General features: G+C 56.1%; 117 protein-coding genes and 1 tRNA gene (2 of these 118 cut by a window edge). 49 read left to right on the forward strand and 69 right to left on the reverse strand.

Annotated features, from left to right (window positions below; all coding sequences use genetic code 11):
* Window positions 1-52: the start of a DUF305 domain-containing protein gene (locus KCG46_RS01965; RefSeq protein ID WP_218403668.1), read on the reverse strand. It extends 2,255 nt beyond the left edge of the window; 52 of the gene's 2,307 nt are visible here — the first part of the coding sequence; its start codon is at window positions 50-52; the stop codon falls past the left edge of the window.
* A gap of 275 nt (window positions 53-327) precedes the next feature.
* On the opposite strand from KCG46_RS01965, the gene KCG46_RS01970 reads away from it, so the two are divergent.
* Window positions 328-1,404 carry a serine hydrolase gene (locus KCG46_RS01970; protein ID WP_218403669.1) on the forward strand — a complete coding sequence of 359 codons (1,077 nt, stop codon included), beginning with the start codon at window positions 328-330 and terminating at the stop codon, window positions 1,402-1,404.
* A gap of 97 nt (window positions 1,405-1,501) precedes the next feature.
* Here the strand turns inward: KCG46_RS01970 and KCG46_RS01975 are convergent, their stop codons facing one another.
* Window positions 1,502-1,792: a hypothetical protein gene (locus KCG46_RS01975; RefSeq protein ID WP_218403670.1), complete on the reverse strand. Its 291-nt coding sequence runs from the start codon at window positions 1,790-1,792 to the stop codon at window positions 1,502-1,504.
* A gap of 244 nt (window positions 1,793-2,036) precedes the next feature.
* Here KCG46_RS01975 and polA point away from each other — a divergent pair, with 244 nt between their 5' ends.
* Together polA and KCG46_RS01985 are read left to right on the forward strand one after the other, a co-directional pair.
* Window positions 2,037-4,871, forward strand: coding sequence for a DNA polymerase I (gene polA / locus KCG46_RS01980; RefSeq protein WP_218403671.1), 2,835 nt, complete (start codon window positions 2,037-2,039; stop codon window positions 4,869-4,871).
* A gap of 67 nt (window positions 4,872-4,938) precedes the next feature.
* A complete protein-coding gene (locus KCG46_RS01985) occupies window positions 4,939-6,039 on the forward strand; it encodes a mechanosensitive ion channel family protein (protein WP_218403672.1) in 1,101 nt (366 codons plus the stop codon).
* A gap of 6 nt (window positions 6,040-6,045) precedes the next feature.
* On the opposite strand, the gene KCG46_RS01990 is transcribed toward KCG46_RS01985, so the two are convergent.
* On the reverse strand, window positions 6,046-8,352 hold the full coding sequence (locus KCG46_RS01990; protein WP_218403673.1) for a CDC48 family AAA ATPase: 2,307 nt from the start codon (window positions 8,350-8,352) through the stop codon (window positions 6,046-6,048).
* A 549-nt stretch (window positions 8,353-8,901) separates the two neighbouring features.
* On the opposite strand from KCG46_RS01990, the gene KCG46_RS01995 reads away from it, so the two are divergent.
* Genes KCG46_RS01995 through KCG46_RS02005 form a run of 3 tightly spaced genes read left to right on the forward strand, consistent with a single transcriptional unit; the run spans window position 8,902 to window position 11,233 of the window.
* Complete coding sequence (locus tag KCG46_RS01995) at window positions 8,902-9,624, forward strand: CoA transferase subunit A (protein WP_218403674.1); 723 nt, start codon at window positions 8,902-8,904, stop codon at window positions 9,622-9,624.
* A 29-nt stretch (window positions 9,625-9,653) separates the two neighbouring features.
* Window positions 9,654-10,571, forward strand: a complete 918-nt coding sequence (locus tag KCG46_RS02000) for an HAD family hydrolase (protein WP_218403675.1) — start codon at window positions 9,654-9,656, stop codon at window positions 10,569-10,571.
* Window positions 10,568-11,233, forward strand: coding sequence for a CoA transferase subunit B (locus tag KCG46_RS02005; protein WP_218403676.1), 666 nt, complete (start codon window positions 10,568-10,570; stop codon window positions 11,231-11,233). The genes KCG46_RS02000 and KCG46_RS02005 overlap by 4 nt, the downstream gene beginning before the upstream one ends.
* 16 nt (window positions 11,234-11,249) lie before the next feature.
* On the opposite strand, the gene KCG46_RS02010 is transcribed toward KCG46_RS02005, so the two are convergent.
* Entirely contained in the window at window positions 11,250-12,326 is a 1,077-nt protein-coding gene (locus KCG46_RS02010) for a hypothetical protein (RefSeq protein WP_218403677.1), read from the reverse strand.
* 129 nt (window positions 12,327-12,455) lie between these two features.
* Between KCG46_RS02010 and KCG46_RS02015 the strand changes: the two genes are divergently transcribed.
* Complete coding sequence (locus tag KCG46_RS02015; RefSeq protein WP_218403678.1) at window positions 12,456-13,619, forward strand: CaiB/BaiF CoA transferase family protein; 1,164 nt, start codon at window positions 12,456-12,458, stop codon at window positions 13,617-13,619.
* Here KCG46_RS02015 and KCG46_RS02020 read toward each other — a convergent pair.
* The 7 genes from KCG46_RS02020 to hisS form a co-directional block, all read right to left on the reverse strand.
* Complete coding sequence (locus tag KCG46_RS02020; protein ID WP_218403679.1) at window positions 13,616-14,809, reverse strand: DUF418 domain-containing protein; 1,194 nt, start codon at window positions 14,807-14,809, stop codon at window positions 13,616-13,618. The genes KCG46_RS02015 and KCG46_RS02020 overlap by 4 nt on opposite strands.
* A 20-nt stretch (window positions 14,810-14,829) precedes the next feature.
* Window positions 14,830-16,077, reverse strand: coding sequence for a methionine adenosyltransferase (metK, locus tag KCG46_RS02025; RefSeq protein WP_218403680.1), 1,248 nt, complete (start codon window positions 16,075-16,077; stop codon window positions 14,830-14,832).
* A gap of 90 nt (window positions 16,078-16,167) precedes the next feature.
* On the reverse strand, window positions 16,168-17,784 hold the full coding sequence (gene lnt, locus KCG46_RS02030; RefSeq protein WP_218403681.1) for an apolipoprotein N-acyltransferase: 1,617 nt from the start codon (window positions 17,782-17,784) through the stop codon (window positions 16,168-16,170).
* Between the two features lie 32 nt (window positions 17,785-17,816).
* Window positions 17,817-18,449: a DUF4167 domain-containing protein gene (locus KCG46_RS02035; protein WP_255551721.1), complete on the reverse strand. Its 633-nt coding sequence runs from the start codon at window positions 18,447-18,449 to the stop codon at window positions 17,817-17,819.
* A 238-nt stretch (window positions 18,450-18,687) separates the two neighbouring features.
* Window positions 18,688-19,512, reverse strand: a complete 825-nt coding sequence (gene prmC, locus KCG46_RS02040) for a peptide chain release factor N(5)-glutamine methyltransferase (protein WP_218403683.1) — start codon at window positions 19,510-19,512, stop codon at window positions 18,688-18,690.
* Window positions 19,509-20,576: a peptide chain release factor 1 gene (gene prfA / locus KCG46_RS02045; RefSeq protein ID WP_218403684.1), complete on the reverse strand. Its 1,068-nt coding sequence runs from the start codon at window positions 20,574-20,576 to the stop codon at window positions 19,509-19,511. Before prfA ends, prmC begins: the two co-directional genes overlap by 4 nt.
* Window positions 20,576-21,823, reverse strand: coding sequence for a histidine--tRNA ligase (gene hisS / locus KCG46_RS02050; RefSeq protein WP_218403685.1), 1,248 nt, complete (start codon window positions 21,821-21,823; stop codon window positions 20,576-20,578). The genes prfA and hisS overlap by 1 nt, the downstream gene beginning before the upstream one ends.
* A gap of 106 nt (window positions 21,824-21,929) precedes the next feature.
* Here hisS and ppa point away from each other — a divergent pair, with 106 nt between their 5' ends.
* Window positions 21,930-22,460 carry an inorganic diphosphatase gene (gene ppa, locus KCG46_RS02055; protein WP_218403686.1) on the forward strand — a complete coding sequence of 177 codons (531 nt, stop codon included), beginning with the start codon at window positions 21,930-21,932 and terminating at the stop codon, window positions 22,458-22,460.
* 27 nt (window positions 22,461-22,487) lie between these two features.
* On the opposite strand, the gene KCG46_RS02060 is transcribed toward ppa, so the two are convergent.
* Window positions 22,488-23,807, reverse strand: a complete 1,320-nt coding sequence (locus KCG46_RS02060) for a mechanosensitive ion channel family protein (RefSeq protein WP_255551722.1) — start codon at window positions 23,805-23,807, stop codon at window positions 22,488-22,490.
* A gap of 167 nt (window positions 23,808-23,974) precedes the next feature.
* Window positions 23,975-24,343 (reverse strand): hypothetical protein, encoded by a 369-nt coding sequence (locus tag KCG46_RS02065; RefSeq protein WP_218403688.1) that lies wholly within the window; start codon window positions 24,341-24,343, stop codon window positions 23,975-23,977.
* 253 nt (window positions 24,344-24,596) lie between these two features.
* Between KCG46_RS02065 and lptB the strand changes: the two genes are divergently transcribed.
* The 3 genes from lptB to ctrA all read left to right on the forward strand — a co-directional run bounded on the left by lptB (window position 24,597) and on the right by ctrA (window position 27,788).
* Window positions 24,597-25,373: an LPS export ABC transporter ATP-binding protein gene (lptB, locus tag KCG46_RS02070; protein ID WP_218403689.1), complete on the forward strand. Its 777-nt coding sequence runs from the start codon at window positions 24,597-24,599 to the stop codon at window positions 25,371-25,373.
* A gap of 10 nt (window positions 25,374-25,383) precedes the next feature.
* On the forward strand, window positions 25,384-26,889 hold the full coding sequence (gene rpoN / locus KCG46_RS02075) for an RNA polymerase factor sigma-54 (RefSeq protein WP_218403690.1): 1,506 nt from the start codon (window positions 25,384-25,386) through the stop codon (window positions 26,887-26,889).
* Window positions 26,890-27,092: 203 nt separating this feature from the next.
* On the forward strand, window positions 27,093-27,788 hold the full coding sequence (ctrA, locus tag KCG46_RS02080) for a response regulator transcription factor CtrA (RefSeq protein WP_218403691.1): 696 nt from the start codon (window positions 27,093-27,095) through the stop codon (window positions 27,786-27,788).
* 71 nt (window positions 27,789-27,859) lie between these two features.
* Here ctrA and KCG46_RS02085 read toward each other — a convergent pair whose 3' ends face one another.
* Window positions 27,860-29,074, reverse strand: coding sequence for a mechanosensitive ion channel family protein (locus tag KCG46_RS02085; RefSeq protein WP_218403692.1), 1,215 nt, complete (start codon window positions 29,072-29,074; stop codon window positions 27,860-27,862).
* A 114-nt stretch (window positions 29,075-29,188) separates the two neighbouring features.
* On the opposite strand from KCG46_RS02085, the gene trmB reads away from it, so the two are divergent.
* The 4 genes from trmB (at window position 29,189) to KCG46_RS02105 (ending at window position 32,546) form a co-directional block, all read left to right on the forward strand.
* Window positions 29,189-29,890 (forward strand): tRNA (guanine(46)-N(7))-methyltransferase TrmB, encoded by a 702-nt coding sequence (trmB, locus tag KCG46_RS02090; RefSeq protein WP_218403693.1) that lies wholly within the window; start codon window positions 29,189-29,191, stop codon window positions 29,888-29,890.
* Between the two features lie 15 nt (window positions 29,891-29,905).
* Window positions 29,906-30,613, forward strand: a complete 708-nt coding sequence (locus KCG46_RS02095; protein WP_218403694.1) for a DUF3592 domain-containing protein — start codon at window positions 29,906-29,908, stop codon at window positions 30,611-30,613.
* A gap of 68 nt (window positions 30,614-30,681) precedes the next feature.
* Window positions 30,682-31,935 (forward strand): S-methyl thiohydantoin desulfurase family protein, encoded by a 1,254-nt coding sequence (locus KCG46_RS02100; RefSeq protein WP_218403695.1) that lies wholly within the window; start codon window positions 30,682-30,684, stop codon window positions 31,933-31,935.
* A gap of 110 nt (window positions 31,936-32,045) precedes the next feature.
* Window positions 32,046-32,546, forward strand: coding sequence for a DUF892 family protein (locus tag KCG46_RS02105; protein ID WP_218403696.1), 501 nt, complete (start codon window positions 32,046-32,048; stop codon window positions 32,544-32,546).
* A 52-nt stretch (window positions 32,547-32,598) separates the two neighbouring features.
* Here the strand turns inward: KCG46_RS02105 and KCG46_RS02110 are convergent, their stop codons facing one another.
* Window positions 32,599-34,860, reverse strand: coding sequence for an NADP-dependent malic enzyme (locus KCG46_RS02110; protein ID WP_218405245.1), 2,262 nt, complete (start codon window positions 34,858-34,860; stop codon window positions 32,599-32,601).
* A 124-nt stretch (window positions 34,861-34,984) separates the two neighbouring features.
* On the opposite strand from KCG46_RS02110, the gene mutS reads away from it, so the two are divergent.
* Window positions 34,985-37,603 (forward strand): DNA mismatch repair protein MutS, encoded by a 2,619-nt coding sequence (gene mutS, locus KCG46_RS02115; protein WP_218403697.1) that lies wholly within the window; start codon window positions 34,985-34,987, stop codon window positions 37,601-37,603.
* 50 nt (window positions 37,604-37,653) lie between these two features.
* Complete coding sequence (locus tag KCG46_RS02120; RefSeq protein WP_218403698.1) at window positions 37,654-38,196, forward strand: hypothetical protein; 543 nt, start codon at window positions 37,654-37,656, stop codon at window positions 38,194-38,196.
* Window positions 38,197-38,228: 32 nt separating this feature from the next.
* On the opposite strand, the gene KCG46_RS02125 is transcribed toward KCG46_RS02120, so the two are convergent.
* From KCG46_RS02125 to gluQRS, 4 genes are all read right to left on the reverse strand, one after another.
* Window positions 38,229-39,098, reverse strand: a complete 870-nt coding sequence (locus KCG46_RS02125) for a 3-hydroxyacyl-CoA dehydrogenase NAD-binding domain-containing protein (RefSeq protein ID WP_218403699.1) — start codon at window positions 39,096-39,098, stop codon at window positions 38,229-38,231.
* A 79-nt stretch (window positions 39,099-39,177) separates the two neighbouring features.
* Window positions 39,178-39,753 carry a cob(I)yrinic acid a,c-diamide adenosyltransferase gene (locus tag KCG46_RS02130; RefSeq protein WP_218403700.1) on the reverse strand — a complete coding sequence of 192 codons (576 nt, stop codon included), beginning with the start codon at window positions 39,751-39,753 and terminating at the stop codon, window positions 39,178-39,180.
* Window positions 39,754-39,790: 37 nt separating this feature from the next.
* Window positions 39,791-40,030, reverse strand: a complete 240-nt coding sequence (locus KCG46_RS02135; RefSeq protein WP_218403701.1) for a hypothetical protein — start codon at window positions 40,028-40,030, stop codon at window positions 39,791-39,793.
* Between the two features lie 24 nt (window positions 40,031-40,054).
* Window positions 40,055-40,909, reverse strand: coding sequence for a tRNA glutamyl-Q(34) synthetase GluQRS (gene gluQRS, locus KCG46_RS02140; protein WP_218405246.1), 855 nt, complete (start codon window positions 40,907-40,909; stop codon window positions 40,055-40,057).
* Between the two features lie 106 nt (window positions 40,910-41,015).
* Between gluQRS and KCG46_RS02145 the strand changes: the two genes are divergently transcribed.
* The gene (locus KCG46_RS02145) at window positions 41,016-41,624 is read left to right on the forward strand and encodes an HNH endonuclease (protein WP_218403702.1); all 609 of its coding nucleotides are present in this window, start codon (window positions 41,016-41,018) and stop codon (window positions 41,622-41,624) included.
* Window positions 41,625-41,709: 85 nt separating this feature from the next.
* The gene (locus KCG46_RS02150; RefSeq protein ID WP_218403703.1) at window positions 41,710-42,441 is read left to right on the forward strand and encodes a Crp/Fnr family transcriptional regulator; all 732 of its coding nucleotides are present in this window, start codon (window positions 41,710-41,712) and stop codon (window positions 42,439-42,441) included.
* 155 nt (window positions 42,442-42,596) lie between these two features.
* Here the strand turns inward: KCG46_RS02150 and KCG46_RS02155 are convergent, their stop codons facing one another.
* The 8 genes from KCG46_RS02155 to dksA all read right to left on the reverse strand — a co-directional run bounded on the left by KCG46_RS02155 (window position 42,597) and on the right by dksA (window position 48,620).
* A complete protein-coding gene (locus KCG46_RS02155; RefSeq protein ID WP_218403704.1) occupies window positions 42,597-42,821 on the reverse strand; it encodes a hypothetical protein in 225 nt (74 codons plus the stop codon).
* Window positions 42,822-42,907: 86 nt separating this feature from the next.
* Complete coding sequence (gene kynU / locus KCG46_RS02160; RefSeq protein WP_218403705.1) at window positions 42,908-44,125, reverse strand: kynureninase; 1,218 nt, start codon at window positions 44,123-44,125, stop codon at window positions 42,908-42,910.
* Entirely contained in the window at window positions 44,122-44,745 is a 624-nt protein-coding gene (kynB, locus tag KCG46_RS02165; RefSeq protein WP_218403706.1) for an arylformamidase, read from the reverse strand. Before kynB ends, kynU begins: the two co-directional genes overlap by 4 nt.
* Window positions 44,742-45,533 carry a tryptophan 2,3-dioxygenase gene (locus KCG46_RS02170; RefSeq protein ID WP_218403707.1) on the reverse strand — a complete coding sequence of 264 codons (792 nt, stop codon included), beginning with the start codon at window positions 45,531-45,533 and terminating at the stop codon, window positions 44,742-44,744. The genes kynB and KCG46_RS02170 overlap by 4 nt, the downstream gene beginning before the upstream one ends.
* Window positions 45,534-45,568: 35 nt before the next feature.
* Window positions 45,569-45,985 carry a DUF4112 domain-containing protein gene (locus KCG46_RS02175; RefSeq protein ID WP_218403708.1) on the reverse strand — a complete coding sequence of 139 codons (417 nt, stop codon included), beginning with the start codon at window positions 45,983-45,985 and terminating at the stop codon, window positions 45,569-45,571.
* Between the two features lie 18 nt (window positions 45,986-46,003).
* Entirely contained in the window at window positions 46,004-47,473 is a 1,470-nt protein-coding gene (locus KCG46_RS02180) for an ABC transporter substrate-binding protein (protein WP_369410151.1), read from the reverse strand.
* A 71-nt stretch (window positions 47,474-47,544) separates the two neighbouring features.
* Complete coding sequence (locus KCG46_RS02185) at window positions 47,545-47,922, reverse strand: PilZ domain-containing protein (RefSeq protein ID WP_218403709.1); 378 nt, start codon at window positions 47,920-47,922, stop codon at window positions 47,545-47,547.
* A gap of 239 nt (window positions 47,923-48,161) precedes the next feature.
* A complete protein-coding gene (gene dksA / locus KCG46_RS02190; protein ID WP_218403710.1) occupies window positions 48,162-48,620 on the reverse strand; it encodes an RNA polymerase-binding protein DksA in 459 nt (152 codons plus the stop codon).
* A 315-nt stretch (window positions 48,621-48,935) separates the two neighbouring features.
* Here dksA and KCG46_RS02195 point away from each other — a divergent pair, with 315 nt between their 5' ends.
* On the forward strand, window positions 48,936-49,265 hold the full coding sequence (locus tag KCG46_RS02195; RefSeq protein ID WP_218403711.1) for an SEL1-like repeat protein: 330 nt from the start codon (window positions 48,936-48,938) through the stop codon (window positions 49,263-49,265).
* Here the strand turns inward: KCG46_RS02195 and KCG46_RS02200 are convergent, their stop codons facing one another.
* The 5 genes from KCG46_RS02200 to KCG46_RS02220 are packed head-to-tail and all read right to left on the reverse strand — an operon-like array spanning window position 49,266 to window position 52,570.
* Entirely contained in the window at window positions 49,266-50,420 is a 1,155-nt protein-coding gene (locus tag KCG46_RS02200; protein WP_218403712.1) for a GNAT family N-acetyltransferase, read from the reverse strand. It lies immediately after the preceding gene.
* A complete protein-coding gene (locus tag KCG46_RS02205) occupies window positions 50,417-51,145 on the reverse strand; it encodes a glycerophosphodiester phosphodiesterase family protein (RefSeq protein WP_218405248.1) in 729 nt (242 codons plus the stop codon). Before KCG46_RS02205 ends, KCG46_RS02200 begins: the two co-directional genes overlap by 4 nt.
* Window positions 51,115-51,597, reverse strand: coding sequence for a RidA family protein (locus KCG46_RS02210; RefSeq protein ID WP_218403713.1), 483 nt, complete (start codon window positions 51,595-51,597; stop codon window positions 51,115-51,117). Before KCG46_RS02210 ends, KCG46_RS02205 begins: the two co-directional genes overlap by 31 nt.
* Window positions 51,594-52,223 (reverse strand): HAD family hydrolase, encoded by a 630-nt coding sequence (locus KCG46_RS02215; protein WP_218403714.1) that lies wholly within the window; start codon window positions 52,221-52,223, stop codon window positions 51,594-51,596. The genes KCG46_RS02210 and KCG46_RS02215 overlap by 4 nt, the downstream gene beginning before the upstream one ends.
* Window positions 52,220-52,570, reverse strand: a complete 351-nt coding sequence (locus tag KCG46_RS02220; RefSeq protein WP_369410152.1) for a DUF3572 domain-containing protein — start codon at window positions 52,568-52,570, stop codon at window positions 52,220-52,222. The genes KCG46_RS02215 and KCG46_RS02220 overlap by 4 nt, the downstream gene beginning before the upstream one ends.
* Here KCG46_RS02220 and KCG46_RS02225 point away from each other — a divergent pair.
* On the forward strand, window positions 52,564-52,932 hold the full coding sequence (locus tag KCG46_RS02225; RefSeq protein WP_218403715.1) for a response regulator: 369 nt from the start codon (window positions 52,564-52,566) through the stop codon (window positions 52,930-52,932). The two genes, KCG46_RS02220 and KCG46_RS02225, sit on opposite strands and share 7 nt — an antisense overlap.
* Here the strand turns inward: KCG46_RS02225 and KCG46_RS02230 are convergent.
* Window positions 52,929-53,456 carry a Pycsar system effector family protein gene (locus KCG46_RS02230; protein ID WP_218403716.1) on the reverse strand — a complete coding sequence of 176 codons (528 nt, stop codon included), beginning with the start codon at window positions 53,454-53,456 and terminating at the stop codon, window positions 52,929-52,931. The two genes, KCG46_RS02225 and KCG46_RS02230, sit on opposite strands and share 4 nt — an antisense overlap.
* Window positions 53,457-53,634: 178 nt before the next feature.
* Here KCG46_RS02230 and KCG46_RS02235 point away from each other — a divergent pair, with 178 nt between their 5' ends.
* Entirely contained in the window at window positions 53,635-53,877 is a 243-nt protein-coding gene (locus tag KCG46_RS02235; protein WP_218403717.1) for an acyl carrier protein, read from the forward strand.
* Between the two features lie 14 nt (window positions 53,878-53,891).
* On the forward strand, window positions 53,892-55,127 hold the full coding sequence (gene spt, locus KCG46_RS02240; protein WP_218403718.1) for a serine palmitoyltransferase: 1,236 nt from the start codon (window positions 53,892-53,894) through the stop codon (window positions 55,125-55,127).
* 15 nt (window positions 55,128-55,142) lie between these two features.
* Here spt and KCG46_RS02245 read toward each other — a convergent pair whose 3' ends face one another.
* Complete coding sequence (locus KCG46_RS02245; protein ID WP_218403719.1) at window positions 55,143-55,760, reverse strand: YqaA family protein; 618 nt, start codon at window positions 55,758-55,760, stop codon at window positions 55,143-55,145.
* A gap of 242 nt (window positions 55,761-56,002) precedes the next feature.
* Between KCG46_RS02245 and KCG46_RS02250 the strand changes: the two genes are divergently transcribed.
* Complete coding sequence (locus tag KCG46_RS02250) at window positions 56,003-56,974, forward strand: IS1595 family transposase (protein ID WP_218403720.1); 972 nt, start codon at window positions 56,003-56,005, stop codon at window positions 56,972-56,974.
* A gap of 174 nt (window positions 56,975-57,148) precedes the next feature.
* Here the strand turns inward: KCG46_RS02250 and KCG46_RS02255 are convergent, their stop codons facing one another.
* A complete protein-coding gene (locus tag KCG46_RS02255) occupies window positions 57,149-57,952 on the reverse strand; it encodes a DUF3800 domain-containing protein (RefSeq protein ID WP_218403721.1) in 804 nt (267 codons plus the stop codon).
* A 1-nt stretch (window position 57,953) separates the two neighbouring features.
* On the opposite strand from KCG46_RS02255, the gene KCG46_RS02260 reads away from it, so the two are divergent.
* The 7 genes from KCG46_RS02260 to KCG46_RS02285 all read left to right on the forward strand — a co-directional run bounded on the left by KCG46_RS02260 (window position 57,954) and on the right by KCG46_RS02285 (window position 62,037).
* A complete protein-coding gene (locus tag KCG46_RS02260; protein ID WP_218403722.1) occupies window positions 57,954-58,109 on the forward strand; it encodes a hypothetical protein in 156 nt (51 codons plus the stop codon).
* A 139-nt stretch (window positions 58,110-58,248) separates the two neighbouring features.
* Window positions 58,249-58,383, forward strand: a complete 135-nt coding sequence (locus KCG46_RS12560; protein ID WP_255551723.1) for a hypothetical protein — start codon at window positions 58,249-58,251, stop codon at window positions 58,381-58,383.
* Window positions 58,384-58,774: 391 nt separating this feature from the next.
* Window positions 58,775-59,257 (forward strand): hypothetical protein, encoded by a 483-nt coding sequence (locus KCG46_RS02265; RefSeq protein WP_255551724.1) that lies wholly within the window; start codon window positions 58,775-58,777, stop codon window positions 59,255-59,257.
* A gap of 161 nt (window positions 59,258-59,418) precedes the next feature.
* On the forward strand, window positions 59,419-59,781 hold the full coding sequence (locus KCG46_RS12750) for a terminase large subunit domain-containing protein (protein ID WP_439648805.1): 363 nt from the start codon (window positions 59,419-59,421) through the stop codon (window positions 59,779-59,781).
* A complete protein-coding gene (locus tag KCG46_RS02275) occupies window positions 59,699-60,106 on the forward strand; it encodes a DUF2793 domain-containing protein (protein ID WP_255551725.1) in 408 nt (135 codons plus the stop codon). Before KCG46_RS12750 ends, KCG46_RS02275 begins: the two co-directional genes overlap by 83 nt.
* 181 nt (window positions 60,107-60,287) lie before the next feature.
* Window positions 60,288-61,403 carry an OmpA family protein gene (locus KCG46_RS02280; protein WP_218403725.1) on the forward strand — a complete coding sequence of 372 codons (1,116 nt, stop codon included), beginning with the start codon at window positions 60,288-60,290 and terminating at the stop codon, window positions 61,401-61,403.
* Between the two features lie 76 nt (window positions 61,404-61,479).
* Window positions 61,480-62,037: a superoxide dismutase family protein gene (locus tag KCG46_RS02285; RefSeq protein WP_218403726.1), complete on the forward strand. Its 558-nt coding sequence runs from the start codon at window positions 61,480-61,482 to the stop codon at window positions 62,035-62,037.
* A 7-nt stretch (window positions 62,038-62,044) separates the two neighbouring features.
* On the opposite strand, the gene KCG46_RS02290 is transcribed toward KCG46_RS02285, so the two are convergent.
* From KCG46_RS02290 to KCG46_RS12695, 7 genes are all read right to left on the reverse strand, one after another.
* Window positions 62,045-63,691, reverse strand: a complete 1,647-nt coding sequence (locus tag KCG46_RS02290) for an MFS transporter (protein ID WP_218403727.1) — start codon at window positions 63,689-63,691, stop codon at window positions 62,045-62,047.
* A 51-nt stretch (window positions 63,692-63,742) separates the two neighbouring features.
* Complete coding sequence (queC, locus tag KCG46_RS02295; RefSeq protein WP_218403728.1) at window positions 63,743-64,432, reverse strand: 7-cyano-7-deazaguanine synthase QueC; 690 nt, start codon at window positions 64,430-64,432, stop codon at window positions 63,743-63,745.
* A 35-nt stretch (window positions 64,433-64,467) separates the two neighbouring features.
* On the reverse strand, window positions 64,468-64,881 hold the full coding sequence (locus tag KCG46_RS02300) for a hypothetical protein (RefSeq protein WP_218403729.1): 414 nt from the start codon (window positions 64,879-64,881) through the stop codon (window positions 64,468-64,470).
* Between the two features lie 84 nt (window positions 64,882-64,965).
* Window positions 64,966-65,856: an Hsp33 family molecular chaperone HslO gene (hslO, locus tag KCG46_RS02305; protein ID WP_218403730.1), complete on the reverse strand. Its 891-nt coding sequence runs from the start codon at window positions 65,854-65,856 to the stop codon at window positions 64,966-64,968.
* Window positions 65,857-65,916: 60 nt separating this feature from the next.
* Window positions 65,917-66,849, reverse strand: a complete 933-nt coding sequence (gene argF / locus KCG46_RS02310; protein WP_218403731.1) for an ornithine carbamoyltransferase — start codon at window positions 66,847-66,849, stop codon at window positions 65,917-65,919.
* Window positions 66,849-68,048: an aspartate aminotransferase family protein gene (locus tag KCG46_RS02315; protein ID WP_218403732.1), complete on the reverse strand. Its 1,200-nt coding sequence runs from the start codon at window positions 68,046-68,048 to the stop codon at window positions 66,849-66,851. Before KCG46_RS02315 ends, argF begins: the two co-directional genes overlap by 1 nt.
* Window positions 68,049-68,172: 124 nt before the next feature.
* Window positions 68,173-68,940: a cold-shock protein gene (locus tag KCG46_RS12695; RefSeq protein ID WP_218403733.1), complete on the reverse strand. Its 768-nt coding sequence runs from the start codon at window positions 68,938-68,940 to the stop codon at window positions 68,173-68,175.
* A 288-nt stretch (window positions 68,941-69,228) separates the two neighbouring features.
* Between KCG46_RS12695 and KCG46_RS02325 the strand changes: the two genes are divergently transcribed.
* A complete protein-coding gene (locus KCG46_RS02325; RefSeq protein ID WP_218403734.1) occupies window positions 69,229-69,660 on the forward strand; it encodes a protein tyrosine phosphatase family protein in 432 nt (143 codons plus the stop codon).
* Window positions 69,661-69,663: 3 nt separating this feature from the next.
* On the opposite strand, the gene KCG46_RS02330 is transcribed toward KCG46_RS02325, so the two are convergent.
* The gene (locus tag KCG46_RS02330) at window positions 69,664-71,106 is read right to left on the reverse strand and encodes an amidohydrolase (RefSeq protein WP_218403735.1); all 1,443 of its coding nucleotides are present in this window, start codon (window positions 71,104-71,106) and stop codon (window positions 69,664-69,666) included.
* Between the two features lie 61 nt (window positions 71,107-71,167).
* On the opposite strand from KCG46_RS02330, the gene KCG46_RS02335 reads away from it, so the two are divergent.
* From KCG46_RS02335 to KCG46_RS02345, 3 genes are read left to right on the forward strand one after another with little or no spacing between them, the layout of a single operon-like run.
* Window positions 71,168-71,584, forward strand: coding sequence for a hypothetical protein (locus KCG46_RS02335; protein WP_218403736.1), 417 nt, complete (start codon window positions 71,168-71,170; stop codon window positions 71,582-71,584).
* A complete protein-coding gene (locus KCG46_RS02340; protein WP_218403737.1) occupies window positions 71,577-72,533 on the forward strand; it encodes a sterol desaturase family protein in 957 nt (318 codons plus the stop codon). Before KCG46_RS02335 ends, KCG46_RS02340 begins: the two co-directional genes overlap by 8 nt.
* A 23-nt stretch (window positions 72,534-72,556) precedes the next feature.
* Window positions 72,557-74,146: a GMC family oxidoreductase gene (locus KCG46_RS02345; protein ID WP_218403738.1), complete on the forward strand. Its 1,590-nt coding sequence runs from the start codon at window positions 72,557-72,559 to the stop codon at window positions 74,144-74,146.
* A 170-nt stretch (window positions 74,147-74,316) separates the two neighbouring features.
* Here the strand turns inward: KCG46_RS02345 and KCG46_RS02350 are convergent, their stop codons facing one another.
* From KCG46_RS02350 to hisN, 11 genes are all read right to left on the reverse strand, one after another.
* On the reverse strand, window positions 74,317-75,660 hold the full coding sequence (locus KCG46_RS02350; protein WP_218403739.1) for an ammonium transporter family protein: 1,344 nt from the start codon (window positions 75,658-75,660) through the stop codon (window positions 74,317-74,319).
* A gap of 14 nt (window positions 75,661-75,674) precedes the next feature.
* Window positions 75,675-76,013, reverse strand: a complete 339-nt coding sequence (locus KCG46_RS02355; protein ID WP_218403740.1) for a P-II family nitrogen regulator — start codon at window positions 76,011-76,013, stop codon at window positions 75,675-75,677.
* 220 nt (window positions 76,014-76,233) lie between these two features.
* Entirely contained in the window at window positions 76,234-76,803 is a 570-nt protein-coding gene (locus KCG46_RS02360; RefSeq protein WP_218403741.1) for a pyridoxamine 5'-phosphate oxidase family protein, read from the reverse strand.
* Between the two features lie 18 nt (window positions 76,804-76,821).
* Window positions 76,822-77,691, reverse strand: coding sequence for an alpha/beta fold hydrolase (locus KCG46_RS02365; protein ID WP_218403742.1), 870 nt, complete (start codon window positions 77,689-77,691; stop codon window positions 76,822-76,824).
* Between the two features lie 53 nt (window positions 77,692-77,744).
* Window positions 77,745-79,280, reverse strand: coding sequence for a peptide chain release factor 3 (locus tag KCG46_RS02370; RefSeq protein WP_218405251.1), 1,536 nt, complete (start codon window positions 79,278-79,280; stop codon window positions 77,745-77,747).
* Between the two features lies 1 nt (window position 79,281).
* Complete coding sequence (gene pheT / locus KCG46_RS02375) at window positions 79,282-81,753, reverse strand: phenylalanine--tRNA ligase subunit beta (protein ID WP_218403743.1); 2,472 nt, start codon at window positions 81,751-81,753, stop codon at window positions 79,282-79,284.
* Entirely contained in the window at window positions 81,750-82,886 is a 1,137-nt protein-coding gene (gene pheS / locus KCG46_RS02380; protein ID WP_218403744.1) for a phenylalanine--tRNA ligase subunit alpha, read from the reverse strand. Before pheS ends, pheT begins: the two co-directional genes overlap by 4 nt.
* Before the next feature lie 118 nt (window positions 82,887-83,004).
* Window positions 83,005-83,907 (reverse strand): helix-turn-helix domain-containing protein, encoded by a 903-nt coding sequence (locus KCG46_RS02385; RefSeq protein WP_218403745.1) that lies wholly within the window; start codon window positions 83,905-83,907, stop codon window positions 83,005-83,007.
* A gap of 132 nt (window positions 83,908-84,039) precedes the next feature.
* On the reverse strand, window positions 84,040-84,399 hold the full coding sequence (gene rplT / locus KCG46_RS02390; RefSeq protein WP_218403746.1) for a 50S ribosomal protein L20: 360 nt from the start codon (window positions 84,397-84,399) through the stop codon (window positions 84,040-84,042).
* A 50-nt stretch (window positions 84,400-84,449) separates the two neighbouring features.
* Window positions 84,450-84,653 carry a 50S ribosomal protein L35 gene (gene rpmI, locus KCG46_RS02395; RefSeq protein WP_142787753.1) on the reverse strand — a complete coding sequence of 68 codons (204 nt, stop codon included), beginning with the start codon at window positions 84,651-84,653 and terminating at the stop codon, window positions 84,450-84,452.
* Window positions 84,654-84,784: 131 nt separating this feature from the next.
* A complete protein-coding gene (hisN, locus tag KCG46_RS02400) occupies window positions 84,785-85,588 on the reverse strand; it encodes a histidinol-phosphatase (RefSeq protein ID WP_255551726.1) in 804 nt (267 codons plus the stop codon).
* A 149-nt stretch (window positions 85,589-85,737) separates the two neighbouring features.
* On the opposite strand from hisN, the gene KCG46_RS02405 reads away from it, so the two are divergent.
* Entirely contained in the window at window positions 85,738-86,721 is a 984-nt protein-coding gene (locus tag KCG46_RS02405; protein WP_218403747.1) for a helix-turn-helix domain-containing protein, read from the forward strand.
* On the opposite strand, the gene KCG46_RS02410 is transcribed toward KCG46_RS02405, so the two are convergent.
* From KCG46_RS02410 to glpX, 3 genes are all read right to left on the reverse strand, one after another.
* Window positions 86,702-87,637 carry a ribose-phosphate pyrophosphokinase gene (locus KCG46_RS02410; protein ID WP_218403748.1) on the reverse strand — a complete coding sequence of 312 codons (936 nt, stop codon included), beginning with the start codon at window positions 87,635-87,637 and terminating at the stop codon, window positions 86,702-86,704. The genes KCG46_RS02405 and KCG46_RS02410 overlap by 20 nt on opposite strands.
* A gap of 92 nt (window positions 87,638-87,729) precedes the next feature.
* The gene (locus KCG46_RS02415; RefSeq protein WP_218403749.1) at window positions 87,730-88,065 is read right to left on the reverse strand and encodes a DUF3703 domain-containing protein; all 336 of its coding nucleotides are present in this window, start codon (window positions 88,063-88,065) and stop codon (window positions 87,730-87,732) included.
* Between the two features lie 19 nt (window positions 88,066-88,084).
* Window positions 88,085-89,134: a class II fructose-bisphosphatase gene (gene glpX / locus KCG46_RS02420; protein WP_218403750.1), complete on the reverse strand. Its 1,050-nt coding sequence runs from the start codon at window positions 89,132-89,134 to the stop codon at window positions 88,085-88,087.
* A gap of 110 nt (window positions 89,135-89,244) precedes the next feature.
* On the opposite strand from glpX, the gene KCG46_RS02425 reads away from it, so the two are divergent.
* Together KCG46_RS02425 and KCG46_RS02430 are read left to right on the forward strand one after the other, a co-directional pair.
* Window positions 89,245-89,850, forward strand: a complete 606-nt coding sequence (locus KCG46_RS02425; RefSeq protein WP_218403751.1) for a hypothetical protein — start codon at window positions 89,245-89,247, stop codon at window positions 89,848-89,850.
* Complete coding sequence (locus tag KCG46_RS02430) at window positions 89,851-90,453, forward strand: hypothetical protein (protein WP_218403752.1); 603 nt, start codon at window positions 89,851-89,853, stop codon at window positions 90,451-90,453.
* On the opposite strand, the gene KCG46_RS02435 is transcribed toward KCG46_RS02430, so the two are convergent.
* A complete protein-coding gene (locus KCG46_RS02435; protein ID WP_218403753.1) occupies window positions 90,427-91,749 on the reverse strand; it encodes a homoserine dehydrogenase in 1,323 nt (440 codons plus the stop codon). The two genes, KCG46_RS02430 and KCG46_RS02435, sit on opposite strands and share 27 nt — an antisense overlap.
* A gap of 114 nt (window positions 91,750-91,863) precedes the next feature.
* On the reverse strand, window positions 91,864-92,640 hold the full coding sequence (locus tag KCG46_RS02440; RefSeq protein WP_218403754.1) for a hypothetical protein: 777 nt from the start codon (window positions 92,638-92,640) through the stop codon (window positions 91,864-91,866).
* Window positions 92,641-93,160: 520 nt separating this feature from the next.
* On the opposite strand from KCG46_RS02440, the gene KCG46_RS02445 reads away from it, so the two are divergent.
* From KCG46_RS02445 to KCG46_RS02470, 6 genes are all read left to right on the forward strand, one after another.
* Entirely contained in the window at window positions 93,161-93,811 is a 651-nt protein-coding gene (locus KCG46_RS02445) for an energy transducer TonB (RefSeq protein WP_255551727.1), read from the forward strand.
* Between the two features lie 79 nt (window positions 93,812-93,890).
* Window positions 93,891-94,655: a MotA/TolQ/ExbB proton channel family protein gene (locus KCG46_RS02450; protein WP_218403756.1), complete on the forward strand. Its 765-nt coding sequence runs from the start codon at window positions 93,891-93,893 to the stop codon at window positions 94,653-94,655.
* A gap of 89 nt (window positions 94,656-94,744) precedes the next feature.
* Window positions 94,745-95,278, forward strand: a complete 534-nt coding sequence (locus KCG46_RS02455) for an ExbD/TolR family protein (RefSeq protein ID WP_218403757.1) — start codon at window positions 94,745-94,747, stop codon at window positions 95,276-95,278.
* A 31-nt stretch (window positions 95,279-95,309) separates the two neighbouring features.
* Window positions 95,310-95,741, forward strand: coding sequence for an ExbD/TolR family protein (locus KCG46_RS02460; RefSeq protein WP_218403758.1), 432 nt, complete (start codon window positions 95,310-95,312; stop codon window positions 95,739-95,741).
* 218 nt (window positions 95,742-95,959) lie between these two features.
* Window positions 95,960-96,430 (forward strand): ExbD/TolR family protein, encoded by a 471-nt coding sequence (locus KCG46_RS02465; RefSeq protein ID WP_255551728.1) that lies wholly within the window; start codon window positions 95,960-95,962, stop codon window positions 96,428-96,430.
* Between the two features lie 47 nt (window positions 96,431-96,477).
* Window positions 96,478-96,867 (forward strand): ExbD/TolR family protein, encoded by a 390-nt coding sequence (locus tag KCG46_RS02470; protein WP_218403759.1) that lies wholly within the window; start codon window positions 96,478-96,480, stop codon window positions 96,865-96,867.
* Here the strand turns inward: KCG46_RS02470 and KCG46_RS02475 are convergent.
* From KCG46_RS02475 to KCG46_RS02500, 6 genes are all read right to left on the reverse strand, one after another.
* Window positions 96,864-99,332, reverse strand: a complete 2,469-nt coding sequence (locus KCG46_RS02475; protein ID WP_218405254.1) for a ligase-associated DNA damage response DEXH box helicase — start codon at window positions 99,330-99,332, stop codon at window positions 96,864-96,866. The genes KCG46_RS02470 and KCG46_RS02475 overlap by 4 nt on opposite strands.
* A complete protein-coding gene (locus KCG46_RS02480; RefSeq protein ID WP_218403760.1) occupies window positions 99,329-100,237 on the reverse strand; it encodes a DUF2059 domain-containing protein in 909 nt (302 codons plus the stop codon). Before KCG46_RS02480 ends, KCG46_RS02475 begins: the two co-directional genes overlap by 4 nt.
* Window positions 100,238-100,330: 93 nt before the next feature.
* A complete protein-coding gene (locus tag KCG46_RS02485) occupies window positions 100,331-101,662 on the reverse strand; it encodes a hypothetical protein (RefSeq protein WP_218403761.1) in 1,332 nt (443 codons plus the stop codon).
* The gene (gene pgmG, locus KCG46_RS02490; protein WP_218403762.1) at window positions 101,652-103,079 is read right to left on the reverse strand and encodes a phosphoglucomutase/phosphomannomutase PgmG; all 1,428 of its coding nucleotides are present in this window, start codon (window positions 103,077-103,079) and stop codon (window positions 101,652-101,654) included. Before pgmG ends, KCG46_RS02485 begins: the two co-directional genes overlap by 11 nt.
* A gap of 60 nt (window positions 103,080-103,139) precedes the next feature.
* Entirely contained in the window at window positions 103,140-103,460 is a 321-nt protein-coding gene (locus tag KCG46_RS02495) for a J domain-containing protein (protein ID WP_218403763.1), read from the reverse strand.
* A gap of 4 nt (window positions 103,461-103,464) precedes the next feature.
* Complete coding sequence (locus KCG46_RS02500) at window positions 103,465-104,274, reverse strand: division plane positioning ATPase MipZ (protein WP_218403764.1); 810 nt, start codon at window positions 104,272-104,274, stop codon at window positions 103,465-103,467.
* Between the two features lie 107 nt (window positions 104,275-104,381).
* On the opposite strand from KCG46_RS02500, the gene panC reads away from it, so the two are divergent.
* The 5 genes from panC (at window position 104,382) to KCG46_RS02525 (ending at window position 109,045) form a co-directional block, all read left to right on the forward strand.
* A complete protein-coding gene (gene panC / locus KCG46_RS02505) occupies window positions 104,382-105,245 on the forward strand; it encodes a pantoate--beta-alanine ligase (RefSeq protein WP_218403765.1) in 864 nt (287 codons plus the stop codon).
* Between the two features lie 50 nt (window positions 105,246-105,295).
* A tRNA-Gly gene (locus KCG46_RS02510) sits at window positions 105,296-105,369 on the forward strand.
* 99 nt (window positions 105,370-105,468) lie between these two features.
* On the forward strand, window positions 105,469-106,371 hold the full coding sequence (gene cysD, locus KCG46_RS02515) for a sulfate adenylyltransferase subunit CysD (protein WP_218403766.1): 903 nt from the start codon (window positions 105,469-105,471) through the stop codon (window positions 106,369-106,371).
* Window positions 106,371-108,287, forward strand: coding sequence for a sulfate adenylyltransferase subunit CysN (gene cysN / locus KCG46_RS02520; protein ID WP_218403767.1), 1,917 nt, complete (start codon window positions 106,371-106,373; stop codon window positions 108,285-108,287). The genes cysD and cysN overlap by 1 nt, the downstream gene beginning before the upstream one ends.
* An 11-nt stretch (window positions 108,288-108,298) precedes the next feature.
* Window positions 108,299-109,045, forward strand: coding sequence for a 3'(2'),5'-bisphosphate nucleotidase CysQ (locus KCG46_RS02525; protein ID WP_255551729.1), 747 nt, complete (start codon window positions 108,299-108,301; stop codon window positions 109,043-109,045).
* Here KCG46_RS02525 and KCG46_RS02530 read toward each other — a convergent pair.
* From KCG46_RS02530 to KCG46_RS02545, 4 genes are all read right to left on the reverse strand, one after another.
* Complete coding sequence (locus KCG46_RS02530) at window positions 109,042-109,635, reverse strand: OmpA family protein (RefSeq protein WP_218403769.1); 594 nt, start codon at window positions 109,633-109,635, stop codon at window positions 109,042-109,044. The two genes, KCG46_RS02525 and KCG46_RS02530, sit on opposite strands and share 4 nt — an antisense overlap.
* Before the next feature lie 35 nt (window positions 109,636-109,670).
* Entirely contained in the window at window positions 109,671-111,587 is a 1,917-nt protein-coding gene (locus KCG46_RS02535) for a cation:proton antiporter (RefSeq protein WP_218403770.1), read from the reverse strand.
* 85 nt (window positions 111,588-111,672) lie between these two features.
* On the reverse strand, window positions 111,673-112,224 hold the full coding sequence (locus tag KCG46_RS02540) for an adenine phosphoribosyltransferase (RefSeq protein ID WP_218403771.1): 552 nt from the start codon (window positions 112,222-112,224) through the stop codon (window positions 111,673-111,675).
* 97 nt (window positions 112,225-112,321) lie between these two features.
* On the reverse strand, window positions 112,322-112,482 hold the 3' portion of the coding sequence (locus KCG46_RS02545) for a cytochrome c1 (RefSeq protein ID WP_218403772.1). It continues 703 nt past the right edge of the window; the window shows 161 of its 864 coding nt (coding positions 704-864); the start codon falls outside the window, past its right edge; it ends in the stop codon at window positions 112,322-112,324.

The raw sequence follows: 112,482 nt of genomic DNA on the forward strand, positions 1-112,482 counted from the left end.
TAGCGGTGAATATCGCACGCGATGCGCGAATTGTGGTCTTAGTGGTTGTCATGAAAGCCCCGTATTTAAGCGTATATCGGCATCATCGGCCGCGCGGTGCAGCACAGTCAAGCTCTTCCGCAAGTGGTTCGACCAACATCATTTTGGAACCGATGGTTTGCATCATGGTTCCTGATGACAGCGCTTAGAACATGCTTTTGAGAATCCGGTCGCTTACCGCGCACTATTCACCGCAAGCGATGAAACGAACGCTTGCCGCGACGAATCGGGTCGATCAAGAATCAGACATTAAGTTACTGGCAACCATATTTCGGGTATCTTTGATAGATGAACACAACGTCACGCTTACCCTTCGCCGCCCTTTTTGCTGCAGCGCTCTCCTTTACGACCCTACCTGCGGCTGCACAGGCCGAAGACGGTCAGACTAACGAGCTCAATGCAAATTTCGATAGCGCTTTCGGAACAGATATGCGCGAACCGCAGTCGTTTGAGGCGGTTTACAAAGAAGGTTTTGAACGCCGAATTGTCGAGCTTGCCGATGGCGATCGCGGTCGGATCGGAGTTTACGCAATTGACCTTGGCACGGGCAAAGAGATTTCGGTCCTTGGCGACCAAAGATTCCCGATGGCATCAACCAGCAAGGTTGCGGTTGCCGCTGCATTTCTAGATGGCGTGGATCAGGGCAAATGGAAGCTGTCGGACGAGTTTCCTCTGATGATCCCTGTGAAATCGAAGAAATATTCCAGCACCCGTGCGCCTGTTCGGACCGGCAACTATGTTCCGGCTTGGGAGTTGATCAGTCTGATGATCAGCAAGAGCTGCAACAGCTGTACCGACGCATTGCTCCGCGTCGTTGGCGGCCCGGAAGCGGTCAACGATTGGATGGGCAATGCCGGCTTTCAAGATTTCCAGCTTTCGCGGGATATTGCAACCTTGGTTCGCGATGATGGCGAGTATGATCCGGTCGAGTGGATAGATCCACGCGACTCCGCTTCGCCGCGCACAATGGGTTTGCTCGTCGCAGGTATCTATCAGGGACGCTGGCTAAGCCCGCAAAGTCGCGGTCTTCTCATGGCAGCGCTTGAGGAAACCACGACAGGCCGCAACCGGATGAATGCGGTCCTTCCCGATAGCGCGCAGCTGGCCCACAAGACCGGTACGTTGAGCCGGACCGCAAGCGATATTGGTGTCTTCCGCTTACCCGATGGACGGGCCGTAGCGGCAGCGATCTATGTGACCGGCCAAAGCGCCAATTTGGTCGACGAGGCACGAAACAAGCGCACAGCCCGCAAAATGCGCGACGCTCGGATCGCTGAGATTACCCGCGCACTTTACAATGGCTTTGCCGCAAATGCACAGCAAGACCAGCCTAACTGGACAAGCGCACCTCGCTCTGGCGGCTAACCCAGCCGATTAAGGTAAAGAAAAAGGCGGCGCCTCACGGCGCCGCCTCTTCTATTGCCTGACGCTCCAAAATTGGAGCGATCAAACCGCGAGTAAATTACTCAGCGGTTACAGCTTCTTCAGCTGCAGTAGCGGCGTCTTCAGCAGCGCCGGTAACGGTGTCTGCGGCATCGCCAGCAGCTTCAGCAGTTGCATCAGCAGCGCCTTCAGCAGCTTCGCCAGTCGCATCAGCAGCGTCACCAGCAGCAGCAGTCGCATCGTCAGCAACCGACTGAGCGTCTGCAGCCATCGCGTCACCCATTTCGCCAGCTTTTTCAGCGGTTTCGCCGCAAGCAGCGAGGCCCAGGGCAGAAGTTGCAACAGCAGCGGCAAGAACGATCTTACGCATAATAATAATCCTTATTCAGCGAGTGAATTTGGTGCAGCGGAATTTTCCCTCCCGCACCGAAGCCGACGTCTGACCCCCGGCTCTGCAGTGTCAAATAGTGGCCGGATTGTGGCAATGCAAGTAAAATAAGGCAAAATTGCCTTATTCCCGCCTTGATTCAGACACAATCGAGACGGGCTGTGTGAAACCAAGGCGGGCCTCAAACCGGCTTACGCGACGCCAAAGCCGGTGCTAGTGCGTTGTTATGTCCGAACAGCAACAGCACCTCTATCTCGTCGATGGCTCGTCCTATATTTTCAGAGCGTATCACCGCCTGCCGCCGCTAACCAATCCGGAGGGGACCCCTGTTGGTGCGGTTTATGGTTACACTACAATGCTCTGGAAACTGGCGGACGATCTCGATGCCGCCGACGGACCGACACATCTTGCCGTAATCCTAGACAAAAGCTCGCATTCATTCCGCAACGATATTTATCCGGAGTATAAGGCCAACCGGCCCGATCCACCCGATGATTTGCGCCCGCAGTTTCCGTTAATCCGTGACGCAACTCGTGCATTCAGCCTTCCTTGTATTGAGGAAGAAGGATTGGAGGCAGACGATCTGATTGCAACCTATGCCCGCGAAGCGCAGCGGCAAGGGTGGAACGTTACCATTGTATCATCTGACAAAGATTTGATGCAGCTTATTGGCGAGGTTGATGGCGCCAGAATCGACATGCTCGATACTATGAAAAGCGCGCGGATATACATTCCGGAAGTCGAGGAAAAATTCGGCGTAAAGCCTGAACTGGTCGGCGATGTGCTGGCTCTCATGGGAGACAGCGTCGACAACATTCCGGGAATATACGGGGTAGGCCCAAAGACCGCGAGCAAGCTGATCGCAGAACATGGATCACTGACCGCAGCGCTCGATTATGCGCCTGAGATGAAGAAGTCCAAGTTGAAAGAGCGCCTTCTGGAAGGACGCGCAGATGCAGAGATGAGCCGCGTTCTGGTGACCCTCAAAGAAGACTGCGACATTCCTCAACCAATTGATGAAATGCGGATCGAAAAGATCCCGGAAGGTCCATTGTCAGCTTTCTTGGAACAGCACGGCTTTACCTCTTTGTTGAGGCGGTTGGGTACCGGAGGGGGCAGCCCAGAGCGCGCCAACAACCTTCACCCTGCCAAAGCCGAGATGGAGGGTGACACAGGGGACGATGAGGGCAACCGACAAGCTCCGCCGGAGATGCCCGCAGTCGATCGCAGTTCATATGAAACGGTGCAAACGATGGACCGACTTCAGGCCTGGGCCGAACGCGCAATCGCTGCGAGGATTGTCGCAGTCGATACGGAAACTTCGTCGCTCAACGCGATGCAGGCCGAATTGGTGGGTATCAGCCTAGCCCTTGGGCCCAATGACGCGTGTTACATTCCACTCGCGCATGGCGGCACCGATCTACTCTCTGAAACGCCAGAGCAAATTGCGCGCGATACCGCCATAGAGGCGCTGAAACCGATGCTCGCAGACCCCAGCGTCACCAAAGTGTTTCAGAACGGCAAGTACGATCTGAATGTACTGGCCCGCTACGACGTTTCGGTTTCGCCGATCGAAGACACGATGATTGTTAGTTTTGATCTGGATGCCGGGCGCGGAGAAGGCATGGGCGGCGGCCACGGTATGGATGAGTTGTCACAGCGTCATCTCGATCACACCCCGCTTTCGTTCAAGGAAGTATGCGGCACTGGCAAAAAACAGATCCCGTTTGGCGAAGTACCATTGGACCGGGCGACAGAATATGCCGCAGAAGATGCCGATGTCACTTGGCGGCTTTACCAACATTTAAAGCCACGCCTCGCTATCGAAGGCGGCAGCAAAGTCTACGAACGTGTTGACCGCCCATTAATCCCGGTAGTCGCGCAAATGGAGCGTGAGGGGATCAAGGTTGACCGTGCACAGCTCGCCCGTCTTTCGGAGGAATTCGCGAAAGAAATCGGACGCCTCGAAGGTGAAATATACGAACTCGCTGGCCAGGAATTTACCGTCGGTAGCCCAAAGCAACTGGGCGAGATTCTGTTCGATAAGCTCGGCTACAAAGGCGGGAAGAAGGGCAAGAGCGGACAATACTCAACCGATCAAAGCGTCCTGGAACGGCTTGCAGGCGATGATGCTCCGATTGCGAACAAGGTTCTCGAATGGCGTCAACTCTCAAAGCTGAAATCGACCTATACAGATGCGCTGCAAGAGGCGATCAATCCGGCAACACAGCGCGTTCACACAAGCTACAGTCTAACGGGCGCGCAGACAGGTCGTTTGTCTTCAACCGATCCAAACCTGCAAAACATTCCAATCCGCACTGCGATCGGCCGCCAAATTCGCGAAGCATTCGTGCCTGAACAGGGCAACCTATTGCTCGCGGCCGATTATTCTCAAATCGAGCTTCGATTGGCTGCCCATATGGCCGACGTAGACACGCTAAAAGACGCTTTTGCCAAGGGAGAAGACATTCACTCACGCACAGCAAAAGAGATGTTCGGCGAGGTGACACGGGACACCCGGGCGCGCGCCAAAACAATCAACTTTGCGATCCTCTATGGCATTTCCCGCTGGGGCCTTGCGGGCCGTCTTGAGGTAGAACCAGACGAAGCACAGGATATGATCGACACCTACTTCAAACGTTTCCCCGGTATTCAGCGCTATATCGCGGAAACATTGGAAATCGTGGGCGAGCGCGGATACTCCGAAACGCTGTTTGGCCGAAAAACTTGGTTCCCTCGCATCAAATCAAAGAACCAAGCCGAACGGCAGGGCAGCGAACGCGCGGCAATAAACGCGCCAATTCAGGGAACCAGCGCCGACATTATCAAGCGCGCAATGGTGCGCATGTTACCGGCATTGCGCAGCGAGGATTTAGGCAATGTGAGGATGCTGCTGCAGGTTCACGATGAGCTAGTCTTCGAACTTCCTGAAGGCGACGTAGCGAAAGCGTCTCAAGTGATCGAACGGGTTATGGTAGAGGCTGCCTTACCAGCCGTCTCGCTCGACGTGCCGCTCGCCATCGATATCGGAACGGGCACTTCTTGGGATGCCGCGCATTGAGTGGGTAACTGCTCGCCGCACGAACTTGTGCGGCTGACCCTATATTCAAAAGGCGAAACTCACTTATATGTTTGATGACTTAAACCCCATAAACTGGGAATTGGACTGGGATGTCCTGATATACGACCTTACGGTTTCCGCTCTTGTCTTGCTTGCCTCAGTCATACTCTCCTACATCGCTTATCGAGTTGTGTTCGGGCTGGTAAACAGACTGACGCAGATGTCCGAGAATGATGTTGATGACCTGCTCATCAACCGTGTGCGGTCTCCTATAAAATGGTCCTTCATCGCGATTGGCGTAACAATCGCTGCTCAGGTGGACGGATCCCTTGGCCTAGTTTGGGAACCGCTTGCGCAATTCTTGCGCCCGGCCCTGCTTGGCTGGATTGCGTTCAACATCGTGCGCGCTTTCACAGCCGGACTTGAAGCCAAGATGGAGGTGCATGAAGACCCCGTCGCCATGCGGAGCCGAAAGACGCGAATTGCAGTCCTTTCTCGGATCGCAACGTTCGCGATTATCGTGATCACGATTGGCCTGATGCTGTTTGCGATTCCCTCAGTCCGTTCGATCGGGACCACCATGCTTGCCTCTGCCGGTTTGGCTGCCTTGGCAATCGGTGCGGCTGCGCAGCCAGCGCTGAAATCGCTAATATCGGGCCTTCAAATTGCCCTTACGGAGCCGATGCGGATCGGTGATCTGGTAAAGGTCGATGGCGAAGTGGGCCGCGTGGAGCAGATGAAGATGTCGTTCGTTACGGTCCGCACCTGGGATCAGCGCGTCCTGATCGTGCCGACCAGCCGTTTTCTGGATGACAGCTTTGAAAACTGGTCGCGCAGCAATGAGGAGCTAACAGGACCTGTCTTCCTCCACCTGGACCCGGCGACGGAAGTCGCGCCCATCCGTGAAGAGTTTGAACGCTATGTAGAAGCGCATGAACTGTATGATGGACGCAATCTCAAAATGCTCATGACAGAGGCTTACCCAGAAAGCATAGAAATGCGCCTTTCCATGAGCGCAAAGACGATTGGTGACCTCTTTGCGCTTCGCTGCGACACTCGGGAACACATGTTCGACTGGATGCGTCAAAATATGCCGGAAGCGCTTATCCGGCACCGGCTTGAAGCGCCCGGCGGCCACCCGAAAGCAGGGGAAGCCGCCGCGCCATAGATCAGATCAATCGTGCTTTTTTGCTCTGGTCGGCTCGAGCGTATCCGGGGCAAAGAATCCGATTGGATTGGCTTCCGCTGCGCGTTTCTTAAGCTCACCTCGCATCTTGCGATATTCCGCTTCCATCCGCGATGTTACGGTCGCGCGGGAGTCTTTGAGTGCATCTTCAAAGTCTTCTGCCGCAACCGCAGAAACCTCACCGCCAACACGGCGCAGCGCGCCAAGGCCCGCTCGGCGCACTACGTCTTCAAGGTCTGCACCGGTGAAGCGGTCAGTCCTTTTAGCGACGGATTTAAGATCGACGTCATCGGCAAGAGGCATTCCTGATGTATGGATCTTCAGGATATGCTCGCGCCCTTCGAGATCGGGTGTGCCGACATAGACCAGTTCATCAAACCGGCCAGGGCGCAGCAGTGCCGGATCGACCAATGTAGGCCGGTTGGTAGCACCCACCACAATAACCGATTGCAGCTCTTCCAGGCCGTCCATCTCAGCGAGGATCGTGTTCACAACACGCCCAGTTACTTGCGGCTCACCTTGCCCGCTTCCGCGGGCCGGCACCAAGCTGTCGATCTCATCGATGAAGATAACGCACGGGGCGACCGCGCGAGCACGGGCGAATAGACGCGCGATCTGCTGCTCACTCTCGCCATACCATTTGGACAGGAGATCAGAGCTTTTCATCGAGATAAAGTTGGCCTCGGCCTCTTTTGCGGTCGCCTTGGCCAGCAATGTTTTACCAGTCCCCGGCGGGCCGTAGAGTAAGAAACCTTTCGCCGGACGAATGCCAAGGCGCCTGAATGCGTCGGGGTTTTTCAGAGGAAGTTCGATGCCTTCCTTAAGCTTATCGATAGCATCGCCGACCCCTCCGATATCATCCCAGCCGACATCAGGCATCTGAACCATAACTTCGCGCATGGCGGATGGCTGGATACGTTTGAGCGCAGAGAGAAAATCTTCGCGCGTCACACACAGGTCTTCAAGCACGTCCTGCGGAATAGTGCGCTCATCCAAATCAAGGCGCGGCATGATACGGCGCACAGAATCAATCGCAGCTTCACGGGCAAGAGCAGCAATATCTGCACCCACAAATCCGTGGGTCACGCGGGCCAGCTCATCAAGGTCAACCGCTTCTTCTAGCGGCATACCGCGTGTGTGAATGGCAAGGATTTCACGCCGGCCGCCTTGATCAGGCACCCCGATCACAATCTCGCGGTCAAACCGGCCCGGCCTGCGCAACGCTTCGTCAATCGCATCCGGACGGTTTGTTGCAGCGATCACGACAAGGTTCGCGCGCGCCTCCAGCCCGTCCATCAGTGTTAGCAATTGTGCAACGAGGCGCTTCTCGGCTTCGCCTGGAACCTGCGTACGCTTCGGAGCGATTGAATCAATCTCATCGATGAAAACAATCGCCGGAGCGACGCGGGTCGCCTCTTCAAACACCTCACGGAGCCGCTTTTCGCTTTCACCATAGCCAGACCCCATGATTTCAGGTCCGTTGATCGTGAAGAATTCTGCGTCGCTTTCATTGGCCACAGCCTGGGCAAGACGCGTCTTACCGGTTCCGGGCGGGCCATGAAGCAAAACCCCCTTAGGCGGATCCACCCCAAGGCGCGTGAACAGTTCGGGATAGCGGAGCGGCAATTCGACCATTTCACGAAGCTGCTGAATGGTGTCTTCCATTCCGCCAACATCATCATAGTTCACAGCACCGCGAGCATCGCGTGGCTCTTCAAAATCTGCCCGCAGTTCAACTTCGGTGTTCTCGTCAATATGGACGATGCCTTTCGGGTTGGTTGAGGCAACCGAAAGGCGGATTTGCGTCAGCGCATAGGCTGGCGCGCGCAGCAACTGTCGCACATCAGGCGGCATGTTCTGAACCGGCTGCTGTCCGGTGGTCGCCACCAAATCACCGGCGACAATCGGCTTGCGAAAGAAATTGCGTTTCAAAGCTTGGGTCGGACCTTGCAGCCGCATTTCCCGCTGGGCGGGCGCAAAAACGACGCGCGTGGCCGGACGCGATTCAGCGACGGAGACTTCGACATGCTCACCCGATGCGGCCTCTGCATTGCCGCGTTGCAAGCCGTCTAATCGAACGATTTCAAGCGCATCGTCTTCAGGGTAGGCAGCCATGGCGATTGCAGCGGTTGGGCGCTTGCCGTTTATTTCGACAACATCGCCTTCGGTAATCCCGAGCGCCTGAAATGCCGAACGCGGCATACGGGCGATACCCTGACCAGATTCCTCCTGCCGTGCTGGTGCGACTTGGAGACGCGCAGTGCGGCTGGGAGTGGCGGCTTCGGCATCTGCCATTAATTACTTCCTCTCGAACGCTTCGATTCGTTTGTTTCCCAACACCCGTAGCAACATACGCGCTGCGGAAAAAAGCTTACTGAACCGAAATACTGAAGCTGTCGCCAATGGAAAGCCAAGGATTGGTGCGGATAGATCGCCTGCAAACAAAACCGACTGGAGCGATTTTCGCCGCGCAGAAAAAGCCCGGCACAAAGGCCGGGCTAAAAAGTTTGGGAGAGGATGCCTGAAAGGCGATAACAGATATGCTGCGCTGCAAATCTTTTCGCAAGTGCGAAAGCCGCACATTTTGTTGCATTTTTCACAATTAAACTCGGGTTTCTGCTGAAAGTATGCGTTGTTTCGCAAAGTTTATGCCTGATTTATAGGCATATTGGCCTTTTTGGGGCAATAATTAGGCAGCTGTCTTTGTGCATCGCAACATATCGCTGACCAATGACGTCACTTAGTCGCAAAGCGTGACACAGCGCTTTCGACCCAGTAATCAGGCGCAAACAAGCGGGCTCTTAATGCCCGCAACATTCGTTTTTGACCAAGCAGGTGCCTTTTATGAGCAAACTCTTCCCAGATGCCGCAAGCGCGATCGATGGCGTAATCAAAGATGGCATGTTGATTGCCGCTGGCGGCTTTGGCCTTTGCGGTATTCCAGAACGCCTGCTTGATGCCATCCGCGACAACGGAGCAACCGGACTCACCTTTGCCAGCAACAATGCAGGCATCGACAATGAAGGCATCGGCAAATTGCTTCGTACCCGTCAGGTGAAAAAAATGATTTCATCCTATGTCGGCGAGAACAAGGAGTTTGAACGTCAGTTTTTGGCCGGAGAATTGGAAGTCGAGTTTTGCCCGCAGGGTACACTTGCCGAACGGATGCGTGCAGGCGGCGCCGGCATTCCGGGTTTCTACACCAAGACAGGCGTTGGCACTCAGGTCGCCGAAGGCAAAGAGCACAAGGCCTTCACCGATCCCGATGGAGAGACTGCAACATACATTATGGAACGCGGCATCTTCGCCGATCTTGCCATTGTGAAAGCTTGGAAGGCCGACGAAACTGGAAATCTTATCTTCCGTAAAACAGCTCGCAATTTCAATCAGCCTGCAGCGACATGCGGCAAAGTTTGTATTGCCGAAGTCGAAGAAATCGTCCCTGCAGGCGCGCTCAACCCCGACGAGATTCACCTTCCGGGTGTATTCGTGAACCGGATGATTGTTGGCGCGCCGTACGACAAACAGATCGAGTTCCGCACGACGCGGGAGCGGGAGACAGCGTAATTCGCAAGACCGCCGCCTCTCTGGTTGCAATGTCCTTGGTCAGCCTGACCTTGCCGGGCTGCGTCGCGGCGGTCATCCCGCTTGTCGCAAGCGGAGCGATCGTTCAATCTGAGAATAACGCAGACGAAAACGGTGATGAGGAAGCCCCGACGGCGGAACAGCCAGAGGCCGCCAACGTCGTTACAGCAGAGACCGATGCGGCCAGTTCTGGAGTGGAAGAAGCCGGAAGTTTGGTCCAACCTAGCACAGAAGATCGATCAATCCAGTCGCCGCGTCTCGTGGAATTTATCCGATACTCAACGCAGCAAGCCTTCCGGTTCTCAGAAGCCGAAGAGCCCCTTGCCTCCGCTGTACTCAGCAATCCCGCAGCGCTTGACGGAGAACGGATTAATTGTGATCGGGATGGTGAGTTGGAGCCAGCGGTGCTTATCGATCTCGATCCGGGTGAGGCAACCTATTCCAGCAATTCGCCGCTCCCAACCTCCACTTCAATTGCTCTCAGTCTCAAAGTACTCCGCAGCGAGGGCGTAACGGTTGCTTGGATTTCAGGTAATTCTGCCGCCGATGCCGATATTGTGCGCGATGCGTTGACATCCTCAGGCCTTGATCCGGATGCCGAAGATACGTTGCTTTTGATGCGCTATCCCGGTGATCGCAAACAGACCCGTCGAAAAGAATTTTCCAGCGAAACTTGCTTGATCGCTATTGCAGGCGACAATCGCCGCGATTTTGATGAACTTTATGACTACCTCAACAATCGCAACGCTGCACTAAACCTTGAAAAGCTGATCAATAACGGCTGGTTTCTGATCGGACCGGATACACCAATCGCAACCAACAAAGATGAAGCCAGCGATCCGGCTTTGCCTCTCATATCTCAATCATCGACAGAGCTGCAGGATGACATCTCTGCCGCGCCAATCCCAGACGGAAAGCAAGAACAATGACCCAAGATGCAATCGGATGGACCCGTGATCAAATGGCCGCGCGCGCCGCGCGTGAGCTAGAAGACGGGTATTACGTCAATCTCGGGATCGGCATTCCAACGCTGGTCGCAAACCATATTCCAGAAGGCATGCTGGTCACTCTACAAAGCGAGAATGGCATGCTCGGCATTGGCCCTTTCCCTTACGAGGACGAGGTTGATCCCGATCTGATCAATGCGGGGAAACAGACGATCAGCGAGCTTCCGCACAGCGCCTATTTCGACAGCGCGACCAGCTTTTCAATGATCCGCGGCGGGCATATCGACCTGACAGTGTTGGGCGCAATGGAAGTGGCCGAAAACGGCGACATCGCCAACTGGATGATCCCGGGTAAAATGATCAAAGGCATGGGCGGCGCGATGGATCTGGTCGCCGGGGTCAAGAAGATCATCGTTGTCATGGATCACAACGCCAAGGACGGCAGCCCAAAACTCATTCCAGCATGTTCACTGCCGCTAACCGGTGCTGGCGTCGTCGATATGGTCATCACAAACCTTGGTGTATTTCATCGCCCATCCAAAGACGCGGACTTCCGCCTGATCGAACTGGCACCGGGTGTTACGGCCGACGAAGTCGCTACGAAGACCACCGCTCGCTATGAAGTGGCTCTGGAAGACGCATAATCCCGGTACTGCCCGGTTAAAGCGAATCCGGACTGAGCTCGATTGTGGAATTGTCGCCCCAGGTTGAAACTGCGCTTGTCCGGCGGTTTTCGTTGATGATTTTGAGAACCCGTTCAAGCGATGGGAGCCGGTTTTGCGGCACAAAATTGATGCGCTGATCGTCTGTTATGACAGTGATCGAGAACGGCTGTTTCTTGCTCTTTTTAGCGTCCGAAAGCAGCGCTGACCCCGAATCGGGAGCGACCGAGACCCCCATGCCGCTATCGCCAAGAGCGATCAGATAGGAATCCGTGGAAGCATTCGCGCGGTACGCTACTTGCGTAGCGCTGAGCGAGGAATCGCGGCACCAGGCGACAGCTGCCCTCGCCTCTTCGCTTTCTTGCTGCTCCTGTACCTTTTCGGCGACCATGCCGCCTAACAGTGCGCTGATAAGGCTCGATGCGCCATCGACTTTTGCATCCTCGGCTTTCTTTTTGAAAACCAGCTTCTCTTCGCAATCCTCCACTGGGATGATTGCAGGCTGACTGGCAGAGGATGCAGGCGCGGCTAGCTCGGCAAATGCACTATCAATCCAAATACCCAACTCCTCTGGAGAGCGTGTTCGAGACGACGCGCGCAATTTTACGAACCAGCCGTTTACTGAAAACAGCACAAGCCCTGTGCTTTTTACCACCTCGCTATTGGGGGTGGCATAGATTCCACGTTGGCCTTGCCATACCTCTGCGCCAGGCCACGAATACGGTTCGATCAAATAGGGCAATTGGGGTTTGCCAAGCGCCTCGCGCGATTCAATTCCGATCCGCGCTTGTTCAAACCACACTGGCACGCCGCCATTGGTGTCCCGGTAGATATAGATCGACAGCTCTTCGCCTTCGACGCGGAACGAGAAACCAAGGTTTAGAAAGTCTGGCGCATACTCAACCGCGCCGGTGCGCGGCAATCCGCCAAGGGTGGTGGGGACAACAATTTCGCTATGCGGGTGGACCCATGCTTCGTCGGGCAGCTCGATCGATCGCTGTGCGGAAGCCGGAGCGGCTAACGCTGTCACGGTTGCCGCGGCCAACAATGCGATACTCTTCACGGATCTATGCATCTGAAATCTCCCCAGTTCGCCGTAATCTTGCATAGCTGGCGCGATCGGGCAAACCGCACCTATGGCGGAGGCGCATTTCTCGATTCGATACCCTTGACGGCACCCAAGCTTTGGTCGAGCGAGAGGTGCATGTGGTTTGAACACCCTCGTAATCCGAAATCGCCGCTTGCTGGCTTGAAAGTCGTCGAACTCGCCCGCGTTCTGGCCGGACCGTGGGCCGGACAAATTCTTGCCGACCTTGGTGCGGATGTAATCAAGGTTGAAAGCCCTGAAGGCGATGGAACACGGTTGTGGGGCCCACCGTGGGTTGAGCGGACAGACGCGCACGGAAAACTGCACCGCGAAGCTGCCTATTATCACGCCTGCAATCGAGGAAAGCGGTCAATCGTGGCCGATTTTCGCGAGGGGAACGACCTAAAGCGGGTTCGCGATCTCTGCGCCGATGCGGATGTCGTGATCGAGAATTTCAAGACTGGTAGTTTGGCCAAATTCGGTCTCGATTTTGCTTCATTGGCAGCCCGGAACCCCAGGATGGTGTATTGCTCGATTACCGGCTTTGGACAGACCGGCCCTCGCTCTCACGAGGCAGGTTATGATTTCGTGATCCAGGGTATGAGCGGGTTTATGTCTGTTACCGGCGAGCCCGAAGGCGACCCGATGAAGATGGGCGTCTCAATCTCCGATCTTGCCACCGGCACATGGGCGGCAAACGGCATTCAGGCCGCGTTGCTGCAGCGTGAGCGCCCCGGTCCGATGCAAGGGCGCGGTCAACATCTCGATATGGCATTGATGGATTGTTCGGTCGCTTTGCTTGCCAATCAAGCGAGCTATTTCCTCAATACCGGCGACAATCCGCCAAGGATGGGCAACGCCCACGCTCAGGTTGCACCCTATGGAGTATTTCCTGTTAGCGATGGCCATGTGATCCTTGCGCCCGCCAATGATGGTTTGTTTGCCAAACTTGCATCACTGCTGGGGCGCGCCGATTGGTCAGACAATCCGGATTTCACCAGCAATGCCGGCCGGGTCGGAAACGCAGCAGAACTCGACCCCCAAATCGCGCTTGAAACTGCGAAATGGACCAAGGCCGGTCTGCTGGCCGCCTGTAAAGAGCATGGAGTGCCCGCAGGCCCGATCAACAATCTGGACGAGGTTTTTGATGATCCGCAAGTCGCAGCGCGCGGCATGAGGATCGAATTGGACGGCATGCTAGGAATACGATCCCCCTTCAGTTTCTCAGAGGGAGAATTGGCGATGGACCGCCCTTCGCCAATGCTTGGTGAGGATGACTAGGACAGCCCTTTCGCCATACTTCTCCAGACCCGCTCCAGCGGACCTTTGCCAAACCACATAGCCCATAAAGGTGACCAGATCAGCATCGCCGCGATCGGCACAAAACTGAGCGCGAATGCCTGCGCGCGCGTCACGTCACCGAATAGACCGAAGCCCCAACTTGCGAAGATCACTGATAGGATCACGCTGGTCATGACATAATTGGTCAAGGACAGTTTCCCCACGCTCGCCAGCAGCCGCGTGGCACGGCCGCTCGCGCTAAAGAACGCCATCGCCAACGCTGCATATGCAAGTGCCAGCAAAGTATCGAACGGAGCCGATAAGATCAGCGAAACCGGGCCAACCAGCGATCCGGGGAACCCCTTATCAGAAACCCACCAAGCCAATGCGAGCAACGGCGGAAGGGCGATCAGAGCGCAGATCGCCGCGAGCCGTTGCATTCGAAACATACGCCATGCTCTGGCCAACATGCGGTCTTTCCAAAGCGCCATGCCCAGCGTCATGCCCGCAAGATTGATCGGAATTGAGGCTGAAATTGCCCACAATTGTGCCGGGATATCTCCTGCACGCCGTATTATTCTATCTGCAAAGCCTTCCCGCCCAAGCTCCAAAGCATATCGCAATGCCGGACCGTCATGTCCAAAACCTCTTTGGACGAAGAGCGAGGCGTCGCTTTCTGTTCGTCCCGCGAAGTAATCGACCATTGCGCTCCCAAATGCCACAATCCCACCGCCGACATGGACAGCCACAAAACCAATCGCGATGGCATAAAGAGCGCGGTGCGAAAACTGCGCCAAGAATGGCAGCGCGAGCCCCGCCACGGCGTAAACCCGCAGCACATCATTGCTGGCTAAAAAGACCGAGTGAGCAATTCCAAGGGCAAACAAAACCACCATCCGGGCGACATGCGGGCGCCATTTGGTCACACCCTCACGCTCAAGCAGGATCAGGCAACCGGCACCAAACATCATCGCGAACAGAGTGCGAAATTTGTCTTCAATGAAAACGAAACTGGTCGCCCAGACAATCTGGTCGACCGCTGTTTCTCCGCCCCAAACGCTAGGATTGTAATATGCCTGCAGCGGGAAAGCGAAGACGTAAACATTCATCCAGACGATGCCGATCACCGCAAGCCCGCGCAGCGCGTCAAGCTCGGTGATACGTTTAGGTCCAGTTGGATGCGCCGCCATAATCAGCAGCGTCTAACAGATCAGCTAAGCGCTGCCTTTAGATCTTCGACCAAATTCGTTTTCTCCCAGGGGAAGAAATCGCCGTCCGCCTTGCGGCCAAAGTGCCCATAAGCAGCACTCTTGCGATAGATTGGTTTGTTCAGACCCAAATGCATGCGGATAGCGCGCGGCGTTAGTCCGCCCAGCTTACCAATACTCTCGATCGCATTTTCGATTGCAGCATCATCAACACCGTCCGCTGCGGTGCCGTGTGTATCGACATAAAGCGAGAGCGGCTGCGAGACACCAATCGCGTAGGCGATCTGAATCGTGCAGCGCGTGGCCAATCCTGCGGCAACAACGTTCTTTGCAAGATAGCGAGTGATGTAAGCGGCGCTGCGATCAACCTTGGTCGGGTCTTTCCCGCTAAATGCGCCGCCGCCGTGTGGGCTAGCACCGCCATAAGTATCCACGATGATCTTGCGACCGGTTAAACCGGCATCTCCGTCCGGGCCGCCGATTACGAAACTGCCTGTGGGATTGATGTGCCACTGCGTCTCGTCGGACAGAAATCCGTCAGGCAGAATATCGGCAACCACGCCTTTTACATAGGCTTTCAGCTCGGCCTCTTTTTCACCTTTGTCATAACCTTCGGCATGCTGCGTGGAGACCACCAGCGCGGTGCAACCCACTGGTTTGCCATCCTTGTAACGCAAGGTGACCTGACTTTTCGCATCAGGCTCCAAAAACGGCGCGGCGCCGGAGTGGCGATCCGCCGCTAGCTTCTCCAAAATCTTGTGACTGTAGTCGAGCGTGGCCGGCATAAGATCTGGCGTTTCGTCACACGCGAAACCAAACATGATACCTTGGTCACCGGCGCCTTCATCTTTGTTCGAGCCCTCTGCACCCGCATCAACGCCTTGGGCAATGTGATCGGATTGGCCGTGAAGGTGGTTTTCGAAAGTCAGTGTCTTCCAGTGAAAGCCATCTTGCTCGTAACCGATGTCGCGCACAGTCGCACGTACAGCCTTTTCAATCTCTTCTTTTGCACCGGGAGCCCACCCGCCATTGACCGCCCAACTTTCGTTGTTCTCATCATACATCGGGGCACAGCGGATTTCTCCGGAGAGGATAACGCGCTGGGTCGTTGTCATAGTTTCACAAGCGATGCGCGATTCAGGATCCTTGGCCAGCATCAGATCAACGATGGCGTCCGAAATCTGGTCTGAGACTTTATCGGGGTGACCTTCGGAAACGCTTTCAGAAGTGAAGAGAAAATCGCTGCGCATGATTAATCCTTGGGGTTTCCACGGGGGAGATAATTGCCTGCAAAGGAGTCTTATACAGATATAAGGAAACCTTTATGTCTTCATTGCGCACTAGCGGCGCGAGCGGACCAGCGCAAGCATTCTTGGCAGTCCAATTCCAAGAGCAATTAGGAGCCCTGCCCACACCAATGCCAGCGCATTGCCAAGCTGCGAAAACAGTGTGGGCGAGTGAGCGGGCGGGATTGTTCCCGAAACCGCATCGGCAGTGCCGGATGCAATGTTCTCACGAACGATACCGTGTGCGTCGATCACTGCACTGATCCCCGTTGTGGTTGAGCGCAGAACCGGCAATCCCTCTTCAATTGCTCGCATCCGTGCTTGTGCAAGATGCTGTGGCGGGCCCCATGCTCCGAACCAGCCATCATTGGAGGGATTGAAGATGTAATCGGGGCGATTGGCTTGATCGACAACCTGACCTGAAAACACGATTTCGTAGCAAATCTGGATTCCGGCTTTCCCGTGGTGGCCGAGATCAATGGTGCCCGGCCCAGGCCCTTCTTTGTAGTCGATCGACCCCGCGACAAGACGCGAAAGTCCAAGCGGCTCCAGCATTCCTCGCATCGGAAGGTATTCACCATATGGCACCAAATGCGCTTTTGCGTAGTGGCCTGTTATTTCGCCTGCGCCGTTGATCGAAAGCACCGAGTTCCGAGCGCTTTCGACACTTTTGATCCCGGCCTTCTTGCGAAAATCGAGGTTCACCACTCCGGTGAGGAGAGTTGCATCCTGACCAACAACCGCAGCGATCCGGCGCCGTGCGAAGTCTGGATCACCGCCCACTGTCATCCGGTCATAATAGCGTTGAGGATAGCCATCTTCGAGATAGTCAGGGACTGCGCTTTCAGGCCACAGGACGAGCCGCGACTGGTCATTACCCGGCAAGGTCAGATCGGTGATCCTGCTGAACTGTTCTTCGAACTTCGTCGGATCGTTGATGTCCTCTTGTACAAGCAGAGGCTGAACGAGAGTGTAGCGAACGCTGTCCCCGGAGTTCAGCTTTCCTATGCCGATGACCACCGGTGCCAGCATGATAGCTGTCAGAGCAGCAACGCTTGCGAACAGGACAAGCCAGCGCCGAGACAGAGCAGCAGAGAGAATGGCCGAAGCTACTAAGATGACAAGACCCGAGAGAGCGTAGCTTCCGGTCCAAGGCAATATGAATGCCGCTCCGGGTACATCCCACGTGCCGAGAAACATCAATCCGAGGGGTGGCCAAGGATAGCCGGTGAATACCCAGCTGCGCAGCCATTCGGTCAATATCCACGCTCCGGCCAAAACCACTCCAAACGCGAGTGATCCGGATTTCCGCGCGACCCGATGCGCCGTCAAAGCTGCAAGCGCGGGATAAACCGCCAGATAGACGCAAAGCAAAGGCACCGCGATCCAACCAAGGAATTCGGGCATTTTTGCTTGATGAGTAAAGGCAGTCGCGATCCAGTTGTTCGCGAGCGTCAAATGCGCCCAGCCGAACAACCAACCGCGCCCGAAAGCGGCACGCCAATCTGGCGCTTTATGCAAATGCCAAACAAAATAAGCCAATGCCGGCATGGCAATCCACCAGCCATGCAGCGGCGGATAGCCGCATGCAGCGACGGCGCCGAGCAACAAAGCGGTGAGCTTCGGCCAGTTAGCAGGAAACTCTGCCAGCCTTTGCTTGATAATCTCCATCGAGCCGCTTTGGCCTAAACCGATACGTCGGCTTAGCCGACGGCTTCTAGGCTGTCGTCGCTATCCTTGTCAGATGCACCGCCAATGGCAGGCGGAAGAACGGACGAATCGAGCTCAGCTGCTCCATCGTTCTTTTCAGAACGACTCTGGCGCGGCTTGCGGCGCTTCGGCTTGTCCTCACCTTCGCTCTCGCTACGCGGTTTACGAGCGCGGCGTTTGGGCTTTTCGGCCTCTTCAGAGTTATCATCGGAGGACCGCTCTTCGCTGTTACCCGCGTTGTCGGTATCGCTCTGGTCTTCGTTATCATCCCGGCGTCCGCGGGGGCGACGATTGTTGCGGCGACGGTTTTCGCCATCCTCGTCTTCATCGCTATCGTCATTCGCCTGGCCGCGCTCTTCATTGCGCTTGGCACGGGCTTCGTCCTGACGCGCTTTGTTGTCCGCGATCACCCGGTGGTAATGGTCAGCAAACTGCAGATAGTATTCGGCCTGCACCCGATCACCATTGTGCTGCGCGTCCTGAGCAAGCTTCTTGTACTTGTCGAGAAGCTGCGGCGCATTGCCGCGTGCCCGGCTATCAATCCGGTTCTGATTATTCGCAGCGCCTTGATTGTGGCGATTGCCGCGTCCGCGGCGACGATTGTTATTACGATTGTTGTTGTTCAAGGAAAATCTTCCCGCTTGCGACCGTAACACCATCCAAAGAAGGTGCCGTGGTCAACAGACCTTTCGTCTATGCGTCATATTCGACGCGCGCTCCGTTCTGTCATGGCTATGGGCGTGCCCTAATGGCCGTCTGACATCGAATTTGGAGCTTGGTCCAGCGATTTGCGCCCTTCGCAGATCGGTGTCCTGATTCGGGGTTAGCGAGGCGAATCACTTTTGCCAAGCCCTACAAGTGTTTTCATACGCGGAAGATCAATGCACGTGGCCTATTTGCAAGATCACGCCGCATTTCGACCGAAAGTCCCACTTCTTCCGCGATCTTGGTGACCGCATCTGCTTGTGTGTGGCCGATTTCGAAGATCGCGACAGCGTATTCATTCATCAACTTGCGCAATTGCGGGATGAGCACCCGATAGTCGTCAAGCCCTTCTGCTCCAGCGAAAAGCGCGCTTGCAGGCTCATAGTTTTTAACATCTGGATCAAGTGCAGCATCCGCTTCGACATAGGGCGGGTTGCAAAGGACCAAGTCAAATGAGCCCAAATCATCGCTCCATCCTTCATCATGCCAGCTGCGCAGTTTGAATTCACAGTGTGACTGTAAGCCGAGGTCTTTTGCATTCTTGCTGGCAATTTCAACCGCGACAGGCGACGCATCGATGCCAATTCCGGAAGCTTGTGGTCGCTCTGCAAGCATTGTCAGCAGCAAGCATCCCGAGCCTGTTCCCAAATCAAGGATCTGGCTGGGATCAGGGCATATGTCGAGCGCAGCATCGATCCAAGCTTCGCTGTCGGATCGAGGAACAAGGATGCCCGGTTCGACTTCGAAAGAACGTCCAAAAAACTCTGTCGCTCCGATTATGTAAGCAACCGGTTCGCTGGCCTCACGGCGGCTGATCATAGCGTCAAAGCCAACCGGCGCATCATTGCGCATCGCATGAACCAGCATGTCCGACCGGCTCACCTCAAGCGCGTGCGCCATCAGCAATTCTGCATCGAGCCGCGCTGTATCGCTGGTCGAAGCCAGACTCTCTGCTGCCGCACGGATCGCATCGGCGACGGTCACTCGTTTAGCGCCGCGAGCCGCTTACCCTCGTCCTCGGCAGTCAATGCATCGACCAGTTCGGTAAGGCCCGGTCCAGCCAGCACTTCTTCGAGTTTATGCAGCGTCAAACCAATCCGGTGATCGGTCACGCGGCCCTGAGGGAAATTGTACGTGCGGATGCGTTCCGACCGGTCCCCGCTCCCGACCATCGCCTTGCGCGCTTCCGCTTCCGCGCCCTGCGCTTCGTCGCGCGTCTTTTCGAACAGGCGCGCGCGCAAAACCTGCATCGCTTTTTCGCGGTTCTTGTGCTGGCTGCGTCCGTCCTGACACGTAACAACAAGGCCGGATGGCGCGTGCGTGATGCGGATCGCGCTATCGGTGGTGTTCACGTGTTGACCACCTGCGCCGGATGCACGGTAAGTGTCGATCTTGAGGTCGCCTGGGTCAATATTCACATCGACATCATCGGGTTCCGGCAGCACTGCCACCGTGGCTGCCGATGTATGAATACGCCCGCCGCTTTCGGTGACAGGCACACGCTGCACGCGGTGAACACCGCTTTCAAATTTGAGCTTTGCAAACACGCCCGAACCGGTGACGTTTGCGACCACTTCCTTAAAACCACCGACTTCGGATGCACTCATATTGACCGGCTCGACTTTCCAGCCGTTTTCGGCCGCAAAGCGTTCATACATGCGGTAAAGGTCGCCCGCGAACAGAGCGGCTTCGTCGCCGCCAGTGCCAGCGCGAATTTCAAGCATAGCCGGTTTGCTGTCGGCGCTGTCTCGCGGCAGCAATGCGAGCGCTAGTTTGCGCTCTTGCAAAGGCAATGCCTCGCGAATGGCGGCAAGCTCGTCCTCTGCCATAGCCTTCATTTCGGGATCGGCCAGCATCTCCTCGAGGCTTACGGCCTCCTCTCGCATCGCCTTCACATCGGCAGCGATCTTGGCGACCGGTTCCAGCTCGGCATAGTCGCGGCTCGCCTGAACGAATTCGTCGCCTTCAATCATGCCGGACGCCATGCGCGCCTCAAGCTCCGCAAAGCGGTTCGCGATTTGGTCAAGACGGGCGGCGGGGATTTGCATTAATCGAGACCGAGCTCACGCAAGGCTTCTGCAAGCTTGTCCTTGCTCGCTGCGGTTGCATCATACCTTAGACGCCGCTCACCATCGCTCATTGCTAGAATGACCCGGCTACCTACTTTCACAGCCTTGTCGAAACGCTTTTTCTTACCGCCTGAGGCAATAAATTCGGTCGAAAGCCCAGCGTTCCGGATTGCGCTGACCGCCGCTTGCCCTTGAGCAGTCATAGCGTCGTCTTCAACAACAACGACCACATCGGCGCGGGCCGCGTTGCGCTCCCCAACCAGCATAGCTAGCCGCTCAATACCAGCAGCCCAACCGACCGCAGGTGTCGTCGCGCCGCCAAGCGATTCCATCAAACCGTCATAGCGACCGCCCCCTAGCACAGTGCTTTGTGCGCCCAGTGCCTCGGCTGCTGCTGAACCTTCGTCTGGAATAAACTCGAACGCCGTGTGCCGATAATAGTCGAGCCCGCGGACTAGGCTTTCGGCGCGTTTCCATTTGACGCCTGCCGCGTCCAAACCGCTCGTCACCGCCTTAAAGAACGCAGTCGCTTCCTCGGTCAGAAAGTCGTCAATCTTTGGGGCGTCTGCGAGGAATTGCTGATCGCGGCGATCCTTGCTGTCGAGGATGCGAAGCGGGTTCTTCTCCAGTCGTTCCTGAGAATCCTCGGAAAGTTCACCTTCAACTGCTTTGAAATACTCGATCAGTGCCGCGCGCCATTTATCACGGCTGTCGGCATCGCCCAGAGTGTTGAGGTGCAACGTCACGCCCTCAATGCCCAGCTCTTTCAAAAGCTGGTCAGCCATACACAGCAACTCGACATCAGCCTGCGGCTCCGCCGCGCCGATAATCTCCGCATCGATCTGGTGAAACTGCCGGTAGCGCCCCTTCTGCGGGCGCTCATAGCGAAACAATGGACCGTGCGTCGCCGCCTTCAAAGGCGCGTGTTGCTGCCAGCCATTGGTAAGAAACGCTCGCGCGATGCCTGCTGTAAACTCAGGGCGGAGCGTCAGCGAGTCCCCACCGCGATCTTCGAATGAATACATCTCTTTGGAGACAACATCGGTCGTCTCGCCAATCGCGCGGCTGAACACTTCGGTCTTTTCAAAAACGGGCATTTCGATCCGGCGGAAGCGGTACAGTTTGCGGACGCGCTCAAAAGTCTCGACCACATAGGCAAATGCCTCCGCATCAGCGCCAAAAATGTCCTGTGTGCCGCGAATGGCTTTTGGGGTGTTCTTACTCATAAGTGCGCGCTTAAGACCAAGGGAGGTCTTTCGCAATGCTCGTCGCTGGGCTAAGGCGCGCGCGAAGTCCTTGGGAGAGGGGCCGCAATCAATACAGGAACCCCATATGCGTATCGACATGATCCCTACCGGCGACAATCCCCCTGAGGATCTGAACGTCATCATCGAAGTGCCAACCGGCGGTGAGCCGGTGAAGTACGAATTCGACAAAGAGTCTGGCGCGCTATTCGTAGACCGGATCCTGCACACACCAATGCGGTACCCAGCCAATTACGGCTTTATTCCGCACACCCTTTCACCCGACGGCGACCCGTTGGACGCACTGGTGATTGCGCGCACGCCATTTATGGCTGGCTGCGTGGTTAAGGCACGCCCGATTGGCGTTCTCAATCTGGAAGACGAGCACGGCGGCGATGAAAAGCTGATCTGTGTGCCGGTCGACACGACATTCCCGTATTATTCAGATGTCGGCGAGACCAAGGATTTGCCGTCGATCATCTTCCAACAGATCGAGCATTTCTTCACGCACTACAAAGATCTCGAAGCGGAAAAGTGGGTCCGGATCGGCAAATGGGGCGACCGCGCAGAGGCTCGCCAAGTTGTCCTGGACGCGATCGAACTTGCCAAAAAGGCATAAGACCTAAAGCCCTCACCCCCAATGTCATTATTCAATCGGGCGCTTCGTATCCAGCATGTCTTTCGACTGCTCCGGATCGGAGCGCCTTTCATTTTCGACCATAGCGCTGATCTGGCTATCGGGGCGCACATCTTCCATATCGTCGCTTGCGGTCGATCGTGTAGACGAAGCGGGCTCAGGCGCGCTTTCCGCGACTTTGGCTGATCGGCCTATAGGTAGCGGGTCTGTGCGCCCGTCGAAGCGCAACCGGTATATCGGCTCTGGCAGCGCAAACCCGCCTCCTTCTAGAGCATCTTTCACAGCGGCAATGGCAAAGCTGCGCGATTTGTTCCAATCGGCCTCGCGCTGATCAACCCAGCCTAGAAACCGAATAACAATGTTGGAATCGCCAACTTGCGTTACTCTCGCGGTTGGTTCTGGATCGCCGAGCACAAAGGCTAGATCGTCAAGCGTGTCTCGCCCAAGCTTCATCGCGGCGCGGGGATTATCGTCTGCGTCAATTCCGAGTTCAAATTCAAAACGCCGCTGCGGGTTGCGGGTGAAATTCAGGATAACGGCTTTGAACACTTGCGAGTTAGGGACGCGCAAGTGGTTTCCCTCAAGCGTCATGAGTATGGTCGCCCGGCTTGTGAGGCGGATGACGCGGCCTTCCAGGTCGTCGATCAAAACGTGATCGTTTGGCCGAAACGGCTGGCGCAGGCTGAGCATCAACGACGCGACGTAGTTTTCGATGGTATCGCGCATCGCAAACCCAAGCGCGATACCGATCACACCAGCGCCTCCTAGCACAGCACCGAGCAATGCACCGGCACCAATCATGTCGAGCCCAATTACCAAGCCGCCCAATATGAAAACAAACTTTACAGCACTGCCTATCAGCTCGGCAAGAAACGGGTTGGGCGCGATCCGATCCCAGATGAACGTGGCGCGCGAAAGCAAGACACCCGCAAATCCAAAAGCCAAAGCAACTGCACATGCAACCAGGAACAGCGGCAAAGCTGTAATCAGACTGTCTGTTAAGCCGGAAAGTTCGCCAAGAACGGAAAGGTTCTGTTCAACCGAAAGATCGCGCTCAATCTCGTTTTGGACCGTGACCACGCCGGAAACGCGCGCGGCAATATTCTCTGCTCTTGCTATCGCATCCGCATCTGACAATGCGCCGCCAAGTGTGACGACACCCTCATTCGCGGAGACATTGACGCCTGCGAAGTCAGGAAGTTCGGCGAAAATTCCTTCGATCCTCTCGGCGATCCGATCATCATTGCCAGCGTCAACCTCTTGCGCGATTTCGGTATCGAGTTCGCCTGTTTGGGCTTCTTGGTCTGACCCATTTGTCAAACCAGGCAAAGTGGCCTGTGCCGGCGCGGCGAATGCGAAAATCAAAAGAAACGAGAAAAAACAAGCGAACTTCACGGCATCACCAGAAAGCGAGCGCTGGACAGAGGCGCACGCTGTCTAAATCTGTGTAGTGGTCGGTTCGTTCCCCAACAAAACCGAACCAATTAAGCAAAGACTTAGAAAATAGCTTTGAAGATGCCCGCCAAAATCAATGGGAGGCCAATTGCGATAGCCCAAAGCATGGACACGTCGCGCCGAAACGGTCCCGCAAAAGCCGGATCCGATGCGTCGTCGTCTGACATTCCCTGCCAGCGCTTCTCAAACCAGCGGCACGCCGGGATAATGGCGGCGACCAAAACGATCAGAGCGAAATACGGCATGATCGATGACATGCCCTCGGACAGGGCTTTCACAGTCACAAAAATTTGCAGGCCGGTGTATACCAGCAGCGCATAGGCGACGTGATCGCTGATCGCTTTGCGCCAATCGGTTCCGCGTTGATCCGCGCTGGCATGCGCAGTCGCTCTTGTGTCTTGATTTACCAATGTACCGCTCCCCAACGGATAGTGTCTCTCTACAGCGAGTATCTCAAAGACACGCCAAGCATGCAAGTCAGGTAACCAAATTCAATTTGGCTTGCATTTTTCGCAACTGGTGCTTGGCAACATGCCGGAATCGCTTGCCTTCCAATGAAGGGGTCACGCCAAATCTGCAGTCAAGCGCCGCTAAAGCAAAAATCCTGCCAAAACGGACCAGACACCCTTTTCTGTTAATGAGAGGCTGCTAAAGCTGTTGGATATGAGCGAGTCTACCACTCTCGAAGAGCCGGCAAACGCCACAGTCCCACTCCCAGATGGCGGGCTGGAAGTCGTTTCCATCGCCAAAAGCTATGACAAGCGAGCTGTTCTCACAGACATATCGCTCAGTGTTGGGAAGGGCGAAGTGCTCGGTCTGCTTGGCCCAAACGGCGCAGGCAAAACGACGTGTTTCTATTCAATCATGGGGCTGGTGAAGCCGGATTCGGGCCGCATTCTGATGGACGGCGAAGATGTGACCAAACTGCCGATGTATCGCCGGGCGATCCTTGGCCTTGGTTATCTGCCGCAGGAAACCAGCATCTTTCGCGGAATGACCGTGGAGCAGAACATCAATTGTGTGCTCGAAATGGTTGAGCCGGATCGCGATACCCGCGCCGCCGAATTGGAGCGCCTGCTGGGCGAATTTGGTCTTGAGCGACTACGTGAAAGCCCCGCGATGGCGCTATCTGGCGGTGAACGTCGGCGCTGCGAAATCGCGCGCGCTTTGGCGGCGAAGCCTTCAATTATGCTGCTGGATGAACCTTTCGCCGGCATCGACCCACTTTCGATCAGCGACATTCGCGATCTGGTGAAAGATTTGAAACGACGCGGCATCGGCGTGCTGATTACCGATCACAATGTCCGCGAAACGCTCGATATCGTCGACCGCGCTTGCATTATCTATGGTGGGCAGGTGCTGTTCGCCGGAACGCCGCAAGACCTTGTCGCAGACGAGAATGTAAAGCGGCTCTATCTGGGAGAGAGCTTCACGCTCTGACATAGACGCTATGGCGCTCGGACCCAGACTGGACCTACGCCAATCGCAACAATTGGTGATGACGCCGCAGTTGCAGCAGGCGATCAAACTGCTTGCGGCCTCCAACCTTGAAATTGAAACGTTTATTGGCGACGCGCTCGAAAGCAACCCTCTGTTGGAAGCTGGATCGGTAACCAGCGAAGACTCAGGGGCGAGCGAGCCCGACGACATCCCACGCGAAGAGTTTACGTCCGATCAGTTAATGGCCCAAGGGTCTGGCGAAAGTGAAGCGCCGCTGGATATCGATACGGGCGCGCTCGACCGGGACCGCGATACGGGCGACGGCTCATCAGCGGCGAGCGCATCAAATGATGCGGAATGGGGATCAGCTGCATCGGAGGGGGCGGTCAGCGGCGAGGACTTTCCCGATATCAATGCGACCCGCGCTGCGGAAACAACTCTCACCGAACACCTGAATGAGCAAGTCGGTGCGATTGCTGTGAACGCAAAAGAAGCATTCATTGCACGCCACCTGATCGGGCTGCTCGATGATGCAGGGTATCTCAGCGGTGACTTGCGCGAAATCGGCTATGACCTTGGTGTGACCAGAGACGAGGTCGATGACGGACTAACAGTTTTGCAAATGCTCGACCCTACGGGCGTAGGCGCACGCGGATTGGCCGAGTGCCTCGAGCTGCAGGCCCGTGAGGCCGATCGCTTCGACCCTTGCATGGAAAAGCTGATCGGCAATCTTGAATTGGTTGCGCGCGGTGAAGTGGAAAAACTGAAACGGCTCTGCGGCGTGGATGATGAAGACTTTGCTGATATGCTTGGCGAATTGCGCAGCTTTGATCCCAAGCCAGGTCTCGCCTTCGCCCCCGCGACCGACAATGCTGTGGTGCCCGACGTGCTGCTGGCCGCGAAGGATGATGGCGGCTGGGATATCAAGCTGAACGAGGCAACTTTGCCGCGCCTTGTCGTCAACCGCGACTACTATGTCGAACTCAATCAGGGCTCTCCCGGCGCAGAGGCGCAGAGCTGGCTCAAAGAAAAGCTGGCCGATGCGCACTGGCTGATCCGCGCATTGGATCAACGGCAAAAGACCATTCTCAAGACAGCGGCCGAGATTGTGAAACAGCAGGACGGCTTTTTCCGTCGCGGTGTGTCCGAACTGCGACCGTTAACCCTTCGCGAAGTCGCCGAACAGATCGACATGCATGAAAGCACGGTCAGCCGGGTGACGAGCAACAAATACCTGCATTGCGACCGTGGATGCTTCGAATTGAAGTACTTTTTCACCAGCGGGGTCGGATCAAGCGACGGCGAAGGCGCTTCGTCAGAGGCCATTAAGGCCCGGATCAAGGCGCTGACTGATGGCGAAGACCCCAAAAAGGTGCTCTCGGACCAAAAACTGGTCGATCTGTTGAAGGAAGAAGGCTTCGACCTCGCCCGGCGGACAGTGGCCAAATATCGCGAAGCCGTAGGGATCGGGTCGTCCGCACAAAGGCGGCGGATCAAAAAGCTCAGCGGGATTTAGAGGGCCTGCGAGCCCGAATCCTACCGGTAAATACCTAGTCAGAAACACCTGCGACTCGCGGAGTCACCTAGGTTTACAAGAAATTAACCTTTTCCGTTCAGAACTTGTGTGGTTAATACATGACAACACCTCTTACCGAGGCGTTACCACCAAAGCTTGCCACGGGGTAAGTATGCCTTCTGGGGCAACGTAGGGGACCAGATATGCGAGTGCTTTTGATTGAGGACGAGCCGACAACGGCGAAAGCCATTGAGCTCATGCTCACTACCGAAGGCTTTAACGTCTACGCGACTGATCTAGGTGAAGAGGGCCTCGATCTGGGTAAGCTGTATGATTACGATATCATCCTGCTCGACCTGAACTTGCCAGACATGCACGGATATGACGTGCTTAAAAAGCTGCGCGTTGCCAAAGTGCAAACGCCGGTTCTGATCCTTTCAGGCATCGCCGAAATGGACAGCAAGATCCGCTCGTTCGGCTTTGGTGCCGACGATTATGTGACCAAGCCATTCCACCGCGAAGAGTTGGTTGCACGCATCCACGCTGTTGTGCGCCGTTCGAAAGGCCACAGCCAATCGATCATTCGCACTGGCAAGCTGGCCGTGAACCTTGATGCCAAGACTGTTGAAGTCGACGGCGCGCGTGTTCACCTGACCGGTAAAGAATATGCGATGCTTGAGCTGCTTTCGCTGCGCAAGGGCACTACGCTGACCAAGGAAATGTTCCTCAACCACCTGTATGGCGGGATGGACGAACCGGAACTCAAAATCATCGACGTCTTTATCTGTAAGCTGCGCAAAAAGCTCAGCCATGCATGCGGCGGCGAAAACTACATCGAGACTGTTTGGGGCCGCGGTTATGTTCTGCGGGATCAGGACGAAGTAGTCGAAGCGGCTTAAGCCACTCGATCAAATGGAATTATGGAGCGTCCGGAGCCTAACAGTTCCGGGCGTTTTCTATTTGCTCCAACTCAGTTGATGGCGGCGAGGTTTGCGAAATCCCGTCCCGTCGGCTCTTGGAATATCTGCAAATCAAACTCTGAAACAATCGCGAGCATGTGATCAAAAAGGTCCGCCTGAATTGCCTCGTAATCGCTCCAGCTTGTCGTGTCGGTGAAGCAATAAATCTCAATCGGCAGACCTTTGGGCCCCGGCTCAAGCTGGCGCACCAGCATCATGAAATTGTCGCCGATACGGGGATGCCATTGGATATAGGCCGCGATATAGGCGCGCAATGTGCCGATGTTGGTGAGCCGCCGCGCGTTAACAGGCACCGCCTCGTCACCAGTCAATTCAGCCTTGTTCCAGTCGGCAATCTCTTCCCGCTTCGCCGCAAGATATGGCTTCAGAATACGAAACTTCTTCAGATCGACAACTTCCTCATCACTTAGGAAGCGAATGCTGCTCTGATCGAGCGAAATCGAACGCTTGATCCGTCTGCCTCCGCTTTCGCTCATTCCCCGCCAATTCTGATAGGCATCGGACACCATCCGGTGCGTGGGAATGGTCGAGATCGTCTTGTCGAAGTTCTGGACCTTCACCGTATGCAGCGAAATGTCGATCACATCGCCATCGGCATCCATGCTGGGCATAGTGATCCAGTCACCGACACGCAGCATATCGTTGGAGGTAAGCTGCACACTGGCCACAAGCGACAGGATTGTGTCCTTAAATACCAGCAGCAAAACCGCCGTGATCGCGCCGAGGCCAGACAATAGCAGGAATGGCGACTCATCGATCAAGACCGAGATCATGACGATCGCCGCGCCGCAAAGGACGATGATTTTCACGACTTGGACGAATCCCTTGATCGGGCGATTGCGCGATTTCGGAAGTCGTTCGTAGACCTCGTTCGCGTAACCCAATGCCTTTACGATCGCCATCGCGACAGAAATCACGATCAATGCCTGCGCGACGTTGGTCACTACGGTGTAGACACCCTCGGGCAAGTTTGGAACGAACCAAATCCCGCGCGAGATGACCAGCAATGGAGCCGCCGTCGCCAACCATGCTGCGGCCCGATCGCTCGTCTTGGTGGTAGTATCAAGATAGGGCGCCGCGATCCGTAGGATCACGCTTTTCAGGATATAGTTGACCGTTAAGGAGGCCAGCGCGAGCAGAACCAGGCCAATGAAAGACTGGAGCCACAGGGGCTGCTCGGCGAAGAAGTCAGTGAAAATTTCCATATGTGTTCGCACTAGCGGGAAGCGGGGGGAAGCCTCAAGTCCAGTCTACCCCAAATGTGCGTTGGCGAGATACGCTCTGGACAACCCCTGCATTCCCCCAGTACCGCGCGCGGCATGAGTGCGTTTAAAGAAGGCGATCCCACCACCCTTAATCGGATGTACGGCCGCAGCATCGGGAAACCGCTGCGCGGGCGGCAACAGGGTTTGGTCGATGATCTGCTGCCAAAAATTGCGGTTCCAGCCGAAGGTCCGGTCACCGCTAAAGACCTGTTCGGCGAGGACTGCCCGCTGCATTTCGAAATCGGTTTCGGTAGCGGAGAGCACCTTGCATACCGCGCGGACCTATTACCCAATCACGGATTTATCGGCGCAGAGCCATTCCTGAACGGTGTCGCTGCAGCGCTTGGCCACGTCGATGACGAACGCCTTGCCAATATCCGTCTCCACCACGGCGATGCAATTGATGTGCTGCAACGCCTTCCTGATGGCGCGCTCACCATGTGCTACCTCCTCCATCCTGACCCATGGCCAAAGAACAAGCATGCCAAACGCCGGATGGTGAATGACGGCCCAATTTCTCTAATCGCGCAAAAGATGAAACCCGGCGGCGAATTCCGGTTTGGCACCGATCACGACATCTATCTGCGCCATGCCTTGATGGTGATGCAACGCCATACAGACAAGTTTGAATGGGTCGTCGAAGGCCCGTCAAACTGGCAGAACCGTCCAAGCGGTTGGTGTGAAACGCGCTACGAATACAAGGCTCGCAACACATTCAAACACGAAGTATGGTACTTCCGGTTTCGGCGGAAGTAGCGGCGGACCGCGACGATGACAAAAGGCCTGGCCCTGATCGGATCAATCTTCCTCGGCATAGGGGTTTTGCTGCTTGGGCTAGCCGCTTTCTCTATCGCAGCGGATAGCATTTTCGAGGATGAAGGGTTGCGCGCCGACGGCGTTGTCATCGCACTAGCGCGTACATTCAGCGGCAACGGAACAACATACGCCCCCGTCGTAGAATGGCAGGACAATCGCGGCGCAAAACACACCTTTACGAGCTCGACAAGTTCCTATCCCGCAAGTTTTGCGCGTGGTGACAGTGTCACCGTGATTTATGATCCCGATCGCCCAGGCAAAGCAATTATCGATAGTTTTGGACAGCGGTTCACCGGCATTTTTATTTTTGGCGGGATCGGCATTGTCTTCGCTCTGATTGGCGGACCGATTGTCTACTTCTACATGAGGCGGCGCTGGATGATCGGTTGGCTCAAAAAATACGGCACATTGATCGAAGTGGACTTTGTCCGGTGTGAAATTGATCGTTCATCAACCTCCAACGGCCGCAACCCCTATCGCGTTCATGCGCAAGGTAAACACCCTCGAACCGGAAAACTCGCAAGCTTTATGAGCGAGCCAATCTGGCTGGATCTGACAAGCGAGCTTGAAGGCAAAGCGGTCCCCGTGCTTATTAATCGCAAGAAACATGGTCCGCACTTCATTGATCTATCGGAATGGGTCCACAGCGAAGAAACCGCATGATTGGAATGGTCAGTTGACGACCACTGTTGCCAAAGTCATCCTTAGTTCAAAGTTAAGGGGCAAATTCAATGGCATCACGGCGGCAATTTCTGGGCGGTTTGGCAGTAGCAGCAGGGACACTTGCATCATGCCGTGAATTGCCCGCAACCGGCGCGGGCGGCTCTACAAGCGTCGATGCGATACCCCTTGATGCGACCGGCCTTGAAGACGCGCTGGTCGGCAGTTCCTATCTCGGCACTGGGGGCGGCGGCAGTCTGGCCGAGGCGCGCGAGCTTATCGCTGAAGATCTGGCGGCCGGACTTACGTTTTCGATGATTCCGGTTAGCGCGCTTTCCGATACAGACCGTGTCGCCTGTCCCTATGGCTTAGCAAGTCTGGCCGATACCAGCGAGGAGATGCAAACGAAACTCGATGCGGTAGAGAACCCCGTCGAAGTGCCGGTACAAGCAGCCTTCGAAGCGCTCGAGAAGCATATTGGCCAGAAATTTGCGGGCGTAATCATGGGCGAGATTGGCCCGCTTAGCGTTGCCGAAGGTCTTTCGACCGCCGCGCGATTGGGCGTGCCTGCGCTGGATGCAGATACAGTCGGGCGGGCCGTTCCGGAGATCAACCAGCATTCCGTTAAAGTCGCAGGCGTGCCGCTAACACCGATCGGTGCGGCCACTCCGTTTGGCGACACGATGATTGTCGAAACTCTTGGCGATCCAACCCGCGCAGAAGACATTTTGCGCAGCATCGCAGTGGTCAGCCGCGAATGCGGTGTCACCGACAGCCCGATCACTGGCGCTCAGGCTAAACAGGCAGGCACACTCGTCACAGAAAGCCTATCCCTTGCACAAAGCATCGGAAAAGCGGTGCGCGAAGCCAAAGAAGCTGGCGCTGACCCGATCGAGGCCGCGCGTGTGGCGGGCGATGGCTACCTGCTGTTCACCGGCACAGTGTCAGACTTTGAATGGAGCGATGAGGATGGCTTCCTCGTGGGCAAAGTCACGATCAGCGGGACAGGCACATTCGTAGGCCAAACGTTCGAAACCGATGTGAAGAACGAACACCTGGTCGCGCGCCGCAACGGCGCAGTGATCGCAACTTGTCCCGATCTCGTAACCTTATCGATATCGAAACCGCAGACGGTGTCATCAATCCAGGTTACGCTCGCGGCCAAGCGGTCGCTGCGCTCGGCTTTCGCTGCGATCCACTATGGCGCAGCGAAGCGGGGCTCGCTGTATTTAGCCCGCGCTATTTCGGATACGAAATCGACTACATTCCGATTGAGGAACGGCTCACCTAGCTTCCAAGGCCATATCTCGGTCTATCGCGGCTAATGCAGCACTCAACGATTAACATACCGAAAACAAAAGGTTTTCAGGAACGGTTCTTCGACTTGTCCATTGGTAGGGCAAATGCAAACGAAACAGAAAGGGAGATTTGCACTATGACTATCCGCACTCTCACCGACCTTTATATTGACCAGCTGCAGGACATCTACAGCGCCAACCGTCAATCGCTCGAGGCAACGCAAAAGCTTCGCGAGACGGCAGCATCAGACGATTTGACCCGCGCACTTGATGACGGCGTAAAAGGTATCGAACAAGGCATGATGCAGGTGAAAAGCCTCATCGAAAACCACAAAGCAGATCTGACAGGTGAATTCTGCAAAGGAATGGAAGGCCTCGTGAAAGAAGCGAAAGCCCACGCCATCAATGCAAACATCACCGATGCAGACGTACGCGATGCATCTGTCATCGCGCAATATCAACGGATGGTGCATTACGCGCTCGCCGGATACGGTACGGCAGTAGCATTTGCGAACCGTTTGGGACTGGCCCAAGACGCGAAGGTTTTGAAGAACTGTCTTGACGAAACCTACGAAGGTGATCGCCGTATGACCGATATCGCGTCAGGCGAAGTCAACGAAAAAGCACTCGCCGCGTGATAGCGACGAAGAATAGATAGAAAAGGCCCGGCACCGCGCCGGGCCTTTTGTATCAGCCTACGATCCCCGCACCGGCCAATACAGCCAGCGTAAGCACATCAGGCGCAAGCGCGGTCATCGGGACGATCTGGACCGGTTTTTCCATACCAAGCAGCATCGGGCCAACGGTTGCATTGCTCCCCAATTCGCGCAGCATTTTGGCTGACAGATTGGCCGATTGCAGGCCCGGCATAATCAACACGTTGGCAGGCGCGCTCAGACGGCTGAACGGATACAGTTTCATGACACTAGGATTCAGCGCAGCATCAGGTGCCATTTCGCCTTCGTACTCAAATCCGGGATCCTCGCGGTCAAGGATAGAGACCGCCTCGCGGATATTGCCCAGCCACTGGCCCGACGGATTGCCAAAGGTGGAATAGGATAGGAAGGCAACGCGCGGTTCGTGCCCCATTCGGCGGGCCACGGCCGCAGTTTCCTTGGCGATATGCGCAAGTTCTTCCGCATCCGGACGTTCATTCATGGTCGTATCGGCGAGGAACGTCGTATGGTTCTTCCCGATCATCATATGAATGCCGAATGGCAATGCCCCCGGCTTTTTGTCGAGCACCATATTCACTTCACGAACCGTTTGGGCAAACGTGCGGGTAAGGCCCGAAATCATGCCGTCACCGTGGCCAAGCGCTACGAGCAAAGCCGCGAAGACATTCCGTTCCTGATTGACGAGACGGCGAACGTCACGCTCGGTAAAGCCTTTGCGTTGCAGCCGTTTGTAGAGATACTCAACCATTGCGGGCACATGCTCGCTATCGGCGGAGTTCTGGATTTCAAAACTGCTCGGATCGGACACCGACAGCTGATGCAGCTTGTTGAGCACCGCTTTGGTCCGGCCAACCAGTACAGGCGTTCCATATCCGAAATCGCGGTACTGAATGGCCGCGCGCAGCACGACTTCTTCTTCGGCTTCGGCAAAAACCATCCGCTTCGGATTGGATTTCGCCTCGTTATAAACGCCGGTCAGGACAGACGTGGTCGGGTTAAGGCGTGAGCGCAGTTTCGTGCGGTACTCTTCGAAATCCGCGATCTCGGACTTGGCGACGCCAGAATCCATCGCGGCTTTGGCAACAGCGGAGGAAACGACCTCGATCAGGCGCGGATCAAACGGCGCGGGGATGATGTAGTCGGTGCCGAATTTCTGGTTCTTGCCATACGCGCTCGCAACTTCTTCCGGCACGCGTTCGCGGGCGAGTTCGGCAATCGCTTCGGCGGCTGCAACCTTCATTTCCTCGTTAATCGTCGTCGCCTGCACATCAAGCGCGCCGCGGAAGATGAACGGGAAGCCAAGGACATTGTTGACCTGGTTCGGGAAGTCGCTGCGTCCGGTTGCGATAATCGCATCAGGGCGGACAGCCTTGGCATCGTCAGGCATGATTTCAGGCACCGGATTGGCCATGGCGAAGATGATTGGCTTGTCCGCCATCTTCTTCACCCAATCCGGCTTGAGAGCGCCAGCCGCCGACAGGCCAAGAAAGATGTCAGCGCCATTCAACGCCTCTTCGAGCGTCGTTGCTTCGGTCGCAACGGCATGCGCGCTCTTCCACTGGTCGACATTGTCGCGGCCCGGAGTGATTGGGCCCGAGCGATCGCACATAATCACATTATCATGCGGTACGCCCATCGCCTTGATCAAAGCGGTGCAGGCAATTGCTGCTGCGCCTGCCCCGTTCACCACCACTTTCACATCCTTGATGTCACGGTCGGTCAAATGACATGCATTCAGCAGGCCCGCCGCCGTGATGATCGCGGTGCCATGTTGATCATCATGCATGACCGGAATGTTCATCTTCTCACGCAGAGCTGCCTCGATAATGAAGCATTCGGGCGCTTTGATATCTTCCAGATTGATCCCGCCAAAGGTCGGCTCCATCAGCGCGACGGCGTTGATGAACGCTTCGGGGTCCTCCGTGGCAAGCTCGATATCGATCGAGTCCACATCAGCGAAGCGTTTGAACAAAACCGCCTTGCCTTCCATCACTGGCTTGGACGCCAGCGCGCCAAGATTGCCGAGGCCGAGGATAGCCGATCCGTTCGAGATCACAGCCACAAGGTTCGCTTTCGCGGTATAACGCGCGGCAAGCGAGGGATCTGCAGCGATGGCTTCCACAGGAGCCGCCACACCGGGCGAATATGCGAGACTTAGATCGCGCTGCGATGTCATCGGCTTCGTCGCGACAACCTCCAACTTACCCGGACGGATCGTCTCGTGGTAAAACAGTGCCTCGCGCGTGGTAAAACCGCTTTTGCGATCATCAGCCATGGTGGATTGTTCCTTGCCCCAAATGTCGATTGGTGAACCGTTTAGCGGCACCCAAACGCAAACGATAGGGGAAAGGATACGCATACCCGTTCCGAATCGGTTGCGCTCTGTCTAGGCCACTTCAATGGCAGGCACCGCGACTCCGATGATGCAGCAATATCTCGCTCTTAAGAAAGAGGCGGAAGGATCGCTGTTATTTTACCGGATGGGCGATTTCTTCGAATTGTTCTTTGATGATGCGCGGGTCGCGGCGAACATTCTCGATATCGCGCTGACATCGCGGGGCGAGCATGATGGCGAGCCAGTGGCGATGTGCGGCGTGCCGGTGCACGCGGCGGAAGGATACCTCGCGCGGCTGATTAGATCTGGTCAACGGGTCGCAATCGCAGAACAAGTTGAAACGCCGGACGAAGCCAAGGCGCGCGCCAAAGCGGAGGGCAAACCGTCCTCCAAAGTGCTCGTGCAGCGCGATATCGTCCGTTTCGTCACTGCGGGCACTTTGACCGAAGAGGCGCTACTCAACCCGCGCAGTGCCAACTTACTTACAGCGCTCGCCGAAGTGCGCGGAACCATCGGAATTGCCAGTATCGACATTTCAACTGGCCGGATGGCGCTTGAAGAATGCGCACCGGCGATGCTGGGCGCGGAGCTGGCGCGAATTGGCGCGACCGAAGTGGTGGTACCCGAAGACTGGACGCTTGGGCCAGACGAGCCAACATTCCATTCGCGCGGCGCCTTTTCGAGTGATGCTGGCGCCGACCGGCTCAAGTCCGTGCACGGCGTGGCAACTCTGGATGGGTTCGGGGAATTCTCGCGTGCGATGCTAGCGGCGGCCGGCGGACTCATTGCCTATCTCGATCATGTCGGGCGCGGCACGCTCCCTTTGATGCTGCCACCAGTGATCCGCGAAAGCGCATCTGGGATGGCAATGGACGAGGCTACACGCGGCAGTCTCGAAATCCTCGAAAGCGCCACCGGCGGACGTAAAGGCAGCCTGATCGCTGCGCTGGATCGCTGCGCCACCGGAGCAGGATCGCGCCTGCTCGCCGAAGACCTCTCTGCGCCGCTCTTGAACGAAGGTGCGATAGAGGATCGCCTGCAAGTGGTAGAGTTTTGGCGCAGCCGACCGATTGAGCGCGCCGAGTTGCGCGATACTTTGCGCGCGCTGCCCGATATTGGCCGCGCGCTGGGACGAATAGTTGCCGGGCGCGGAAGCCCGCGTGATCTGGGCCAAGTCCGCGATGGTTTAGCCGACGCTGGCCGACTTTATGAAAGATTGGAACTGGAGCGGGACCGCCCTGCTCTTCTAAATGATTTGTTGCCCCGTCTCGTCGGACACGGCGCTTTGGTTGATCACATGGCGCGTGCGCTTGTCGCCTCACCGCCAACCGAACGCTCCAATGGCGGCTATATCGCTGATGGCTACGATGCGAGCCTTGATGAACTGCGCGAGATTTCTGGCAATGCCCGCCGCGCAATTGCAGCAATGGAAGCGCGCTACCGCAACGAAACTGGCATTTCATCACTCAAGATCAAGCACAACGGTGTGCTTGGCTACTTTATCGAAGTGCCGAGCCGCCACGGCGACAGCCTGATGGATGCCGATAGCGGCTTTACCCATCGCCAGACCATGAAAGGCGCGGTGCGGTTCAACTCGCTGAGCCTGCATGAAGAGGCCTCTCGCATTTCCGAGGCAGGTGGGCGGGCACTCGCCGCAGAAGAAGCGCATTTCGAAGAACTAATCGAAGCTGTCACCGGTGCGCGGGAAGCCATCGCCGCCACGGCCGGAGCCCTCGCCCGGATCGATGTATCCGCAGGAAATGCGGAGCGCGCATCCGAAGGCGAATGGGCGCGGCCCGAGATAACTGGTGAAGCTGCATTGTCCGTCAAAGGCGGGCGTCATCCTGTGGTCGAAGCGGCTCTGACCAATTCTGGTGACCGCTTTGTCGCCAACAATTGCGCGCTCGCCACTGATGATCGCCTCTGGCTGATCGGCGGTCCCAATATGGGCGGTAAATCGACATTCCTGCGCCAGAATGCATTGATCGTTTTAATGGCTCAGGCTGGGTGCTTTGTCCCAGCTGAGGCCGCAACGATTGGCTTGGTCGACCGATTATTCAGCCGAGTTGGTGCGTCCGACAATCTGGCACGTGGCCGGTCCACCTTTATGGTCGAAATGGTCGAAACCGCCGCCATTCTGGCGCAGGCGACGACCCGAAGTTTTGTAATTCTGGATGAAGTCGGGCGCGGCACCTCAACCTATGACGGTCTCGCGCTCGCATGGGCTGTGGTTGAAGCGGTGCATTCACGCATCGCCTGCCGCTGCCTGTTCGCAACGCATTATCACGAGCTCGCGCGGCTTGCAGAGACTTGTGAGGCACTCTCGCTTCACCATGTTCGGGCACGCGAATGGAAGGGTGATCTCGTCCTGCTTCATGAGTTGGCAGAAGGTCCCGCAGATCGGTCTTATGGCCTCGCGGTTGCAAAGCTCGCCGGTGTACCAAAAGCCGTCGTGAAACGGGCAGAACAGGTCCTGTCCAAATTGGAGCAAGCACGCAGCGAAACAGGCGGGATCGCAGCAGGTCTCGGCGAGCTGCCTTTGTTCGCTGCGGCAGCCCAAGACAGCGAACCCGAAGCCACGCCGGCCGAGCAGCTTGCGCAGCGCCTTTCCGATGCTGATCTGGACGCGCTTTCACCCCGCGAAGCGCTCGATTTGCTCTATGATCTCAAACGCGATCTCTAACGGGCCAATTTGCACCATATATTAACCGGCGCGCTGCTAGTTGTGATCGTATGTCGAAGACGATGTTTCAAAATAGCAAAGGTGCGCTGATATTTGCCGGTGCAACGTTGTTTGGCGCTGCGATTTTCGCAGGCTCCATGGGCGATGAAGGCCCAGGAGCATTTGTCGCACCATCGAATGATCGTGAACGCGGTGTTTCGGATGAAAGCGAAGACACTGAAGAGGCTGCTCCCGAAGAGGAGGCAGTGTTCGAAGATTACGCTCCGGCAGAAGATTTCGGGAATATGGCGTTTGCCGAAGACGAGGCCCTGATCGATGATGCATCCGGTTTCGACCCGGAAGGTTTCGGGACAGAGCCAAACGGCAATACGGCGATCATCACACCGTCAAATCCTTCCAGCGCAGGGCGCAGGCCCAGCGGCGGACCGGGCAGCGGCAGAGGCCCCTCAAAACCGAGCGGATCAATAACCCGCGGCGGCGGCTCTTCAGCTCCGAAAGTCGCTGCACCGAGCACCAAACCGAAAGTCCGTTTCTCACGGTCCAAATCAAACGTTCAGCCTAATCTCAACGGTATCGGCGATATAGGCGAGTAATCGCTCAACGCGTATCCGTTAAAGTGATGGCTCTATCGAGTGGGTACTGGTTCTTCGCCGGTGTAGTCGTAGAATCCGCGACCCGTTTTGCGGCCAAGCCAACCAGCTTCGACATATTTCACCAGCAATGGCGCGGGGCGATACTTGGTGTCGCGCGTTGTTCGGTAGAGCACATTGATGATGTCGAGACAGGTATCCAGACCTACGAAATCGGCCAGTTGTAGCGGACCCATCGGGTGGTTCAGGCCCAATCGGCAACCCTTGTCGATATCCTCAATCCCAGCTGTTGATTGGCCTAGCACGAAAACGGCCTCGTTGATCATTGGCAGCAGGATACGGTTGACTACAAAGCCTGGCTCGTCCTGACTTGTCACCACTTGCTTGCCCAAAGCCTCGGCAAAGGCAGTCACGCGCTCGGTCGTGTTCACAGACGTGGCGAGACCGGGAATGACTTCAATCAAGCCCATGACGGGTACGGGATTGAAGAAGTGCAGGCCGATAAAGCGCGCCGGATCAGGCGAATGGTTCGCCATCCGTGTGATCGGGATTGAACTGGTGTTGGAAGCCATGACTGCATCGCCGGACAAGACCTTGCCCGCGCTTTCAAAGATCGCGTTCTTGATCTCTTCGCGCTCAGTCGCGGCTTCGATGATGATATCAGCCTCAGCCATCGGCGCGTAATCGGCGACAGGGGTGATCTTTGCGAGCAGTGCCTCGGCTGCGTCAGCTTCGATCTTGCCGCGCCCCATCAGCTTGACCAGCGCCTTTTCCACCGACGCTTTGCCAGCTTCAGCGCGCGCCAGATCAACGTCTGACAGCATTACATTCATGCCATGCTGGGCCACAGTCTGGGCAATGCCCGCCCCCATTTGGCCCGCTCCGATTACAGCGATGTTTCGCATGGCAATTTTCCTTCGCACTTGCAGCAATTAGTCTCTGCGCGCCTGTTAGCGCCGACACTTTGCAAATGCCAGAGATCAGTTACCGATTGGCGCCGGGCACCCATTTCACATCGGCCTTACCATCGTCGTTCTGCACGCGTGCGAGAACAAAGAGCAAGTCGGAAAGACGATTGATATAGCCCACTGCCGCCGGATTAACCGGCATCTCAGCGGCCATTGCGGTTACCGCGCGTTCAGCCGAACGCGCCGTCGCCCGTGCGACATGCACCCGGCCCGCCGCTTCACTGCCGCCTGGCAAAACAAAACTGGTCAGAGGCTCCAACCGTTCGTTAAGCGCATCGATTTGTTCTTCAATCCAGGTTGCTTGTTCGGCCACGACACGCAGCACCATCTCAGACGGAGTAAAATCACCATCATCCGCCGGTGTCGCAAGATCAGCGCCAAGATCGAACAGGTCATTTTGCACACGGGTTAGAACCGAGCGCTGATCTTCATCTCCCATCGCGCAGATCGCGAGGCCGATGGCGCTGTTCGCTTGGTCCACCTCGCCAATTGCGGCGATGCGAGCAGAGTGTTTTGGGCAGCGCGTCCCATCGACGAGGCCAGTTGTGCCATCATCGCCGGTGCGAGTGTAGATCTTGTTGAGCTTTACCATGCCGCCTCACTAGGCGGCACGAACCTCATGGTCCAGCCTATTGGCTGCTGCCTGCAACAACCGCGATCAGAACCACGACACCGATTGCCGCAGCCTGATACTTAATGCGCGAGAACATTGCCTTGTTCTGGACCGCTTGCATTTCGGTGACAGTTTCACCCTCACCAGTTTCAAGGTCGATTTTGGTGGTTTTCAGAAACGCGACGATGCCGCGAACCAGCGAGACAACAACCATGATGCACAGCACCACGAGCACAGCAATTAAAACATAGTTCATGACAGTAAAATGGGTGGCCTCGCGCTAAGTTCCAGATCGCATTTGCTGCAACCTCAGTTGCTCTGCAAGCGCCAATCCATCCTCGCCCGCCTCGCGCCGGTCTTTCAGAGACGGCGATCCGCGCCGCTTGGCCAGCTTTTGCCCGTCATCATCAAGAAGCAATTTGTGGTGATGCCAATGCGGCACCGGTAGCTTGAGCAGTTCTTGCAAATACCGGTGGACATGCGTGGAAGTGAACAGATCCTCTCCGCGAGTAACCGCAGTCACCCCATCGACAGCATCATCCAGCGTGGCGGCAAGGTGGTAGCTCGCAGGCAAATCCTTGCGCACAATTACGACATCACCAAACTCGCGCGGATCGGCCACTACCGATCCTGCTTCCTCATCGGTCCAAACACATTCGCCCAAAGCAGCCATCATCCGATTAATATCAAGCCGCAACGCCTCGGGCCCGTCCAAGCTACATTGCGCTCCCTTGCAAGACCCGGGATAGATGAAACCGTCCGCGCCGCACCGCGGCTCTAACGCCTCGATATCTTTGCGATTGCAACTGCAGCGGTAAAGCCAGCCGTCCTCCAGCAAGCGTTTGGCCGCCGCATCATAGCTGTCAAAGCGTGTCGATTGCGCGGGCACTTCATCCCAATCGAGCCCCAGCCATTCAAGGTCACGGCGAAACTCATCGGCAAATTCGGACTGTGATCGAGGTCCGTCGATATCCTCTATCCGCATCAGGAAATGGCCGCCGGCATCCCTCGCCAGATCGTGCGCATAGATCGCGGAATAGGCATGCCCCAGATGCAAATTGCCATTGGGGCTGGGAGCAAAGCGGGTCACTATTTCCACGTTCTCGCTCTGCCACACCCCCTTGCTGAGCACCATCCACTTCTCATTCACAGGCTTATCCCTGTGGATATACACAGTGTCACGGCTTTGCCTCACGCGCCTGCCACGCCATGTTTGTGTCAATCAGGTAGGAGCGCAAGACGTGTTCAAACGCGAACTGATCGAAACAGCGGCGAAATTCCGCAGCGCACAGGAAGACCCGTCGCGCAACCTTTCCGGTTGTCCCGCGCTGGTCCTGAATGCCGACTACACACCGTTATCCTATTACCCGCTTAGCCTGTGGCCGTGGCAAACCGCGATCAAGGCGGTGTTTCTGGACCGCGTCGATATCGTGGCGAGTTACGACCGGGAGGTTCACTCGCCCAGCCTCGATATGAAAATCCCGAGCGTGATCGCGCTGCGGCAATATGTGAAGCAAAGCGAATTTCCCGCTTTCACCCGCTTCAACGTCTTCCTGCGCGATAAGTTTGAATGCCAATATTGCGGCAGCGGCGATACGCTGACGTTCGACCATGTGATCCCGCGCCGTCTGGGCGGAAAGACCACGTGGGAAAACATCATAACCGCCTGCGCGCCGTGCAATATGAAGAAGGGTGGCCGCACGCCGAAGCAAGCGCATATGCCGGTGCAAATGAAGCCGATCCGCCCGACCAGCTGGCAATTGCAGCAATTCGGCAAGCAGTTCCCACCGAACTATCTCCACGAGACATGGCGGGATTGGCTCTATTGGGACATTGAGCTGGAGGCTTAAGCTTCGCCCCGACCTCCGCTGTAAAAAGTATAGACGTTAACGCTCACTTGGTTCTATTCGCGCTGGTGCGAACGGGAGGTCGGTTATGCAGCAACTTTTGGCCAAATACGGCAAGATCACCGATCTTTTGGAGGAAGAGGCGGAGACTTTCAGGAGCCTCGCCTCGACAAAACGGGAGTTTGAGGCGGGCGAAGTCCTCGTCGCCAGTGAACTTCAAAGCCCGGATCAACTCTATATCGTGGATGACGGGCGCCTTTTCGCCTCGATGGAACTGCGCAACGGTGAACGCGCCATAACGCGGCTATATTTTCCCGGCGACATTATGGGCACCGCAAACATCCCCTTTGATCACGCGACCCAGACAATCACAGCGAACACCGCATCTTCGATGTATATTTTCCCGCGCAGCAATCTGGTCGATGCGTTCACGCGGCTCCCCCGCATCGCGGCGATTTTCTACACGTTTGCCGCGCTCGAAAACGCCATTCTCAATGACCGATTGGTGTCGATTGGCCGCACCAGAGGGCGTGCAAGACTCGCTTCTTTGTTGCTCGAGATTGCCGCCCGCGAACATCTGGTCGAATGCGATGATCCCAATATCTGCCGCCCTGCTCTGACGCAGGAACAGATAGGAGACGCAATCGGGCTAACTACCGTCCAGGTGAGCCGTTTGTTCAAAGAATTGACGACCCAGAAGTTGATAAAACGCCGCGACGGTAACGTGGAGTTACTCGATCCTACAGCTTTGCAGGATCTCGGTCTTTTCAGAAACCGCTATGAAGACCTCGACCTCGATTGGTTTGAAGAGGATTTTTAGCCTCAGCCTTTTGGCTTGGTAAAGTGCCCCGCCGGGACGTTTCCGTGCACCGGCAGGGCGAGAAACCTACTGACTCTGCGATAATCAGAAAATTCCTCATTCGTTGGCGGCCAAAACAATTCTGGAATGATCGTTTTTGCCGCCACAAACGCGTTTTATCCGTTTTGAGCTGACTGCCCCGGCATGACGAGCCAGACCCCGGTTTCCTCCACTAGCCGGAGATTACAGAGCAGCTCATCGCCCTGATAGAGCTCAGCCCAGTCGCCCTCTGCGGCTCGCTTTGCGGTATCAAGAGCTCCGCTTGTCGAACGCGCGTTGAACATGAGTTCCCGGATGCCTTCGTCTTCGTGGGCAACAAATAGTAATCTATATTTGAGCATCTGCCCCTCCTGAAAGAGGAGGCTCATAGTGACGTGGCGAATGCTCGCCATATCAAATGATAAGTCTAGCGGATTTTATGAGCAGCTCAGGTAACCGCAGCCCGCTGGCTAAACTCATCCCGCTGCCATTCTTCGGTTTGAATAACCTCAGCCAAATGCTTTGCAGCCTCCGCCATATCCTCAAACCGCAGATATGCAGGTGCAAAGCCCAGCCGCAGGATGTCGGGATCGCGGAAGTCACCGATCACGCCGCGCGCGATCAGAGCCTGACACAGCGCATAGGCGTTATCGTGTCGGAAGCTTAGCTGGCTGCCACGTGCGGTGCTTTCGGACGGGCTGACCAGATCGAGGTCAAGGCCGCGTTCGACAATGCATTCAAGGAAGAATTCGGACAGCGCGCGGGATTTGGAATAAAGCCGGTCCACACCGATTTCTGCGATCAGGTCCACACCCACTTCCAGCGCGGTTAGGCCAAGAATGGGCGCTGTGCCGCACTGCAATTGCTCGATGCCGGGCGCGGCTTCGTATTCGTCTGAAAAAGCAAACGGACGCGCATGGCCGAACCAGCCGGTGAGCGGTTGTGCGAAGTCAGCGTGGTGACGATCAGCGACATAGGCAAAGGCCGGCGCACCGGGGCCGCCATTGAGATATTTGTAACCGCAGCCCGTGGCGAAATCCGCGTGCACGCCGTTCAAATCCACCGGCAGCGCGCCGGTGCTATGCGAAAGGTCCCAAAGGACCAGCGCGCCCGCATCATGCGCGGCTTTGGTCATAGCCGCCATGTCGAACAGCTCGCCCGTTTTGTAATGCGCATGGGTCAGCATCAACAGCGCGACGTCATCGTCCAGCGCGTCCATAATCTGATCCCGTGGGGCCAGCCGCTGGGTGGCTAGTCCCTGACGCTCTAGCCCTTCGATCATATAGATATCAGTCGGGAAATTGCCGGGTTCGGACAAGATCACTTTGCGGCCCGGACGCATCGCGAGCGCGGCGGAAATCAGCTTGAACAGGTTCACGCTCACCGTGTCACAGGCGATCACTTCATGCGGCTTTGCGCCGATAAGTGGAGCGATTTTGGCGCCAACGCGCGTGCCCATTGCGAACCAGTCGGCATCGTTCCAACTGCGGATCAACCCTTCACCCCATTCCTTCTCAACCACCCGCGTCATTGCAGCAGTTGTGGCCTTGGGCAACGCGCCGAGCGAATTGCCGTCTAGGTAAATAACCCCTTCAGGAAGGATAAAGCTCTCGCGAAATGCGGCTAGCGGATCGGCAGCATCCAGCGCTTTGGCGCGGTCCATCATGGCAGTTCTCTCAAAATAGCGCGCACTGGCGATGCATCGCCGCCGACAATCGGCAAAGGCAGCGCAATCAACTCGTAACGACCCAGCGGCACTTCATCGAGCGCCAGCCCTTCGAGAATGCGCATGTCATTTTTGAGCACCGCTTTGTGCGCGAGCATATCCTTGGAAGATTGCGGATCAATCGAAGGCCCATCGAGGCCGACCAATTTGACTCCTCGTGACGCCAACCACTCGATCGTCTCGGGCGCGATGGCAGTCGTATCCTCTTCCCAAACATGATGCGGGAACACATCAAAGGTGCGAAACAGGACTCGTTCTGTGCCCTCTATTTCCGGCAAATCAGCGACGTCTATAAGAGCCCCCGAAGACCGCGCATCAACCACCAGACACTCGCCCAGATACGGCTCAAGCGAGACCGACGCGATATCAGACGCGACCGGCGAATAATGCAGCGGCGCATCGGCATGCGCGCCCGTATGAGTGGAGAGCGTCACCGCCGAAACATTGACAGGAGAGCCCTCCTCCATCTGCCAAGTCCGCTTATGCCCAAACGCGGTGTCGCCGGGCCAAACCGGCAAATCCGGGCGCAATCTTTGGGAAATATCCCAGATACGGCTCATATCGCGGTCCTGACGCTTAGCAGCTCCGGGAAAAATGCCTGCTTCAGCACTCCTTCCAGATACGGCACGCCCGGCGTCCCTCCGGTGCCGCGTTTGAAACCGATAATTCGCTCTACAGTTTTGAGATGGCCAAACCGCCAGCGTTGGAAATGGTATTCGAGGTCGACGAGCTTTTCGGCCAGCTCATACAGATCCCAATGCTCCTGCGGGTCGCGGTAGATCGTCGCCCACGCCTCCTCGACGCTGGAATTGTGCGTGTACGGAGCGTTTAGGTCGCGCTCTGTCACTTTAGGGTCGATCTCAAATCCGCGCCGTTGGAGCAGCCGGATTGCGCTGTCATAAAGGCTGTCGCGGGTGACTTCGTGGCTCAATCGGCTCGCCCAATCGCCGGTCTTCTCGTGTAGGCGAATGTGCTTTTCATCGCGCCCGCCCAGCATAAATTCCATCATGCGATACTGAGGTGACTGGAACCCGCTGGAGGCACCGAGATGCGGCCTGATCCGCGAATAATCATGCGGTGTCATGGTGCTGAGCACATCCCAGCTTTGGATGAGCTGCTGCTGGGCTCGGGCAACCCGTGCAAGCATTTTAAACGCCGGCCTTAGGTTGTCAGATTCGACGCATTCACGCGCTTCGGTCAGCTCATGCAGACACAGCTTTAGCCATAGCTCGCTCGCCTGATGGACCACGATGAAAAGCATCTCGTCATGCGCGCCTGAACCGAGGTGCTGCGCGTCAAGAATTTTGCCGAGATCAAGATAGCTCGAATATGTAACTTTGTTGGACATGCGGCCGCTCTAGCGCCGAGACGCGCCGAGGGAAACTATCCCTCGATTACGCGCGTTTCGGGATGGTGCTTATCAAGGTGTTTTTTGATGATGCGCAGATTGCGCGTGTTAGACCGGAACATAAAGTCAGCCGCGTCTCCGACCACCGGAACGAGTCCAAGGACCGTATCGAACGCAACATTCGCGCCCATGCGCGTCAGGTGCCATTTGGAAAGGCCAAGATTGCGCGCCTCCCACACGATATAGGCACCCAGCGCTGTCGTAATGATATCGCCGATTACCGGTACGAGGCCGATAATTGCATCAAGCCCGATCGGCATGTTGATACCCGGTATCCGCATGCTCCGTTCAAGCAGCAATTCAACCGCTTCGACGCGGGCTCGGATAGAGGCCGGATCTGTGCCGGTCGGCAATTGCAGATTGAGGGTTTGCGGGCGTTCTGGGCCGTCCATGCGATCTCCTTATACCCTCTATGTGGTGGGTTGTGAGAGCGGGAACAAGGGGTGCAGGCCCCACTGGTTCGCCTGATACGTGTCTACAGCACCGCGCACGAGCGCCCAGCGCACAGGAGCACCCAGCGGGATAAACACCTCTTGCTGGACCAGTTCGGCATGGGCTTCAGCTAGGACTTGCTGTTTGGAAAATGGATCAGATTGAGAGAGGGATTCGCGCACCAAAGCGTCAGCCTCCGGTGAGCAAAGCCCGATTTCAAGCTCGCAATTGAACTGGTTCAGGAACCAGCGCGGCGACGTATAGCGAGCCAATCTGTCCCGCAATTCTAGGTCAGCCCCCGCGCCCGGAGCAACTTTGACAGAGATTACACCGATAGCCGCCCAGGCATCACGCAATTGTTCAAACAACAGGTCGCTGCCTGGCCCAGCGGGCAGGCCAATCCGCAGTTCAGCGCCCTCTCCGCTCGCCGCTTCCCATGCGGCAATCCTTTGCGACGCCATGCGTTGGCGCTCTTCAATCGACAAATCAGGCCAGCGCGTGTCGGGATAAGGTGGCTCGGCAAATAAGCTCGGAGGGATAATCCATGTTGTCGGCTGCCAACCCCCGAGGCCGAACGGCTCGATCAAAGCGGAGCGATCAAGCGCCATTGAAAGTGCCTCGCGCCGCGCAGGGTCACTAAGCAAGCCGCCATCGTTGCGAATCGCCAGTCCAAGCATTCCGATTGAGGGATCAACCTGGATCGCTCCGCGCGAAAGCGGGCCAAGCTGCGCCAATGGAAAGCTGGAGAGCCGTCCATTTAAAAGCAGATCGATATCGCCATTGGTGAACGCCTCTACAGCCGCCTCAGCAGGCAGCGCTCGGACAGTCAGTGTTCGGGCAAGGTCTTCCCAGTTTTCTCTTGCAGGGAACCCGCGCGCCTCAGGCGGCAGCGCGCTCAGTCGGACAATAGACGCCTCTCCATCGCGAGAGGCAACCATCGGCCCTGCCCCGCTGCCGTTCTTTACGAACCCTAATTCCGGCTGTGCGAGCAACCGCAAAAATTCTGGCATTGGACTGGAAAGACGGACCTCAACGACCCGGCCAGTCATTGCCCGGACCTCGACCACCTTCGCCAGATCCAATCCTAGCGATGTGCCTTCAAGGCGTGAAATAGTGTCGCGGAGCAACGCCCGGATATCATTCGCTGTGATGTCTGCGCCGTCCGGCCACGATGTGTTGCGCAATCGGAAAATGTAACTGCGACCGTCATCGGTCACAATCCAGCGCTCTGCAATCGCGGGAACGATTTGACCTGCCGGGTCGAGCGCGACGAGCCCCTCAAAGGAAGCTGCACGAACGTGCTGAGCCGCGGGAGAAAGGCGAATGCCTTGTTGAAAGAGGCTTTCCGGCTCACCCACTATTGCCACGTCAACAGGTCCCGAGCCGGTCGATGGACCGCAGGAACCAAGCGCCAGACCAAGCGCAAGCAGGACAGAGAATCTTTTCACGCTGCTTTGCCTAGCAGCTTGTAACCTCAAGGTCAGTGCCCCAGACGGGCACAATCATCAGCGTTGATCGCTCAGACTTTGCGAAGCGATTGCGGTGTCGGCGCAGGAGGGGCGCGATGCGCCCATGAATTCTCGCTTTTGCGCTCTGTAAGAGAGCTGGCCTCGCCTGACGGTTTTCTGGCGAGCTGCGATTCGACTTCTTCATCGAATGCGATACCAAAACGGTTGTCCTGCACCCAAGCAACGCTGCCTTCGACCTTGCCGATATTGCGCAATTCTATCTGGAGCCGGTTGCCGCGTTTTACGCGAAGGTTTCCTTCGCCCATCATGCCCCCGTCAGACAGATTACGAACGCGCACTTTATGCGCTTCCTCATCCTGTTCCACCCGAATGCTGGCAAGCAGGAACAGGCTATCGCGAGTGACCGTCCTTGTTTCAACAGCTGACATAATTGGTTCGCCTCCTTGGCGCTTCAAACTAATCGTTCGGTTGGCGCTCGCTCTTTCGAACGGACCCCGTGCACCGGTTGAGATGGGGCTAGTATTTCGAGGTAAACGCTTCGTAAAAATTGTACGCTGCGGACAGAGCGAAGCGTCACCCGTCCCAAACTGAGACGGGACCGGCTCATGCGGTAAATTGGTTCTGGCGGTATACGCGTATTCGCGCCGTTGCCATTCTACTCGCGCGTTTAGGTGTCGCGAGAGACTTTTTCGCGGCGCTCATGCGCTTCTTGCGATTCAACAGTCATAGTGGCGACCGGTCGCGCAATGAGGCGTTTCAAGCCGATCGGATCGCCAGTTACTTCGCAATAGCCGTATTCGCCTTCGTCGATCCGGCGAAGAGCGGATTCGATTTTAGACACGAGTTTGCGCTGACGATCACGAGTGCGCAGTTCGATGCCCCAGTCGGTTTCGCTCGATGCGCGATCGTTGAGATCAGCTTCGCGGATTGGTCCGTCAGCCAATGATTGCAAAGTCTGGTCAGCAGCATCGCGGATCGAAAGCTTCCATTCGATCAACAGCATTCGGAAATAAGCCACATGCTTGTCGCTCATATAAACTTCGTCCTCGCTCGGACTGTAGTCCGGCGCAAACATAGACTTAGCTTTTTCGAGAATTTCAGTTTCTTTAGACACCGCCGTGGCCATGTGATCCTCTTACCCCAATCACTTCCCGCGAGACTGCCCCATCAAAACGCCTGACTCACTCAATGCGTTTTCAACCCCAACAACTCATTGCTTGGCGGGCCTATAGGGAAGCTGCCGCTGGGGCACAAGTCGCTTTGCGATAGGACCGCTCGCATTCGGCAAATTCGTACGATTCGCAATTCTGGCCAGAGCACGTCCGGCGCAAAGTTATGTAAAAGGTTTAACGGCGTTAACCATTTGTTGACCATGATCCGCGACTTCTGTGTTTGCCCGATCCGCAAGGGGGTGGATCGACACAGTAACGGGGAATGAGAAATGAAACTGACACCGCTAAACGGAGGCGAGTTTGAAACCGCCCACAGCGCCGAAGTCGATATGGTTGTGGCGAAGTGCCTGGCCGCTGCTTCAAATGGCGATACCGCCGCTCTGTTTGACCTTGGCGTTGCCTTCTCGACAGGCAGCAATGGTGTGACCAGCGACCTGATCGAAGCACATAAGTGGTTCAACATCGCCGCATCACGTGGTCACGAAGAAGCTGGCTGGTGCCGCGCTGACGTGTCTGATGAGATGACCGCCCGCGAAATCGCCGAAGCACAGCGCCGCGCGCGTCAATGGCTAGCAGACGAGCGTCGTCAGGCTGCCTGACTAATTGCCTTTCTTGAACGGTGTTCGCTGATCAAGAAATATCTGATCAGTCGCAATACCTTCGCGCTCGCGCTCTAGGTAATCGGCGATTGCGGCTTTAAAACCGGGTTCAGCCAGCCAATGCGCAGAATGTGTCTGCACAGGCTCATACCCGCGAGCGAGTTTATGCCCGCCCTGTGCGCCTGCCTCGACCCTTGGCAGGCCCAAATCGATAGCGATGTCGATGGCTTGGTAATAACACAGTTCGAAATGCAGGAAGCGCACATCCTTTGTGCACCCCCAATACCGGCCATAAATTGCTTCTGGCCCGATAAAATTGAGTGCCCCGGCGATCGGCACGTCTTCGTCGAATGCCAAAATGAGCACGATGGCCTCACCCATGCGTTCACCCAACAGAGTAAACGCTTCACGCGTCAGATAAGGTGTGCCCCATTTGCGCGCGCCGGTGTCCTGGTAGAAAATCCAGAATGCGTCCCAATGTTCTGGCTTGATCTCATCGCCTTGCAGCCGCTCAATCCGCAAACCCTCCAGCGCTTTGGCGCGTTCTTTCCTAAGGTCTTTGCGTTTGCGCGACGTCAGTGCACCCAAGAAACCTTCAAAGCTGTCATAATCGCGGTTGAGCCAGTGAAATTGGATATCATCCCGTATGAGCCAGTCACCTGCTTCAAACAGCGGGACCTGATCCGGGTCGATAAAGGTCGCATGTGCAGACGATAGATTGTTTTTCAAACAGACCGCTTCCGCTCCTTTGAGCAAATGCGGCGCAAGCGCCCGATCAGACAACAACAAGCGCGGCCCATTGGCAGGCGTAAACGGCGCAGCGATTTGCAGCTTTGGGTAATACTGCCCGCCAGCACGGTGCAGCGCGTCTGCCCAGGCGTGGTCAAATACAAACTCACCTTGGCTGTGACCCTTGGCATAACTGGGCATCGCTGCCATCAATTTGCCTGCGGCATCGGTGATTACAATCGGGACAGGGTCCCAGCCGGTGCCTTTACCAACGCTGCCAGAATCCTCCATTGCGGTAAGGAATTCATGGGACACGAAAGGATTGCCTGCCCCCTCAAGCGCATTCCAATCATCGCGATCGAATGAACCAACCGAGGGCCCAAGCCTGACCGTCAATTCGCTTTTGGCAGGTTCGGTATCACTCATGGAAGGCCGTTGCCTTCGCTCACCAGCGCATCAACATTGGCCAATGCAAGTTTACGTGTCTCGGATGAGTTTACCGTCCAGCTGAGGATCGGCAGTCCGCTTTGGCGCAATCCCATTACCCAATCGTTCGGCAATGCGGCGATATGGTAGGCTAGGAAATCGGGCTTGGCGGCGTTGAATGCGTCAAGCCGCTGCTTCTTTGTTTGCGTATAGCCGTGCTCGTCTTCGCGCATGACAAGGCCTGCGCATGTCGCTGGAGAATGCTTTCGGAACCAGATCACCACGGCGGGGTCAAAACTCATGACTGAATGATCACCAAGGTAATCAGCCAATGCGTCTTTTACCGCCTCGCAAGTTGCTTCTACATCGTAGCCCGGTCTGGATTTAATCTCGATCAGCAGCGGTACCCGCGCGCCAATTGCGCTAAGAAATTCGGGAAGTGTCGCGGGGCTTTCTTCAGTCCCATGATACGTAAGCTCCTTCAACGCTACCGTGCTTAGCTCCGTGGTCGCACCACGTACACCTGTCAGCCGGTCTGTTTCCCAGTCATGGAACACAATTGCATCGCCGTTTGCACTGCGCTGAATATCACATTCGATACCCATCCCAGCCGCTATCGCAGCTTCAGCAGCAGCAAGAGAGTTTTCCGGTACGCCCTTCCCGTGCAGGCCGCGATGGGCATAGTCCCAAGCTGTTAACCAGCCAGAGATGCGGCGACCCTCAATTCAGACACAGCGATCACGGCATCAACTTCAACGGCAGCACCAAGCGGCAGCACAGGAACGCCAACCGCTGCACGCGAATGGCGACCTTTTTCGCCAAAGACATCGAACATAAGATCAGAGGCACCATTGGCGACCTTTGGTTGGTCGGTAAAATCGGCAGTCGAGCTTACAAAAGCGCCAAGCTTTACGACCCGCTCAACCTTTTCCAACAAGCCGGCGGATTTCAGCTGCGCAAGGATCATCAAGCCGCATGCACGCGCGGCCGCCATGCCGCCATCAAGATCGACGTCTTCACCCAAACGTCCTGTTGCTAGCTCTCCGTCGATGAAGGGAAGCTGCCCTGAAACGTGCGCAAAGCCGCCGTGCACTACGACCGGTTGGTAGCTTGCGACCGGAGCGGCCGCCTGCGGCAAAGTTATGCCAAGCTCGTTCAATCGTGCTTCGATGCTCATGCGGGGATCTCCTCTAATTTACCCATCAGCCAAGGCAATGCTTCGGACCAGGCGTCGATCCTTGCGTCGGCATGCCCCGCCTTGTGCGCGCAATCGATTGCATGCGCGATGCTCGGTTCCCCGCACATATGCAGGCGCACAACTTCAGGCACCGTCTCGGATGCCGACAAATGATGCTGCGGCAGATCATCAATGAAGAAAGCGCGGCTGGGCGAATGTTCGGCTAGGATTTTTTCCAGCATCGGACCCTTTGGCCCCTGATTGGTATAGACCGGCGCGATGATGCCATGCTCTGCCAATTGATCTGTCCGCATATCGCGGCGCTTGTCGACCAGATTGGTCAGGATCACGATATCGGCATGTTCTGACAAAGCGTTTATCGATTCAACCGCACCGGAAATTGGCATTTGTCGGCCCATCTCAGTATCGAAAAAGCCACCAAGCATCCGCCATACCTCGTTTGCCTCAAGCAGTTTTCCGCTGTCATTCCAGCGCAATGCTTCACCAAAGTTCGCCCCATCAAGGTTGAAAGTGATGCCCTGACTTTCGGCAAGCCATTCTTTGAACGGGACGACCATGTGCAACAGCACTTCGTCGCAGTCAGAAATGATTAGGGGGCGACTCATTGGGAAAGCTCCTGGCGGGCGGCGATCAGTTCTTCTGGCGTAACGGCCAAAGCCTCTGCAGCACGGATCAAATCGGGTTCGTGGTTGGCAAGAAAGTCGAGTGGCGCAGCCAGAATAGACGGATCATCCAAACCAGCGCGTAATGTATCAGGCGTTAAACCCGTCAGGCTCAAAAATCGTTCCGCACGATCATCATTCTCTAGCACCCAGCCGAGAACGGCCAGCGCAAGAGTGCTTGCAGACAATGGCGAAGGGCTTGGCGAAGGGTCGTCCATGTGCGGGATTGTAGCGGCCTCTTGGTCAGGGTAGGTGGCGGAAACTAAAGTGATCGGGGCAAGCAGTGGCAAAGCGAATAATGGTTGTCGAGGATAATGACCTCAACCGAAAACTCTTCTGCGATGTTCTGAAAGCCAACGGCTTTGAAGTGGAGCCGATTGCTGACGGCGAAAGCGTGCTCGAGACGGCACGCTCGATCACGCCGGACCTGATCATAATGGATATTCAGTTGCCCGGAATTTCTGGTGTCGACCTTATCGAGGCGGCTCAAAAGGACATGCTTCTTGCTCAAATCCCTGTTCTAGCCGTGACTGCGTTTGCGGCGAAGGGTGACGAGGAGCGTATCCGGGCGGCTGGCGCGTCCGGCTATCTGTCCAAGCCGGTTTCAATTATGCCGTTCATGAACGCAGTGAAAGCACTGCTTCCCGCCTAGTAGAGCGAGGCCGCGTACTCGCTGGCATAGACAACCATGGTGATAAACAGGCCGGTCAGAAAGATGCGATACGCATAGGCCAGATACCGGTATTTCTTGCCATAGAGCACCTGCCCGTTCTGATAAATATCACGCAGCATTGCGCGGAACACCGCTTCATCATCGCCAAAATCATTGAGTAAGCGGCGCTTCCATTCTTCCTCGTCCATACCAGTGAAATGGCCGAAGAAGAGGATATTGAAATTCGGATCGTCGCGGGGAATTCGTCCGGTACTCGGCAGCACCGAAAGAACCGCAAACAGAGACGAAACAAAGGCCGTTAGCGCTAGACAAACAGTCGCTAGAGTAATTTCGCTCCCCAAAAGGCGAGTGACAGATAGCGAGAAGACGACAAAGGTCGCGCCGATCAGGATATTGGCTTTCTGATCTGCCATTTGAGACAATGTGAGCGTATTCAATTGCGCTGTGCGTGCCAGATGGATCGCATTATCCGAGAATGCTATCGGAATATCGTGTTCCTCCATCTGTGGTTTCGAACTATTGCGGTCACCTTGCTTCACGCCAATTCACCCCCAAAATCGCATTCCCCAGACGGTGTGCCAGCGGCGTGAAAACTTGACAAGCGGCATCCGCAGCCGCTTTGCAGCCGTATTCCTTTGGCAAGCATCGCCAGAATTCTAAAATGAAAGCACCCATTTCATCATGACCGAAGCCGAAGTCGATACGCGCGTCCGCGCCCTGATCGAACCGTTCAACAAAAAGGGCGTCGAGATCGCAGAAGGCACAACCTTCGCCAATGATCTGGAATTCGACAGCCTGACGGTGATGGATTTCGTCGCAGAAATCGAAGACGAATTCGACATCATCATCAGCATGAACCAGCAAGCCGAGATTGAGAGTTACGGCCAGTTGGTAGCTGCGGTCCACAAATTGCAGGATAGCTGATAAAGGCGCTGCCCATGACTGAAAACGCGACCACAGACACCGCGCCAAAAGGCGATCTGTTCTCAAAATTCGATGACATCATCCAGACCCGGGAGACATTGCTCGCGAGCGGCGTCGAAGACCCGTACAATCTGGTCATGGAAAAGGTGCTCTCGCCAACCCGCGCAATTTGCAACGGGCGCGATACGATCCTGCTCGGCACATACAATTATATGGGTATGACGTTTGACCCCGACGTCCTCGATGCGGGAAAACAAGCGCTCGCTGATTACGGGTCCGGAACAACCGGCAGCCGCGTTCTAAATGGCACGTTTCAAGGCCACAAAGAGTGCGAAGACGCGCTCAAAGAGTTTTACGGCATGGACCATGCCATGGTGTTCTCAACCGGTTATCAGGCCAATCTTGGGATCATCTCGACGATCGCTGGTAAGGGCGATTATGTCATCCTCGATATTGATAGCCATGCATCGATCTATGACGGTTGTGCGATGGGCAATGCCGAAATCGTGCCTTTCCGCCACAACGATATCGAAGCACTGGAAAAGCGCCTGCGCCGCATCCCCGAAGGTGCTGGCAAACTGGTCATCCTCGAAGGTGTTTATTCGATGATGGGTGACGTTGCCCCGCTCAAAGAGATGATTGCAATCTCCAAGAAGTACGGCGCCATGGTACTAGTGGATGAAGCTCACTCCATGGGCTTCATCGGTGAGAACGGGCGCGGTGTCGCCGAAGAGCAAGGCGTCATGGACGATTGCGATTTCATCATTGGCACGTTTTCAAAAAGCGTAGGAACGGTTGGTGGCTTTTGCGTTTCCAACCACCCGAAATTCGAAATCATGCGGCTCGTCTGTCGTCCCTATGTATTCACGGCCAGTCTCCCGCCGAGCGTTGTTGCTACATCTGCGACGTCGATCCGCAAGCTGATGCATGGATCGAACAAGCGGGCGCATCTCTGGGAGAATTCGAAAGTCCTGCACAAAGGCCTGCGTGATCTAGGTTTTGAACTGGGGACACCAGAGGCTCAGAGCGCGATCATTGCAGTGATTATGCCAGACCTGCAGCAGGGGGCCATGATGTGGGAGGCTCTGCTAAAAGAAGGACTGTACGTCAATCTGGCGCGCCCGCCTGCGACGCCAGCGGGTATGACCTTACTGCGCTGTTCGCTATGCGCCGAGCACTCCGCCGAGGAAGTCCAAACGATCCTTGCAATGTTTGAACGTGCCGGCAAAGCTGTCGGCATTATCAGCTAGTTTTAGCTTCGACCCTTAGGCACCGCGCACCTCAGTCACAGCATCGCAGGCGTTTTCTGACGTTGCATCGTCGTTTCCGCCGGCCAGCTGCGTGAAGGCTATAAAGCCTCCGACGACAAGCACGACAAATACCGTCGTGACTGCGCCGAGATACTTATCGATAATAGCTTTGATCGGCGCGCCGAAGACCTGAAACAGAATCCCGACAATCATAAATATCAGCGCGCGGCCAGCGATTGCGGCCAGCGTGAAAGTCAGCAGGTTCATTTCGATGAAGCCTGCGGTAATCGTCATGAGTTTGAATGGTACGGGTGTGCCTGCGGCGAAAAAGACAGCAAGCGCCCCCTGCTCGCGAATATAGCAGGCCGCCACGGGGAAGCTTTCGGTCAGCCCGAGCATTCCGATCATCCATGCGCCCACGGCTTCATAAAGGAAGTAGCCGATCGCGTACCCAAGCAGTCCACCAAGCACAGATGAGACCGTAGCAATCACGGCAAAACGGATCGCCTTCTTGGGCTCGGCCAGACACATCAAACCCAAAAGGGGATGCGGCGGAATCGGAAAGAAACTGGATTCGATGAAACAGAAGAAAGCGAGCCACCACACCGCTTTCGGGTGTGCCGCTTTTTCCATTGTCCAATCGTATAATGCACGCAGCCAAGCCAAAATCGAATGTTCCTATCCGGTGGTGAGGCAAGGGGTTAGGCGAGCCTCCCAAAGGGTGCAAGCGCCAAATAACGAACCTATTTGGTACTTTGTCATTGACATTGTCACGCTCTCTGGTTAGAGAGGGGCATAGTCGAAAAATAGGGCGATTGTGTACTTTACAAACCCAACCTTTCTCCGTATAAGAATGGGGAAAGGAACAACGAACCATGTCGGTACTATCCAGCCCCCATTTCCACGACGAAGCCAAGGCGTTTGAATACCTTGAGAGCATCGTGTGGGCGGACGGAATTGCCTGCCCAAAGTGCGGTGTTGTCGGCGGTCGTGTGTACGATCTGTCGGGCGTTCGCACCAAGCCGAGCAAAAAGCACCCTAAAGGCAAGGTTCGCCACGGTCTGAAAAAGTGCGGCGAATGCCGTAAGCAGTTCACCGTGAAAGTTGGCACCGTGTTTGAACACGCCCGCCTGCCCCTTACCAAGATGCTACAGGCGGTTCACCTGATGGTATCGAGCAAGAAGGGTATCAGCGCCCACCAGCTTAGCCGCGTTCTCGAAGTCCAGTACAAGAGCGCGTGGTTCCTCTCGCACCGCATTCGTGAAGCTATGCGCTCCGGTGATCTGGCGCAGCCGTTCGGTTCTGGCGGCGGCGCGGTTGAAGTTGACGAGACCTATATCGGCTACAAGCGCGACTTCCCCATCAAGCAGGGTGTGAGCCACAAGCAGGCGGTTGTTGCGCTCGTTGACCGTGACAGCGGTCAGAGTAAGTGGTTTCAGGTTGACCGTGCATCCATTGATGAAATCCACCCGATTGTACGTGACAACATCGCCCGCGAAGCCCGCCTAATGACGGACGAAGCCCTCGTGTACCGCACTGTGGGCCGCGAGTTCTCCGAGCATGGCACTACCAACCATGGCCGCGCTGAGTACGTAAGCCCCGAAGATCGCACCATTCACACCAACACGGTTGAAGGCGCGTTCTCGATATTCAAGCGCGGTATGCGCGGTGTGTACCAGCATTGTCAGGAACACCACCTGCACCGCTACCTCGCTGAATTTGAGTTCCGCTATAACAACCGCGAGGCCAACGGCGTGAATGATCGTGGTCGGAGCGCGGCGGCGATAAAGGGTATCAGTGGCAAGCGATTGACCTATGGGTCAACTGACAGCCTTCAAAGCGCCTAAATCCAAAAGACGATTCCGGCGCAAGGGTAGGTGGCGAACGAACCGTTAAGGTGATAACTTCAAATTCGTTCTTGACGTAGGAATCGACGATTCCTACTATCTAGCTAATCCGGCTGCGGTCGGAGGGAGAACGTGTTACGCGTTCAGCGGGGGCTTTAGGCCCCCGTTTTCCTGTTAGGACGGCAGCCACTTTAGCCCCCAACCATCAATCAGATCAGTTTTGGGTTTTCTTGCAAGCTTGCTCTCTTTGAGAACGTCAACCAACCTCGCACCATATCCTGTTGCAGGTGGCTCATTGAGTTTCTCCGTTTTCAAATATCGAAGGACGGGATGCGCGAGGGAAACAGCAAGCTGGTGGCCTGCGATATCATCCTCCTTGCGACCAAACTTGATATGCTTGGATGTCAGGTACTTCTGCGCCGTTTCAGCTGTCACCGTAGAGTTCCCACGCTGCCAAAAGCGCTGATAAGCAGCCTTGAGCCTCTTGTCGGCAAATTTACCTCGCGACTCTACCAAGACATCGCCCTGAAAATTGTGGCGCTTCAACCATTTCACGAAACGTTCAAGCAACATTTCCAAGCAGTAATGATATGGATCATGTTGCCAGACGATGTACTTCTTTACGTGAGCATCTTTGTCGATGGCAGTGGCCATCGCTAAGTATGCAGATTCTTCTACAACCTTAGTCCAACGTCTCTCAAATTCCATCGCGAGAAATGGATCTGATTTCAATTTCTCAAACGGTGCTTCGCCCCTTACCATTTCACGGCGGTGTAATATGACAGGGCTCTCTTGCGAATGATCGAAAAGCTCTGTTTTTAAATCGAAGACCGTCTGGGTGAAGCTCTTGTCATGAGTCTCCTGAAGCATCACAATACCCATCAGGCAAAGAAACCTATCGATGTGCGCTTTCTTTAGTGATTGGGTGCCAGTTTCATCGATGTAGAGACGATAACGCTTGGAAGGGTGAATAAACATTATGGCGGAACATCCTAGCAACGCCAAAAAGAGTCAACTCGATAAGTTCAAAGAAGCCGCACGCGAACTCGAATGCGACGACGACGAAAAACGGTTTGCGGATCGCCTCGGCAAGCTAACCAAGCCTCTGCCCACTGGGGATAAAATGAAAGACTGACTCGCATTTCGCTGCATGCCGTGGATTCATGGTGGCGGTTCAAACACCTATGGCGCTGTCGAGCCTTTGACAGCGGGAGGCGCACACGGCGTCTTCGGGTGAACGGACCAACCGTTTGCGCTCAATAAGGAGAAATCCCATGAGCAAGAACACCCACCAGCGGGCACGTAGCGCCATTTCAGGCCGCATCGTGACTCTGGCACATGCAAAACGCAGTCCTCACACGACTGTCGTTGAGCAATACAAGACGGGCAAGAAGGGTCCAAAGAACTAACGTTCAAACCTTCAAACCTTGAATGGGGTCGTCGGGGGAAACCTCGGCGGCCTTTTTCCTTTGAATCAGACGTTGATTCCTGTGTCAACTTGTTCCTAAAAACCGGACATACTTCTAAACAGTCTTGCATCCTGTAGGACAGGATAAATAACCAATCTGGTGAAAAACCTGTTTCCTACAGTGTAACGCTGAGCCTATAGCAATGCACATGATGGGCGAATCGCAACGACGACGAGACGCTCTGATTTAACGCTAAACGAGTGGTAACGCCGTTGACTTTGTCCCCGTCAGTTCCGTGGGTTTGTTAAATACACAATCGCCAAAAATAGCGATTCGCCAGCAGGCAGCTTCCCGCTTCGGGGCGCTGCCTTTTTCGTTCCTGGATCGGAGAATGCTTATGGCCGCCGCGGGAAGGCAGCGCACAAGGATTAAGAAGCAATTCAAAGAAGGTGACGGCACAAAGCCGAACCGCCATTGGCGCAGCCTATTTCTCGACTATTTGGCAGAAAGCTCGAACGTTTCAGAATCGGCACGCAAGGCTAACATAAACCCCAGCCGGGCCTACAAAGTGCGCCGCGAGGAACCCGAATTTGCACGCCAATGGCTCGCTGCACTTTGGGAAGGATACATCCATCTGGAAATGGAAGTGCTGCGCCGTCTTCGCGAAGGCGACCAGCAGACCGAAGATTCCGACAAATACGATTTCGCAAACGCCATCCGCTTGCTCAATGTGCACCGCGAAAACGCAATTCGGGCGCAAGCAGAACAACGCAATGTGAGCGCAGCCGAAATTCGAGCTTCGATTGATCGAAAGGTCGAACGCATCCGGCTCAAAGTAAAAGCTGAAAAGCAACGTGCAGGTTCGGATACGTGACACCAGGGCTTGATTGGCTCGCAGACCAACCGGCACGAGTCCGATCGCGTGTCGCAGAGGCACTAAATGGCGCTGAAAGGGCCGAGTTTGATTATCATTGGGGGATGTCAGCGCGCGCCGCGCAATTGCCACCATCAGAAGACTGGCGGCTTTGGCTCATCATGGCCGGGCGCGGGTTTGGTAAGACGCGCGCTGGCGCAGAATGGGTCCGCAATATTGCTGAAACGAATTGCAACGCACGGATCGCGCTCGTGTCCGCTTCCCTTTCGGAAGCGCGAGCTGTTATGGTCGAAGGAGAGAGCGGCATCATTGCGTGTTCCCCGCCTGATCGTGCACCTGTTTTCGAAGCCTCTTTGCGCAGGCTACGGTGGCCCAATGGGGCCCAGGCGCAGCTATTCTCAGCGGCCGAGCCTGAGTCCTTGCGGGGGCCGCAGCACAGCCATGCTTGCCGGACAGGCTCAAAGAGAATTCTTCATCAATCAAGCGTTTGTGATGATCGATGGTATAATCCAATTCGGTGTTGACGATAGTCTTTCGGCTCCTCCCAGCTCTTCAAGCGACGGCGCAATTTTCAGGATTGCACCTGCTGCAACAGGCGACTGGGCCGGTAAAGATGATCAAATCGCAATGCGAATTTCAGGCGCGTGGAATTACTCGATACCGAAAGAAGGCATGCGGGTGTTTGACCGGTCAGCCCAACAATTCTTGCTCTTTAAGACAAGTTGGGTGGCGCCTGTTGAGCCGGAACTGCCTACTGGTGGCGCGGTGATTGATCAGGAAGCCAGAAGTGCCGTCGATGGGGTAATTCAAGCGCTTCGAAATGCAGGAATTTTTACATCCGCAACCTAACGAATCAGAACTTTTGAGATCTGATTTTTGCATTATCTGCAATTCAGGCTTCGATTTTTCCCCGTTGAGCACCTTATAGCGGCATTCTTGCAACAGTTTCGGGCCATTGATTGCTTGCGACTTTTTTGTCGAGAAGTTAGATACGCCTAGTGCCTCAATCCTATAAAAGGGGAAATTAGAAATGCGCAAACTCGTCATAGGTATGGCGATGGCTTCGACAGCGCTTACAGCGCCTGCCACAGCTCGTGAGGGCGAATGGTATGTCGAGCTCGGCGGTGGTCCGATGCTCGTTGAAGACATCGAATTTGATGTTAATGGTAACCCAGAAGATTACTCTGGTGATTACGAGAATGGTGCAGATTTCGGCGGCCTTGTTGGCTACGACTTCGGTGCTTTCCGTCTCGAAGCTGAAGCGAGCTATCGTACAGCGGATCTCGAATCGTTCACAGTGTCGCCAGGCTTCCTCAACCAGGTTCCTGCTGGCACCACTCAAGCTGCTAGCGGTGACGTTAGCGCGCTGAGCTTTATGGTGAACGGTCTCTTTGACTTCGGTCCAGATGATGGCCTTCAGGCCTTCTTCGGCGGCGGTATTGGCGTTGCCCGTACTGACTTTGAAGCTCAGTATTTCTCCAACCTTTCACCTGTAATTGACGATTCCGACACTGGTCTCGCATGGCAGATTTTGGCTGGTATCCGCGCTCCAATCAGCGATAGCTGGGACGCTGGTCTTCGTTATCGTTACTTCAACGCACCGAACATTGAACTGTTTGATACCGTTGGTAACACTCTCGATACCGACGCTAGCACTCACTCGCTTCTCGGTACGCTGACATACAACTTTGGTGGCGATACACCTCCTCCACCGCCTCCTCCACCGCCACCACCTCCACCACCTCCACCGCCGCCACCGCCACCGCCACCGCCACCACCACCGGCTGCGGCACCGTGCAACACTGGTCCGTACATCGTATTCTTCGATTTCGATCAGTCTGACATCACGGCGGAAGCTGCGACAGTTCTTAACAACGCTGTCACTGCTTATGCGAACTGCGGTACAGCCAACGTAATGCTTGCCGGTCACACCGACCGTTCGGGCAGCGTGACCTACAACATGGGTCTGGCTGAGCGTCGGAACACTTCGGTAACCGACTACCTCACAGGTCGCGGCATCCCAGGTGCGCGCATCAACAGCGAAGCATTCGGCGAATCTCAGCCGCGTGTTCCAACAGCGGACGGTGTTCGCGAACTGCAGAACCGTCGCGTTGAAGTATCTTACGGCCCAGGCTCGGGCATGTAAGATTGGGCTTCACGCTCTAAGAATTGGGGGCCGGAGCGATCCGGCCCCTTTTTTTATGATCTCAAGGGGAATTTGAATGCGATTAACCTCTAGCCTTGGCCTCGTTGCGTTCGCGATTTCTGGATGCACTTCAGGTACAGAGCCTGCTCAAGAAGCCGAAAAACCGATCGAAAATGAAGCCTCGGTTATTGCCAGTGCTTCCATGATTTCAGCCAAAGGCGACGCGAGAGGAACTGTCGAGTTCAAACAATCGGGCGACGTACTTACGCTGCAAATCTCGCTGAGTGGCATAGAGCCAGGTGCGAAAGCGTTTCACCTCCACACGACAGGAAAGTGTGATGCGCCTGACTTCAAAACCGCGGGCGGCCACCTCAATCCCTTTGCGAAAACGCATGGTCGACTTAGTGAACAAGGATCGCATCTTGGAGACTTCGAAAACATCGAAATCTCAGACAACGGCACTGCTCTTGCGACACGCATGATCGAGAAGAATGCTGCTGAAATCGAGAGTATACTCTTCGACGAGGATGGGACGGCTGTTATGATCCATGCCGGACCCGACGACTATATGTCAGATCCAGCAGGTGCAGCAGGCCCCCGTATTGCTTGTGGAATCGTCGAGCGCGCGCCTTAAGAGCTTGCTATTGCGCGGCCCCGACAGGTTCACCTGCCGCAGCTGCGCGCTCAACGACGCTCTTGTTCGCTTTGGGGACCAACCTTAGCGCTGCCAATAGTAAAACGAAACCGATCGGCGTGATCCAAAGCGTAGAGAGAACTCCAGCGCTGAGGTCTCCTCCGTTTTGCGCTGAAACGTAACCGGCCGTGTACGGACCGAGACCCAATCCAACCAAAGTCGTTGCGAGAAAGAACGTGGCTGTTGCAGTCCCGCGCATTCGAGGAAGAACCAAGGCTTGGCTACTTGCCGCCGCAGCTCCCAAGGCAGATGCAGCCAAGGCTCCTACGATTACATTCAGGACCAGGAACAGTGTCCAGCTCTCAGTCGTGTACTGCACATACGCAAAGGGAATAGGGCTTAGCAGGCCGAAGAGTATCACCCAAATCCGTCCTCCCTTTGTTTTTTGGTACAGGGTGTCAGCCATGCGGCCACCGAGGATAACACCCAGAAAACCGCCAGCAGCGCCGCCACCACCTAGCCAGAAACCCAGTTCCGCTTTCGAGACATCAAAGACGCGCTCAGCATACGGCGCGCCCCAATAGGATGCAGAATAGGCCATAAACGCCACTGTCCCATATCCGAGGATAGTACAGAGGAATGCAGGGGAGCCCCAGGTTAACGCGAATGTCGGATAGTCTCTGAGGCGTAGGGCACTAGCCCAGCAGAATACCGCATAGTAGCCGATAGCAAGCAGGCACCATTGATCGGAGATTGCAGGCAACGCTACGCCCAGTAAATTACCGAGAGATGCGACAATAATTCCTTGCTCAGCACCCAGCCAAATTGTGATCAGGTGAGCGGCAACTTGTGCGCCAAAAAATACCAGAACGTTTATCGCCAATGCACTTGCGCCGCGCGACGCTGCGCCAACAAACGTGAACGGTGGTATTACAGTATACAGCTCCTGAATGAAGCCGCGGAAGGGGTGGGGATCCTCTTCCGTAGGTAAGCCATCAATGGCACCCCGAACTGGCTCTCGCAGCGTGACAACCCAGATCGCCAAAAGCAAACCTGGCAAGCCAACAGCGATAAACGCGGCTTGCCAGCCAGCCAGACCAAACCATGGGTCTCCATCCGGAAAGTTCTTGTTCCAGTTGTCTACGATCAACCCTCCGATCGCCAACGAAACACCGCCTCCAATATAAAGACCAGATGAATAGATCGCCAATGCGGTCGCACGAAGTCGGGCGGGAAACCAATCTGAAATCAGCGAATATGCCGAAGGACTAGCGGTAGCCTCGCCGACGCCGACACCAATGCGCGCTACGGTCAACGTGGCTGCGTCTCTTGCGAAGCCAGAGACTGCCGTCATTGCAGACCATAGAGTGAGGCCGAGCGTCATCAACCGAACACGCTTCCAACTGTCCGCTAGTTTGCCAAGCGGGATTCCAAACAATGCGTAAAAAATGGCGAAAGCCGTGCCATAGAGGAAGCCCAAATAGGCATCGTCAACACCCAAATCGGCCTTAATATCATTAGCGAGGATCGAGAGAATTTGCCGATCAATGAAGTTCAAGACATAAATTAAAACCAGTACGCTTAACGCGTACCAACTATATGCCGGAACGGGCTGTTCGGCCTGCTCCTGCTCGACTTTGGTGGCTTCTTGCAAGTCCGATCCCCTAGCCCACGACTATATTTTATGGGCCCAAATGTGGTCGGATTAGGCCGCGTACACAGTGCTATCCGTTATTCCTGCTTCGGCAAAACCCTTTTTACGCAAACGGCATGAATCACACAGCCCACAGGCCGCTTGATTGTCGGTTGGATCGTAGCATGACCAGCTCCATGAAGGGTCCAGGCCGAGGCGGTGACATTCAGTCGCGATGTCTGCTTTTGTCATGTCTTGTAGAGGAGTGTGGATCGTGAAGGGATTGCCCTCCACACCTGATTTGGTGCCCAAGCGCGCCGTTTCAGTAAAACTCGCAATGAATTCCGGCCGGCAATCTGGGTAGCCCGAATAATCCAGCGCATTCACACCGATAAAAACGTCTCGCGAACCAGCCGCCTCCGCACAAGCAGTCGTCAATGCAAGAAACACCAGATTTCTCGCAGGCACGTAAGTCACTGGAATATCGTCTCCAAGACCAGACTTAGGCACATCGATTGAATCGGTCAAAGCCGAGCCGCCAAATGAGCGCAAGTCTAGGTCAAGCACCGCATGGCCAACCAACCCAAGGTTTGCGGCAATGGTTTTAGCAGACTCCAATTCAAGCCGATGACGTTGGCCATAATCGACCGATAGAGCCCTGACGGAATAGCCTTGCTCTTGCGCGATGGCAGCGGTCACCATGGAATCAAGCCCGCCAGAAAGCAGGACGATTGCTGTTGGTTTGGTGGTAGTCTGATTCATGGCCGATCACTTAGCCTGAAACGGTCAATTAGCAATCAACAGCTTCCGGTTCGACGGGCTTCTGCGGCAAACTGGAAAGGCTTACCCGCCGCAATCCCCTGGCTTTCAATTTGGACCAGTGAACCTGTTTCACGGCGGATCGATGTACGCCCGTATCCATTGCCGGCACAGGTATAGTGCACGGCCACTTTTGAGGTATCGTCTTCAACAACGAAGCGGTTGCAGCCATTGTCGGTATGGCGCAGCTGGATTAGTTCCTGACCGCTCTTTACGCAGATCTTGCGAGCAGGCGAGCCGTCGCGATACTTAACCGTCCACTCGCCCTTAGCCAATTCGGAAAGCATGGCTAAACTGTCCGATTGTGCAAGAGCGGGCAAGGCAAAACCAAGCGCGCCCGCTCCAAGCAGTGCCGCCGCCTTTCTAGTCAAACTCACTTTGCCGTTGGTCATCAGATGATCATTGCCTTTTTCGTCATATTCGCTTGCACATAATCGCAATACACGGATGAGCCGTTCCTGAATAGCGACAAACCGTTAAATTTGTAGTTCAAAGTCCTTCGCACAGAAGGCGCAATCGACGACTATCTTGCCAGCTTCGTTGCGCATTTCGGCCTGCTCAGCTCTGGGAAAACGAGTAATGACGCCCTCATAATAGTCCGCACTGCAACGGCAACCGCGCGTTAATATGGCCCCTGGCTGGACCAAAACCTCATGCTCTTCATGGAATAAGCGCCATACAAGACCTTCCATGGAAAGAGTAGGGTCAAGCAGTTCATCGTGGCTCACACTCGATGCCATTACGGAGACATGCTCCCAATCCGGATGATCCATGCGGACGTGTAGTCGTTCACGCCCTTCTTCACCATCAGCCAAATGCTGTATCAGTAGCCCCGCAGCCACTGGTCCGTTGCTACCTGAGCGGCTGGCAACGCGGATCATGGTTGGGATCTGCTCGGATTGCGTGAAGTATGCTTCACATGCTTCGGTTAGCGTCTCCCCTTCCAGCGGCACAATGCCTTGATACCTTTGGCCCGGACCGGTGTCGAAAGTGATCGCTAAAAAGCCCTCTCCGAACATAGCTGAGAGCGTGGGATTTGCGCCTAATCCCTTTAAGCGCTCCTCATCGAATTCCGCATAGCCACGCATTTCGCCAGCGCGAAAATCGCAGACCAGCAGCGATACAACACCAGTCTGCGTCTGAGCTTGCAGTGTCAGTTGTGATTTCTCACCCTTCAGCAAGCCCCCCATCAGCGCGCCCAGCACCAGCGCTTCGCTCAAAAGATGGGTAATGGGAGGTGGGTAGTTATGCGCCGAGAGAATGTTTGAAACGACATCGTCCAGCCGCACCAAACGTGCACGTGCACTGCGCGCCGGCAATGTGAAGCCGAGGATCTTATCGGCAAAAGTCTCTGTCTGGGTTTCCATAAATCGCCATATGGTGCCTCTTGGTTGCGCCGATAAGTCCCCAGAAGAAAATCGCCGCTTTTAAGCAATTAAACCAAAGCTCCAGAGCAGGATCGATTTCTGTGCATGGATGCGATTCTCAGCCTCATCAAAAACCACGGAACGCTCGCTCTCGAACACGCTTTCGCTGACTTCCTCACCCACATGGGCAGGCAAGCAATGCAGAAAAATCGCGTCATGCTTGGCATTTGACATCAATGGTGCGTTGACCTGGTACGGTTCCATCGCTGCGCGCTTTTCATCAGCGTCAGCCTGACCCATCGAAATCCATGTGTCGGTAGCAATCACATCGGCAGCCTTCGCTGCCTCTGCTGCATCTTGGGTTAGCAGCACATTTGAGCCACCAGCGCGGGCAGTCTTAACAAATTCGGCTTCTGGCTCAAACCCTGCAGGTGTCGCCACGCGAACATTGAACTTCATCAAACCCGCCGCTTCGAGAATTGAGTGAAGCACATTGTTGCCATCGCCAAGCCACGCAACATCAAGTCCCGGTAAAGCTTTGCCATGCTCGATGATTGTCAGCAAATCGGCCACGATCTGGCAGGGATGCGAACGGTCTGTCAGGCCATTGATGACCGGAACGCTGGCGTGCCTCGCCATTTCTTCGATCTTGGCATGATCGTCTGTCCGCAACATGATGGCATCAACCATACGGCTCAGGACGCGGGCTGTGTCGGCGATAGACTCGCCGCGCCCAAGCTGGCTTGACCCTGCCTCTAAAATCAACACTGTCCCGCCTAGCTGGCGCATTGCGATATCAAAACTCACCCGGGTGCGGGTCGAGTTTTTTTCAAACACCAGCGCAAGAACGCGGCCTTCTAAAGGACGGTCGGCGTCCGGTTTACCCTTGGGCCAGTCAGTTCGGGCCGATTTGCGATCAATCGCGTCATTAATCATGGCCGCTATGGCATCCGGCCCAGCATCGCCCAAATCAAGGAAGTGGCGCGCAGCCATTATGCTGGTTCCGGCGCCTTGAAGCTCGCAGCACCTGCCGAAAGCTTTTCAAAGAACTCTTCGATCTCAGCATCGCCGATTACAAGCGGCGGGATCACGCGCAAAGTCTGGTCGCCCGCAGCCACCGTCAGCAACTGGTGATTATCGCGCAGATGGACGAAAAACGGCCGGCTTTCGACCTTCATCTTGATGCCAAGCATCAGGCCTTTACCGCGCACCAGGTCGAACAAATCAGGATAGTTTCCGATAAACTGCTCAAGGCGCGAACGGATACGCTCGCCCTTTTCAGTGACCTCAGCAAGAAACTCTTCGTTCGCCACTGCATCCATAACTGCGCTGCCCGCCGCCATGCCCAACGGGTTCCCGCCATAGGTCGATCCATGCGTGCCAAATGTCATGCCACGCGCGGCCTTTTCAGTCGCGAGGCAGGCGCCGATCGGGAAACCCCCGCCCAAGCCTTTGGCGCTCGCAAGAATGTCGGGATCAATGCCGTAATGTTCGTGCGCGTACATTTTGCCTGTCCGCGCGACGCCGCATTGCACTTCATCCAGCACAAGCATCAGATCGTGTTCGTCAGCCAGCGCGCGGAGGCCTCGCATAAACTCGTCTGATGCGGGGCGAATGCCGCCCTCGCCCTGGATCGGCTCCACAAGGAAGCCCGCCGTGTTCGGACCCATCAACGCCTTGGCCGATTCCAGATCGTCGAATTCGGCATATTTGAACCCTTCGAGGAGCGGCGAGAAGCCGTGATGCATCTTCGTTTGGTTCGATGCGCTGATCGTAGCCATCGTCCGACCGTGAAACGCATTGGCGAAGGTGATAATTTCAAAGCGGTTGGCATCGCCATCTTCACCGGCATTCTGGTGATAGGCGCGCGCGCATTTGATCGCTGTCTCGACTGCTTCAGCACCCGAGTTTGTGAAAAACACAGTGTCCGCAAAACTGTTATCGACCAGCTGCTGCGCCAGCTTTTCGCCCTGAGGACTGCCATAAAGGTTCGACACATGCATGAGCGTTTCAGCTTGCCTCTGAACCGCTCCGATCAACCCTGCATGCGAATGCCCGAGCAGGTTGACCGCGATGCCGCTCGCGAAATCGAGGTAACGTGTCCCGTCCTCGTCAATCAAATGACAGTGCTCACCGCGAACAGGGCGCACACCGCAGCGCGGATAAACAGGCATGAGCGGAGTAATCGACATAACGTGATTCCTAATTTGGAAATCGGGTACAAAAACAAATGGCGGCCCATAACTGAGCCGCCATCTGGATTGAGATAAGGCCGCTCTTACGCTTGGCCAAACGGCCTGATGAGTTTTTGGAGGGTTACTCCTGAACCTTCGCAAGATTGACCGCAGAATGCTTTCCGCGCCGATCCACTTCTAGGTCGAATTCGAACCGTTCGCCTTCGGCAATTTCGGTCAGACCTGAACGCTCAACAGCGCTGATATGCACGAATGCATCCGGCTGGCCATCATCGCGTACGAGGAAACCAAAGCCCTTCATTGAATTGAAGAATTTGACCGTACCGGTTGCCTTCTCACCCGTCAGCTCTCGCTTCGGAGGGCCGGCATCGGCTTTGGGTGCTGCGATGACATCACCGACAACCTGTAAATCTTGGGCAGAAACTTTTCCGCCGCGATCGACCAGGTTGAACTCAAGTTCCTGACCCTCGGCCAGGCCCTCAAGACCCGCGCGTTCGACTGCGCTGATATGCACGAACACATCTTCACCGCCAGTTTCCTGCGCGATGAAGCCAAAACCTTTTTCGCCATTGAAGAATTTCACGGTGCCTTTGCCGGTGCCTACGACTTGTGCAGGCATACGGTTAAAGCCGCCGCCTCCGCCGCGATCTCCACCGCCACGATCACCGCCGCCCCCGCCGCGTGGCCCGCCGCGATCACCGCCGCCGAAGCCGCCGCGTGAGCCGCCACGATCACCGCCGCCGCCGCTATAGCGGTCGCCGCCACGATCATTTCCGAAATCGCTCGGCGGGGAATATCCATCCATACCGCCGCCAAAAGGATCAAAGCTGTCCTCGCCGAATCCGTCGCGCTTGTCCTTGCCGCGCCGACGTCCCCTATCGTAACCCATAATTCCGTACGTACCTTGTCACACTGTCCCGACCTTCAACACGTCGGTAGCGAGGACAGTGATCCGTACCGAACGCGGGCAAGATTTCGACGGATCGAAATCGCCCTCTTGCACAAGTCATAGCGTACAAAGCGCTGCTTTGCGAATGTTTTAACTCGTGGAGCCTTCTTCGCGCAAAAATATGACATTTTCGAACCACTTTTGTGATGTTCCGGCGTGAATCCCAATTTGAAATAACGCTCTTTGGCGAGTAGCACTCGTGCGAAACTTTAAAAGGCGCACCAATTAGTGAGCACATTTCGCAAATTGTCCGAATCGGTTCTTGCCAGTCCCCAGATCGATAAAGCCGACATCTCGCTGGCCAAAGATCAGGGGATCACCCTTATCGTGAACAACCGTCCCGATGATGAGGAGCCCAGTGCACCTCAAGGCGATGAAATCGCTGCAGCCGCCAAAGCGGCAGGATTGGCCTACCTCGCAATTCCCATCGGTCACGCGGGTTTCAGTGAGCCTCAGATCGACCAGATGGTTACCGCGCTGTCCGATACCGACGGTAAAGTGCTGGCTTACTGCCGATCCGGCACACGTTCCACGTTTCTCTGGTCTCTGGCAGAAGCCAAGATTGGCAGTGACCCAGATGAGATCGCAGCCGCAGCAATGGCTGCGGGCTACGATGTCAGCCCGATCCGCCCAATGATCGACATGCTTGCCGCTCGCTAGAGCCTATTTGCGGTAATCAAGCGGCGGTGCACGGTCGCCCAGCAGAGAGCGATATTCGTAATCATCGCCCCTTGCAGCATCGAATTCGGCACGCGCGGCTGCGCGCAGTTCGGGATTGGTGAAGAGCTCGACCGCCATTAGCGTCATCGATTTTGCGGCCACTTGGGTGCCTTTGTGTCCGATTGAGTGCCCGCTCGCCGCGACAGCTTGCCAGCTATGCGCGCTGGTTCCCGGGACCCATGTCGCCGTGCGAACGCCAACGGTGGGGGTGGCCCAAGACACATCGCCTACATCGGTTGAGCCATATCCAAGGCTCTTCCCGTAGTCGCCAATCTCGCCCGCGCTTTCGAGCGGCTTCGCCGAATCGCCCAGCGATTCCTGCAGTTGTTCAGCCCACGCGCGTTCTTCATCGGTATACTCTACGCCGCCGACCTGGCGCAGTTTCTGGTCCATCACTTTGGCAAGGGTTTCGTTGACGAGCAATGGGTTGTTGCCGTGTATCACTTCCCACTCAACTTCGGTGCCGGTTCCCATAGCCCCTCCGCGCGCTGCAGCTTCTAACCGCGTCCAGATTTCCTCAACTCCATCAGGATCAGGGTGCCGGACATAGTAGAACACTTCGGCGAAATCGGGCACCACGTTCGGAGCGTTTCCGCCCGATGTAATAACATAATGCATCCGCGCATCCTGCGGCATATGCTCATGCAGCATATTGGCCATCATGTTCATCGCTTCCGCTCCGTCCAATGCGCTGCGTCCGCGCTCCGGCGCGCCAGCAGCGTGCGCTGAAATCCCTTTAAAGCGGAACTTGGCAGAACGGTTGGCGAGGCTCGTTTGCGCCGCTGCGCTGTTTTCATCATCGGCGTGCCAGTGGATCGCCACATCGACATCGTCGAACATGCCCGCACGGGTCATATATACCTTGCCAGAGCCGCCTTCTTCCGCAGGAGTGCCGTAAAACCGGATGCGGCCAGGGGTGCCTGTTTCTTCCAACCATTTCTTGATGGCGATGGCGGCGACAAGCGATCCGGCGCCAAACAGATTGTGCCCGCACGCATGGCCTGCATTCTTCCCCTCGACAATCTCCCGCAAAGGTGATGCCGACTGGTTGATACCTGGCAACGCATCCATTTCCGCCATGATTGCGATAACAGGCCCACCTTCGCCCCACTCGGCCAGAAACGCTGTCGGGATATCCGCGATGCCTTGTTCAATCCGAAAGCCTTCTCCCGAAAGCTCGCTTTGGAGCAATGCGCTTGTTTCTGTCTCCAGATAGCCAAGCTCGGCCAGTTCCCAGAGCTGCTGCGCAACACGCGCCGTCCGATCAGCATCCGCGTTAACGAATTCTACCGGATCGACCCCATGATCATCGGCAGACAAAGGTGTTGTCGCCACCAGCAAAGCGATGCTCGCAGCGGCAGCCAGCGGTTTGAACGGCAATTTCATGGCAATCTCCTGTTGCCCCAAGCTTGCCGCAAAGTGCCGCTCATGCCAATCCCGCATGATCATGGACATCCACCCTCAAATCCTGACCTTTGGCGGTTCGCTAATCGCGATTCTTGCCATAACCGGCTTTGCAAAGCTCCTCCGTCTTGGGGGAAAGCCAACCTTGTCTAATGAGGACGAGGCAAGGCGCGCAGCTACAGAAGTGGTTGACGGGTATGAGGCTTCCGAAGTCGCGCTCGACACAAACGGCGCAGGCGCTTTGCTCAGGGATGCAAGCAGCCAGATCATGGTGATCAAGCCGCACGGTAATCAGTTTGCCGGCCGGATTCTTACTTCCCAAGCGAGCGTGCTGGTCGAGGACGGACACACCATTATCTCCACCGGTGAAGCTCGTTTTGGCTGCGTAACTCTTATGCTCGCAAGGCCAGAGCCTTGGGTAGACGCGATCAATCGGTTAAACGGCACGGAAGATGCCTGAATTCTCCCCCACCCAATTTGCTGTGCCGCTTTTCGTGGTTGCCGTTCTCGCAGAGATACTGTGGGCGAGATTCCGCGCGCCCGAGAAATATGAGCCGAGAGATACGCTCATAAGTCTAGCGTTTGGATTGGGCTCTACAGTTGCAGGCGCTTTGTTCGGCGGCTTTGCGGTCTATGTGTTCATCGCTGCTTACGAATACCGCGTGTTTGACCTTGGCCCTGAATGGTGGAGTGTCTGGTGGGCATGGCCGCTCGTCTTTGTGTTGGATGATCTCAAATATTACTGGGTTCACCGCGCAGGGCACCGAATCCGCTGGATGTGGGCAAGCCATGTGAACCATCATTCCAGCCAGCACTACAACCTGTCCACCGCGCTGCGGCAATCGTGGACCGGATCGTTTACCTTTGGACTGCTGTTTGCATTGCCGCTTGTGCTGCTCGGATTTCATCCGGGTATGATCGCAATCGTTGGCGGGTTCAATCTGATCTACCAATTCTGGATTCATACCGAAGCCATCGATCGGATGCCGCGTTGGTTTGAGGCCGTGATGAATACACCGAGTCACCACCGCGTCCACCATGCCACCAATCCGCGTTATCTCGATCGGAATTATGCCGGTGTCTTTATCATTTGGGACAAGATGTTCGGCACATTCGAAGCTGAGACCGATGACGAGAAAATCCGCTACGGTATCATAAAGCAGCTGGGCAGTTTCAACCTGCTCTGGGCAGTGTTTCACGAATGGATCGGCATGATCAGCGATATCTGGCGCGCGCCATGGAAGCACAAGCTTTCCTACCTGCTGCGCGCACCCGGCTGGAGCCATGATGGATCGCGCGACACATCGGACACAATCCGCGAGAGATGGCGAGCCCGAACAGGACAAATCGAGGCTGCAAATTCGGTTGCACAGCGAAACCCGATTGAAAGCCCGCGCGAACCTGCTTAATCCTGTCTCCTAGAGGAGAGATCATGGAGAGTTTCGATTACGTCGTTATCGGCGGAGGTAGTGGTGGCAGCGCAGTTGCAGGGCGCTTGGCCGTAGATGGCACGCGCCGTGTGTGTTTGATCGAAGCCGGCGGGCGCAATGACAACGTCATTATCAAAACGCCCGGCTTCATGCCCTTCATCCGCAATTCCTCGAATTACAAATTCGACACTGTCCCGCAAAAGGGGCTGAATGGCCGGATCGGATATCAGCCGCGCGGGAAAGGCCTTGGCGGGTCTTCGGCGATCAATGCCATGGTCTATATTCGCGGCAACAAATGGGATTACGACAATTGGGCCGATATGGGCTGCGATGGCTGGTCGTACGACGATGTGCTGCCCTATTTCAAAAAAGCTGAATCGAATGAGCGCGGCGGTGATGATTATCACGGCGATGGAGGGCCATTGTTTGTCTCTGACCAAGGCTCTCCCAATCCCACAAGCCACGCTTTTGTAGAGGCCGCCGCATCGCTTCAGATGCGGCCCAACGACGACTTTAACGGGGAACGGCACGAGGGTTTCGGCCTCTATCAAGTGACCCAGCGCAATGGCGAACGTTGGTCTGCTGCGCGCGCTTATGTCGAGCCGATCCGCGACCAAGGCAATTTCGCTGTCTGCACAAACACGCTGGTTGAAAAGCTGGTGATCGAAGGCGGGCGGGTCACCGGAGTGATGGTAAAGCGCGGGAAACGCAGCGAGATGATCTATGCCAAACGCGGCGTGATCCTTTCGGCAGGCGCGTTCAATTCTCCGCAGATATTGATGTTGTCGGGTATCGGCCCAGCGCAGCATTTGAAAGACAACGGCCTTGATGTGGTGTTGAATCGCGAGGCTGTTGGCGGCAACTTACAAGATCACATCGACTATGTGTCCGGCTGGGAAACGGAAAGCGATGTTCCTATCGGCGGCACGTTGAAAGGCACGCTCAAGATGGCAGGCGCCATTTTTGAGCACCGCCGTAAGCGTACGGGCGCAATGACCACACCTTATGCTGAGGCAGGCGGTTTCTGGACCGTGATGAACGACGCGCCTGCACCAGATATCCAATGGCACTTCGTTCCAGCGGTGCTGGAAGATCATGGCCGCGAAAATGTGAAGGGCTACGGCTTTTCGCTCCATGCCTGCGTGCTGCGCCCGGAAAGCAAAGGCACCGTTCGACTCGGCTCGGGTGACGCAGCCGCTGCGCCGGTGATTGATCCGAACTTCCTCGACGATGACCGTGACATTGCCACTTTGCGCGAAGGCATACGCCTTTCGCACCGCATCGCTGATGCGCCGCCGCTGCAAGTTTACGGACCTACCGACCGTCACCCCGTTGATCTCAATGACGACGCAGCGCTGGACGAAATGATCCGCAACCGCGCTGACACTGTTTATCATCCAGTCGGCACGTGCCGAATGGGCGCAGATGATGACGCGGTAGTCGATCCGACGCTGAAAGTGCGCGGGCTCGAAGGCCTATGGATCGCCGATGCCAGCGTGATGCCAAAGATCGTCAGCGGCAACACAAACGCGCCAAGCATCATGATCGGTGAGCGCTGCGCAGACTTTATCAAGGCCGCCGAGAACCGCTGAAACCTCGCAAATTGCGTGGCGAACAAGCCTGCAAAGTGTACGAAAAAGGGGCCGAAGCGGGGATGCCGCTTCGGCCCTTATCAGTTTGTTCGTTCGCAGGAGGAACGCGGTGAGGCGGGGAAAGAGGGAGAGGAGAATGTCTTCCCCCGCCAAACTGGTGAGCGAGTTGGTTAGGTTCTCGCAAATTCAGGATAGGCTTCGACGCCGATCTCGGCCTTGTCCAAACCGTTCACTTCGTCTTCTTCGCTTGGACGGACGCCGATCGTGTATTTGAGAGCCAGCCACACGATGGCCGATGCGCCGGAGACCCAGACTGCGGTCAAGAGAACGCCGACGAGTTGACCCATGAAGGTAACACCTGCGTCGGGTGCAGCAGTCCAAGCGACGATCAACGTACCCCAGATACCTGCGAACAGGTGAACCGGGATTGCACCAACGACATCGTCGATTTTGAACTTGTCGAGCATCGGAACTGCAAAGACCACGATCACGCCGCCAACGCCGCCGATCAGGATCGACTGACCGACAGAAGGAGCAAGCGGCTCAGCAGTGATCGACACAAGGCCGGCCAGTGCGCCATTGAGCGCCATCGTGACGTCGGCTTTCTTGTACATCACCTGCGTCAGGATGATCGCGACAACCACACCGCCAGCGGCGGCCATATTGGTGTTCACGAAAATCTTCGACACATCGGAAACATCGCCGACTGTGCCCATGGCAAGCTGCGATGCACCGTTAAAGCCGAACCAGCCGAGCCAGAGAATAAACGTGCCAAGCGTCGCCAGAGGGATGTTGGTCCCCGGGAATACATTGACCTGACCATCTTTGCCGTAGCGGCCAACACGCGAACCGATGATGATTGCGCCCATGAGAGCCGCCCAACCGCCGGTTGAGTGAACCAAGGTGGAGCCAGCAAAGTCGCTGAAACCGTGAACACTATCAAGGTAGCCGCCGCCCCATTCCCAGCTGACAACAACCGGATAGATAACGCCGGTCAGGATTGTGACGAAGATGAAGAACGGTACGATTTTCACGCGTTCTGCAACGGTGCCCGACACAATCGAGGCCGTTGTGGCGCAGAAAACCATCTGGAAGAACCAGTCTGATGCGACCGAGTAACCCGTATCGAGATCAGCAGCGCCGACCTCTTGCATCGAATAGATGCCGGTAAATCCGCCAATCAGGCCAAGGCTGTCTTCGGCAAAGCTTGGATAGGCAATATTATAGCCGATCACCCAGAACATCAGACCGGCAATCGAATAGAGGCCGATGTTTTTGAGACACTGGGTCGAGGTGTTCTTGGCACGGACAAGGCCGGCTTCGAGCATCGCAAAACCAGCTGCCATCCACATGACGAGGAAACCGCCAATGAGGAATAGCAAAGTGTTAAGAATATAGGCTGTGCCGCCGCCCACCGCATCTGCGGCTGGCGCCGCAGGTACAGCTGCCAAAGCAGGTGCAGCCGTAAGGCCAACTCCGGCTAGGGCAGCAAGTGTCAGAAAAGTACGCTTCATGATGCTTGTCCCCTTTAGAGCGCTGTTTCGCCCGCTTCGCCGGTGCGAATGCGGGTTGCCGATGCGAGATCGAGCATGAAAATCTTGCCGTCGCCGATCGCGTCCGTGTTGGCGGTTTGCTGGATCGTCTCGACAACCTGCTCGGCGATGTCATCGCTTGCAGCTATCTCAAGCTTCACCTTTGGCAGCATGTTGGTGGAGTATTCCGCACCGCGATAAATCTCGGTCTGGCCTTTTTGACGGCCAAAGCCCTTAACTTCGGAAACGGTCATTCCGGCGACGCCGATAGAGCCCAGTGCTTCGCGGACCTCATCGAGCTTGAATGGTTTTATGATGGCGATGATGAACTTCATCCGTGCCCCCTTTGGTTCACCGGGCCTTTCCCGGCGGGTTTAAGAGAGCAAAGGATGTGCCAAACCGTGATTCAAGGGATTCCCAAGCGGTAAGGAACGGCGCGGATGCCTTAATAGGCACTGGCTATGCCCACTTTTTAATCTTTTGGCTATTTATTAGGCAGTTCAAGTGCCAATTGGCATTGCGGGCGGCTCCGTCGACACAAAATTTCTTTCCGCCCTACTCGCCAGCAATATATCTGTCGGTGGCGCGCGTTGTTAGGCCGTCGATACTCGTGGTCCGGCCCGCCATTTTGGCCTCCCATTCAGCCGGATCAGATTGCCGGTGGGCTTTTTGGAGAGTTTCGCGCTCACCCTCAAGGCTCATAAATGGCACGCCCCAGCCACAGCTCGTCTGAACGCTCTCGACCTCGATTTCGAAAATCTGCCGCGTTCCAGGCAGCATTGTAAAGTGCGCCGCAAGTTCATCCCAGCCATCATCTTGCGGGAGAACCGGTGTGCCTTTGCCATAGATCCGCAATATCAAAGCAGGTCGGTCAAAATTGGTGAACATGATGGTGATGCGGCCCGCGTCATCCTGTTCGGCGACGAGATGCGCGTGAGTCTCGTTCCCTGACCCACCTAGATCGAGATAGGCTACCCGCGTCGGGGAAAGCACGCGAAATGCATCATAGCCTTTGGGGCTAAGATTGACCCGGCCATCAGCAGCCGCCGTCGCAACAAAGAACACCGGCTGCTTTTCAATCATCGCCACCTGCTTTGGATCAAGCGCGTCGAAAAAATCAGCCATCTATTTTCTCCATCAAGTTCAAAGGAAATCTTGGAGGACTTTCATAAACTTGTCGAACTGATCGTGGTGGAGCCAATGTCCAGCTTCTTCAAATTCAATCACGTCGGCATCGTTGAAATGCTTGATCCGACCATCCTTCTCGGGATTCGAGGCCCAACTGTTCGCACCATAAAGCAGAAGGGTAGGGCAGGAGATCGCCGCCCATGTTGCCTCGATAAACTCATCTGCGACATCTTCGACGCCCCAAACATTAAGATGCGGATCGAATTTCCAGGTGTATGTCCCGTCCTCATTGCGGGTGACCCCGTGGACAGTCAGATGCTTGGCCTGAACCTCGGTGAGGTACGAGTTTTCCTCGATCATTCGCGCAAAAGCGGCTTCAATCGTGTCGTATTTGCGAGGGCTCCGGCCAGCGGCCTTGCGCTTTTTCTCGATCCATTCGCGCATCCGCTCGGGATAGGGGGTGGAACGCTGCTTGTCCTTCCATTCCGGTGATGGGCCCAGCCCTTCGATCGCGACGAGCTTCGTCACCATATCTGGGAACATTCCGGCATATCGAAGCGCGACATTGCCGCCCATCGAATGCGAGACGATGGTTACAGGGCCGCGCCCAAGCTGATGAACCAGCTGCGCGAGGTCATAGACCATGTCGTTGGAATTGTAGTTCCCGTCCGACACCCAATCGCTGTCACCGTGGCCGCGATGATCCATCGCGACAACGTGCCAATCCTGCGCCAATTGCTCGGCGGTCCAATCCCAGCTGCGCGCATGATCGCGCCCGCCATGTACGAGCACAAGCGGCGGCTTTTCGTGGTTTCCCCAATCGAAATAGTTCAGCTTGAGGCGCTGGGAGATAAAGGTCTGCGAAGTTGGGCCGGATACTGTCATGCCGCAGGCTTTGCCGCGAAGCGCGTCTGCCCGCAAGACTGCCTGCGGCAAATTTAGCGTTCTTTGGTCGCCGAAAATGTCAGGTCTGGATTCTTCTCGACCTGATAATTCACATCCCACGGGCTCTTAGCCATAAAGACCATGTCCCCATCCCGGTCTTTCGCAAGGTTCGCGCGGTTGAATTGTTCGAATTCATCCATCGCTTTTTGATCGCCTTTGACCCAGCGCGCAGTCGCAAACGGCGCCGCCTCAAGTGCAGCCTCGACCTTATATTCCGCCGATAGCCGCGAAATCAGAACTTCGAGCTGAAGCTGGCCGACCACACCAACGATGTGGTTCGCGCCAAGCTCCGGGTAGAACACTTGGATAACACCCTCTTCAGAAAGATCATCCAGCGCCTTGCGAAGCTGTTTCGTCTTAGTTGGATCTTTCAGTTGAACACGGCGCAGGATTTCCGGCGCGAAATTCGGCAATCCTGTGAAGCGAAGCGTGTCTTTTTCCGACAGCGTATCACCCACGCGCAATGTGCCGTGGTTAGGAATGCCGATAATATCGCCAGCCTCGGCGGTGTCGGCAATCTCGCGGTCCTGCGCAAAGAACAGGATCGGCGAATGGATCGCGATCGGTTTGCCAAGGCCCGAGGGAGTTAGCTTCATTCCGCGTCGAAATGTGCCCGATACCTGACGCATGAATGCGATCCGGTCGCGATGGTTCGGATCCATGTTGGCCTGCACTTTGAAGATGAAACCGGTGACTTCATCGTAATCCGGCGCAATCTGCTCGTCGCCTGCGGGCTGTGGACGCGGCGGCGGTGCGTGCTTGGCAATCGCATTGATCAATTCGGTCACGCCGAAATTCTTGAGCGCCGAACCGAAGTAGACCGGCGTCAAATCGCCGCTGCGATAGGCCTCCAGATCAAATTCGGGATAGCCGACCTGTGCAAGCTCAGCCTCTTCCGCAAAGTTGTCGGGAATCTCTGGATCTCTGTCGCGCCTGCCGAGAAATTCTTTGGATGGACCCTGCGGACGACTCACTTCGCCGCTCGCGAAATCGAGGATTCCCTCGAATTGCCCGCCCATGCCAATAGGCCACATTTGCGGTGACACATCCAGCGCAAGCATATCGGCAACTTCGTCAACCGTTTCGAACGGGTCACGGCCCTCGCGGTCGACTTTGTTGACGAACGTGATGATCGGGACATTGCGAAGCCGGCACACTTCGAAGAGTTTTCTAGTCTGCGGCTCGATACCTTTGGCCGCATCGATCACCATTACGGCGCTGTCTACAGCGGTTAGGGTCCGATAGGTGTCTTCTGAAAAGTCCTCGTGGCCCGGCGTATCAAGCAGGTTGAAAGTGATCTTTTCGCCAGAATACTCTTTCTCGAAGGTCATGACCGAGGACGTGACCGATATGCCGCGTTGCTGCTCGATCTTCATCCAATCGGAACGCGCACGCCGCTGCGCCCCGCGGGCCTTAACTTCGCCCGCAAGGTGGATCGCGCCGCCTTGCAGCAGCAGCTTTTCCGTCAGCGTGGTTTTACCAGCATCAGGGTGCGAGATGATCGCGAAGGTGCGGCGATTGGACATCAGACTAGAAGGAGCCGTAACCATCTATGTTTTCCATCGACGCGCGAACCGCATCAGAGATGCCGGCACCGCGAAGCTCTGCTCCCTGTTTCGCTGCAGCCGCCACAATCCTATCCGAAATCGCTTTGAGGTCAGCGTCTTTGAAGGACTTCTCTTGCGGTTGGAGTGTAACCTCGACCGCGACCGATTTCTTGCCTTCGGGGACACCTTGTCCGGCGAACACATCGAACACACGCGTGTCGATGATGTTCGCTTTGTCCGCGCCTTTCACAGCGCGCACCAAATCGGCTGCGGCGAGTTCTAACGGCACAAGGAACGCAAAGTCGCGGGTGACCGATTGCAGTGCAGGCGGCGCAAAGCTTGGCCGCGCGAAACTGACTGGGCCTTTACCGGCTTTCTTTTGAGGGATTGCATCCAGGAAAATCTCGACTGCGGCGATCGGGCCATCCACATCAAACGCCTTGAGTGTTGCGGGATGGATCATACCAAAGCGCGCGAGCACTTTTTTCGGGCCGAGGCGCAAGGTTGCCGATTGGCCGGGATGGAATTGAGTGCCTTCGCCATTGACGACAGGTTCCATCACCATAAGCTTTTCGGACGGAGCGCCCGCTGCTGCGAGCAACTCGAGCGCTGCTGCTTTCGCATCAAATGCATCGAACATCGCGGCTTTGCCATCTGCCCAGCCGCGCGCAGTTTTCTCTCCGGAAAGGATCACGCCAACTGTGGCGCGTTCGTCGCTAAGGCCATCGGAACCGCGGAAATAGCGACGGCCAATTTCGAAGATCCGGCTGGATGAGCTACCACGTGTCGCCGCGCGTTTTGCCGCCATCAGCAGACCCGGGATCAGCGACGGGCGCATGACCTTCATATCTTCGCTGATCGGGTTAGAAAGCTTCCACAGGTCATCCGCCGCGGTGAAATGCGCAGCTTCTGCCTCAGGCAAAAACGACCAAGTGATCGCCTCGTTCAAACCGCTGGCGGCGGCCGCACGCCGCAATTTGCGTTCCAAAACTTGCTCTGACGTCGCGGTCGGGCGAGCAACACCTTCGGCACGCGGCAGAACCACGCTTTCGACTTTGTCGAGACCGTGAATGCGCACGACCTCTTCAACAAGATCGGCAGGCCCTTCGATATCATGGCGGCGCAGCGGGCACGTCACTTGCCAATCATCGGTGACCGCAAAGTCGAGACTTTCGAGAATGCGGCGCTGCTCATCGGCGGGCACTTCGACGCCGCCAAGCTTGGTGGTCAGAACCGGATCGAACTTAACCACCTTGGCATCGATTGGCGCCGCACCAGCATGCACCTTTTCACTGGCTGTACCTCCAGCCAGTTCGACGATCAGCCCTGCGAGCAGATCCAGTCCATCATCCAGAAAAGCCGGATCAACACCGCGTTCAAAACGAGTGCGCGCATCGGAAGCTAGGCCAAGCTTACGCCCCGTCACACCAATACGCGGCGGATCGAAGTAAGCGATTTCGAGCAGTAGGTCGGTCGTGTCATCCGACACACCGGAGTTGTTACCACCCATGATGCCCGCGATGTCGTGAACCTCTTTGTCATCCGCGATCACAACCATGCTGTCATCGAGCGTGTAGGTTTTCTCGTTCAGCGCCAGAACCTGCTCGCCGGACTTCGCACGGCGGGCCACTACTGCACCGGACAGCTTGGACAGGTCATAGGCATGCGCCGGACGGCCAAAGGCGAGCATCAGGTAGTTGGTAAGGTCGACGAGCAGAGAGATCGGGCGCTGGCCCGCGCTCTGCAAACGCTGTTGCAACCAATCGGGCGAAGGTCCGTTTTTCACGCCCTTGATTACGCGACCGTAGAATGCTGGGCACCCTTCTTCGTCGTCCGTACGAATTTCAACCGGGCAATCATCAGCCGCATCGAATTTCGGAAACGCAATCGGTTTGAGCCTGCCGAGTCCAGCTGCCGCCAGATCACGCGCGATGCCATAGACACCCATGCAATCCGGGCGGTTCGGCGTGATCGCAACGTCGATGATTGGCGAGGAGCCATGGTAGTCGGCAAAGCTATGACCAACCGGCGCATCATCCGGCAATTCGATAATGCCGTCGTGATCTTCGCCCAGCTCAAGCTCACGCACGGAGCACATCATGCCGTTTGATTCGACCCCGCGAATGGCGCTCTTGCGAAGCTCCATGCCGTTGGACGGGACAACCGCCCCCGGTTGGCCAAGCACACCCATCATGCCCGCACGGGCATTGGGCGCGCCGCAGACAACCTGCAGCGGATCGCCTTCGCCGGTGTCCACGATCAGGACTTGAAGCTTGTCTGCATCAGGATGTTTTTCAGCGGTAAGAACCTCGGCAACGGTGAAGCCGGCAAGACGCTGCGCCGGATCTTCGACGCCTTCCACTTCAAGACCGATCGCGTTCAGGCACTCAGTAATTTCGGAAAGCGTAGCGTCCGTTTCGAGATGGTCTTTCAGCCAAGTGGTCGAGAATTTCATGATGGAGCTCCCACACCAGCAGAGAGGGTTGGCTGGTCCACCGCGCCAAAGCCGTAGTGCGACAGCCAACGGGGATCGCCATCAAAGAAAGCGCGCAAATCGTTCATGCCATATTTGAGCATTGCGATGCGGTCGATCCCGAGGCCAAAAGCAAAGCCCTGATACTCGTCAGGATCGACGCCCGCCATTTCGAGCACTCGGCGATTGACCATGCCGCTGCCGCCTAGCTCCATCCAGTCATGCCCCTCGGCATCACCATGTCCGCCAACTACGCGGCGATTGCCCTCGTTGGAGTAGCCTACGTCGACTTCGACGCTTGGCTCCGTAAACGGGAAGTAAGATGGGCGCAGTCGAAGCGTGATATCTTCGCGTTCGAAAAATGCTTTGAAGAAAGTCTCTAACGTCCATTTCAGGTGGCCGAGATGAATGTCGCGATCGACAACAAGACCTTCGACTTGGTGGAACATTGGCGTATGCGTCGCGTCGCTGTCCGAGCGATAAACACGGCCCGGCGCGATCAAGCGTATCGGAGCGCCTTGTTCTTTCATGCTACGGATTTGCACGGGCGAGGTGTGCGTCCGCAGAAGCATTTTCTTCTGGCCTAACGCTTCGCTGCTTGAGGCCGGTTGCCCACCATCTGGTACCGCGTCTGGAAAATAGAACGTGTCGTGCATTGCGCGTGCGGGGTGGCTCTCATCCATATTGAGAGCGGTGAAATTATGCCAGTCGTCCTCGATCTCGGGACCGGTCGCAACAGCGAAGCCCAGGTCAGCAAAGATTTCGGCGAGTTCGTCCATCACCTGACTCACTGGATGAACCGAGCCTTGTGGTCGGACAGGTGCGGGCAGAGTCAGATCCAGCGTCTCGCTGGCCAACTGACTCTCAAGTTCGGCGGCCTCTAACGCAGCCTTTTTCGCTTCGATTGCACTGGCGATTTCCGCGCGCACAGCCTGTATGGCAGGCGCAGCTTCCTGACGCTGCTCCGGACTCATCTGCCCGAGTGTTTTCAGGGCCAAGCTGACCCAGCCCTTTTTACCCAATGCCGCCACGCGCTGTTCGTCCAGCGCCTCAAGCGAAGCGGCATCAGCGATAGCAGCAAGGGCAGCGTCTTTTTGTAGTGTCAATTCAGTCATGTTCTGGCTCAATAGAATGAGCGCGTCCGTTAGCGTTCTATCACGCGCGTTGCAAAGTGCGATTGAGGCTTTGATCCATGTTTGATTGCAAAGACAGCTCAATCGTCTCTGCAGAACGTCATCGAGACGGCTTGTCGAGCGCCTGAGCCGCGCTGCCCCAAACCCGCGCGCGGGCCTCCATAAAGGACGACAGAATAGGATGGTCGAGCGCAGAATACTCGCTCGGGTTCATGCTCATGAATTCCTTGAACTCACGGGTGAACTGGGCTTGATCGTGATATTCACCGTCCATTGCTTCGGTCCAGCGACTGCCCTGATGCAGCATGAACGTGGTCAAGCTGCGCGTAAACCGTTGCCGGCGCATCAGCCTTTTCGGTGTAAACCCGAAATACCGGCGGCACACTCTTTCCAAAGTCCGAATGCTCATGCCGCATGCTTCGGCCAGATCACTGACAGCAAGAAATTCGCCGTCAACCAAAGCTGTGTGGACGCGAAGGATTTTGGGCTCATCGCGGTTGTGACGCATAAGCCGGCCCATCAAAGTGACAATCGCATCAAATTGTTCGTCACGTGTCGCTTCGGGGTCGCACAAAACATCTTCTAAAGACGCGAATTTTTTAAAGTCGGGATGCTTCGCTCCATCACAGACTGTGTTGGCAAGCGTATGTGCATCAACATCAACAAACCGCGCCCAGCCCAGCGGCAGAAATCCAATTCCCCACATTTCCGATGTGCCGAGTTCAAATTCTGCTGGAAGTGAGCTTGGGCCGGTCGCGTTGAAACGCGCGCCGGTTACCTGGGACGTCCCGATCCTTGCGCTAGGGCAGCCACCGCAGAAAAAGCGGATATTGCCCCACTCCGGCTGGAGATAATCGTGAACAATCCCGCCGTTTTTCACGTCGAGCGTCAGGTGATAAAATGTGGTGAAGCAGCCATCGAATTCTGAAGGGGGCGCGTGAAAGTTGCTGCGGACCTTATAGTCCGGCGCGGAACCCGTGTCCTTACCCTGCCCCTTTTGCATAGATTCCTATGTGCCAGATTGGCGGATCTATACAAGGGATTTGGCGGTTACATACAAATTTGAACTGCCAAGACACAAAAAGGGCCCCTATGCAGATCGCAGCGGAGCCCTTTTTAGAAATCGGTAGCTGGCTTAAGCTGGCAGAGCAGCTTTCGCCTGTGCGATGATCGTTTTGAACGCCGCTTCTTCGTTCATGGCGAGGTCTGCCATAACTTTGCGGTCAAGCTCGATACCAGCAAGTTTCACGCCGTGCATGAACTGCGAATAGGTCAGGCCTTCGGCGCGAACCGCAGCGTTGATACGCTGAATCCACAGAGCGCGGAAGTTGCGCTTATTGATGCGGCGATCACGGTAAGCATATTGGCCGGCTTTTTCGACGGCCTGACGAGCGATACGGATCGTGTTCTTGCGGCGGCCGCGGTAACCCTTGGCCTGGTCCAGAAGACGCTTGTGTTTTTGGCGCGTGGTAACGCCGCGTTTAATGCGTGGCATATCAGTATATCCTTATTCTGACGGGGAGGAGCACGAAGCTCGCGTCACCCTCAATCGAGGCCGTATGGCGCCCATTTCTTGATCGTCTTGGTATCGGGATCAGATATCACCGAAGTACCGCGATTCTGGCGGATATACTTGGCATTGTGGTGCGTAAGGCGGTGACGCTTACCAGCGACGCCGTGCTTCACTTTGCCGGTTGCGGTGATTTTGAAGCGCTTCTTCACACCGCTTTTGGTCTTAAGCTTGGGCATTTCTATCTCCTATGATCAGAGACACATTGGACCAGCCCTGGCAGCCCTATTCGCCAGGCCGGACTCGAAATCTGTGTCGTGAAGCACGCGCACATAACGGTTCTGCGGGGGTTTGCAAGTGATTCGGGCTCTTAACCCATCGCCTCCAGCACTTCTTCCAAACGCGCAGGCTCACCCAGCGCCAGCACGGTCCCGTCACTGTTGGCATCCAGCGGATTGCCCTGCCAATCGCTCATCAGGCCGCCTGCCCCTTCGACGATGGGCACAAGCGCGGCGTAGTCGTATAGCTTCAACCCCGCCTCGCACACGACATCCAGATGCCCGCCTGCGAGCAGCCCGTAGTTGTAGCAATCACCGCCCCACACCATGATTTGGGATGTTTGCGCCGCGAGCGACATGAACGCTGCGCCTTGCTCACCAGTAAAGTATTGCGGCCCGGATGAGGCGATGGTCGCATCGGACAGTTCCTTGCACGCCCGCGTCTTCACCGGTTTTCCGTTGAACGTGGTGCCTTCGCCAATACGCGCAGCCCAGCGTTCGCCCGCAACCGGTTGGTTGATCACGCCGAGGACCGGCCAGCCGTCTTGCATCAATGCGATCAGTGTGCCGAAGATCGGACGGCCCGCCATAAAGCTGATTGTGCCATCAATCGGATCAAGCACCCATTGCCGCCCAGCCCCTTCGTTACGGGTGCCATATTCTTCACCAATAATCCCGTCATCAGGGCGGCGTTCCTCCAGGATCGCTCGCATCGCAGCCTCCGCCGCTTTGTCCGCCTCGGTCACCGGCGATCGGTCCGCTTTGCGCTCCTGATCCCACTGACCCCGAAACATCGGTCGGATGGCATTGCCCGCTGCATCCGCAAGAGCATGGGCAAGTTCTAAGTCAGCGGGGGTCATATTGGTCTCTATGAATGGCCAGATTACGTTCGCCATTCCTAGACACTTGGAAAGCCATTCGGTCAAACGCCCGTTAACAAAGCATCCTACCAGTTTGTCCGGGCCGTTGATCTATCTCTTTAAGAATAGGTGACAAAACGTAGCGCTGCGTCCAATACAGCCTTGGGCACACGGGCAGGGTTGACATGAATTCCGAATTAGACGCAGCGGCAAAGCTCCGATCTCGCACCGGAGCCACTGATAAAGGTGATCCGCTCTCTATCAATCGAGCGCCGGACAAACGGATTGCTCCTTGGGTGAGCCGTTCGATGGTGGCCTATGCCTACCAGAAGGGGGCAGAAACGCTCGAGGGCGCGCTCTGCAATGATGCGCCTTATATCCGAAGCGCGGTCGGGGTGGATTGGACTGCGACGACGCGCGATGGCGATCTAGCAATTCGTGACGAGACTTTCCTGTGCGGGCAGCACAGCACGATCATGCCGCTCAAGTATTCGGGCGGAATAAAAGTCGCCGGATTGATGCTGCGTCCTGGAGCCCTGCGCGCTTTGTTTGGAGTGAATGACGGGAATATGCTCGACCGGATCGTTTCCATCGAGCGCGGCGGTGTGGACGACGATGAAGTGACCAGTCTGTTCGACGAGTCATTGGCCCCGACCGCTTGGCTCTTGCGGATCGAAAACTGGCTCGCTGATTTTGTAAAGCGGACAGGTGTCGCAGAACCTGATCCGATTGCACAGGCCCTGGAATTGCAGGCTTTTGTCGATCCCAACGGATCGCTTAGCAAATTCGCAGAACGCCAGAACGTTTCGCTGCGAACAATCGAACGCACTGCAAAACGAGATTTCGGCTTACCGCCGAACCAAATCATGCGCCGCGCGCGCATTCTGGATCTCGCTGCAAAACTATGCGGCGTTGCCGATCAAGAAGATGAGGAGATTACGCTCAGGTTCTTCGATCAGGCGCATCAGATTCGCGAGTTCCAAATCTTTTTCGGAATGACGCCGCTGGAATTCCAACGCAATCGTTCAGCCATCCTCACCCTAAGCCTAGAGATTAGGCAGGCACGGCGTTTGGAACTGCTAGACTGGATAGAACCCGGAGCAATCCGGCCTTGGATGCGAAAACCGCTTCTCGCTGCGCGGGCCCAACTCAATCAAACAGTGAACTGACCGAGCTTTCGTCCGCGATCCGGCGGATTGCTTCGCCAACTAGAGGCGCCATCGTGAGGATACGGATGCGATCACTCGCTTCGGCGGCCTCGGTTGGACGGATCGAATCCGAAATGACCAGCTCTTTCAATTTCGAACCATTAATGCGCGCGACTGCACCGCCCGAAAGGACACCATGCGTGATATAGGCCGCAACCGACTTTGCTCCGTTGGCAAGCAACGCCTCCGCGGCGTTGCAAAGCGTCCCGCCAGAATCGACGATGTCATCGATCATGATGCAATGACGCCCTTCGACTTCACCGATAATGTTCATCACTTCGCTTTCGCCTGGGCGATCGCGACGTTTGTCGACAATAGCGAGCGGCGCGTTGTCGAGCCGTTTTGCAAGCGCACGGGCGCGAACCACGCCGCCAACATCGGGTGAGACGACCATCAAGTCCTGGTCGCCGTAGCGCGCCTGAATATCGGCAGCCATCACTGGCGCAGCATACAGATTGTCGGTCGGGATATCGAAAAAGCCCTGAATCTGGCCCGCGTGCAGGTCGACTGCCAGAACCCGGTCAGCGCCTGCTTCGGTGATCAAATTCGCGACCAGCTTAGCCGAAATTGGCGTACGAGGACCGGGCTTCCGATCCTGACGGGCATACCCGAAGTAAGGAATGACAGCCGTAATCCGCTTTGCCGAAGCGCGCTTCAGCGCATCGATACAAATCAACAGCTCCATAAGGTTGTCGTTCGCCGGAAAACCCGTCGGCTGAAGGATAAACACATCCTCGCCGCGCACATTCTCATGAATCTCGACGAAAATCTCTTCATCCGCAAACCGGCGCACGCTGGCATCGGTTAGCGGGATTTCGAGATAGGCCGCAATCGCCCGGGCTAGAGGCAAGTTTGAATTGCCGGACATGATCTTCATGAGTGCGCGAATCCTCGACTGTTTTGATGCGACCGGCCTAGCCCAGAGTCATGGAAACGCAACAGAGGCGCAAATCGGTTGTCCGCAATTTCTCAGCGGTATCGCGCGATTATTGCGGCGAGATCATCGGGGAGTTTCATCGGCTTGATCGCACTGACATTCGATCCGCCGGTGTTTCCGACGGGGACCATACCGATCGCAGTCTTTGTCGCTGCGCCAGCAAGGCGAATGATCTGGCCGAACGCTTCGCGCCAGTCACGCTGATTGCGCGCCCATTTCAACATTGCCAGATGCACCCGCATATGATCGCGGGTGGAATACTGACTCAGGATATGCGCCCTCTCAAGATGATGGAAGGAAAGCTGCGGCGTTGCCGCTCGCTCCGCCTGCGTCAGTTCGTTTCGAACATGATCGGTGAGTGCATGCATTGAAGCTTCCATAAAGGTTTTAGCCCGCGCGATGCGGAGCGATCCGATGCTCGCCCCGGATCCAGCGTACAGTGCCGCTCGACGCACGCATAACCACACTGTCCGTGGTCATGATCGTCGCGCCGGTCGCTTTCTTACGCTTCTTCACGCCATCCAGCAGCGAACCATCAGTCACGCCAGTCGCAGCAAAGATGCAGTCGCCTTTTGCGAGGTCTTCGAGCTTATAAATGCGATCAAAGTCGGTGATGCCCCACTTCTTGGCGCGCGCTTTTTCATCATCGTTGCGGAACACCAGCCGGCCATTGAACTGTCCGCCTACACAGCGCAGCGCCGCAGCAGCCAGCACGCCTTCGGGCGCGCCGCCTTGTCCCATATACATATCGATACCGGTATCCTGATCGGTCACCGCAATCACGCCTGCGACATCACCGTCGCCAATCAGATAGACGCCGCAGCCGAGCTCTCGCAGTTCGGCGATGATGCTCGCGTGGCGCGGCCTGTCGAGGACGCACACGTTTATGTCAGCAGGCTGTTTACCCTTGGCCGCAGCCACAGCCTTCACATTCTCTGTTGGCGATTTCGCCAGATCGATCACTCCCTCGGGATAGCCCGGACCAACCGCGAGCTTGTCCATATACGTGTCCGGTGCGTTGAGGAGATTGCCTTCCTCAGCAGCCGCGAGAACCGCCAACGCGTTCGGGCCAGCCTTGGCGGTAATGGTTGTGCCTTCCAAGGGATCAAGCGCGATGTCGATCTTTGGCCCTTTGCCCGGCGCGCCGCCAACCTTCTCGCCGATATAGAGCATCGGGGCTTCGTCGCGCTCGCCTTCGCCGATCACAACTGTGCCATCCATGTAAAGATCATCGAATGCGCGCCGCATCGCTTCAACAGCGGCAGCATCGGCGGCTTTCTCATCGCCGCGGCCAACCAATTGCGCGGCCGCGACAGCCGCTGCCTCTGTCACGCGGACCATTTCTAGCACCAGAACACGGTCTAGCGCACCCTCGGCATCAGGCTCTTTACCGGCAAGAACATCAGTTTGGGCGGAATTAATTGCGGGGGTATTCATCTGAAATTCAGTCCCTATTCTCTTTCACGGAGGCCTTGCGTAATTGCGGGGCCTGTGCGCATTCGTATGCGCGTGATTTATGAGGGGCGCTTACGCCCAAGGAGACGCGCTTGTCGAGTAATGCTGCACCTGCTTTGCGCTTTTCCACACTGCCGATCTGTTTTATCGCACTACTCGCACTGTCCGTGCCTTTGGCGGCGCAGGATCAAGCATCGGCAACAGCCGACGCAGAGAGCGGCGAAAACATTCAGGAGCCACCTCCTGCGGAGCAACCACTGCGATTGGACCTGTCTGTAACAGTTCCGAAATCCGAATCGGATCAATTGCTGGAAGAAGACTGCGAAGAAGAGGCGGACGCCGCGCGAATCGCAAACGAGATTATTGTCTGCCGCCAGCTTGGCGAAGCAACTGACGGTTCCTGGAACAAAGAAGAATGGCAAAAACGTTATGCCGAAAAGACCAAAGGCGGAAGCACGCCGAACACTTTCGGCATTCCCAATCACGGCAACGCGATAGGTTTCGGCAGCGTTCCGCCACCTGCAATTTTCATCGATGTCGAAGCTTTGCCGCAAGCCCCGGAAGGATCGGACGCAGATAGGATCGCACGCGGACTACCACCGCTGGGTAAAGACCCCGAGCCAAGCGCTGAAGAAATCGCTGAGCGTCGCCGGAAACTTGGGCTCGACGCCCCGCCTGCGGGAAGCGATCCGAGATAGATGACAAGCATGTGGGTCATGGGTGCCGTGATCCTGATAGGGATTGCGCCTGTTGCCGCCATTACGATTGAGCAAGATGAGCCGCCGCCAGCTCTCGAGCCAGACAACGGCACACTCGAGATCGACTTAAAAGCAAAAGCGGTTTCAAAGCCGCAAGACCCTATCCTCGTCAAGGAATGCGAAGACGAAGCCGACGCCGCCCGTCTGGCAAACGAGATTGTTGTTTGTCGCCGCCGCGATGACACCGCCTTCAGTGGGTTCGACAAAGCGGATTTCGAGCGCCGCTATGCCGAAGCAACCCAAGGGCCAAAACCGGTGCCGGTGGATAGGTCTGGTCTGCGTGCACCGGGCGGCGCGCCAATGGCACCGCTTGTCACCGTTAAGTTTGGACGGGTTGCCGAACCTTCTTTGTTCATCAACGTTGCGGCCCTGCCGAAAGCGCCAGCCGGGTCGGACGCTGATCGTATTGCACGCGGCCTCCCGCCTCTTGGCGCGGAGGGTGACGCAGGTCGCAAACCTATTGCAGAGAGCGAATTAGGACTGCCCGCTCCGCGTGAATTCAAAGAAAGCGCCGGATCAAGCCGGAAGGATCGGCAGAACTAGAGGATCATCTGTCAGGCTATCTGATCCCTTAAGCAGCTCCAATGCGCGCCGAACATTGGCCTCTGGGCCCTCATGCGTGACCATTGCGACCAGCACATCACCGCCTTGATTTGCCCTGCCCTGCTGGATCAAGCTTTCGATCGAAACATCGGCATCCCGCATAGCAGCAGTGATCTCCGCCAAGACGCCCGGGCGATCATTGACAGTGAAACGCAAATACGTCCGCTCCATCCGGTGTCCGGGTTCTGCTGCCGGAAATGCTGCGAGCTGCGCAACAGGGATCGAGAATGGTGCGCCAACTTCATTGCGCGCAATATCAATAAGGTCTGCGACAACAGCGCTCGCGGTTGGTCCATCGCCAGCACCCGCACCCTGAAACAAGAGGCGGCCCGAGAAGTTGCCCTCTGCGACGACAGCATTGGTGGGCCCATCTACTGGGGCGAGGGGATGATCTTTGGCGACGAGGCATGGGCGCACGCGCTGCAAAAGCCGTGCATCTTTGCCTTCCCCTTCGACATCGGCTTGCGCGATCAATCGGATAACAAAGCCTAATGCGTCAGCTTGCGCGATATCTGCCGCGCGGACCTGGACAATGCCATTGACCCGGACAGCATCGAAATCGACCTTCGCACCGAAACCTATTGCAGCAAGGATCGCCAGCTTGTGTGCGGCGTCTATGCCTTCGATATCAAAGGTGGGGTCAGCTTCTGCATATCCCAGTTTCTGTGCCTCCGCGAGCGTCTCTGCGAAGTCTGCACCTGTCTCTTCCATTTCCGAAAGGATGTAATTGCAGGTGCCGTTGAGGATGCCGTAAACTTTGGTCAGGGCATTCGCGCTGGTGCCTTCGCGCAAGCCTTTCACAACGGGTATGCCACCAGCAACTGCGGCTTCGAATTTGAGCGGCGCGTTCTTGCCCTCGGCAAGTTCGGCAAGCTGCAAACCATGATGGGCAATCATCGCTTTATTAGCTGTCACCAATCCTTTGCCCGCCGTCAGTGCCGCGCGGGATGCTGCCAATGCAGGGCCATCTGATCCGCCAACCAGTTCCACCAGCACGTCAATATCATCGCGCGCTACGAGGGCGCTCATATCGTCTTCCCAAGCGTAGTCTGAAAGATCAACACCGCGGTCCAATGTCCGATCGCGGGCGCTCACGGCGACAACTTCTATCGAACGGCCAGCGCGCGCCGCGATCAGATCGCCGTTGGTATTGAGGAGGCGGATTACGCCTGCTCCAACTGTACCCAAACCCGCAATTGCAATGCGCAGCGGTGCGGTATCGTTTGGCTGTTTCACGTCATCAATCCCTGTCCATTGCCCGGCGCACGGCTCTATACGCGTCCGAAGACAGACGAAAAGCAATTTGTCTTGAGGAGGCGAAAGACGTGCTTCTTTTGGCCTTCAACGCGTTCAACCAGTTTCTGTTATCGCGCGCGCGCACTCGCCCAGACCGTCTACAACCAAACTGTAGTCATTTGTGGCCAGTCGGCGGGCGGCGGGATCGCGCGCGAGATTGGCCCGGCTGGGCAATTCACGGGGTAGCGAGCACGCTAGGCGGTACCATTGCAGTGTGTTTTTCGCCGGCGCGCGTGCGGAGGAATCGACAATTTCACCCCAAGACACGCCCCATACTGGACGCAGTCCGGGGCGGCGCAAGACGGTGATAGAAACCGGCGATCGATCCTCCGTCGTAAGGAATATCTGTGTCTCGGATTCTCCAGCAAGCGTCCCTGGCACAGCAAGGGCGTCGGCAATGCCTTCGACCTTTGGTGGAACATCAGACTGGGCCAATGAAGTCAGGACCGCGCGAAGACGGGCTTCGAATGCAGATGAGTAATCCAGCTGCGCATTTTTAGCGGACAGCTGGATTTCTGTACCTCTCTTAGTCGTTGGACGACCCGGCACGGTGTTTGCGAAAAGGACCATTTGGCGCTTTTTGAGCTTGGGCGCTTTGCCCTTCGGAGTCAGCGGAACATCGACGAGATAGACGAGCGATTCGCCGATCGAACTGTTGCCAGCTATCAAAGCCTGCGTTTCCGCCTCTATGTATAGCCGCGCAAATCCCGGCGCGAGACCGGGAGCACGCTCGGGCGCCAATTGCGTTTGGCGGCGAATCTCAGCACGGATTACCAGTTCACTTCGTTCGGCCAGGGTAACGAGGTCCACATAAGTCGCCCGATCAGCCATTGTTGAAGGAACTGCATTCGAATTCTGTGCATACACAGATTCGGTCGCAGTCCCGCAAAACACGAACGCAGTCGTCAGCGCAGTTAGTACGCTGAATTTATTTCTTAAATTTCGGTTAACGCTGTTCATCGCCTGTCATTCCTGCACTGTCTCTTCAGCCCCATTTGCACGTGATAACACCCCAGTACCAGTGCGCTGAATTGCATCTGAACCGATAAAGCGTTTGATTGCCTAAGGGTTGACCGTTAAAGCCATGAAGGCCTGCGCGGTTATCGGGGACAACGTCCGCGCAGGAACAAACACCTACTGCATCGATCGCAATAGGTGTCTCATAAGGAGGGGACTCGCCGTGTTGTTCGGCAATTCGCCCCGAAATGTGAGGTTTAGAATTCTGGGATTCACATCTTTGTGGTCCGATTCGGCGAAACCTGATTCGGGCTTGATGTGAGAATTTGTGCCGGTATGTCCGCCGGCCTGTGAATGGAGAGAAAGCGACTGGATGGCCTACGCTGACCAACAAATGGGTGGAAGCAAAGTTTCTTCCATTATCATAGTGGCGTTGATCCATGTGGTGATCGGGTACTTGCTCATCTCTGGCCTGGCTATTTCAGCCGTGAAAGAGATCGCCGAGCGGGTTACCACGATTGACATTGAGGAGCCCCCGCCCCCTGAAGAACCGGATGAGCCGCCGCCCGAGCAGCCGCAGGAAACTGCGCCGCCACCGCCGGTAGCACCTCCGCCGCCGATTAGCATTGCTCCGGCACCGCCGCCGATCCAGACGCAGCCGACGATCCCACCGCCCGCTCCGCCGGCGTTGACGATTCCGCCGCCTGCTCCGGTAGCAGCACCTGCTCCGCCGCCCGCTCCGCCTTCACAGGCGCGTGGTGTAACGACACGGGGTGAACGCCGCTGGGCATCGCGTATTCAAGAAAACTATCCGTCTCGCGCCTTGCGTGAGGAAGTGGAAGGCACCGTCGGCGTTCGCGTCACTGTGACAGCAGATGGCCGGGCGACAAATTGTTCGGTCACGTCTTCAAGCGGGTCAAACGATCTTGATCGTGCCGCCTGTCAGGGAATGGAGCGTTATGCTCGCTTCAACCCGGCTCTCAATGATGCCGGTAATCCGACTTCAGCTAGTTACGCGACACGGATTACGTATCGTTTGAATTGATTACGCAAGTGGATTTGGGCCTTTCGAAAAGGTTCGGATTGCTGGGACATAAAAAGATTTTTCAAGAGGACTATTCGCAATGAACCTTTACACTCTTACGGCTGCTGCCACTGAAGCGCCGGTCAACGAATTCGGCTTCTGGAAAGCCATGGAAGAAGGCGGCCCGGTCGCCTGGTCGATCCTTGCGGTCATGGTCATCATGTCGGTTGGTTCGTTCTACATCCTCTTCACCAAGCTGTTCGAACAGAACAAGGTGATGAAGCAGTATAACGGCGTCAAGAACGCTTTCTGGCGTGCTCCTTCGCTCAAAGAAGGCGCGACCAAGCTTGAGAAGAACAGCGCATGGCGTCAGCTCGCTGATGATGCGGTAACTGCTCAAGAGCACCACTCGAAGATGGAGGGTGCCGGCAACGAGATTCACTTCGTTGAAGAAGAACTCGCTCACTCGCAGAACACGATCAACCAGTCGCTTTCTGGCGGCCTTTCCTTCCTCGCATCGGTTGGTGCTACTGCACCGTTTATCGGTCTGCTCGGTACGGTGATCGGTATTTACCGCGCCCTGATCAATATCGGTATCGAAGGCTCCGCCTCGATCGATAAGGTTGCGGGTCCGGTTGGTGAAGCGCTCATCATGACCGCGATTGGTCTGCTTGTTGCCGTGCCTGCTGTTCTTGCCTTTAACTGGCTCCAGTCGCGCAACCGTCGCATCGACGCGTTGATGACTGATTTTTCGAACAACATCGTTGCCTTCATCGGTTCGAACGGCGCAGTTAAGCCTGCCGTTTCGGCACCTGCTGGCAAAGCCAAGCCTGCTGCTAAACCAGCTCCGGCGAAGAAAGCCTAATTCTGCGGAATTGTTTCGGGGCTGGCTGTAATGGCCAGCCCCCAACCAACCCACAGACCATATTACTTTTTAGGGATAGGAATTAGGCAATGGCGATTTCGATGGGAGGCGGTGAAACGCCCATGTCGGACATCAACACCACCCCGCTGGTGGACGTGATGCTCGTGCTCCTGATCATCTTCCTCATCGCGGTTCCGGTAGCGATCCAGACGATTGAGGAACTCGAAATTCCGATTTTCAGATCGGAAGAGTCGAAAGATAAAGTCGAGAACTTGCTTCTCACGATCAGCACGACCGACGCGGCTGGCAACACAGCCCGCACAACCCGGACTGGTTTTACAGGCGCGACCCGTATGGGCGAATGTCGAGTGTATTTTAACAACATCACTGCGGTAAGCTCGGAAGAACTTTACGATCAGGCATTTAGCCGCCTTGATGCGATTGTTCAGGCAGCGGGCGGTCCGGAAGCGATCATGGAAGATCCAGAGCGGATTCCGCAAGTTCACATTCGCGCTGACAAGAATGCGCCTTGGCGCTGCGTCGCTGGTGCGATCTACAATGTGCAGGCTGCGGGTTATCCGACAATCGGCTTCATCTCGAACCCGGTCGACCCTAACGGCTGATCTGGCGTACAAAGTTTAAGGAGTAACGACTATGGGTATGGCAGGAGGCAAGCTTGACGGCGAGCCAATGCTCGACATGAACATGACGCCGTTGATCGACGTTTTGCTTGTGTTGCTCATTATGTTCATCATCACCATTCCGGTGGCAACGCACTCGGTTGATATCGATCTTCCGCAGGGTGATCCACCGCCGCAGGACATCATTATCGAGCCAGTAAAGAACAAGCTGGTTCTGTCCAACGCAGACCAAATTCTTTGGAATGCTGAGGTAATCAGTCAGGCCCAATTGGTTAGCCTGCTCCAGGAGACGACCACTATGGCAGTTGAACCTGAGCTGCAGTTTGAGCCTGAACCACAGGCAAGCTATGAGCTTTCCGCCAATGTGGTTCGCATCATCAAAGCATCCGGTGTGACCAAGTTTGGCTTCGTCGGTAACGAAAAGTATCGCGCTTTTGGTAAGTGAGTTTTTCTGAAGCCTAATTGGCTTTCGCACGAAACAGAGAAGGGCGGCCCGGTCTTCGGTGCCGCCCTTTTTTATCTATCGCTCCTCTTGTGAGATCGCAGGCAAGTCTTATTCGGCATACCGGTACGCGTTAGGCAACTTGATAGTTATGATATACAATCCCCAAATGGCGGGCATTTCAAATCAGACCGCCATCGCCGAATTGGGAGAAAAGAGTCATGACCAGCCTCGCAACGAGCCGCCGCAGCCGCTTTTCAGAAAGTTACGACCCGCGTGGTCGGCATAAAAAAGCATCGGCAATGGGCGAAATGAATGTCACCCCATTTATCGATGTTCTTCTGGTCCTGCTCATCATGTTGATGCTCGCCATTCCTGTACAAACCCATCAGACGACCGTCGATCTGCCATCTCCCCCAATCAAACCGATCCATCCGGTACTGCAAGAGAACACTGTCTTCATTACCGCAAATGATGACCTGCTTTGGAATGGGTCTGCGGTCACATCAAACCAACTCCGCGCGCAGGTCACCGCTGCGAGTGCGATGGAAACCGAACCCTTGCTACGCTTCGAGCCAGCCGCACTTGCCAGCTACGACCGTTCTGCCCGAACGATCACCCTCATCAAAGAATCCGGCGCGGAAAGCTTCGCGTTCGTCGGAAACACAAAGCACCGCAAGTTTGGCCATTGAATGTGGGTGCCTATTGGTCACCGCCATACCTCGCCAGAGTTCCAGCCATGAAGCGGCTCAAACTTTCCCACTTCCAGCGATCCGGCATGCTAGCGCTCGGTCTGGCGATCCCTCTCGGCCTCACCGGTTGCAACGCACCGCTAACGCAGTCCGGCATTAGCGAACCAACAATCAATCATGATAGGAACCTCCTGGAAATCGGCGCAGATGACACCCTTCGTTGGAACGGAGTTCTTTTCCCGCTTGGCAGTCTCCCAGACCTACTGAAACAGACTACCGAGCTCGCCAAAGAGCCGGAATTGGAGTTTCGGCCTGCAGCCAATGCGAGCTACGATCTTTCCGCCCAAGTAATCGGCGCGATTAGGGAATCCGGCGTCGCGAAATTTGGGTTTGTCGGCAACGAGAAATACCGCGTAACAGACCCAAGCAACGACTAGCCTTCAAGGTCTTGCTCATCATCCGGCTCAATCCGCATGGCCTCTCCTACAAGCGTTTCCGCTTCGATCAGCAGTTCATCATCGACTGCCCCTTGCGGGACGGCTTCCCGGCCGATCATCGTCATCACCGGGACAGCCAACGGGCTAACCCGATCAAGCTCAACATGAACCAATTCATGCTGTGACCGCTCAAGCAAGTCTGCCAGCCTTCCAACATCAGTCATCCGTGCGCGGGCATCGGCCCAAGCCGCTTCGAGAAGGACATGATCTGGCTCATATTTCTTGAGAACATCATAAATAAGGTCAGTCGAAAAGGTCACTTGCTTGCCGGTCTTCCGCTTACCTGGATGTTGCCGCTCTACTAGCCCGCTAATCACAGCCACTTCGCGAAATGCGCGGCGTAACAGGTGGCTTTCAGTAACCCACTCCGTGAATTCGTCCGTCAGAATATCTGGCGACAATAGCGGTTTTGGATCCTCAACCGGCTTCAGACCCCACACGGCGAGGCAATAATCATTCGCTACAAACCCGCCCGGCATTAGCCCCCGTTCTTCCATCCGCCGCGTGATTAACATGCCGAGTGACTGGTTCGCGTTCCAGCCCTCAAACGTGTAGTAAGTGGTGTAATGCTTGCCGGCTCGCGGGAAGCTCTCAACAAGCAATTCTCCGGGAGCAGGCATCCGGCTTCGGTAATCCTGCACCTCAAGCCATTCGCGCACATCATCGGGAAAACGGCCCCAGCTCGCGCGGTCACTCAACATCGCCTGAACCCGGCCAGAAAGATGCGTGGTCAAAGGCAGGCGGAGGCCGCCATAAGATGGGATCGTTGCGCTCTTCTTGGCCGCGCGGACAATCACATCCATATCTTTGACGCTTTCCACCTCCAAGCTCATGCCGGCGAAGAAGAATGTATCGCCACTGGATAGCTGCGCCGCGAAGCGTTCCTCAACTTTGCCGAGACGCCTACCGTTCTTGAAGCGCACCGTGAGCATTTCGCTATCGACAATGATGCCTGCGTTCATCCGATGCCGTTGCGCCTGATCGGGATGCGCAAGGCGCCACGTCCCGTCTTTCTCGCGCACGATCCTTTTGAATTTATCATAGGCTTTAAGAGCGTATCCGCCGTTCTCGACAAAGCCGAGCACTCGCCTAAATGCGGCTTCGTCCACCCATGCATAGGCGACTGACGAACGGATTTCGGTAAGCAAATCAACTTCGTGAAATGGTGCAGCACAAGCGCAAGCCATGACGTGCTGCGCCAGCACATCCAAACCGCCCGCACGGAATTCCTCGCCATCTCGCTGACCTTCGTCGACAGCGTCTTTTGCCGCCATCGCTTCCAAAAATTCGAACCGGTTGCCCGGGACAAGCATCGCCCGACTGGCTGTGTCCAGCCGGTGCCCTGCACGGCCGATCCGCTGCAACAATCGCGAAGATCCTTTCGGTGCGCCCATTTGCACCACCAGATCGATGTCGCCCCAATCGACTCCCAAATCGAGGCTGGCGGTGGCGACTAGCGCGCGCAATTCCCCGCGTGCCATTGCCTCTTCTACCTTCCGTCGCGCTTCTACCGATAGACTGCCATGATGAACGCCGATCGGCAGGTGATCCTCGTTCTCCTCCCACAGGCATTGGAAGATGAACTCGGCAAGAAAGCGCGTGTTCGTAAAGATCAAAGTCGTGCGATTGGCCTTGATTGCCTCATAAAGTTGGCCAACCGCCCACCGCCCGGCATGCCCTCCCCACGGTACGCGTTCTTCAATCGGGAGCAGGATTTCGACTTCTGGCTCCGCGCCCTTTTCACCGAGCACCAGATCGGCGGCCTTAATCTCTCCCGTCCCGTCCACCGGTTGCGGGCTAAGCCATTCTTGAAAGGTTAGCGGGTTCGCCAACGTGGCCGAGAGCGCAACACGCTGGAGATCAGGCGCGATGCGTTGCAACCGCGCCAGCGACAATGCCAGCAGATCACCGCGCTTGCCTGTCGCGAAGGCATGAACCTCATCAACAACCACCCGCTTCAAACTGGCGAATAGATCAATGCTCTCAGGATAGGACAGCAAAAGCGCCAGGCTTTCTGGCGTTGTCAAAAGCACATGTGGCGGCTTCTCACGCTGGCGTTTTTTCCGATTGGAAGGCGTATCGCCGCTGCGGGTTTCAACCTTGATAGGCAGCCCGATTTCTTCAATCGGTGTGAGCAGATTTCGCTTCACATCATGTGCAAGCGCCTTGAGCGGCGAGACATATAGCGTGTGCAGACCGTCGTGCAGAGCAGCACCAGTAGAGGGCACAAAGTCACATAGTGTCGGCAGAAACCCGGCGAGTGTTTTTCCCGCGCCGGTATCGGCGACCAGCAACGCGTGACGGCCTTCGCGCGCCTTTACCAGCATATCGGTCTGATGGCGCCGCACCCGCCAACCGCGTGCGTCGAACCATTGCTGAATTTCGGGCGGGATTATGTCCGTCAGGTGAATGGGTCTTCTTCGTCAGTGCCTTCGTCTTCCGAGACTGCTTCGGGAGCGAGAGACTCCAATTCCGAGACCCCCTTATCGAGCAAGCCGGCAAGCTGCTCTTTTTCCGCAGCGCTCAGTTCGGGGAAACGGCGGCCTTCGGGGTAATCTTGTTCGAACGCGGCCATTTCTTCCATCATGTCCGGAATAGCGTCGCCGAATGCGGGGCCCATTGCCTCCATCACTCCCATCATCTGCGGATCATATTGCAGCCGGAAGCTCTCGCGGGCAAACTTTCCGCCAAGCGGCGTATCGAAGAAGACCAGCAATTCTTCCATTTCTGCCTCATCAAAACGGATCGCGAAGACGCGGGCAATGGCTTCGCCGTAAGCCGGCTCCATCGCTTCGAACATTTTGGTAACCATATTCACCACGACCTCGCCCATCTTGGCGTTTCGCTCTTCAACCAGTGGATCGAGAAGATCGATTGCAGCTTGCGCATCCTCATCGCTTAGTTCGGCAAGGTCTTCCGCCGAAACGCCTGTCAGTTCGGTCAATTGCGTGCGGGCATCGCCCTCTGCCATTTGCATGATAACCGACATCATCGGCTCCATACTTTCCTGCATAACTTCGGCCATGGTTCCTTCGGGCATAACGACTGCAGTCATTTTCTCGGCAAGCGGCAGCCGGGCTTCCTGTTCTTCTGTGAGTGGCTCTGCAGCAAAAAGCTCGCCAAAAATGGCGAAGGCGTCGGTCATTTCCTGCTGAAACGCCTCGGCCTCGGCCTCTTCTTCGGTCTGGAACTCGAACACCTCTTCGGTCTCAGCCGGGTCGCTTTCTTGCGCACGTGCAGATGCAGGGGCGAGCGCGAAGGCCAAAGCAGTCGGTGCAGCGAATGCGAGCAACAGCGAGCGGGTGTCCATACAGAATTCTCCGTTTGTATTCTGATAGGTAATGCCCGAATTGCCGCTCGTGTTCCAGCATTGCTTGGGGCCAATACATTTGCCGTGCTTTTGCTAAATGGCGGCGAGCATTTGATTTGTTGTCTCGTCAGGCCGCGCAAGCATCGTCTCGATCATCGCAATTTCTGCCTCGCACCGGTCAGGGTGCGAGTAACTGCGCAGAGCGGTGCGGAGCCGGTTGATGTTCATGCGGCTTTTGCCTGCCGCTTCCGAAAAGACCCAATCCGGTATATCGCCAAAGCGCGGTGCATTGCCGCCTGGCGTGATTTGGAACCCGCCAGAATTAAGCAATTGTCCCGCTACACTTTGTTCGAATGCGTTCCAATCGCCGCGCATTTGAGGGGCACCTTCGAAAAACAGTTCGCTCGTCACTTCGCGGCACAGATCGCCTTCGGATGCCTGCGCGGTCAGCAGCCATGCGAGGTGTAGTTCAGCGATTGCCAGCGCTTGATCCCGTTCCACAAACCGCCTCGCAAGCAAAATCCTCGATCTCAGATAAGAGCGTGCATCGCCGAAATCGTCCGTGTCTGATTCGAGGCGCGCCAAAAGCTCTCTGGTCAGATCCGGGTCTGCATTCAGTAGATCAGCATAGGTGATCGACGAGCCAAAAAGTGCGGTCACCATCCCATCGGCATCTGCAGGAGCAAGGCGTGGAGGTTGCAACCCGGCAGACGGGGCGCTCACCGATTGCCCGATGGCCTGAGTGCTAGAAGCCGGGTAATCGTGATCTCCGCCAGAACTGCAATAGCTGGTCATCGCGACGAATGCGAAAACCCACCATATCCAGTACTTACGGACGTGGTAACGCTCCGCAATGGCGACGATATTGTCAGATTGACGGTCTTCCTCAGCAACGGGCTGGTCCGTCCACGGCTTATAGCGGCTGTCATCGACCGGCTCTTCATAGTCGGGGTATGCAAACTCCGGCTCGGGCGTCGTGATGCCCAGTTGGTCATCCAAATTGAAGCTATCGACGATTTCCTGAGTGGTGGTGTAGCGGCCGCCGGGTTCCCACTGACGGGCCGCGTCAAGCTCCGGCTCCGGCTCCGGCTCCGGCTCCGGCTCCGGCTCCGGCACGGGTTCGGGTTCGGGTTCGGGTTCGGCCGGGACGTTGTCTTTAACAGGACCTGCGTCAACCACAGGCTCATTTCGGGTTACACCGCTGCGCGATTGCCCTCGCAGCATCTGCGATGCCAGAAACAGCGCCTTCTCGCGTGCCTCTGTCAGTTCTGCGAAAGCGGAGATCCGCATGGATTGCGCGTCCAATTCGGCGCGCTTGATGGCGTAGGCAGCATGGATCGCCGCCTTATCGCTGGTCTCCCAAATCTCAAGCGCGGACCATGGCCAATCGCTTGGGTCCCGCCCCGATAGCGATTTAGTGCCCAACGCTCTCCCCGCGCTCAAGGCCTGAAAGCTCAAGCTGCTCGTCAATCTGACTGATTAAGCGGGCGAGACCGTCTTCCGTATCGCTTTCCGCGCGGGCGACGAGCACATCCTGCGTGTTGGACGCACGCAACAGCCACCAGCCGTCTTTGGTGTTCACACGCACACCATCGGTTGCATTGACTGCCTCGACTTCAGGTCCGGGATTGTTGGCCAGACGATCGCTGATTTCAGCGATAGCGGGGAATTTGCGCACTTCATCGACTTGGAAACGCATTTCCGGCGTGTTGAGCATGTTTGGCATGGCCGAGCGCAATTCGGTCACCGATTTACCCAGACGTGCGGAAGCCGCGAGCAGACGGATGCCTGCGTAAAGCGCATCGTCAAATCCGTAATATGTGTCGGCAAAAAACACGTGCCCGCTCATCTCGCCGGCAAGCGGTGAGCCTGTTTCCTTCATTTTGGACTTAATTAGCGAGTGGCCGGTCTTCCACATCAGCGGCTTGCCGCCATTCGCCTCAACCGAATCAAACAGAGCGCGGCTGGCCTTTACATCGGCGATAATCGTCGCACCCTGGTACGTATCGCCCTGTGTCTTGAGCAAATCTTCTGCGTAGATCATCAGTAGTTGATCGCCCCAGATTACGCGGCCTGTGCCGTCAATCGCGCCGATCCGGTCGCCATCGCCGTCAAAAGCCACTCCAAAATCGAGGTTCTTCTCCGCGACCAGCGTGCGCAGATCCGCCAAGTTGGCTTCCACAGTCGGATCAGGATGGTGGTTAGGAAAATGCCCGTCAACGTCGGTAAACAGCAAATGATGCTCTCCGGGAAGCTTCGCAGCGAGCATTTCGAGAGCGGGACCGGCCGAACCGTTTCCGGCATCCCATCCCACTTTGAGCCCTTCGAGTGTGACAGTATCGATACCGGTGAGGCCTTCGAGCATACGCTCGACATACTCGCCCATGATGTCGCGCGTAGAAACGGCACCCGCACCGTCGATCCAGTCCGCAGCTGCTGCCATTTCCCCGAGCTTTTGGATATCGGCCCCAAAAAACGGACGCCCCTGAAATACCATTTTGAAGCCGTTGTAATTGGGGGGATTGTGGCTGCCAGTTATCTGAATGCCGCCATCCACCTCTTCGGCTGAAGCCTCAGCGTAATAAAGCATCGGCGTGGCGCTCATGCCGATCCGCACGACATCACAGCCGCTTGCAGTAAGCCCCTCTACCAAAGCGTGTTCGAGCATCGGCGAGCTGACGCGGCCATCATATCCGACAGCAACTGTCTTGCCGCCTGCGCGGTTCAACAGGGTGCCAAAGCTACGCCCAATCGCGCGCGCATCATCCGGGCCAAGCGTTTCACCAATTATCCCGCGAATGTCGTACTCGCGCAGGACAGTGGAATCGAATGTGTGTGTCATGGGAAAGGGATTCCTGTGAATTTGATCAACGTTGGTAAGCGCAATTGCATAGCAATTGTTTCAATCTTGCGATGAGCCATCATCACCAATATCGGCGCCGCGATCAGGCAATTCGCCCAGCAGAATATCGCGCGCATCATTGGCTTCATGCACCGCCGCATTGCTTCCACCCTTGTCAGGGTGAACCATAGCAATCAGCCGCTTATGCGCGGCCAAAATCTGTTCCCGGCTCGCGCGCTCATCTACGCCTAGCAATTTGCGGGCGCGAAAAACTGCCTGACTGCGGGTCGATTTTCCGCCGAGCCCTTGCCACGGCCATTTGCCGAATGCCCAGCGGAACAGGATGCAGATAATGACGAGTATGATAGCAATGCGAAGCATAGTGTTACGCTAACGCCAAACTGGGCTCACGGCGAGGAATTTCCGGCAACTGCAGCGCCTTGAGCAAAGCACGCAATTCCTGACGCGCGATCAGATGGCTGGTGCCAAGTTCGCCCAGATGCCCCTTGTCCAGAAGAGTTAGACCCGAAGGAAACAGCTCGCGATAGATCACCCGCTCGGATAGGCCATGCGTGACGCGGAAACCAACACGCTTGGACATTTCTGTAAGCGCCTGTTCGATACGGGCCATATTGCGCGCCTCGACATGGCCGGTCCGGTTGCGCACAACGACCCAGTCCATCTCAGGCCTTTGCCCCTTTGCGGTTGCCCGGCTCCGCTTGAGCCGCGCCTCCCAAATCAGCTCCGCAAAGAAAGACAGTTTTTTCACCTTGAACGTTTCGGCATCGACCTGACCGATCAGATCAAAATCGACGAAGCTGTCGTTCATCGGTGTAACCAGCGTGTCTGCATTCTCAGCAGCCGTGCGCGCCAACGGATCGTCTCGCCCGGGGTTGTCGATAATGAGAAAGTCACAGTCCTTCTCTAGCCGGTCCATTGCGACCAGCAGAGCTTGCTCGCTGCGCCCCCGAAACACCTCACATTTCGGCGTTGGCAAATCGATCCCACGTTTTTCCATCGTGGCCGTACGATTCTCCATGTAACGATGCGTTGTGCGTTGACGCGGATCAAGATCAAGGGCGGTGACGCGTGCGCCCAGATATGACAGCGCGACCGCGACATGAACCGCAGTGGTCGATTTGCCGGTCCCGCCCTTCTCATTGGCAAAGACTATACGGTGGGCGGTGTGAGCCATTCGGGTGGTTGTATCCAATTGTCTAACGCAGTGCCGTAAGGCTGCGCTTGTGAGGACAGGCGGCGAGCGTCTATGTCAAGCCGAACGTTATCTGGGGAGCCAAACTGGTGCAAACAGCAACCACGCTCGATGTGTTGAGAAAAAAGGTCGCAAATCTGCGTGAGAGCGGTGCGACAGTCGGATTGGTATCAACAATGGGGGCGCTGCATGAAGGGCATCTAACGCTTGTTCGGCGCGCGCGGGAAGCGTGCGATCATGTCGTCGCATCGATATTTGTGAACCCGACGCAATTTGGCCCCAACGAAGATCTGGATGCCTATCCGCGCCAGTTGGAAGAAGATGCAGCCATGCTCGAAGGGGAAGGCTGTGCCTTGCTGTGGGCACCGACTCTTGAGGAAATGTATCCGGGCGGGGCGAAGAGCTTCGTGACCAGTGTCTCTGTCAGCGGTGTAAGCGAGGGGTTTTGCGGAGCTTCACGGCCAGGCCATTTTGATGGCGTAGCGACTGTTGTTTGCAAGCTGTTCAATCAAGTCCTGCCTGACATGGCGTTCTTCGGCGAAAAGGATTTTCAGCAATTGGCGGTGATCCGCGCCATGGCGCGCGATCTGGATTTGTCTCAACCGCAGGCGCATTCCATCATTGGTGTACCAACGGTGCGCGAAACCGACGGCCTCGCAATGTCGAGCCGCAACCGGTACCTTTCGCGAGCCGACCGAGAGGCAGCCGCGATTCTGCCTTCAACTCTTGCGCATGCCGCAAAACTAATTGAAGCGGGCGAACAAGAGATATGGCTTGCTAAGTCTGTAATCGCAGATGACTTGCAGCTTTCAGGGTTCGAAGTCGACTACATTGAAGTTGTAGATTCTCAAACATTGAAGCCACTCGAGAAGCTCGAAGGTCGACCGGCGCGAATACTCGTTGCAGCGAGGATCGGAAAAACACGGTTGATTGATAATATGGCTGTCGGATAATTCACATTGACGCGTGGCCGCCTATAATGGCAAAGGCGCTGCTCTCGGATGCGGGTATAGCATAGTGGTAATGCTCCAGCCTTCCAAGCTGGCTAGAGGGGTTCGATTCCCCTTACCCGCTCCAAGATTTGCACTTTGCTGCATCGACACTTGAGCGTTTGCTTGCCTCCCCCCAAACTTTTCTTGGCTTGCCATGTAAGGCATAGGCTCTAGCTGAAGCTTTATGCGAAGCCTGACACATCTCGAACGGTTAGAAGCCGAGAGCATCCACATCTTCCGCGAGGTCATCGCCGAGGCGGAGAACCCCGTCATGCTGTATTCGGTAGGCAAGGATTCCTCCGTCATGCTTCATCTGGCGCGAAAGGCATTTTATCCTTCGCCGCCGCCCTTCCCGATGCTGCATGTCGCGTCTGGTTGGGATTTTAAGGCCTTGCTCGATCACCGCGACAAGACGGTTAAGGAATACGGGCTCGAGCTAATCGTAGCCCAGAACGAAGACGCCGATGAACAAGGCATCAATCCGTTCGACACCGGCAGTGCACTCTATTCACAAGCACAGCTAACCGATCCGCTTAAACGCGCGCTGACAGAGCATGGTTTTGACGCGGCATTTGGTGGCGGACGGCGCGATGAGGAAAAAGCGCGCGCTAAAGAGCGCGTGTTCAGCTTTCGCACCGCATCTCACCGTTGGGACCCGAAAAACCAGCGGCCCGAACTGTGGAACCTCTACAACGCGAAGAAGAACAAGGATGAGAGCATCCGTGTGTTCCCCATCTCGAACTGGACCGAGCTCGACATCTGGCAATATATCGCGCTTGAGAAGATCGACATCGTGCCGCTCTATCTTTCGCAGAAACGCCGGACTGTCACCCGGGACGGGCTGATCCTTGTCGTCGATGACGAGCGTTTTCGCTTTGAAGACGGCGAAGAGCCGGTCGAACGATCAGTCCGTTTCCGGACGCTCGGCTGCTACCCCCTCACCGGCGCCACAGAAAGCGAGGCGACCGATATGAAACTAATCATTCAGGAAATGCTCCTCGCCACCGGGTCTGAGCGTCAGGGCCGCGCAATCGACAAAGGCCAGTCCGCTTCGATGGAAGACAAGAAGCAGGAGGGGTATTTCTGATGACCGCCTCTGATTCCAGTTTTCAGGTCGACAGCCTCATCGCCGAGGACATCGATGCCTATCTTGACCAGCATCAGCATAAAAGCCTGATGCGTTTCATTACCTGCGGCAGCGTGGATGATGGTAAATCAACCCTGATCGGGCGGCTGCTATACGATTCAAAGATGATCTTTGAAGATCAGCTTGCAGCGCTGGAAAGCGATAGCAAGAAAGTCGGCACGCAAGGGGAAGAAATTGATTTCGCATTGTTGGTCGATGGCCTCGCCGCAGAGCGAGAACAAGGCATCACAATCGACGTGGCATACCGCTTTTTCACCACGGAAAAGCGCAAGTTTATCGTCGCGGATACTCCGGGTCATGAACAATATACCCGTAATATGGTCACAGGGGCCTCGACCGCTGACCTCGCCGTAATTCTTGTTGATGCGCGCAAAGGCGTGCTCGTTCAAACGCGCCGTCACAGCTATCTGGTGCATTTGCTCGGCATCAAACACGTTGTGCTTGCGGTCAACAAAATGGACCTCGTCGACTACGATCAGGCCACCTTTGATGCCATCGTCGAAGACTACGCAGCATTTGCCAAAGAAGTGGGTATCGAGAAATTCACCGCGATCCCGATTTCTGGCTTCAAAGGCGACAACATCACTGCAGCGCCATCGGACAGTACGCCGTGGTACTCCGGTCCGGCGCTGATCGATCATCTGGAAACGGTCGACCTTGCCAACAATGCCGCTCAGGAACGATCATTCCGCATGCCGGTGCAGTGGGTGAACCGGCCCAACCTCGATTTCCGCGGATTTGCCGGCCTGATCACCAGTGGAACGATCAAGCCAGGCGCCCCCGTTCGCATTGTCCCAGCGGGCAAGACCAGCACCGTCAAAACGATCTCCACCTTCGACGGCGATCTGGACGAAGCGGTTGCGGGTCAATCGGTCACAATTACGCTCAATGACGAAGTTGATTGCAGCCGCGGTGATGTGATTTCCGCAGCAGGCGATCCACCAGAGGCCTCTGACCAATTCGAATCTACAATTGTCTGGATGGACGAAGCAGCGATGAAACCCGGACGCGGGTACTGGCTAAAACTCGGCTCGCAAATGGTTACAGCGACGGTGCAGCCCCCGAAATACGAGGTCGACGTAAATTCGTTCGAGCATCTCGCAGCGAAAACACTTGAGCTGAATTCGATTGGCGTGGCGGAAATCACCACCGATCGGCCCGTTACTTTCGAATCGTATGGCTCAAGCCGCCAGCTCGGCGGGTTCATCCTGATCGACAAGTTCACCAACGCGACCGTCGGCGCTGGAATGCTGCATTTCAGTTTGCGGCGGGCACAGAATGTTCACTGGCAGCCGACCACAATCACTCGCGATGACCACGCAATTCTGAAGAACCAGAAACCGCGCGTCTTGTGGTTCACCGGTCTTTCCGGCTCGGGCAAATCAACCATCGCCAATGAGGTGGAAAAACAGTTGGCGCTGATGAACCGTCACACCTTCCTGCTGGATGGCGACAATGTTCGCCACGGCCTTAACAAGGACCTGGGCTTCACTGAAACTGACCGGATCGAAAACATCCGGCGGATCGGCGAAGTTGCAAAATTGATGGCGGATGCGGGCTTGATCGTGCTGACGGCATTCATTTCGCCTTTCCGTGCGGAGCGCCGGATGGTTCGAGACATGCTGCCAGATGGGGAATTCATCGAAATCTTTGTCGACACGCCGCTCGAAGTGGCAGAGCAGCGCGACGTGAAGGGGCTCTATAAGAAAGCCCGCAGCGGTGAGCTAAAGAACTTTACCGGGATCGACAGTCCATACGAAGCGCCTGAAAGCGCTCAAATCACTGTAAATACCGTCGATATGACTCCGGTCGAGGCGGCTGAGTATGTAATCTCGCAAATCTTGCCGCTGAAATGAGCATTCCAACCATGACCGATGCCGCACTTGCTGCACACCTCGCCAAAGTGGCTGGTCGTATCCTGATTGAGGTCAGGAACAGCGAAATGTTTGAAGGCGAGGCTCTTGGCAAGGCCGGTGATGCCACAGCCAATGAATTTCTTTGTAATGCCATTCGCGCGCAAAGGCCGGATGATGGCTTGCTGTCCGAAGAAGAGAAGGACAATTCCGACCGGCTAAACGCGGAGCGCGTTTGGATCGTGGATCCTGTCGATGGCACCCGTGAATATGGCGAGCAACGCAGCGACTGGGCAGTTCATGTCGGGCTTTCGATTGCAGGGATCGCGACAATCGGCGCGGTAGCTCTTCCCGGCCTTGATGGCGGTGTTGTCGTTCGGACAGATCAGCTTTGCGATTTACCGGCACCAGCCAAAGCACCCCGATTTCTGGTTAGCCGCTCCCGCCCAGCGAAAGAAGCTGTTGCCGTTTCCGAAGCAATGGGCGGCGAACTGGTCGGAATGGGAAGCGCCGGCGCGAAAGCGATGGCAGTCGTGCGCGGCGAAGCGGAAATTTACCTGCATTCCGGCGGCCAGTACGAATGGGATAGCTGCGCGCCTGTCGCCGTAGCTGCGGCACACGGCCTGCACTGCTCCCGCATTGATGGCTCGCCCATCCGTTACAATAGGGCCGATCCGTACTTGCCGGATCTGCTCATTTGCCGGTCCGAATATGCAGAGCAAGTCCTTGCGCTGGTCGCGGGCCTGGAGAGCGAAGCTTAGTCCGTTTCTGGCGTAAGCGGAGTAGTCTCTGGCTCGGGCTCCCCATCCCCGACCACCGCTACCTCAATCTCAACCCTGCGGTTGGCGGCTCGCCCATCTTCATTCGCCTGGCCGTTATCTAAGGCATTCGGCTGGAGCGGGTTTTGCTCTCCAAAGGCGATCACTTCGATGCGGTCTGCATCAATGCCCTTGGCGATCAGCCAGTTGCGCACACTATCGCCGCGTGACTGTGATGCGCGCATGTTGACCGCGTCACCTCCGCCTGCATCGCTATGCGCTCGAAGGACGATCGACCCACCCTCTATGACTTGTTCTGAGACAAGCAGCTCTTCAAGCGCAGCCATGGCAGCCGCGTCCAACTCGTCTCCGCCATTAGGAAACCCGATAGTCACCATCAACGGCTCTAGCGGAAGGTCAGCAAGTTCCGGCTGCTCTATGTCAGGCCTTAGAATCGAAACCGGCGCATCAGGACTCGGGAGTTGTTCACTCTCATCATTTGCCGCATCAACCGGATTCTCGCCAGTCTGATTGCTGCACGCGGCGAGTATTCCAAATACGCATAGCGCGACGATTATCGGGGCTCTTCTCATCGGGGCCTCATTGTCGAAGTCTGTCCTCATATTCTTCATGTCGCCTGCGGCTTCGGCGTCGAACTCTCGTCCTTTGCTTTGCCAGCCTCCTTTGCGGCCCGTTTCGCAGCTTGCTCTTCGGGGGTTTTCAGTTGCGGCGGCGTGAATGAAATTACCGTGTCGCCCGCGCGGGGCTCTGGCCGCGCTGCATGAGTGAAAAAGCGCAGGTTACCCCCACGACGGATCAACAAGAGCACGTTTGCGCTGTCGGGAAGTTTTTCCTGAGCTTGCTCAAAATCAAATTCATCAGACAGCTTGGTTTTACGGAATATCCAGCCTTCCTGCTGGCGCTCGCCTACGTCGGTTACGCCAAAGCCGCTTTCAAACAGTGCGCGCCCGCGAATGCTTTCCGGCAGAGCATGTTTGTCATCCTCATCCCCGCTTTCGCCCAGTTGATAGACGCTATCGCGGCCAATTTCGTGGGCAAACTCATTGCACACCAGCGCATTGTAAGCCTCGTTATCGGTGGCCGCCACAAGCACCTGAAATGGTGCCAGGTCGAGATTGTGTTCGGTTGCTTCGTTGAGAATTTCACCGTGGTAAAACGGGAGTCCTTCGCGCCGCGCTGCGCCCAGACGTTGCCAGCTGGAATCGACCACCATGATCGGAGTTTTCAACGCCTGCATTTCTTTGGCCAAAGCAATCGTCCAAGGGGTTGAGCCGACAATCAAAAGACCGGGCCGTGATGTGCCCTTCACTTTTAACCATTTTGCGACAATGTTGATGCTGAAACCGTGGGCGATCACAGTGGTCACAACCACTGCAAAGCTGAGCGCAGTCAGGACCTGACCATCGCTATAACCCAAATCGGCGAGCCGCAGGGCAAACAGGCCTGAGATTGCCACCAGCACGATACCGCGAGGCGCGATCCACGCCACAAACAGCCTTTCATTCCAAGGCACGTCTGAGCCCAGCAGGCTGATCAGAACGGTAAGCGGCCGAACCACAAACAGCAGAGCCAGCAAGAACAAAACAAAGCGCAATCCGACCTCGGTTGTAGGGTCGAGATAAACCAGATCGCTCCAGCTCAGGCTGGCCGACAACAGGATGAAGATGCCTGAAACGAGCAGAACAGCAACGTTCTCTTTGAACGGGTGGATCGATCGGATGCTGGCGAAACCGGTGTTCGCAAGCGTGATCCCCATAACCGTAACCGCCACCAATCCCGCCTCATGCTCAATTTTGTTGGTCAGCACGAAGACAAAAATCACTGTGATAAACAGCACCGGGACTTTCAGGAATTCCGGGATCGCTCCGCGCGGAAAGGCATAAGCAATAAAACGCGCCGCCGCGTAGCCTATCAATCCGGCGAGAATTGCCGCGATGATCAATGGAGGGACTACCTCGGCCAAAGAGGCGTTGGGGCTTTCAGAAACGCGGCGGAAATATTCATAAGCGATCACTGCGCAAAGCGCGCCAGTGGGATCGTTGACGATACCTTCCCACTTGAGGATGGAATTGGGCCGGGTCTGTACATTGGCCTGACGCAAGAGCGGGATAACAACCGTCGGCCCCGTCACGATCAGAATGCCGCCAAACAGCACCGCTACCGGCCAGGCAAGCCCGGCAATCTGACTCGCAGCAAGCGCACCAAGCGCCCAGCCAACGATCACGCCAATTGTCGCCAGCCGCCAAACTGCGCTGCCAGAATGCCGCAACTCCCTAAGGTCAAGGCTAAGGCCGCCTTCAAACAGGATAAGAGCAACACCAATCCCGATTGCAGGATCAAGGAGGTCCCCGAACGCTGCCTCTGGATCAAGCAGCCTAAAACCAAGCTCGCCCGCAACGGGTCCCGCGAGGAACCCTGCAGCAAGCATCAATACGATCGCCGGCCAGCCAGTGCGCCAAGCAATCCATTGAGCCCCGATACCGAGGACTCCGATCGTGGCAATGACAAGCGCTTGCGATTCCATATGTTTTCCTGTTGACTCTACACTTAGAACGAACGCGACGCGGGTCTGTTCCGACTACTTCGCTTTGCCTGCTGGCGCGTCGTGATCAGTCGCCTTCGAACTCCATCAGGGTTTGAACCGTCAATCCGGCATCGCGCAACTTCGCCGCACCGCCCAGATCAGGCAAATCGATAACGAATAGGGCGTTTTCGACGTTCGCTCCCGCACTTCGCAGCAATTGCGCTGTCGCAAGGGCGGTACCACCAGTCGCGATAAGATCGTCCACAATAACAATGGCTTCGCCCTTACCAATAGCACCCGGATCGACCTCTAACCGGTCGACGCCATATTCCAGCGCATAATCAATACCGATCGTCTCAATCGGCAACTTACCTGGCTTGCGTACCGGCAGAAATCCGATGCCCAATTCGACTGCAACGGCAGCGCCAAAGATAAACCCACGCGCCTCCATTCCCGCGATCTTCTGCGCGCCGCACGCCTTGGCCAATTGGGCCAGATGCTGGACGCTATCGGCCATACCGACTGGATGGCCGATCAGCGTCGTAATGTCACGGAATTGAATGCCGGGTTTGGGAAAGTCCGGCACCGTGCGCACCAGTGCCTTCAATTCGTCGGTTGAAAGCAGTGCGAAAGTCATTGGCAATCCCTCTCAAAGTACAGGCTCACAAAGCAAAACGCCCCGGCATCCGCAAGAAATACCGAGGCGCTGAAATGTTTTGGGTTAGTCGAAAGGACTATTTTTTCTTCGACTTCATGCCGGCCCAGATCTGTTTGTAAGACATGTAGGCAAGGCCAGTAGCAAACAGAAGGAACAGGATCACTGCCCAACCCGTCTGCTTACGCTTGATCATCGATGGCTCCGCCGTCCAGGTCAGGAACGCTGCGACATCCTGTG

The sequence above is a fragment of the Erythrobacter crassostreae genome, from assembly GCF_019204045.1.
GTDB classification, from domain to species: domain Bacteria; phylum Pseudomonadota; class Alphaproteobacteria; order Sphingomonadales; family Sphingomonadaceae; genus Erythrobacter; species Erythrobacter crassostreae.

What these genes read in the sequence shown, in the direction of transcription:
- KCG46_RS01970 (WP_218403669.1), top strand. Translation starts at nt 328, where the DNA reads ATGAACACAACGTCACGCTTACCCTTCGCCGCCCTTTTTGCTGCAGCG.
- KCG46_RS01975 (WP_218403670.1), bottom strand. Translation starts at nt 1,792, where the DNA reads ATGCGTAAGATCGTTCTTGCCGCTGCTGTTGCAACTTCTGCCCTGGGC.
- polA (WP_218403671.1), top strand. Translation starts at nt 2,037, where the DNA reads ATGTCCGAACAGCAACAGCACCTCTATCTCGTCGATGGCTCGTCCTAT.
- KCG46_RS01985 (WP_218403672.1), top strand. Translation starts at nt 4,939, where the DNA reads ATGTTTGATGACTTAAACCCCATAAACTGGGAATTGGACTGGGATGTC.
- KCG46_RS01990 (WP_218403673.1), bottom strand. Translation starts at nt 8,352, where the DNA reads ATGGCAGATGCCGAAGCCGCCACTCCCAGCCGCACTGCGCGTCTCCAA.
- KCG46_RS01995 (WP_218403674.1), top strand. Translation starts at nt 8,902, where the DNA reads ATGAGCAAACTCTTCCCAGATGCCGCAAGCGCGATCGATGGCGTAATC.
- KCG46_RS02000 (WP_218403675.1), top strand. Translation starts at nt 9,654, where the DNA reads ATGTCCTTGGTCAGCCTGACCTTGCCGGGCTGCGTCGCGGCGGTCATC.
- KCG46_RS02005 (WP_218403676.1), top strand. Translation starts at nt 10,568, where the DNA reads ATGACCCAAGATGCAATCGGATGGACCCGTGATCAAATGGCCGCGCGC.
- KCG46_RS02010 (WP_218403677.1), bottom strand. Translation starts at nt 12,326, where the DNA reads ATGCATAGATCCGTGAAGAGTATCGCATTGTTGGCCGCGGCAACCGTG.
- KCG46_RS02015 (WP_218403678.1), top strand. Translation starts at nt 12,456, where the DNA reads ATGTGGTTTGAACACCCTCGTAATCCGAAATCGCCGCTTGCTGGCTTG.
- KCG46_RS02020 (WP_218403679.1), bottom strand. Translation starts at nt 14,809, where the DNA reads ATGGCGGCGCATCCAACTGGACCTAAACGTATCACCGAGCTTGACGCG.
- metK (WP_218403680.1), bottom strand. Translation starts at nt 16,077, where the DNA reads ATGCGCAGCGATTTTCTCTTCACTTCTGAAAGCGTTTCCGAAGGTCAC.
- lnt (WP_218403681.1), bottom strand. Translation starts at nt 17,784, where the DNA reads ATGGAGATTATCAAGCAAAGGCTGGCAGAGTTTCCTGCTAACTGGCCG.
- prfA (WP_218403684.1), bottom strand. Translation starts at nt 20,576, where the DNA reads ATGCAAATCCCCGCCGCCCGTCTTGACCAAATCGCGAACCGCTTTGCG.
- hisS (WP_218403685.1), bottom strand. Translation starts at nt 21,823, where the DNA reads ATGAGTAAGAACACCCCAAAAGCCATTCGCGGCACACAGGACATTTTT.
- ppa (WP_218403686.1), top strand. Translation starts at nt 21,930, where the DNA reads ATGCGTATCGACATGATCCCTACCGGCGACAATCCCCCTGAGGATCTG.
- lptB (WP_218403689.1), top strand. Translation starts at nt 24,597, where the DNA reads ATGAGCGAGTCTACCACTCTCGAAGAGCCGGCAAACGCCACAGTCCCA.
- rpoN (WP_218403690.1), top strand. Translation starts at nt 25,384, where the DNA reads ATGGCGCTCGGACCCAGACTGGACCTACGCCAATCGCAACAATTGGTG.
- ctrA (WP_218403691.1), top strand. Translation starts at nt 27,093, where the DNA reads ATGCGAGTGCTTTTGATTGAGGACGAGCCGACAACGGCGAAAGCCATT.
- KCG46_RS02085 (WP_218403692.1), bottom strand. Translation starts at nt 29,074, where the DNA reads ATGGAAATTTTCACTGACTTCTTCGCCGAGCAGCCCCTGTGGCTCCAG.
- trmB (WP_218403693.1), top strand. Translation starts at nt 29,189, where the DNA reads ATGAGTGCGTTTAAAGAAGGCGATCCCACCACCCTTAATCGGATGTAC.
- KCG46_RS02095 (WP_218403694.1), top strand. Translation starts at nt 29,906, where the DNA reads ATGACAAAAGGCCTGGCCCTGATCGGATCAATCTTCCTCGGCATAGGG.
- KCG46_RS02100 (WP_218403695.1), top strand. Translation starts at nt 30,682, where the DNA reads ATGGCATCACGGCGGCAATTTCTGGGCGGTTTGGCAGTAGCAGCAGGG.
- KCG46_RS02105 (WP_218403696.1), top strand. Translation starts at nt 32,046, where the DNA reads ATGACTATCCGCACTCTCACCGACCTTTATATTGACCAGCTGCAGGAC.
- KCG46_RS02110 (WP_218405245.1), bottom strand. Translation starts at nt 34,860, where the DNA reads ATGGCTGATGATCGCAAAAGCGGTTTTACCACGCGCGAGGCACTGTTT.
- mutS (WP_218403697.1), top strand. Translation starts at nt 34,985, where the DNA reads ATGGCAGGCACCGCGACTCCGATGATGCAGCAATATCTCGCTCTTAAG.
- KCG46_RS02120 (WP_218403698.1), top strand. Translation starts at nt 37,654, where the DNA reads ATGTCGAAGACGATGTTTCAAAATAGCAAAGGTGCGCTGATATTTGCC.
- KCG46_RS02125 (WP_218403699.1), bottom strand. Translation starts at nt 39,098, where the DNA reads ATGCGAAACATCGCTGTAATCGGAGCGGGCCAAATGGGGGCGGGCATT.
- KCG46_RS02130 (WP_218403700.1), bottom strand. Translation starts at nt 39,753, where the DNA reads ATGGTAAAGCTCAACAAGATCTACACTCGCACCGGCGATGATGGCACA.
- KCG46_RS02135 (WP_218403701.1), bottom strand. Translation starts at nt 40,030, where the DNA reads ATGAACTATGTTTTAATTGCTGTGCTCGTGGTGCTGTGCATCATGGTT.
- gluQRS (WP_218405246.1), bottom strand. Translation starts at nt 40,909, where the DNA reads ATGGTGCTCAGCAAGGGGGTGTGGCAGAGCGAGAACGTGGAAATAGTG.
- KCG46_RS02150 (WP_218403703.1), top strand. Translation starts at nt 41,710, where the DNA reads ATGCAGCAACTTTTGGCCAAATACGGCAAGATCACCGATCTTTTGGAG.
- KCG46_RS02155 (WP_218403704.1), bottom strand. Translation starts at nt 42,821, where the DNA reads ATGCTCAAATATAGATTACTATTTGTTGCCCACGAAGACGAAGGCATC.
- kynU (WP_218403705.1), bottom strand. Translation starts at nt 44,125, where the DNA reads ATGATGGACCGCGCCAAAGCGCTGGATGCTGCCGATCCGCTAGCCGCA.
- kynB (WP_218403706.1), bottom strand. Translation starts at nt 44,745, where the DNA reads ATGAGCCGTATCTGGGATATTTCCCAAAGATTGCGCCCGGATTTGCCG.
- KCG46_RS02170 (WP_218403707.1), bottom strand. Translation starts at nt 45,533, where the DNA reads ATGTCCAACAAAGTTACATATTCGAGCTATCTTGATCTCGGCAAAATT.
- KCG46_RS02175 (WP_218403708.1), bottom strand. Translation starts at nt 45,985, where the DNA reads ATGGACGGCCCAGAACGCCCGCAAACCCTCAATCTGCAATTGCCGACC.
- KCG46_RS02185 (WP_218403709.1), bottom strand. Translation starts at nt 47,922, where the DNA reads ATGTCAGCTGTTGAAACAAGGACGGTCACTCGCGATAGCCTGTTCCTG.
- dksA (WP_218403710.1), bottom strand. Translation starts at nt 48,620, where the DNA reads ATGGCCACGGCGGTGTCTAAAGAAACTGAAATTCTCGAAAAAGCTAAG.
- KCG46_RS02195 (WP_218403711.1), top strand. Translation starts at nt 48,936, where the DNA reads ATGAAACTGACACCGCTAAACGGAGGCGAGTTTGAAACCGCCCACAGC.
- KCG46_RS02200 (WP_218403712.1), bottom strand. Translation starts at nt 50,420, where the DNA reads ATGAGTGATACCGAACCTGCCAAAAGCGAATTGACGGTCAGGCTTGGG.
- KCG46_RS02210 (WP_218403713.1), bottom strand. Translation starts at nt 51,597, where the DNA reads ATGAGCATCGAAGCACGATTGAACGAGCTTGGCATAACTTTGCCGCAG.
- KCG46_RS02215 (WP_218403714.1), bottom strand. Translation starts at nt 52,223, where the DNA reads ATGAGTCGCCCCCTAATCATTTCTGACTGCGACGAAGTGCTGTTGCAC.
- KCG46_RS02230 (WP_218403716.1), bottom strand. Translation starts at nt 53,456, where the DNA reads ATGGAGGAACACGATATTCCGATAGCATTCTCGGATAATGCGATCCAT.
- KCG46_RS02235 (WP_218403717.1), top strand. Translation starts at nt 53,635, where the DNA reads ATGACCGAAGCCGAAGTCGATACGCGCGTCCGCGCCCTGATCGAACCG.
- spt (WP_218403718.1), top strand. Translation starts at nt 53,892, where the DNA reads ATGACTGAAAACGCGACCACAGACACCGCGCCAAAAGGCGATCTGTTC.
- KCG46_RS02245 (WP_218403719.1), bottom strand. Translation starts at nt 55,760, where the DNA reads ATGGAAAAAGCGGCACACCCGAAAGCGGTGTGGTGGCTCGCTTTCTTC.
- KCG46_RS02250 (WP_218403720.1), top strand. Translation starts at nt 56,003, where the DNA reads ATGTCGGTACTATCCAGCCCCCATTTCCACGACGAAGCCAAGGCGTTT.
- KCG46_RS02255 (WP_218403721.1), bottom strand. Translation starts at nt 57,952, where the DNA reads ATGTTTATTCACCCTTCCAAGCGTTATCGTCTCTACATCGATGAAACT.
- KCG46_RS02260 (WP_218403722.1), top strand. Translation starts at nt 57,954, where the DNA reads ATGGCGGAACATCCTAGCAACGCCAAAAAGAGTCAACTCGATAAGTTC.
- KCG46_RS12560 (WP_255551723.1), top strand. Translation starts at nt 58,249, where the DNA reads ATGAGCAAGAACACCCACCAGCGGGCACGTAGCGCCATTTCAGGCCGC.
- KCG46_RS02265 (WP_255551724.1), top strand. Translation starts at nt 58,775, where the DNA reads ATGCTTATGGCCGCCGCGGGAAGGCAGCGCACAAGGATTAAGAAGCAA.
- KCG46_RS12750 (WP_439648805.1), top strand. Translation starts at nt 59,419, where the DNA reads ATGGCCGGGCGCGGGTTTGGTAAGACGCGCGCTGGCGCAGAATGGGTC.
- KCG46_RS02275 (WP_255551725.1), top strand. Translation starts at nt 59,699, where the DNA reads ATGCTTGCCGGACAGGCTCAAAGAGAATTCTTCATCAATCAAGCGTTT.
- KCG46_RS02280 (WP_218403725.1), top strand. Translation starts at nt 60,288, where the DNA reads ATGCGCAAACTCGTCATAGGTATGGCGATGGCTTCGACAGCGCTTACA.
- KCG46_RS02285 (WP_218403726.1), top strand. Translation starts at nt 61,480, where the DNA reads ATGCGATTAACCTCTAGCCTTGGCCTCGTTGCGTTCGCGATTTCTGGA.
- queC (WP_218403728.1), bottom strand. Translation starts at nt 64,432, where the DNA reads ATGAATCAGACTACCACCAAACCAACAGCAATCGTCCTGCTTTCTGGC.
- KCG46_RS02300 (WP_218403729.1), bottom strand. Translation starts at nt 64,881, where the DNA reads ATGACCAACGGCAAAGTGAGTTTGACTAGAAAGGCGGCGGCACTGCTT.
- hslO (WP_218403730.1), bottom strand. Translation starts at nt 65,856, where the DNA reads ATGGAAACCCAGACAGAGACTTTTGCCGATAAGATCCTCGGCTTCACA.
- argF (WP_218403731.1), bottom strand. Translation starts at nt 66,849, where the DNA reads ATGGCTGCGCGCCACTTCCTTGATTTGGGCGATGCTGGGCCGGATGCC.
- KCG46_RS02315 (WP_218403732.1), bottom strand. Translation starts at nt 68,048, where the DNA reads ATGTCGATTACTCCGCTCATGCCTGTTTATCCGCGCTGCGGTGTGCGC.
- KCG46_RS12695 (WP_218403733.1), bottom strand. Translation starts at nt 68,940, where the DNA reads ATGGGTTACGATAGGGGACGTCGGCGCGGCAAGGACAAGCGCGACGGA.
- KCG46_RS02330 (WP_218403735.1), bottom strand. Translation starts at nt 71,106, where the DNA reads ATGAAATTGCCGTTCAAACCGCTGGCTGCCGCTGCGAGCATCGCTTTG.
- KCG46_RS02335 (WP_218403736.1), top strand. Translation starts at nt 71,168, where the DNA reads ATGGACATCCACCCTCAAATCCTGACCTTTGGCGGTTCGCTAATCGCG.
- KCG46_RS02340 (WP_218403737.1), top strand. Translation starts at nt 71,577, where the DNA reads ATGCCTGAATTCTCCCCCACCCAATTTGCTGTGCCGCTTTTCGTGGTT.
- KCG46_RS02345 (WP_218403738.1), top strand. Translation starts at nt 72,557, where the DNA reads ATGGAGAGTTTCGATTACGTCGTTATCGGCGGAGGTAGTGGTGGCAGC.
- KCG46_RS02350 (WP_218403739.1), bottom strand. Translation starts at nt 75,660, where the DNA reads ATGAAGCGTACTTTTCTGACACTTGCTGCCCTAGCCGGAGTTGGCCTT.
- KCG46_RS02355 (WP_218403740.1), bottom strand. Translation starts at nt 76,013, where the DNA reads ATGAAGTTCATCATCGCCATCATAAAACCATTCAAGCTCGATGAGGTC.
- KCG46_RS02360 (WP_218403741.1), bottom strand. Translation starts at nt 76,803, where the DNA reads ATGGCTGATTTTTTCGACGCGCTTGATCCAAAGCAGGTGGCGATGATT.
- KCG46_RS02365 (WP_218403742.1), bottom strand. Translation starts at nt 77,691, where the DNA reads ATGACAGTATCCGGCCCAACTTCGCAGACCTTTATCTCCCAGCGCCTC.
- pheT (WP_218403743.1), bottom strand. Translation starts at nt 81,753, where the DNA reads ATGAAATTCTCGACCACTTGGCTGAAAGACCATCTCGAAACGGACGCT.
- pheS (WP_218403744.1), bottom strand. Translation starts at nt 82,886, where the DNA reads ATGACTGAATTGACACTACAAAAAGACGCTGCCCTTGCTGCTATCGCT.
- KCG46_RS02385 (WP_218403745.1), bottom strand. Translation starts at nt 83,907, where the DNA reads ATGCAAAAGGGGCAGGGTAAGGACACGGGTTCCGCGCCGGACTATAAG.
- rplT (WP_218403746.1), bottom strand. Translation starts at nt 84,399, where the DNA reads ATGCCACGCATTAAACGCGGCGTTACCACGCGCCAAAAACACAAGCGT.
- rpmI (WP_142787753.1), bottom strand. Translation starts at nt 84,653, where the DNA reads ATGCCCAAGCTTAAGACCAAAAGCGGTGTGAAGAAGCGCTTCAAAATC.
- hisN (WP_255551726.1), bottom strand. Translation starts at nt 85,588, where the DNA reads ATGGCGAACGTAATCTGGCCATTCATAGAGACCAATATGACCCCCGCT.
- KCG46_RS02405 (WP_218403747.1), top strand. Translation starts at nt 85,738, where the DNA reads ATGAATTCCGAATTAGACGCAGCGGCAAAGCTCCGATCTCGCACCGGA.
- KCG46_RS02410 (WP_218403748.1), bottom strand. Translation starts at nt 87,637, where the DNA reads ATGAAGATCATGTCCGGCAATTCAAACTTGCCTCTAGCCCGGGCGATT.
- KCG46_RS02415 (WP_218403749.1), bottom strand. Translation starts at nt 88,065, where the DNA reads ATGCATGCACTCACCGATCATGTTCGAAACGAACTGACGCAGGCGGAG.
- glpX (WP_218403750.1), bottom strand. Translation starts at nt 89,134, where the DNA reads ATGAATACCCCCGCAATTAATTCCGCCCAAACTGATGTTCTTGCCGGT.
- KCG46_RS02430 (WP_218403752.1), top strand. Translation starts at nt 89,851, where the DNA reads ATGACAAGCATGTGGGTCATGGGTGCCGTGATCCTGATAGGGATTGCG.
- KCG46_RS02440 (WP_218403754.1), bottom strand. Translation starts at nt 92,640, where the DNA reads ATGGCTGATCGGGCGACTTATGTGGACCTCGTTACCCTGGCCGAACGA.
- KCG46_RS02445 (WP_255551727.1), top strand. Translation starts at nt 93,161, where the DNA reads ATGGGTGGAAGCAAAGTTTCTTCCATTATCATAGTGGCGTTGATCCAT.
- KCG46_RS02450 (WP_218403756.1), top strand. Translation starts at nt 93,891, where the DNA reads ATGAACCTTTACACTCTTACGGCTGCTGCCACTGAAGCGCCGGTCAAC.
- KCG46_RS02455 (WP_218403757.1), top strand. Translation starts at nt 94,745, where the DNA reads ATGGCGATTTCGATGGGAGGCGGTGAAACGCCCATGTCGGACATCAAC.
- KCG46_RS02460 (WP_218403758.1), top strand. Translation starts at nt 95,310, where the DNA reads ATGGGTATGGCAGGAGGCAAGCTTGACGGCGAGCCAATGCTCGACATG.
- KCG46_RS02465 (WP_255551728.1), top strand. Translation starts at nt 95,960, where the DNA reads ATGACCAGCCTCGCAACGAGCCGCCGCAGCCGCTTTTCAGAAAGTTAC.
- KCG46_RS02470 (WP_218403759.1), top strand. Translation starts at nt 96,478, where the DNA reads ATGAAGCGGCTCAAACTTTCCCACTTCCAGCGATCCGGCATGCTAGCG.
- KCG46_RS02480 (WP_218403760.1), bottom strand. Translation starts at nt 100,237, where the DNA reads ATGGACACCCGCTCGCTGTTGCTCGCATTCGCTGCACCGACTGCTTTG.
- pgmG (WP_218403762.1), bottom strand. Translation starts at nt 103,079, where the DNA reads ATGACACACACATTCGATTCCACTGTCCTGCGCGAGTACGACATTCGC.
- KCG46_RS02495 (WP_218403763.1), bottom strand. Translation starts at nt 103,460, where the DNA reads ATGCTTCGCATTGCTATCATACTCGTCATTATCTGCATCCTGTTCCGC.
- KCG46_RS02500 (WP_218403764.1), bottom strand. Translation starts at nt 104,274, where the DNA reads ATGGCTCACACCGCCCACCGTATAGTCTTTGCCAATGAGAAGGGCGGG.
- cysD (WP_218403766.1), top strand. Translation starts at nt 105,469, where the DNA reads ATGCGAAGCCTGACACATCTCGAACGGTTAGAAGCCGAGAGCATCCAC.
- cysN (WP_218403767.1), top strand. Translation starts at nt 106,371, where the DNA reads ATGACCGCCTCTGATTCCAGTTTTCAGGTCGACAGCCTCATCGCCGAG.
- KCG46_RS02525 (WP_255551729.1), top strand. Translation starts at nt 108,299, where the DNA reads ATGACCGATGCCGCACTTGCTGCACACCTCGCCAAAGTGGCTGGTCGT.
- KCG46_RS02530 (WP_218403769.1), bottom strand. Translation starts at nt 109,635, where the DNA reads ATGAGAAGAGCCCCGATAATCGTCGCGCTATGCGTATTTGGAATACTC.
- KCG46_RS02535 (WP_218403770.1), bottom strand. Translation starts at nt 111,587, where the DNA reads ATGGAATCGCAAGCGCTTGTCATTGCCACGATCGGAGTCCTCGGTATC.
- KCG46_RS02540 (WP_218403771.1), bottom strand. Translation starts at nt 112,224, where the DNA reads ATGACTTTCGCACTGCTTTCAACCGACGAATTGAAGGCACTGGTGCGC.